Consider the following 112,555-nt stretch of genomic DNA (forward strand, 5'->3'; position numbering starts at 1 on the left):
ACGATGTTCCGTCGACGCGGATCGCCCTCGACGTGGTGCGGGCATGGCAAGCTGGACGCGATGAGTAGCATCCAGCCGCGGCACGCCGACTCAATCGTCCTGACCGGTCTGCGCGTCCGCGCCAACCACGGAGTGTTCGACTTCGAGCGCGCCGACGGGCAGGACTTCGTCGTCGACGTCACGGCGTGGCTCGACCTCTCGATCGCGGCGGCGGGAGACGACCTCGCATCCACCGTCCACTACGGCGAGCTCGCCGAAGAAGTGGTCGCGGCCGTGGAGCGCGACCCCGTCGACCTCATCGAGACCGTCGCCGAGCGCGTTGCCGCGACCGTGCTCGCGCACGAGCCGGTGGATGTCGTCGAGGTGACCGTCCACAAGCCGCAGGCGCCGATCAGCGTGCCGTTCGGGGATGTCGCCGTGCGCATCACGCGGGGGCGCGCGTGAACGCCGCGCCGCTGGGGAAGCCGGTCCGCATGCGGGTCGGCGTTCCGGCCGTGCTCGCGTTCGGCAGCAACCTGGGCGACCGGGCCGGAACCATCCAGGCGGCCGTGGATGCGCTGCGCGAGGAGGCCGGGGTCGATGTGCAGGCGGTCTCGCCGCTCTACGAGACCCCCGCGCTGAAGCCCGACGGGATCGACGCGGAGGCGCCCGCCTACCTCAATGCCGTCGCGCTCGTCCGCACCCTGCTCGATCCGCTTGCGCTGCTCGGCGTCGTGAACGGCGTCGAGGACCGGCTGGGCCGTGTCCGCGAAGAGCATTGGGGCGACCGCACCATCGACATCGACATCGTCGACTACGACGGGATGGTGTCCGACGACGACCCCCGCATCGTGCTGCCGCATCCGCGGGCTCACGAGCGCGCGTTCGTCCTCGTGCCCTGGCTCGACGTCGACCCGGGAGCCCGCCTCGCCGGCTTCGGGCCGGTCGCCGAGCTCGCGGCCCACGCCACCGATCCCGTCCGTCTCTGGGAGGGCCGCTCGTGAAGCGCACCCGTCCGAGCTCGCTCATCGGCCTCGGCGTCGCAGGGCTCGTCGTCGGCTTCCTGGCCGAGCTCGCCGCCGCCGGTATGGGCCAGCCCGTGTTCATCCCACCGCTGACGCTGCCGATCACCCTGGTGGCGGTGGCGATCATCGTCATCGCGTTCGCCCTGCCGATCCGGCGCGCCGTACGCGGGCGCAGTGTGCGCCGCATCGACCCGTTCCAGGCGACGCGGATCGTGGTGCTCGCCAAAGCGTGCGCCCTGAGCGGAGCGCTGCTCACAGGAATCGGCGTCGGGATCGGCGCCTACCTGCTCAGCCGCGATGTGCTGCCCGGCGGCAACGCCATCCTGCTGACCGCCCTCGCGACGGCCGGAGCGGTGATCCTGCTCGTCGCCGGTCTGGTCGCCGAACTCTTCTGCACCCTGCCCCCGGGCGACGACGACGACCGCACGGAGACCGTGAATGCCCGATCGGATTGACCTCAACGTCGGCGAGTGGCGCCGCGTCTCGCCCAAGTACGTCCTCGTCGTGGTCGCGAGCACGGTGATCACCGGGCTGGTGCTCGCGGCGGCATCGCTGTTCCTCTGGCTGGTGGGCGGCTGGCCGTTCGGCTGGGCGGCGCTCGTCGTCGTGGTCGTGATCTCGGTGATCGCGCTGATCATCGCGCCGCGCCGCGCCCGTTCCATCGGCTACCGGTTGCGCGACGACGACCTGCTGTTCCGCCGCGGCATCATGTTCCAGCGCTTCGTGTCGGTGCCGTACGGGCGCATGCAGCTCATCGACATCAACCGCGGACCGGTCAGCCGGATGCTCGGACTGGCCGACCTCAAGTTCGTCACGGCCGCCGCATCCACCGGCGTGATGGTTCCGGGCCTCCCCGAACCGGAGGCCGCCGAGCTTCGCGACCGGCTCGTCGAGCTGGCGGAGAGCAGACGGGCCGGGCTGTGAGCGCACCGGATGGCGGAGCGCCGGCGGGTCCGCCCGTCGGCCGCCCGCTGACGGGTGCCGAGCGCGCCGCCGAGCGGTACACCGACGGCGAATGGCATCGGCTGCATCCCGCGACGCCCCTCCTTCGCGGCGGCATCGTATTCATCGCACTGTTCGGGTTCGTGCTGTCGAACCTCCGCGAGCGCCTGATCGGCTTCTTCGTCGGTGCCCCCGAGTATGGCGGCGACCCGCTGGACGCGATCTATGACCACGGCTGGGAAGGCTGGGCGCTGCTCGGGGTGGCGGTCGTGCTGCTGCTCTGCTTCGGTGCGTTCTACCTCTCATGGCGGATGCACAGCTTCCGGATCACAGGCGACGCGGTCGAGGTGCGCAGCGGCATCCTGTTCCGCACGCAGCGCAAGGCGCGACTCGACCGCATCCAGGGCATCAACGTCGTGCGGCCGGTGCTCGCGCGCATTTTCGGAGCGGCCAAGCTGGATGTGTCGGTCGCCGGGCACGACGCGAACGTGCAGCTCGCCTACCTGGGCTCGTCGCTGGCGGACGGCCTACGCGCGGACGTGCTGCGGCTGGCATCGGGCGTGCGCGCAGCGGAGGCCGCGGAAGCGGCCGCGGCAGCGGCGGGTGGGGTGACCGCGGGTACCGTCGCGGAGACCGGTGGCGTCGCGCCGGAAGGCGCCCCGACGACTGGCGGTGCTCCGTCCCGTGCCGCGGCGGTCGGCGACCTCGTCGGCCGTCGCGTGAACGAGTTCCTGGCTCCGGAACTCGATCCGAATGCCGCGCCGCCGGAGTCGGTCGTGAAGATCCCGCCACTGCGGCTGCTGGGCTCGCTCCTCCTGAGCGGGTTCACCGTGTTCGTGCTGGTCGTGATCGCCTTCCTGATCTGGGGAGCGTCGAGCGGAGAGCTGTGGCTCCTCATCGTCGTGCTGCCCGGCCTGATCGGGTCCGCCAGCTTCTATATCAACCGCTTCACGAAGTCGCTGCGATACTCGATCGCCGGGACCCCGGACGGAGTGCGCGTCGGCTTCGGTCTGCTGAGCACGAGCAATGAGACGCTGCCGCCTGGGCGCATCCATGCCGTCGAGGTGTTGCAGCCGCTGCTGTGGCGGCCGTTCGGCTGGTGGCAGATCCGCATCGACACGGCGGGCCATTCACGTGAGAAGGGCGCCGCGGGGCAGCCGAACACGACGATGCTTCCGGTCGGTGATGCGGCTGACGTCTTCCGGGTCTTGTCACTGGTGCTGCCGGGCTTCGCGACTGACGAGCACCGGGAGCTGATCGAGTCGGGAATGACGTCGTCGGGGCGGGATGCCTTCGTCGGCAGTCCGCGGCGGGCGGTGTGGATCCGTCCGTTCTCCTGGCAGCGCACCGGTTACCGCGTGGTCGACGACGCGATCCTGCTGCGCCGGGGGTTCGTCTGGCGGAGTCTCGCGATCGTGCCGCTCGCGCGTCTGCAGAGCCTGGAGCTTCAGCAGGGACCGCTGGATGCTGCGCTCGCTCTCGCCGAGGCGCGGTTCCACACGGTGTCGGGCCCGGTGCGCCCGCGCTTGGCGGCGATCGACGCGCCCACCGGCGTCCGGCTGTTCGAAGAGGTATCGGCACGTGCCGTTGCGGCGGCGGCTGCTGACCGGAGTCACCGCTGGGGGCAGGCCACGAACCACACCGAGAAGGAGCACTGATGTTGCCGTCCGCCCGTCCGCCTTCGCAGCGCTCCGGCCGGCTGGGGCTCGGCATCATCGGCGCCGGCCGTGTCGGCCCGGTGCTCGGACTCGCCCTGGCCGGCGCGGGGCACGCGATCGTCGGAGTCTCGGCCGTATCGGAGCAGAGCCGGGAGCGCGCGGAGGCGATGCTGCCGGGAGTGCCGGTGCTCGACATCCCGACCGTGGTGGAGCGCAGCGAGCTGGTGATCCTGGCCGTGCCCTCGGCGGAACTCCCGAGTCTGGTCGCGGGTCTCGCGGCGACGGGAACGTGGCAGCCCGGTCAGATCGTGCTGCACACGGCTCCCGGGTTCGGGATCGACGTGCTGCAGCCCGCGACGGCCGCTGGCGCCATCCCGCTCGCCGTCCACCCGGCCCTCGAGTTCACCGGCACGAGTCTGGATCTCACCCGGCTCGGCGAGAGCTACTTCGCGGTGACGGCCCCGGCGCCGGTCCTTCCGATCGCGCAGGCGCTGGTGGTCGAGATGGGCGGCGAGCCGGTGGTGGTGGACGAGGCCGACCGGCCCGCGTATGCCGAGGCGATCGCGACGGCGACGGCATTCTCCCGATCGATCGTGGAGCAGTCGACGGGACTGCTGCGGAGCATCGGGGTCGAGAAGCCCGGTTCGTTCCTGAGTTCGCTCATCCGCTCGACGGTGGACAACGCCCTCACACGAGCGGGCGCTCCGACCCGGCTGGATCTCGACGTGATCGGCGCGCTGCAGGATGACGTGTCGGGAGACGCGGCTCCCGGAGGCGCGGGCACGGAGGGCGATCCCGGTGACGACGGGCGCGGCTGGTTCCTGCGCGGCGAGTAGCCTGGTTCCGGCCGGTTTCGAGCCGGCCGAAGGGATGGGTATGCCAGAGATCATCACCACCATCGCCGAGCTGCGGGCTCGGGTCGCGGATGCGCGCCGTGTCGCGCACCAGGACGGCCCTGCCGACGCCCCCACCGGTCGCGTGGTGCTCGTGCCGACGATGGGCGCGCTCCACGAGGGGCACCTCCGGCTGGTGTCGCAGGCGCGCGACCTCGGCGGTTTCATCGTGGTGTCGATCTTCGTGAACCCGCTGCAGTTCGGCCCGGGCGAGGATCTGGACCGCTACCCGCGCACCCTGGATGCGGACGTGACCGCGCTCGAGGGCCTCGCCGACGTGGTTTTCGCTCCCTCCGCCTCGGAGATGTACCCGAACGGTCCCTCGGAGACCCGCGTGACCGCGGGGGAGTCCGGATCCCTCTTCGAGGGAGCTTCCCGCCCCGGACACTTCGACGGGGTCCTGACCGTCGTCAGCAAGCTCTTCAACATCGTGCAACCGGACGTCGCCGTCTTCGGTCAGAAGGACGCCCAGCAGGTGCACGTCATCGCGCGCATGGTCGATGACCTGAACCTGCCGGTCACGATCGCCGTGGTGGACACGGTGCGGGAGTCGGACGGCCTCGCGCTGTCGAGCCGCAACCGCTACCTGGATGACGACCAGCGCCTCGCCGCCGTCACCCTGTCCCGCGCCCTGTCCGCGGGCTCCGAGGCCGCTCGCGATGGCGTGGAGGCGGCGCTGCAAGCGGCCCGCGCGCACGTCAAGGCGGACCCAGCCGTTAAGCTTGACTATCTCGCGATCGTCGACCCGGATACCTTCCGCGAAGCGTCGCCTGACCATCACGGTCCCGCCCTGATGCTGATCGCCGCTCGCGTTGGAACGACCCGGCTGATCGACAACCAGCGCCTCACGACGTGACCACCGCACCACCGCCCGCACCTTCGAACGGAAAGACAGCGATGACCGACGCGCAGACCACCGCGGCCGACCTCGGCGACGACCAGCTCGGCGAAGACGAGATCAGCGAGCAGAAGGCTGTCCGGCTCGGTAAGCGCGACCGTCTCCTCGCCGAGGCCGAGGGCCCCGGCGGCGGCGCATACCCGGTGCAGGTTCCGGTCACCACGACCGTTCCCGCCGTCCGCGCCAAGTGGGACCACCTGCAGCCGGACGAGGGCTCGGGCGAGATCGTCGGCATCGCCGGCCGCGTCGTGCATCTGCGCAACACCGGCAAGCTGTGCTTCGCGGTGTTGCAGGCCGGCGACGGCTCGCGCATCCAGGTGATGGTGTCGCTCGCTGAGGTGGGCGAGGAGTCGCTGGGCGCGTGGAAGGAGCTCGTCGACCTCGGCGACCACGTGTTCGTCTCCGGCGAGGTGGTCTCGAGCCGCCGCGGCGAGCTCTCCGTCATGGCGCGCGAGTGGCGGATCGCCGCCAAGGCGCTGCTGCCGCTGCCGAACCTGCACAGCGAGCTGAGTGAGGAGACGCGCGTCCGCGCCCGCTACCTGGACCTGATCGCGCGCGACCAGGCCCGGAAGACGGTCCTCGACCGCGCCGCAGCCGTCGCGAGCCTGCGCCGCACGTTCGCGGACCGCGGCTTCGTCGAGGTCGAGACGCCGATGCTGCAGGTGATCCACGGTGGCGCGTCCGCCCGCCCGTTCGTCACGCACTCGAACGCCTTCGACACGGAGCTGTACCTCCGTATCGCGCCGGAGCTCTACCTGAAGCGTGCTGTGGTCGGCGGCATCGACCACGTGTTCGAGATCAACCGCAACTTCCGCAACGAGGGCGCCGACTCGACGCACTCGCCCGAGTTCGCGATGCTGGAGGCCTATCAGGCCTATGGCGACTACAACTCGATCGCCGACCTCACCCAGACGCTGATTCAGGATGCCGCCGTCGCGGTCTCCGGGTCGCATGTCGTCACGTGGGCCGACGGCACCGAGTACGACCTCGGCGGCCAGTGGGACCGCATCCGCATGTACGACAGCCTCTCGGACGCCATCGGCGAGGAGATCACGCCGGAGACCCCCATCGAGCGTCTGCGCGAACTCGCAGCCCTCGCCGGGATCGAGATCGAGCACCCGCTGCCTGGTAAGTACGTCGAGGAGCTGTGGGAGCACTACGTCAAGACCGACCTCGTTCGTCCGACCTTCGTGATGGACTTCCCCGTCGACACCAGCCCTCTGGTGCGTGCGCACCGCTCGCGGGACGGCGTCGTCGAGAAGTGGGATCTGTATACGCGGGGCTTCGAGCTGGCCACCGGCTACTCGGAGCTCGTCGACCCGGTCGTGCAGCGCGAGCGGTTCGTCGAGCAGGCGAAGCTGGCTGCCGCGGGTGACAACGAGGCGATGCGTCTCGACGAGGAGTTCCTCCGGGCTCTCGAGTTCGGCATGCCGCCGACGGGCGGCATGGGCATGGGCATCGACCGCCTGCTGATGGCCCTCACAGGCCTGGGCATCCGCGAGACGATCCTCTTCCCGCTGGTCAAGTAGGCTCCCAGGACCCGGCGGTACGATGGAGGCGCTATGAACGACGTCATCAGCGGTATCGTCTGGGCCCTCGCACCGACCGTCCTGGTCGGCCTGCTGTTCTGGGCGATCATGCGCGCGATCGTGCGCGCCGACCGCAACGAGCGCAAGGCGTACTCGCGGCTGGAAGCCGAGGAGCGCGCTCGCCGCGGCCTCGCTCCCAAGGCCTGACCCGCGGAGGGCCTCACCGCTCGCCGTTCGCGTTCCCGCTACGGTATGTCTGGGGACGCGTGCGCGTCCTTGAGCGATCGACCGAGGGATGCGTGCATGGAGACGGGGTTCTGGGTCTCGTTCTTCATCGTCCTGGCACTCCTCATCGACTTCGTCATCCGCGTTCTGGCGATCATCATCGTCCCGCGCAACCGCAAGCCGACGTCGGCGACTGCGTGGCTGCTGGCGATCTTTCTGATCCCGTACATCGGCATCCTCTTCTTCCTCCTGATCGGCAGTTACAAGCTCCCGAAGAGCCGCCGGCAGAAGCAGGACGAGATCAACCGATTCATCATCGACAGCACCGAGGGAATCGAGCGGGTTCGCCGCGACCACCCGTGGCCACCGTGGCTGGAGGGCGTCGTCGAGCTCAACCGCAAGCTCGGGGCGATGCCGCTCGTCGGCGGCAACCGCGCGACCCTGAACGGCGACTATCAGGGCTCTCTCGACGCGATGGCCGAGGAGATCGGCAAGGCCAAGCGCTACGTCCACGTCGAGTTCTACATCTTGACCCTCGACAAGACGACGGCGCCGTTCTTCGATGCCCTCGAGGCCGCCGTGAACCGCGGTGTGACTGTTCGCGTACTTCTCGATCACATCGCCTCGCTGCGAACACCCGACTACAAGCGCACCCTCCAGAGGCTGACCGCGATGGGTGCCCGATGGCAGCTCATGCTCCCCATCCAGCCGTTCAAGGGGAAGTACCAGCGCCCTGACCTGCGCAACCACCGCAAGCTGCTCGTGGTCGACGGCCGCGTGGCGTTCATGGGTTCGCAGAACGTCATCGATCGCAGCTACAACAAGCGGTCGAACATCCGGCGTGGGCTGAAATGGAAGGAGCTCATCGTCCGGCTCGAGGGACCCATCGTCGCCGGTCTGAACGCCATCTTCATCACGGATTGGTACAGCGAGACGGACGAACTGCTCCGCCGCGAGACGGAGCCCATCACCGATGAGATCGACGAGAACGAGCTCGACGCCCAGGTCGTTCCTTCTGGTCCCGGATTCGCCGGCGAGAACAACCTGCGCCTCTTCCTTGCCCTGCTCTACTACGCACAGGAGCGCATCGTCATCACCTCCCCCTACTTCGTGCCGGACGAGTCCATGCTCATGGCCGTCACCTCGGCCGTTCAGCGGGGGATCCGCGTCGACCTGTTCGTTTCCGAGATCGGCGACCAGGCGCTCGTGTATCACGCTCAGCGCTCCTACTACGAGGCGCTCCTGCGGGCGGGAGTGCGGATCTGGATGTACAAGGCGCCCTACATCCTTCATGCGAAGCACTTCACGATCGACGACGACGTCGCCGTCATCGGTTCGAGCAATATGGACATGCGTTCCTTCCAGCTCAACATGGAGGTCTCCCTCATGGTGCGCGGGCGTTCGTTCGTGGATGAGATGCGGAAGGTCGAGGACGGCTATCGCCAGGACAGCCGAGAGCTCACGCTGGACGAGTGGATGAAGCAGCCGCTCCGCTCCACCGTGCTGGACAACCTGGCCCGGCTGACCTCCGCACTGCAGTGACCCGTCGGACCTGCCCAGCCGTGCGGGCGGCGCTCAGGCCGGCTGCAGCTCGCTCAGTCGTCTGACCTCGCACCACCGTTCGGCCGCCGCGGCGAGGCGGTCGTCTGCCGTCACCAGTGGCAGCTCCATGAGACGGGCAAGTGCGACGTACATGGCGTCGTAGGCGCTCAGGTTCTCTCGCCAGCGCCACGCATCGGGCCAGAGCGGCTCGTGCTCCACGCGCATGATCTCGAGTCGGTAGAACTCGAGGATCACCTGCTCGGCGAGCTGAGCGTCTTCCGGGTGCCGGAGGGCGTGCTTGCGCATCGCGCTCACGAACTCCGGGTCGATCAGGTGGGGCGCCATCAGGATGCACTCGGCCAGCTCGTCGTTCTCCTCGAACGCTGCGAGACCTTCGCGCGAGAGAAGTTCGACGAGAGCGCTGCAGTCCATCACCGCCGCGATCATCGGCTTCCCCGGTCGTCGCGAATGCCCTGGACGATCTCCTCCGCGGTGATGTTCAACGGTCGTCGACCGCTGGCGCTCGGAGGCTGACGCTGGGCCAGCACGCGCTGCTCGGCCGTCACTTCCGCCCAACGCTCCTCGATGCGCAGCCTCTCGGCGATGCGGGTGAGCTGCCTGCGGAGGTACTCCGAATAGGACAGCCCTTTCGCTGCTGCTGCCGCCTTCAGGCGATCGTTGACGGCCGGATCCAGATCTCGCACTTGCACGGTGACTCCCATGGGTTCAGTTTAGGGTGGGGTGCATGCAGAAGCAATGGATTTGCATGCAGTGAGACCATCCTGACCTGCGGGAAGCCAGGAGGGGCCGAGGGAGCTCGAACTGTGGAGAAGTGTCGTGGTCGCCGAGATGTGGACGGATATCCGTCAGCCGCGCGGGCGCAGGTGGACCGTCGGCAGTTCCGGGGCCGGCAACGGCGTTCCGTCGTAGCCCTCGACGGTGCCGAAGCGCCCGCGAGGATCGGCTCCCGCGATGACCTCGCCCTGCCACTGCGCCCGGTAGGCGACCACGTCCTCATGGCTCCGGCCGATGAAGTTCCACCACATCACGATCTGCTCACCCAGCGGCTCTCCGCCGAGGAGCACGATCCGGGCGTCCGCCCTCGTGCTCACCGGGAGGCTCGTGCGACCGGGGCGCAGGTAGGCCAGGTGCGAGACCGGAACGGGTGTGCCGTCGATGGTCACGTCGCCCGCATCGACGAGCACGCCGTGCTCGAAGCCCGCCTCGAGCGGGATCTCGATCGTGGCGCCGGCGGGGATGACGACCTCGGCCCCGACGAGCGGCGAGAACACCGTCGCGGACGTGCCGCTCCCCGCGAGCGACCCGACGAACGTCCGCACCGCGGCTGGGCCGATGCTGCCCGCCACCGGCGTGTGATGCTCGAAGAACGGCGCGACATCCCGCGAGGCGTCGGGAAGGGCGACCCAGAGCTGAACCCCGTGCAGGCGCTGCGTTCCCGGCGTCGACACCTCCGAATGGCTGATCCCGCGACCGGCCGTCATCAGGTTCAGCTCGCCGGGCCGGACCAGAGCATGACTGCCCACGCTGTCACGGTGGTCGATCTCCCCCTCGAAGAGCCAGCTGACCGTCTGCAGGCCCGTGTGCGGATGTGGCGGGACGCGCATCCCGCCCGTCGTCGACACGTCGTCGGGGCCGTAGTGGTCGATGAAGCACCAGCCGCCGATCAGCGAACGACGACGCTGCGGGAGCGTCCGGCGCACGGTCATCGCGCGCGGGCCGCCGAGGGGCACATCCCGCGGTTCGAGGATCTCCACGCCGGCATCCGTGAGCACGGCCGACGCCGCCACGACCTCGGCCGGATCGCGCTCCACGTTGCTCATAGCGGCATCCTAGGCGTCGGGCAGGAAGGCCGGAGCCGGGCTTCTTAGAATGGTGCCGTGCCCCGGATCGCGACCAGACTCCTCCCCGCCACTGCCGCGCTCCTGGTGGTCGCCGCGCTCGCCGGATGCAGCACCGCGCCGGGCAGGCCGGTCGAGGACTACTCGGGCGAGCCGAAAGGGATCGACGCCCCGGCGAGCAGCGCAGGCGGGGCGTCCTGGGCCGTCTGGCTCAACGGCGGCGACCGGTTCGCGATCGTCCTGTACGGGAGCTCGACCTGCCCGCCGAAGGTCGCCAACGTGACCGCCGGCGCGGATGACACGATCACGGCAACCCTGGCGCCGGCCCCCGGAGGCATCTGCACCCGGGACTACGTCCCCCACACCACCGTCTTCGCCACGCCGGACCGCATCGCGAAAGGCACCGGGGTGAACATCGTCCTGCCGGACTCGACGCTCACGCTGCCCGCCGATCGGGGCTGATCGGCAGCAATCCGCCCGGTCCCCGTCGGCACGTCACGCCCACGGCGAACAGGGCCACGGGACAGGGGGAGCGGTGGTTACTCTCTTTGTATCGACGCCGAACCTGCCCGGTGCCGTACGAGGAGTAGACATGTTCGAGAGATTCACCGACCGCGCCCGCCGTGTCGTCGTCCTGGCCCAGGAAGAGGCCAAGATGCTCAACCACAACTACATCGGGACGGAGCACATCCTGCTCGGCCTGATCCACGAGGGTGAGGGCGTCGCCGCCAAGGCGCTCGAGTCGCTCGGCATCTCGCTGGACGCCGTCCGCGAGCAGGTCCAGGACATCATCGGCCAGGGCCAGCAGCAGCCGACCGGGCACATCCCGTTCACGCCGCGCGCCAAGAAGGTGCTGGAGCTCAGCCTCCGCGAGGCGCTGCAGCTCGGCCACAACTACATCGGCACGGAGCACATCCTGCTCGGTCTGATCCGCGAGGGCGAGGGCGTCGCCGCCCAGGTCCTCGTGAAGCTCGGCGCCGACCTCAACCGTGTGCGCCAGCAGGTCATCCAGCTCCTCTCCGGATACCAGGGCAAGGAGCAGGTCCAGGTCGGGGGCAACGATCAGAACACCGCGCAGGCCGGTAGCCAGATCCTCGACCAGTTCGGCCGCAACCTCACGCAGGCCGCGCGCGACAACAAGCTCGACCCGGTGATCGGGCGCGAGAAGGAGATCGAGCGCGTGATGCAGATCCTGTCGCGCCGCTCGAAGAACAACCCGGTGCTGATCGGTGAGCCCGGCGTCGGCAAGACTGCCGTCGTCGAAGGCCTCGCGCAGGCCATCGTCCGCGGCGACGTGCCGGAGACGCTGAAGGACAAGCAGCTCTACACGCTCGATCTCGGCTCGCTCATCGCCGGTTCCCGTTACCGCGGCGACTTCGAGGAGCGCCTGAAGAAGGTCACGAAGGAGATCCGCACCCGCGGCGACATCATCACCTTCATCGACGAGATCCACACCCTCGTCGGCGCGGGCGCAGCGGAGGGCGCGATCGACGCCGCCAGCATCCTCAAGCCGCTGCTGGCCCGCGGCGAGCTGCAGACCATCGGCGCCACCACGCTCGACGAGTACCGCAAGCACTTCGAGAAGGATGCCGCGCTCGAGCGCCGGTTCCAGCCCATCCAGGTGGCCGAGCCGTCGCTGCCCCACGCGATCAACATCCTGAAGGGCCTGCGCGACCGCTACGAGGCGCACCACAAGGTGTCCATCACCGACGGCGCGATCGTAGCGGCGGCGAACCTCGCCGACCGCTACATTCAGGACCGCTTCCTCCCGGACAAGGCCATCGACCTGATCGACGAGGCCGGCGCCCGCCTGCGTCTGTCGATCCTCTCGGCGCCGCCGGAGCTGCGCGAGTTCGACGACAAGATCGCCGCTGTCCGCTCCCAGAAGGAGGGCGCGATCGAAGACCAGGACTTCGAGAAGGCTGCCAGCCTCCGCGACGAGGAGAAGAACCTCCTGGGCGAGCGGCTGCGTCTCGAGAAGCAGTGGCGTTCGGGTGAGGTCAAGACCACGGCCGAGGTCGACGAGGGCCTCATCGCCGAGGTGCTGGCCCAGGCGACCGGCATCCCGGTGTTCAAGCTCACCGAGGAGGAGTCGGCCCGGCTCGTCTACATGGAGAAGGCGCTGCACGAGCGCGTCATCGGCCAGGAGGAGGCCATCGCGGCCCTCTCGAAGACGATCCGCCGCACCCGCGCCGGCCTCAAGGACCCGAAGCGTCCGTCGGGCTCGTTCATCTTCGCCGGTCCCACCGGTGTCGGTAAGACCGAGCTGGCGAAGGCGCTCGCCGAGTTCCTGTTCGACGACGAGTCGGCCATGATCTCCCTCGACATGTCGGAGTACGGCGAGAAGCACACCGTCTCCCGTCTGTTCGGCGCCCCTCCCGGGTTCGTCGGCTTCGAGGAGGGCGGCCAGCTCACCGAGAAGGTCCGCCGCAAGCCGTTCAGCGTCGTGCTATTCGACGAGATCGAGAAGGCGCACCCCGACATCTTTAACTCGCTGCTCCAGATCCTGGAGGAGGGACGTCTGACGGATGGCCAGGGACGCGTGGTCGACTTCAAGAACACCGTCATCATCATGACCACGAACCTCGGGACGAAGGACATCTCCGGCGGCCCCGTCGGGTTCCAGATCGAGGGTGACCCGCAGACCGGCTACGACCGGATGCGCGGCAAGGTCTACGAGGAGCTGAAGAAGAACTTCAAGCCCGAGTTCCTGAACCGTGTCGACGAGATCATCGTCTTCCCGCAGCTGGACAAGAGCGAGCTCCTGCAGATCGTCGACCTGTTCATCAAGCGGCTGTCGACCCGCCTGCTCGACCGCGACATGACCATCGAGCTGACCGTCCCGGCGAAGGAGCGGCTGATCGACGTCGGGTTCGACCCGACGCTCGGTGCCCGTCCGCTGCGCCGCGCGGTGCAGCACGAGATCGAGGACCGGCTGAGCGAGCGGATCCTGCACGGCGAGCTGAACGCGGGCGACCACGTCCACGTCGACTTCGCCGACGGGGAGTTCGTCTTCACGACGACCGCCCGCAAGGAGCCGATCGGCGCCGGCATCAACGCCACTGCCGCGATCGGCACCGGCCCGGCGACCCCGGACCTCGCCGCGAACGAGTGATCGTCGTCACGACCGCGTGACCCACGACAAGGGCCGACCTCTTCGGAGGTCGGCCCTTGTCGCATCTCCAGCCTCGGTAGGGTGGAACGGTGAGCGGTGAGAACGGTCCAGGGTTCAGCATCCGGCGGGCGCGGACGGGCGATGTCAAGCGCATCCAGGAACTGGTGGAGCCGCTGGTGCAGCGACGCATCCTGCTCGGCAAGGAGACCGTGACCTTCTACGAGTCGGTGCAGGAGTTCCGGGTGGCGGAGGACGCCGACGGCCGACTGATCGGCTGTGGCGCCCTGCACGTGATGTGGAGCGACCTCGGCGAGGTGCGCACTCTCGCGGTCGCCGACGAGTGGCTCGGCCGCGGAGTGGGCAGGGCGCTGCTCAGCCGCCTGGAGTCGGATGCACGTGAGCTGGGCCTCGACCGGCTGTTCTGCCTGACGTTCGAGGTCGACTTCTTCGGCCGCAACGGATTCGAGGACATGGGGGAGTCGACGGTCGACCCGCAGCTGTACGCCGAGTTGGTTCGCTCCAACGACGAAGGTGTCGCGGAGTTCCTGGACCTGGCGCGGGTGAAGCCGAACACCCTCGGCAACACGCGGATGCTGAAGCGGCTCTGAGTCGGTTCGCCGCGTTCCTCGGCGGCTCGCTGAGTGCTCTGGGAACGCCGGGCGCGCCTGCCCGGCGCGTCGTCGGGCGCTGGTTATAGTGCGGGCATGTCGACGTTCAAGAACCCGGTCGGCCCCCAGCCCAGCGGCGTCTATTGGCGCCGCAGGCTCATCGTCCTCCTCGGCGTGATCGCCGTCGTCGTCGTCATCGTCCTGATCGTGGTGCGCCCGGGCGCGTCCAGCGGAGAGCCCACGCAGAAGAAGCCCGCGCCGGCGAGCACAGGAACCCCGGCCGCGGTGGCGACGAGCATCCCGACCTCCAGTGCGACAGCGGACGGCCAGCCGTGCAAGCCGGGCGACGTGAAGGTCGAGGCCGTCACCGACAAGGACGTCTATGCGGCGGGCGAGCTCCCGCAGTTGTCGGTCGCGCTGACCAACACGGGCTCGAAGGCATGCACGATCGACGCGGGCACCGCACAGCAGGTGTTCACGATCACCAGCGGCTCGGAGGTGTACTGGAAGTCGACGGACTGCCAGACGGACAAGGTGGATGCGGAGGTGCTGCTGGAGCCGGCGAAGACGATCTCATCGAAGGCGCCGATCACCTGGGATCGCACTCGTTCGGACCCGTCGACCTGTCAGGCGAACCGCGAACAGGTGCCCGCGAGCGGAGCCTCGTACCACCTGGAGACCACCGTCTCGGGCATCAAGAGCTCGGAGACCAAGCAGTTCATCCTGCAGTAGGTCGACGAGGCGTTCAGCCGGCGGATTCGTCGCCGCGCACGTAGGAGCCTCCGATCTCGCGCACCTCGACGCCCGAACCGTGCCGCGTGGCCGGGTTGCGGCGGGCGATGGCGAGGGCGGCGTCAAGGTCTGGTGCTTCGATGATGCCGATGCCGGCGATCACCTCTTTGCTCTCGGTGAAGGGGCCGTCCGTGACGCCGTCGGCGCGGACAGCGCGTGCCGCCGTGTGCGGCGCGAGGGCGTAGGCGGCCGTGAGCGCACCGGACTGGATGAGATCGGCGGAGTGGGTGTCGTGCTCGGCGAGTTCGGCCGAGTCGTGCTCGGCAGCAGGGTCGGAGTCGGAGTAGATGAGGATGGCGTACTGCGGCATGGTCGTTCCTTCCGTATGACGGATGTCGTCACCAGGACGTCGTTCGGCGGCGCGTGTTTTCGACCGGCGTTCAGAACGCCGCGTCGAGTTCGCGCTCCCGATCGGTGCTCGCGGCTGTGAACGCGACGCGGAGCGCCTCGCGGATGGTGGCGCTCCGGTCGTCCACTCGTGTCGCGAATCCGAGGCGTGCGGCCTCAGCCGTGCGCTGCTTGCCACTCACGACCGGTCTGATCTCGCCGGCGAGGCTGATTTCGCCGAATGCCGCGAGAGTGTGGGGGATGGCGCGTTCTGTGGCCGCCGATGCGATGGCGAGAGCGATGGCCAGGTCGGCGCCGGGCTCGGTCAGGCGGACGCCGCCGACCGTGGAGACGTAGACGTCTTTGTCGCCCAGCCGGATGCCGGCGCGGCGTTCGAGGACGGCCAGGAGCATCGCGACGCGGGACGCATCCACTCCGTTCGTCACGCGGCGCGGGTTGGGCGCCGTGGTGCCGACGACGAGCGCCTGGACCTCGACGGGGAGTGGACGCCGGCCCTCCATCGCGACGGTGACACAGGTGCCGGAGACCGGGGTGGTGTTGCGGCTGAGGAAGAGGGCGCTGGGGTCGGGGACCTCCGCGATGCCGTCCCCGGCCATTTCGAAGCAGCCGACCTCGTCGGTGGGCCCGAACCGGTTCTTCAGCGCGCGGATGAATCGGAGCGCCGTCTGGCGGTCGCCCTCGAACTGGCAGACCACATCGACCAGGTGTTCGAGCAGTCGCGGACCGGCGATCGAGCCGTCTTTCGTCACATGGCCGACGATGAGGATCGGGAGGTCGCGCTCTTTCGCGATGCGGATCAACGCGCTCGCGACCTCGCGCACCTGGCTGGGACCACCCGCGATACCCTCGGCAGAGCTGCTGGACACCGTCTGGACCGAGTCGACGATGACGAGGGAGGGTTCGACGGCGTCGATCTGCGCCACGATCGTGGATAGGTCGGTCTCGGACGCGAGGTAGAGCTCGTCGTGGACGGCCCCGGTCCGCTCGGCGCGCATGCGGACCTGGCTCACCGACTCTTCGGCGCTCACGTAGAGCACACGGTTGCGCGCCTGTGCGGCACGGGAGGCGACCTCGAGCAGCAGGGTGGACTTCCCGACACCGGGCTCGCCGCTCAGCAGGATGGCCGCGCCGGGAACGATGCCGCCGCCGAGCACGCGATCGAATTCGCCGATGCCGCTCGGCCGGCGGTTCGCGCCGTCGACAGGCTCGATGTCGCTGATCGCCCGTGCTTCCCGACCGGCGGCGATCGTCACCGGCTTGAGGGCGCGCAGCACCCCGGTCGCTTGGGCCGTTTCGGCCACCGTGCCCCACGCCTGGCACTCCGGACAGCGGCCCACCCACTTGGCAGTGGTCCACCCGCACTCGGAGCAGCGGTAGTTGACAGACGCCTTCGGCACGGCACCTCCTCGATCGGGGTCAACACTACGGTGAGCCACTGTCATCGGCGGGAGGATCGCGGAGGCCGTGGACAAGTCAGAGGGCGGGGCGGGTGTGAGCACATCGCCGAGACGAGCGAACCGCGCACCGCCCCTTCTGCGTGTCGGTGCTGACGTGCACAATGGGCCGCATGGCTGATCGTACGTTCACCCTCCGTTCCGGCCGCGTGCTCGGGTTGACCGGTTTCGGCGACTCCGACGCCGAGCGGCTCGTGATCTTCTGTCACCCCGCCCCGGGATCGTCCGTGTTCGATCCGGACCCGGACGCATCGGCCGAGCGCCGCGCACACATCGTCGCGCTCGACAGGCCGGGTTACGGCTCGAGTGATCCGTGGCCGTTCGGGAGCTGGCCCAGTATCGTCCAGGCCGCGGACGACATCGCGGAGTACGTACGCTCCGTCGTCGTCGCCGAGTCGGTGATCGGCGTCACCCGCCCGCGCACGGTCGGGGTGGTGGGCTGGTCGGCCGGTGGCCGCGTCGCACTCGCGTTCGCGGCACGCCATCCCCAGCTCGTCGACCGCGTCGCAATCGTCGGGACGCCGGCTCCGAATGAAGCGGTTCCGTGGATCGACCCGAAGCTGCAGCAGATATCCGACCAGCTCGCCACCCTGACGCCTGACGAGGCAATGAGCCGTCTGTCCGCGATGCTCCAGCCTCAAGCCGACGCCGTGGCAGCGGCCGCTGAGCCGGCCGAGGTGCCGCTGGACGCGCTGGGCATCGGCGCCGTGGACGAGCAGGCGCTGGCGCGGCCGGGAGTCCGCGACCGGCTGGGCCGGATGCTGATCGACGCGTACCGCCAGGGCACGCGCGGCGTCGCCGGCGACATCCTGAGCTACACCGCCCGTCCCTGGGGCTTCGACCTCGCGGACGTCACCGCGAAGACGCTCGTGATCGCCGGCCAGGCGGATGCGCTGACCGGACACGCGCACGCGGCCTGGTACCAGCGGTCGCTGCCCGACGCGCGCATGGAGATGGTGCCCGGTGCCGGGCATCTGGCCATCGTCCCGACGTGGGGACGCATCCTCTCGCACGTCGCCCCCGCCCGCGTGACGCAGTGAGTTGCGGGGCGCCGGGCTGCGGCGTGCCGTGCGCTAGGCGCTGAGGGCTTCCTGCTCTGCGGCCTCGCCGTGGCGCGGATACAGTTCGCGCGCCCGGGCGGTGACCGCCGGCAGGAACGCAGACGCCCACACCCGGTAGCCGTGGTCGTTGGGATGGAAGAGGTCTTCAGCGAACTGCGTGAACGCTCCGCGCAACCCCTGGCGTCGCATCGTCGTGTGGAGGGGGACGACCGTGAGTCCGCGCGCGGAGGCCTCCTCGCGCAGGATGCGGTTGCCCTCCGCGACGAGTCGCTCGTTCCAGGGTAGGTAGAAGTAGGGCAGGTCGGCCACGATCGCGTGCGGCGGCAGCGCGGCGAATACCGCGCGCATCCCCTCGCGGAACCGATCCGGGTCGAATGCCGCTATGTCGTTGGCGCCGATCGACACTGTCACGATGTCGGGCTCGAGGCTCGCGAAGCGCGGCAGCTGGTCGGCAACGGCCAGGGCGACCGTCGCGCCGGAGACCGAGAGGTTGACGATCCGCACGGACCGGCCCGTGACGGCACGCAGGTGGTCGGCGATCACACCGACGTAACTGTTCTTCGGTGCGGAGGCGCCGATCCCCTGGGCGGCACTGTCGCCGATGGCCACGTAGAGCAGCTCGCCCGGATCTTTCGCGGCATCCCGCCACCACTTCGAATGGATGGGCAGCATCTCGTTGAGTCGCACCCGCCCCTCGGCGACGGCGGCACGCTTCGCCTGGACACGCTGCCACCCGACGGCGGTGAGAACGGCCCCGGCCACCAGTCCGGCCGCGGCCGCGAGGATGCGACGGAGAGCTTTCATGGACGGAACAGTACCCCGGACCGCCGACCCCGCGATGCCCACTCCGCCCGATTGGAGACGACCGCGGGAATCGCGTACGATAGTCCGCGGTACCGTGTCCGAGCGGCCGAAGGTGCAACTCTCGAAAAGTTGTGTGGGTGAAAGCCCACCGTGGGTTCAAATCCCACCGGTACCGCCATCGCAAAGCCCCCGCGATCCCAGTGTTTACAGGGGATCCGGGGGTTTTCGCTTTCCCAGAATTGGGCGTTTGACTACATTCTGACTACATCTGAGAAACACGGCCCGATGCTTCCGCCCCGTTAGGTGGGCGCGTCGGACTCACCGCTGGTGGTCTTCGCATCCACCGTGGGCTGATTTGCTTCAAAGTCCATGGCTCCAATACCGCTGGAGCCCTGACCAGCCCATCAGTATAGAGTCGTGACTTCCGCGACCTGTCCGAATCAATCGGCTCGAAGCTGAGCTGCGATGTTCGTCGGCCCAACGCTACCTCCACCGCTCGAAGAGCTGCGCGAACTGTTGTCGACCGTTCGGGCACGGCAGCAGCAGGCTTCGAGAGCGATGACTCTATTCGAGTGCCTCGATGAGATCGAAGCGTGGCTGAACGAGAAGCGTCCGTTTGATCCAAAGTTCCACGTCGCGGCCTGGCGAGGCGCTATCGCAGACGCCCAGGAGGCGGCGACGGTCGTCGGTCCCGCACTGCGAGACCAGGTCACCCTAGCCGAATTGGAAGGCCGTCTCCGGGACGTAATTCGGGGACTCTCCGGCAAACCTGACTCGACGCTGAGGGCCGCCGCGACGGAGGCAATCGTCGCACTCCGAATCGCTTCGCGATCGGGGACCGCGCGCGTGGCTGCCTTCGACGATCTCGTCGCAGCTGTGAAACAGAAGCGAACTAACCCGTCCCGGGTCCTCGGCCGACTTGATCTGCTGTGCGACGTCCTTCGGCTGGGTAATTTTGATGTGTTGGTGACCGCCGCGCACGGGGCCGGGCTTCTCGCCGGAGAATTCGGTTTGGATGCTGCCGGCAACGTCATCCCCGCTCTGGACGCGTCGCTGAGGCTCGGACAGTTCCGAGCTCATCTCTTGAAGCCCCCGAAGTCGGGGCACGGTGTCGTGTGGATGAGCTACGAGCCAGCACGCCTAGGAAACTGGAAGGCTCAGGTCGGATCGGTCACCTTTTACGAGGCGTCTGTGTTGCGCGAGCTTTTAGAGCACGGAGATGACCTCGGTCAGCTTCCGACAGAGCTGGAAGGTTCGCTGGATAACCGGCTTTTCGACGGGGAGGACAAGGTCGCAGTTCGCGTTGATCTCGGGACAAGAGAACCCGGCGATCTCATCGGTGACGCCCGCGCAATAGCTGATGCCGCTGTGACGCTGGCGCAATTCAAGTCCGCGACGAACGAACGGTTCTGGCTCCACACGAACCATTTTGAGATCTTTATTGATGGGCGTCGCACAGGCGGTTCGTGGTCGATTCCGAAGCATACGCGCCCGTTTTACTCCTTCTTCCAAGATCACGTCGCAGATGCCCTTCCGGACCTTCACAATTCGATGGCTGCCCACATGCCGTCGATGCCGTTGCCGATAAAGGAATTGGCGCAAGCAGCTGAGTGGTGGAAGGAATCACGTTCGACCTCAACGTTGCCTCGAATCCTCATGGATGTCCGCTTGCTTGAGTTCGTCGCCTCCCGAACACACGTCGACTGGGAGGCCTTCTGTTCTCGAGCTTTCAAACATTGGTGGGCGCTAGACGAGCTTCGTCGCGCCCTATATGACGACATCCGCCAGGCAGGTGAGGTTGTCCGAGATGACGACAACCGAGCCGAGCTGAACGACATCTTCGCGCGGATCCTCGGAAGCGGTGTCAACCATTCGGTGCAAATCGACCTCCGTTTGGCGCTCCGGAGCCTCTCTCGGATCCTCGAGTTGATGCCTTCAACGACGTTTGAAGCCCGGCGCGTTCGGCGGCTCGCGGCATCCACCGCAAACGTCGAAGCTGTCAGCCGAGCCCTCGACGATAACGAGCGGCATTGGTTCGTCTTGCTCCGGCGCACCGCGCGAGTGCGAAATGCGCTGGCCCATGGTGGACCCGTGACAGCACGCACCGCCGAATCGGTCGTCGAGTTTGCCGACCGGCTCAGCGCGTCGGCAGTAGCGGTTCTATCCGACGCGGTGCTCAACGGGAATGATCTCAGCGACTTGGTCGGACAGTACCGTCAAAGCTATGAGGCAGCGTGGGACGCCGCCAGATCTGGCAGCGACGTCGAAGCTGGCCTGTTCCCTGCAACTCATATCTAGCTCGGGCCCCGGAAGACAGTTCGTGCTCGCGCCCGTGACCGTTCTTTGTCCAGCGCTATGGCGACAGCGTCGAGGTCGTCGTCGAAAAGGTCGGCGTAGGTGTCCAGAGTCATCGCAGCAGATGCATGCCCCAACATCCTTTGCACTGCTTTGACGTTCGCGCCAGCACTGATCGCGAGGCTCGCGGCGGTGTGCCTCAAATCGTGAATGGTAACTCTCGGAAACGTTGAGTCGATCGCTTGGGATCTTGCTATCGCCGAGACGTACCAGCCTCGACGCCTATCCGGCTGATGCAGGTAGCTATCGCCATCGCCAAAGACCAATTGAGATGGCGCCTTGTTCTCTGTCATTGCGCGTAAGAGCGGCGCGAGGAACGGAGGAAACGGGACGCTGCGAGCTTCGCCCGTTTTCGGCGTTCCGACATGGATCGTGCCAGACACCTCTACTGCGTTCTCATGTACGTCGACGCGTCGGCGATCCAGATCAACATCGCGAACATGCAGTGCGGTGGCTTCGCCCCATCGCAGCCCGGTGTAGGCCAGGAACAGAACCATGGTCCGGTGCTTCTTTGCGTTCTCCGAGAGAAGTTCGACTTGCGCGTGGCTGAGGTACTTGTGCTTCCCCTTGAGTTTTCGAGGGAGGTTGACGCCGCGCGCCGGGTTAGACGGGATTCGTCGATCCATCACTGCAGTGTCGAGGATTCCAGCGAGGACGCCGTAGGCGCGAAGAACGGTGGTCGCCGAGCGCGGTTTGCCGCCCCCCTTGGTGAAGGCCGTCACCCAGTTCTGCACCTCCGAGTGGCGGATCTCACCCACTCGCCGGCTTCCCCATTTCGGCTCGACGTGGAGTCGCCAAGCGATTTCAACGGGTCGGAGCGACGACGGCTTCAAATGGTGTTGGTTGGCCAGCCACTCGGCACCAAGAGTGCTGATCGTGGACTGCGACGCTCGAGCGTCCATGAACTCGCCTCGAGCTTTGGCGACTTCGACGGACGCTAGGAAGAGTTCCGCGTCTCGCTTGGTTCGGAATCCGCGCTTTCCCGTGAGCGCGTGGCCGGGCGTTCTGTACTGAACGCGATAGCGCTTGCCTCCGGCTGTGTCGTACGCGTGAATGCTCCCCATTCCTCAGCTCCCATTGCGGGTTGTCGCATCGCACTGCGATGAAGGATGTGGCGTCAGGCTACGAGCGAGGACCGACATCCCGTCTACTTGAGACAGACTGCATGTCGCGGCGACAGCAGTCTCCGGCAGACTGGTCCCGTGGAACGGCAACCTCCGGAGCCGAAGCCTTGGGGCGCATCGGACGATGAAGCAATCGAGCTGTGCCGCGAGTGGATGATCTACCTCGGCGCTACGGATGCCGTCGCAGCCTATGGAACTACAGCTGAAGTGTGCGACATCTACAGTGCGGGAAGTCTGGCGTGGGTCGACAACCAGCGCGGCAATCTTGCTGTCCATCGTGTGGAGAGGGCGGCTTCGGTGTCGGCAGCGGACGGCCGTCAGGCATTGATCTTTGTCCGAGCCGGTGTGTTTCCAGCTGCCCGGGTGAGGGCCGACGATCTCGGAGTCGCCATCTTCGGGTTCGATCCTGAAGGCGGAACCCTGGACGGAGTCAACTTGCTCGGCCGAGAGTTGTTGGCGGGGGGCATTGGCGGCTAGAGCCGTCGTTCGGGTCATTTGAGGCCAACCGGGGAGAGGTCGCCATCGAGTGCCGTGAGGGTCACTCCGGCGGACGATTGGGCAGCCCGTCTGAGTTCGGTCTGGGCAGCAGCTTTCGACTTCTCCATCGTTTCTTCGAGGGCCTGGCGTTGCATCATCTCGACTAGCTGCGACTTGGCGGAATCAGCTGTCGGCGCCACCAATACGACGGCGTTGTGGTGCTTCCCGCGAGTGAGGCCGACATATAGGCCAGCAGCGTCGACGCCGGGTCCGACTAGGGCGCGGTCGGTCGTCTCGCCCTGGGCCCCATAAACCGTGGTGGCGTAAGCGAGGTGAACATGCGTTTCGGCATACGAGAGGCTGACTCTCCTCAAGTCGGTCGTATCGGTGCTCGCGGCCAGAATTGCATTGTCCTTGCCGATTGTCTTGACGATCCAGGTCTGGCGATTCTGAACGTCCGCAATGCTGTCGTTGCGACGGGTCTGGACGACATCGCCGACGAAGATCGGTTGCCCCGATTGCCCGGAAAGTGCTTTGCCAGTGTGGACGGCCCCGGACTCGATGCGTCGGCGTTGGATGGCTTCGCTGACCTCCTGCGCTTCAGTGTGCGTGGCCGTGACAAGTGCGATCGTCTCGTGACGACGCTCGGCGTCGAACCATCCATCGACCATCGCCTCTAAGGCGGCGGCGTCGCTATCGGTCATTACGACATGATCTGTGCGGATGAGGTCCTCGGCCACCTCGCGACCTTGGTCCTCTCTGTAGGGGTGGCGGAGGCGAAGCGTGAGTTCGGCCCACGCTTGGTCGCTAAAGCGGTGGGTAGTCGTGAGCTCGAAACGATCAGGCGAGCGGCGCCAGAAGAGCGCCATGGCTCCAGAATGTCCGACTGGCAAAGCTTGGCGCTGGTCGCCAACGAGAGCGACTCCTGCGCCGGTGGCGCGCACGACATCGAGAAGTGCTGACGCGGCCTCCAGATCCAGCATGCCAGCCTCATCCACAACAATGCGATCCCCGGGGCCGATCCTCATCCGGGGGCCGCGATAGCTGCCGCCCGAGGTCGGGTCACTCTCACCGGCAGTGAGTCGCCGCCACTCGGTTGCGCCAGACGCGGTGGTGGCCCAGCGCCATCCGTAGTCGTAGAGAAGTTGGTGGAGGGACGACGAACTACTCATCGTTTCGCGTCCGGCGACTGCGGAAGCTTTCTTAGTGGGTGCGACGATGATCATCTTGTGGCCGCGTCGTCGCAGAGCAGCGCCCGCGACTTTGAGCATCGTGGTCTTCCCGGTGCCAGCCGGGCCGGAGATGACGACGTTGCGGGACGTGCCACCAATCGCAGCTGCGCCAGCGAGCTGGGCTTCATCGAGCGTGCGATGGGGCTCAATCACGTGAGCGATCGCAGCGACCTCATCTGTGTCGAGGATCTGTCCGGGCGCGGAGAATGCGTCGACCTTCTGGGCGAGGGTGGCCTTCAACGTGGCGGTGGAGACCGCCATCAGATGCTTGACGTGCTTCGGTGCGTCCGGCTCTGAGATCAGGGTCACCGTGTGGGAGTGGGCCACGACGTCCCCTGCCAGCTTCGAGAGGACGTCCCGCTCGGCGACAACGCCTGTAGCTGCGATCGCGCGTAGAGCGCCGGCCCGCACGTCCAACACGCTGAAGCGACCACCGCTGCCGGTCGACCGGGCGTCCGCATCGACTACAGCCTTAGCTGCCAGCAACTCAAGGTCAAGATCCTCGACGGCGACAGATCGCAGTGGTGCGGGAGGACGCTGAATGCCCAGCACAGGGTCGGCAGTATGTAGCTCTTCACGGATGAGCGAAGCCCAGTCGTCTTCATTCAGCTCGCCCGGCTTGTTGGGGCGGCCGACCGCCCACGCCCAGTGATCGATCTGACTGAGCACATCGTGGGAGGGCTCTTGGCCCGGATGCTGTCGCTTCCACCAGGCGATGCGAGCGATCCTGTTGGCTTCAATCTGCGCCGACCGCTTCGACAACGGCCGCACCATATGCTGCAGTTGAGTGATCTCCCCATCCGCGTTGAGGGTGAAACCCTTAGCGGCGAGGGCGTGGATCCATGCTGTGTCGGTACGGGAGGCGAGGTCGCCTTCGGCGTTGATGACGTTCTGGAACCGCAACGCGACGCGGGTGTCGATGTTGGACCACTTGCCGTCCTGGCCTTGGACTTTGACGTTGAGCCAGAGGTGGCGGTGCTTGTGTGGGTCCAGGGAGCGGGAGCGTTCGTGGCGGAGTTCGACGACTTCGATCCGGGCCAGGTCCTCCCGGATGGCGCCACCTTTGCCACGGCGGGCGTTGAGCTCGGTCTGCCACAGCTTCACAATCCGGTCCCGGAGCCGGTCTTGGAGGTCTTCGTAGGCGGTGGCGAGGTCGGGGTCGAGCATGGCGGCGATCGAGAACGACTTCGGTGCGTTGATCGTTGCATCCAGAATCAGGTCCGCCGCGGGGGACTCGAGGTCCCGGCCTCGGCGCTCCCCGGTGAGCGGGTCGAGTCCGTCGACCCAGTCCTTGAGCTGGTCGCGGGTGAGCAGGTCGTCGCGGATGGCCCCGTTCTCGACGATGTACCGGGTCATAACTGCGTCGGCGTAGCCGGCGGCGGCGATCACCCCGTCTGCGGTCTTGGCGGTGAGGGTGGCATCACAGACACCGCTGAAGGCGTAGTTGACCGCTTGCTTGACCCCGTGGGACTGCTGTCCCCGCTTCCACCTGGCTACTCCTCCTCGCACCTGCACTCACCCCTCGTTTTTCGAACCTTGACGGCCCTGTCCTGGTCAGGAAATGCCCCTTCTACTTAGAACTTCCGATTTGCAGGTGGTTTTGGCACGCTCCGAGCGCGCACCGGCTTTCTTCTGGCCAGTTACTGCCTCTCCGGGCGCCGATCACCGCTAGGCTCCGGCACACCGCTGACACGGTCAGCGAGTGCGGCGCGGTGTCCTGGGTCGGATCGAATGCCCTCATACCTACACGTTGTGTTTCCGAAGCGGTTTTGACGCGCAAAACCGAAATTCGTTGGGTCCGGCTCGAAGCAGAGACCTCTACCGGATGATGCCGAGGGCTAAGCCGATTCCCTCTGGGACCGCGGACCTGCGGCGAGCCGGGCCAGATTTACGAATGGCACGCATGCCGTCTCCGCGGTGAGCGCGGCGAGCCATCCGATTGGAGTGTGCGGGTCGGCGGCGATCGCCCACCCATCCGTCACGTACTCGCTGACGGTCTCCACGCACTCCTGCTTTTCTCTAACGTCCGGGTCCGAGGATCCTTCCACACCGATCAGTCCGCAGTGCAGTTCTGGGCCGACGTCTCTGGTGTCGATGATGAATACCCGCATCCCACTCACTCCCAAGGTCGATCGTTTTGAGCGCCTTTCCGGCGACTGATCGAGAGCGAGCGGAAGGTGCGCAGTGCCGGGACCGTGGAGTACCGGGGGAGCGAAGCGGAGGAGGATACGCCGCGAAAGCCCGGCACGGAGCACCGTGAGGGAGCTACCATCGGGGGCGGAAAGGCCCTCAAACCTCAGCAGAGCAGCGCCGTGTGCGGCGTCCTCGTCGGTCACGCGCGGAAGGTCAACTACGGCGGCCATGCGTGAGTTTGCATTCCATTCCCGGAGGCTTTCGTTCTCGTGCTGGTGGCCCTGCAGATCCAGACATTGAGCTCCGAGCAGGGCGCAGTCGACGCAATCAGGTTGACGCGCGACCCCACTCAGCTCGATCGGCGAAGGGGAGGCGACTCGCTCGCGCGCGACACCATATGCGAGGGGCGGCTAGCAACCCTATTCGTGGGCAGTGACTCCAGCGGCTCACTCCGACAGTATTGAGAGGTCCTTTGGAAGACGATTACCCGTGGAGCAGGCGATGGCGAAACAACGAGTCCATGAGCTCGCGAGCGAATTGGGTCTCGATGTGAAGGTCGTCCTGCGCAAGCTGAAGGAACTAGGTGAGTTCGTAAAAGGACCGTCCTCAAGCATTGAGGCACCCGTCGCTCAGAAAGTTCGAATCGCATTCGGCGCTCCACAAAAGCCGCCGGCTGTGTCGCGCACCACCACCGGCACCCGCACCGATACTGGCACTCCGGCGATTAGGCACGTTGACCAGCGCGCTTTTGACCCAACCTCGCCGTCCGCACGCCAGCGAGGTTGGCGAGCGGGATCGGTGCCAGCGCCTCAGCACCCCGATTTGTTGGCCAACATACAGCGAATGGCATTGCGGTTCCCTGTCTTTCGGGATCACATCGAGGCGCTACGCAGCCTCGGTTCTCAGATTGTCTATGCCGGTCCATGCAAGCAAGAGGGCTTCCGTGAGTGCTCGGTCGCCCACGTACGGTTCTCCGAAGCGATCGAGAACGGCTTCGGGTTCACACGCGAAGTGATGCTTTTCTATAGTCCGCATGCTGACCTTCAGGGAAGGACATTTGAGGCGGCTGTTCGAGAGCTCACGCACTCGGCCCGCTCAGTTACGCCCGACACGTTTTTCATGTGGTCGCCAGACAACCGATTGCGCGTCAAGCTTCACGATTGGTCTCGGCCATCGAAGCTCGCAATCCCTCTTCTCGTGGATGATGAAGACGAACTCTCGCTTATCTCTCTCCTGCGAGATCACGTTTATGCTCGCGACCTCTTTTACGTGACGACGCCAGTATTTGGAGCGAGCTTCTTTGGTCGACGAACGCTACTCCAAGCGCTTAGGGACGACGTCTTTCACCAACGAGTGGCGGGCATCTTCGGCCTCCGCAAGTCCGGTAAGACAAGCATCCTCATGCAACTACAGGAGGAGCTCCAGCAGGACGATGTGGTCACCGTCCTCGTGGACCTGGAGGCGTTTCCATCACCCCCGGAGGACCCGACCGACGATATCGTCGCCGATCTGCGCCGTCGCCTCATCGCCGAGTTGAAGACACGCAAGCTTCGGGTTCAAGAGCTGTCCGAATTGGGCGAGCGACCTGGAATTTTGGAATTCAAGAACGCCTTCCAAGTAATCCTCAAACGCCTTTCCGCTGACGGACACAGGGTGTTGCTCCTGCTCGACGAGATCGAATACCTGACTCCAGCCGATCGCATCGACATCGCCGAAGGCGACATGCCCCGAATTGCCCAGCTGCTTTCGGCGCTAAGAAGTGTTGTTCAGGAATCCGACAACTTCACTTTTGTCCTGTCTGGGCTAACCAGCGCCATCATCGAGGGCGGTCGACTTTACGGCCGGCCGAATCCGCTTTTTTCGTGGGCGAAGGCCTTCTACGTCAGTCCACTTGCGCGTGAAGAGGCGGACGACCTTGCAAGCACGGTCGGCGGCAAGATGGGGATCCAGATTGAACCTGGTGCCCTGGAGGCGCTGCATGAGGCCTCTGGCGGCCACGCCTACCTCTACCGCAACCTGAGTTCGGCCGTCGTCGGGCATCTTCCAACTGATGACTTTCAGCGGAGGATGACCCGCTCCGCGGTGCTAACTGAGCTAGCGGATTGGAAGAGCCGCGTTCAGGGCAACATCGAGGAGATGGTGCAGCACGTCAAGCGCTACTACCCGACCGAGGCGGTGATGCTGGAACTCCTTCTCGAGAATCCTGCCGACTTCAAGGAACTGGCTTCTTCGGAACATGTCGCTGTTCGCAGGCTCACGGATCTGGGCCTTGTGCACGAAAGTCAGGGTGAGTTCGAGGTGAACGTGATTCTGGAGCTGACTTGAGCGGTCTCGATTACCCCGCGTGGGCCGCTCAAGTACTAGCCAAAGCCGAGCAGCGACCGATTCTATTTTTACAGCTTGGGGCTGGACACGAGCCAGCTCGCAGAGCCTTGTTGGAGTCTGGAGTAACTGTTGCGCCGCTCACCAAGTACATTCGTGATGACAGCCCAGAATCGGGGACGATCGCGATAAGCGAGCTCGAAATGATTGTTCAACAGGGCCTGGACTCCCAAATGGGCGTCCTGCGTGAGCGAGTGTTCGCGGACGTCACGAAGGGCCTTCGAGTTGTCCTTGTCTCACGAGCGCCGAGAATTGCTTATCCACCAGTGGCAGGGAGCTCGCTACTTGAGGACGTCAGTTTGGTTCACGCTCCAGCGCTCACAGGCGTTGCCCCTGAACACATGCCTACCTGCCTGGAGGACGGCGCCGAGCCAGAGACCGTGCTCCGATCCGTGTTGAAGGAGTTGGGACCTGAAGTATGTGCGTCGCTTGACCGGGTGCTCTACGAGTCGTTGCTCATCGGCCAGGACGCTCTAGATTCACTTAAGGCGCGCGAGATCGAAGCTCTGGATGGTGCAGGCCTGACATGCTCGACGAGGGAGAGCCGGTCGTGGAATTTCCCGACGCATCTAGTCCCTCTGAAGAATGCGCTAGCCGAGACGCTTGCTGAGGAAGTCGACCCCCAAGAGCAACTTGGAGCGGTAAGTCAAGGCCTGTGGAAGATCGAGCGCGTCATCCGACGGGCCGTCCGCGATCGCGCAATTCAGTCTTGGGGCAAACAGTGGCGCGACAGATGCCTGAACGGGGACTTGCCTACCAAGGTCCTGGAGAGAGCTGGCGAGTCCGCCTATCTGGGCGTGACATCGGTGAAACAGCTTAGAGACCCGCTCGAATGGCTTTCACTCGGCGAACTTCTCGGCCTTCTCGATCGCCCGGAAATCGGAGATTTGGGAATGGGGGCGCCGTTCTGGCGACGGTTTCGGGCGGAGGTATTGCCGATTCGAAATCAGCTGGCCCACATGAGAATGCTGCACACGGAGGACTCAACGGACATCATCAAATGGCGGCGGATTCTTGAGTTGAAACTTCCAGCCTCACGCCGATGAACTGGAACGTGGTCGACCTCAAGTAGCTCGTCGCGGACTGTATGGCTCAGCCCACCTGCAAAGTGCCTACGTGCATTCGCTCTTTCCTTCTACTCCTTGTCCCTCCCTTTCCTTCGTCTTTCTCCTTCATCTCTCCGCCTTCGTCCTTTCGCTCCTTTCGGTTCTCGCTTCCTGTCCGCCTTTCGTTTCGATCCATCCCTTCTTGCGCCTTGTCTCGCATCGCACGCGCACTCGTTAACCGGGAGGACTTCGAAGCCACGCGCAAGAAGGGATGCCAGCCCAAGCGGCTGGGGCCCGACTGCCAGGCTGCTATTCGCGGTGTTCCATTACCTCTGCGATCGTGTGAGCGTCCTTGAGCACGCCAACCGCTGTGTCTCTGATTACGGTGACGTCTTCGCCAGCCCATCCGTTGATGTAGCCGATGCTGTACGCACTGGTGTCGAACCCAATCAGGCCGGCGACGATGAAAGCGACAGATTCCGCTTCGACCTCCATCCGTCGTTGGTGGGCTCAGTACTCGTCGACGTCGTCGATATGGCGCAGCTCGATGTGCGCGGTCTCGTGGAGGAGCGTCTTCGCGCTTGCTCGACCGCGAGGTTCTCGGCGAGAGTAACCTTGCGCGATTCGGGGTTGGTGTATCCGTTCGCGCTGCTGCAGAGGCGCGCGGTGGATGCTCCATCCGTTCGCCTGGAGGTGGGCCGTGAGGGAGCGATGACGCCGTGGTCGTCATTGCCGATCAGCTGTCTGGCTGGATCCTCTGGCGCCGGTTCAGCCCCCTGGATCGGATCCCTCTGGGCAATATCGAAGACCGAGAGCGGGGAAGTAGCGAACCCTGCGACCATGGTCGCGTCCGGGCTCTGCGACAGGATCAGTAGCAGGTTGTTCAGACTGTAGTTGTGGAAGGAACGGGAGAACTCGAGGAACGCGCGCCACTGGCTGCTGCCGGCGAGATACTGGACTTGCTCCACGATCGGCGCATGCATTGCCTTTGCTTCTGCTTGCCGTTTCTCCGCGCTCCGATTGATGACCTTGCCGCCCATGACCTCTATCTCCCTCATCGTTCCTTTGTCGTCCCCCTCTATGGGTCTGTGTCAACCGGATGGGCCTGGAAGGCACCCTCGGATCGTTCTTCTTTGCGTTCCGGCACGAGGATCAAGAACGGACGAAGGCGACGGAGTGCCCGGAAGGATCGGTTGCTAAGCGGAGGGAGCGCAGCGAGCGGAGTCTGCAGATAGGGAGTGAGGGAATGCAGCAGATGGAGACCGTTATGATCGGACGCTGGAGCGGAGAGAAGCTCAGGTGCGCGGCGGCGATGCCGATTCCTCACGGTTCTTGGGAAGCAATATGCCCAGGCGCCGCTGCTTTCCTTGGGCGGTTACCTGATCCGTTTACATGGCAACACGGTGTTGAAGCCGGGTCGCCGGGGAAGACCATGCCGGTGAGTGTCCTATGAAGCTCGGCGTCTCCGTCGAGGGTGAGATCGTCCGGCAGAGTGTAGTTCGAGTCTCGTAGCCCGCACAACTGAAGGAATCCGAACGTTTCGGTGGGCTCGGGCGGAGTGCGGCGGTCTCGCGCGCGGAAGAGGGCGGCGATTTTGGTGCGAACTATGAAATCGATGGTGCGACATCTTGTAATCGACTTGAAAACCTGAAACGATACAGGCAAATTTGATCCCGTAAGCAGTTCCCAGGCAGGTGCCCATCGGGTTCGACAAAGGAGTCGCATGTCTCTACGCAAGGAATCGACGATTCTGGCGGCATTGGCTGTCGCGATTGCAGTGATCGCCACAGCCGCCCCTCCAGCTACGGCGTCGGTACCCGCTGGCTCGGTCTATTACGTCGACAGTGCATCTCCGGCGTGTACCGACAGCGCGGCGGGCACTGACCAAAATGCACCGTGGTGCACTCTCCAGGCAGCGAGTCGCGCATACGGTCCTGGTGACCAGTTGCTGATCGCGCGGGGGTCGACCTACAGTGGTCAATTCCTCACCCTCAGCGGTCAGGGCACTGCCGACGCTCGGATCACGATCGGATCTTATGGAACCGGCGAACGCCCGGTGCTCTCCGGTGCAAGGCAAGCCGGTAAGGCGATTGTCTTGCTGCAGAACCCGAGCTACCTAAGCGTGTCCGGGCTTGAGCTGAGTGATGCTGGAGCCGGTGTGCTCGCCCAATACAGGTCAGATTATCCTGGCTCGCCCACGGCCATCATTCCCTTCAGTTTTCTGACCTCGTGGTGCATAACATCTCCGGCATCGGATCGTCGCGGGTCGATGGAGGTGCGCAAGATTTCTTCTGCCACTCGAATGATCTTGACCTCTGGCAGTCCGGAGGCGTCGCCGTCACAGGCGACTTTGACGTCCCGGTAGCTAGCGACTCGTACTTCGTCTCCGGCGTCGACTTCGAGAACATCGTTGGTCACAACAACCTCAATGTCGTGAACGTGGACACGTGCGATGGTCGGGTCGGGAGCCCTGGGGCACCGGGCGCGCCAGCGCCGTATCTCGTCCGGGACGTCTCGGTGAACAATGTCGATGCGCGCGATGGTGACGGATCGGGCTATCCCGAGCTGTGCAACGAGGGCATGCGTTTCGATGGTGTAACGGGGTTGCGTGTCACGAACTCAACATTCAAGCGACTCGGAGATTGTCACGTCAACGGTGGCACCGCGGGTATCATCCTGGTTGCAGTCGATGGGGTGACCTTCGCAAACAATGTCATCTCCGACGTCCCGAACACCGGCTCGAACGACCAGACCGGAATCGACAACGAACTCTACGTGAACGGCGTCACCCTCAAGAACAATCTAATCGCGCGAAACGCCGGCCCAGGAGTGGAGTACCTCTCGCTGCGCTCCGGGATCGCTGATTACAACACCAACCACGTCGTCGCAGGAAATACCTTCTTCGGAAACGGGGGAGGCTCGCTTTATCGCCTTAATCCGGGCGGTGCGCCGTTCACCGGATCGATAACGAACAACTTGGTCGCAGACGACGTGTTCGTGAGCCCGCCAACTGACTTCCATTCGCTGGTGCCGGACAACGCCAATAACGTCCAGGCCGACAATACTGTCGTCCCGAGCTATTCCGCCGACCAATTCGGGTCGGACCAGGGAGGAAGCGGCTGGCGGTATCGGACCGGCGACGATGCGGGGGATCCTGGAAGCTGGAAGGATGCACAATTCACCGCAGGCGATCACATCAGCGGAGTCTGGTCGGACGGAGGACCTCACAAACTCGCGGCCTTCGAGCAGACAGCCGGCACCGAGCGAGTTTGGACAGCACCACAGTCAGGGACGCTCGCAATCCGAAGTCTCGCCTTCAAGACCAAAGCGAACGGTCAAGCCGTAACCGCCTCGATCCTCCACAATGGATCGTCGATTGCATCCGCACGTCTCGACGCCGACGATGTCGAAGGCAAGAACGTCGGTGGGGAGGTCGCCGTCGCAGCGGGAGACACGATCGAGTTCGTGCTCGCTGGAGTCAGCAGCGCTGATGACTGGACCAGTTGGTCTCCTTCGCTCATGTATGAGGCGAAGCCGTCAACGAGTTCTGGTGGACTCAAGAACGGAAGCTTTGAGTCGCCCTATGTGGGCGGATATCAGTACGCACCTGCAGACAACTCTTGGTCGTTCTCGCCTCGAAGTACCGCAGCGGGAGACGGCATTGTGGCCAATGGGAGCGCCTTCGGAAATCCGAACGCCACGCAGGGCGGTCAAGCGGCTTTCATCCAGTCCCAAGGCGCGATCGCCCAGACGGTGACTGACCTCGTTCCCGGGGTGCCGTACAGCGTCTCGTTCGACATCGCCCGTCGTGGAGGCGAAACTCAGACGGTCCAGATCCTTTGGGACGGGAAGCTGATCGATTCGGTGTCGCCGACCGCATCCAGCTACACCCGTTACGCATCCCCGAATTTCCTGGCAACCGCCGGCGAGCATACCCTGACTCTGCGCGGCACCGCGTCGACGGACCAATCCGCCTTCATCGACAACGTCCAACTGGCATTAATGCCGGAGCCAAGCGCCGATGTGGCCTTCGCAGACCCCAGCTTCGAGCAAGCCCGAGTCACCGGGATCGCCTATGGTGCGACCGGGTCGCCCTGGAGCTTCCCGCCGAGCGCAAATGGCAGCGGTGACGGCATCGCGGCGAACGGCTCGCCGTTCGGCCAGGCAAATGCACCGGACGGAACCCAGGCAGGATTCGTTCAGAGGCAGGGCACCTTTGGCCAGACGGTCAACGGATTCCTCGCGGGCAAGACCTACATGATCGTCCTTCAGGCGACCCAGCGACCGGGAAACGGCCAGAGCATTGATGTCGTCGTCGACGGCTCGAAGGTGTCGACGATCACGCCCTCGGGAAGCGCGTGGTCGCAGTATGTCAGCAGTCCGTTCACGCCGGGTGGTGGAACTCACGTCATCGCGTTCAAAGGAACATCGCCCGATGATGAGACGGCCTTCATCGACGCTGTGCAATTCGCCGACGTTGACACGGTGCCTGGAGCGCCGCAGGAGGTAGCCACTACGTTGACTGGCGACCACACAGTTGCAGTGTCGTGGGCGCCACCGAGCAGCGACGGTGGCAAAGCCATCACTGGATACACGGCGTACTTATCCGGCACTGACACCGTGGCGTGCACTGCCACAGCCGCCGAAAACGGCTGCAGCATCACCAACCTGCCGTTCTCGACGACGGTCAGTGTCGAAGTCGTCGCCATGAACTCGCTCGGTGAGAGCGGTCGCTCTATGGCCACGACGCCATTGACCACACCGGAAGTGCAGTCGAACGATGGCGCAACGAATGCGCCGGGCGTCGCGATTCTCTCGACGGATAACGGCTGGGACACCGGCCTCCAAGACGGCAGCTTCACGGTGTCCATGAACCTGTGGTACGGCACGAATGGGAGCCTCTTCACGCTCTATCAGAATGGAAAACCGGTGGGATCGAAACGACTGACCATGTCGACGCCGAATGCGCAATCCGCGGCCTTCGATATCACAGGCCTTCCCAACGGTACGTACGTGTTCACTGGGAAGCTGGTGAACTCTCACGGAAGCACCGAAGCTAAGCCGGTGACTGTCAACGTCACGGATGCTAACCCGGGTAAGCCGGTCCTGTCCCAAGATAACTGGGATCTCGATGGCAACTACGTGATTACAGCGGACATGTGGTGGGGGACCAACGCGACCTCCTACCGGTTCATCGAGGACGGACGCGAGATCTCGAAAGGCGACCTCACGGCCAAGACGCCGGCGGCTCAGCATGTTCAGCTCAAGGTGTCTGGCCGTACGCTTGGCACGCATAAGTATGTGGTCGAGTTCTCGAACGCTGCCGGAACCACGGCAAGCGAACCGATCCTCGTGACCGTCTCGAAATAGGTCCTCAGAGCGCGGGCTGCGCGGACTTACAGCAACGGCTGCGAGTCAGTCAGGTCACTTGGGTCGGCCGTCGAGGTGGATCTACGGATGACGAGTTCCGGAGAAATGACGATCCGTTGGGTCGCTGCGTTCGCGTCCGCTGCCTCGGCGACGAGGAGACGCGCCGCCGTCGACGCTACGAGGTCGGTGTGGCGCCGGATCGACGTAAGTGGCACAGGGCTCGCCTGCGCGAGCTCGACATCATCGAAGCCAATGACCGCAAGATCCTCGGGGACCCTAACCCGTGGCGCAGAGATCAGGGCTTGCATCAGACCGATGGCTACCAGATCATTGGCGGCCATAATTGCATCTGGCCGTCTGGATCGCGACTGGCTCACAAGCGCATCGCCGATCCTGCGGCCTTCGCGAAGAGTCGGCTCCTCTACGAGGGTGATCTCGAGTCCCACATCAGAATGCCGCGATACGGCCTGACTGGCCCCCCGAAGCCTCTCCGCTATCTGGTGGAAGGCGAGGGGACCTCCGACGAAAGCGAGACGGGAACGCCCCGAAGCGATAAGGTGCTCGGCCGCGAGCCGGCCGGCCATCGCATCGTCCGTATAAACACAGCTGAACTCGTCGTCGTCGCTAATCGCATCGACGAGCACGACGGGTGCACCATTCGTGGCAAACCTGCTCAGCGCTGAGTGCTCCCGACCCAACGGCGTGATAAGCAACCCGCGGACCCGCTGGCGGGCGAAGGTAGCGATGTGCTCCTGCTCGAGGGCGACGCTCCCGTCACTGCTGCCGAGCAGCATCGACAAACCGCGTTCCGTCGCCGAACTCTGAACACCCCTCGCGATCTCCGCAAAGAACGGGCTTCGGACATCAGGAACGATCAGACCCAGAATCGTGCTATCACCGGCCCTGAGCCAGCGCGCGACGTCGTTCCTGACGTATCCGAGCTCATCGATCGCAGCTCGCACGCGCGCTACAACCTCTGGGGAGACAATCTCTGCCCGGTTCAGCACGTTGGAGACGGTTCCCGTCGAGACACCAGCCCGCAGGGCGACGTCCCGGATTTGAGGGCGCGATCGCCCCCGTGCCGGCGAGGACGCGACGTCTCGAGGGGACCCGACTTCCATGATTGTCAGGTCACGGGTTCGGGATGCGCAACGGCAGCTCGAGCCAGGCCACCCCGATGTCGCGGTATCCGTGGCTGATGTCATCGTTCGGGGAGCCATCGAAGTAGATGGCTAGGCGATCTCCGACCTGCACCACGCTCGGCAGCCCGATCACTTTCGCCGACCAGCCACTAATTGGAGCATCGATCACCACCGCCCGACGGTCTGCGGAGAACGCCAGCGGGTCGTATGACCAGTACACCCAGACGGCATCCGTGAACTCAGCCGAGTTTTGCGGCGGCACGGGCGACGCGTCGGGATCGTGGGTGATGTGATTGGTGAAGAGGAACCAGAGTCCGGTCGATTCCTCGAAATAGAGCGATGAGTTCTCGATCTGTTCTGCCAAGGGCAGGAGTGGCTCGGGATCCACGGTCCACGACGCATCGAGGTCACCAGTCCTGGCTACGCCCAGCGTTCGCCAGATCTGCCCGTTGTCGTCCGTCGTCGCGGCGCTGAAGAACATGATGTACTCGCCGTCGTGGCGAATGATGGCGCCCGGGCTGGCGGTATCCGAATACCAAGTTCCGCCGGTCGCTCTAAACGGCACGACACCCGGCTGTTTCGTCCAGGGACCGGCGGGATCCGTCGCAGCCGCTTTCAGCGTCATATACGGGAACGAAGGAGTTCTCAAGCCGTCGTCCGTCGCGTTCGGGGTGCCGAGGTAAAACATGTGCCAGCGATCACCGTCGAAGTAGGTCGTGCCGTATGACGCGGAAGCGGAGTCCTGAGAGCCCGAGGCGCCGAAGTCGAGAACGGCACCGCGCTTGGTCCAATGGACGCCGTCCTCGCTTGTGGCGAGCGCAGCCAGCCACCCGTCCGCTCCTGCCGCGTCGTAATGCATGTAGTACACGCCGCCGCTCTCGAACACCCAGACATCGCGCGCACCGAACTGGTCCTGGAAACCGATGTCACCATGACGGAGCACTACGGAGGCGTTCTGGGCCGGAATTCGCGGCATCGCGCTGCTGTGGGAGCTGACCGCAGTGTCAGGGGAGGGTAAGTTCATTCCTGAAACGATACAGGCTCGCCAACTAGACGCAAGTCCCCGCTTCAGCCGGCGGAGCTTTGCCGCACAACGAGCTTGGGACTGAATACAATCTGGCGGCGGAGAGCACCTGCGTCCGCTCCGATCTCGTCCAGAAGCAACTCGACCGCGGCTGCACCGAACGCCTCATGCGGTTGCGAAACAGACGAGAGCGAGAACAGGCCGGAAAGCTCCGCAGTGTCGTTGTAACCGATGACTGCGATATCTTCCGGCACGCGCACGCGGTTCTCCGCGAGAACCTGGAGCGCGCCTGCCGCGATCGTGTCGTTGATGCAGAAGATAGCATCCGGCCGATTGGGCAGAGCCAGAACGCGAACGGCCGCCTCCCGGCCAGCCGCAGCGTCACGATCATGAGTGTCCACCACCAGCATGGACGCGCCTTCCACGCCAGCAACGGCAGCCTCGACACCGGCCCGTCGGTCCAGAACCTGCGGAATGCTCGCCTCGCCGCCCAGCACGGCGATCCGCCGACGGCCCAGCCCAAGCAAGTGCTCGGCGGCCTCACGGCCGCCGAGGACGTTGTCGACCACGACAGCGGATGATCGACCATCCGGCGGCCGCTGGTCGATCAACACCGCGGGAACGCCGCTACGCCGCAAACTAGCCAGGTATTCGCGTGGGTCCTGGGCCGGCGCGAGGATGACGCCGCGGACCCGCTGCTCCTCGAACATAGCCAGATACTCGCGTTCGGTCTCAGCGTGGCCGTTGGTATCGGCGAGCACCAGATAAAGTCCCGCTTCGGAGGCTCGGGCCTGCGCTCCCCGAGCGACCGAGGAAAAGAACGGGTCACCGACATCGAACGCGACGAAAGCGATCATTCTGCTCACGCCTCGACGCAACTGGCGCGCAGACTCGTTGGGCACGAAATGGAGATCCTCGATAGCTTGCGCGATCTTGACCGCGCTCTTCTTTCCCACGAGGTGAGGGGTGTTCAGATAGCTTGATACAAGTGCGATGGAGACCTCAGCGCGCTCTGCGACGTCACGTAGGCGAGGGGGTCGTGCCATTTGGTTAGCTCCAAACATGAACTACGGGCTTGAAGACATTCTGGTGTATGACGCCCCGGATGTTCTCGCTGAGCCCGTTCCACGGTGTCGGACCCTCGAAAGCAGCCTTTCCTGCGGGTCCGACAGTGCGCCGTCTGGTCCGCCTACTTGCAGACGCGGAACGACTGGGTTATCGTTCGAGAGCACGACCTGAAACGATACAGATTTTCCCCCTGCCGCTTCGGTCACCCTGCAATCACTCCCGAAAGGAACAAAGATGTTTCGTCTTACCCGTCGTCGCGTACTCGCGACGGGAGCCGCGCTGGCAGTCTCCGCCATCGCGCTGGCCGGTTGCTCCTCTTCCGGCGACAACTCCTCCGCTCAAAAGCTTGAAACCGACAAGTCGAAGATCTCGGGAAGCATCACCTTCGCGACCTGGTGGTCCTATGCCGACCAGAAGCTCATCGACGGGTTCTCCAAGGAGTACCCGAACGTCAAAGTCCACTTGGACTTCACCGCCGTCGACTCATACCCGACAAAGCTTCAGACCCTGGCGTCGAGTGGAGACCTCCCGGACGTGTTCGCGGCGCAGGGCCCGTCACTCGTGGCACTAACGAAGGCGAAGCAGCTCTACAACCTGAACGACGCGCTTGCCACCGCGCCGGACGACGGCGACGCGAAGACGTGGAAAGACAGCTTCAACCAGTCGCTGCTCACCGGCGCGAACGCAGGCCTTGCCGCTCCGAACAAGGAAACTTGGGGAGTCCCGTTCAACGCAATCAGCGTTGCGTCGATCTACAACAAGGACATTTTCGACAAGGTCGGCGTTACCCCACCTGCAACGTTCGACGAGCTGCTCTCCAACTGCACCAAGCTGTCGGACGCCGGATACATCCCTATGTCGCTCACCGGATCGACATGGATCGATTGGTGGCCGCGCCTGGCCTGGGACCAGACGATGCAGGGAGACAAAGTCGCGGACTTTTCCACCTCCAATCCTGCATACGTGAAGGGGTTTGAACTCGTCAAGAAGATGGCAGACGCGAAGTGCTGGTCGAGCTCTCAGATCACCACCGATATCGCCGGCGAGACTTCACTGTTCCTTCAGCAGAAGACGGCTCAGTTCGTCAGCGTTCCGGAGAACTTCCTTCAGTCGGTAGCCCAGGGGGCCAAGTTCAACTTGGGCACCTATGTCCTTCCCGCGATGGACGGTAAGACCCCGAACCGCATTCTCGGTGGAGGAAACGCGAATGTGATCGCCGTGAGCGCAAAGTCGAAGAATCCCTCGGCGGCCATCGCCTTCGCCAAGTACCTCACCTCGAAGGCGACGGAGACTTCGCTAGCCACAACCCAGTACACGATCCCCTCTCTGGATATCGACCTCAACTCGTCCAACCCGTTGATGGTGGCCTACCTGAAAGCCGCCAGCGATGGGTTCGTCGACTCCAGCACCTACCTGCCGAGCTTCAGCACGGCGGGCAACACCACGTTCCTGACCGAGGTCCTTCCGAATCTCATCCTGGGCAAGACCACGCCTGAGCAGGCCGCGCAGGCGACGACGAATCTCTTCCAGAAGTAACCGCTCTCGCCGGCCGGGTGCCCTTATGAACCCGGCCGGCGAGCGCGCCGATCCGTTTGAGGTCCGCTGAATGAATCGTCAAAACCAGAAAAGACAAGGGATGACCGCACCGACTACCCTTTCGACAAACGACATCTCATTGCCACGTAAAGGGACGCGGTCTCGTTCGCAACGCGCCCGAACGTCGCACGCCCTCGGCCTCACGCTCGCGTTGCCCGCAGTCGCTCTACTCCTTCTCTTCATCATCTGGCCGATCGTCACAGCCGGCGTGTATAGCACCACAAGCGCTTCGGGTTTCGGCGACATGGATCCTGTCGGTGCGGCAAACTTCCTTCGCGCGCTCCAAGACCCCGATCTCTATGCCGCTTTCGCCCGCAACGTGGTTTTCGCGGCCATCGTTCTCGCCTTCTCGATTGTGGTCGGCTTCTCTCTCGCCTACTTTCTTTTCCTTCGGGTCGCTGGCTGGCGTGTGCTGCAGCTCCTTTTCATGGTGCCGTACATCATGCCGGTAGTCGTCACGGCTCTGCTCTGGCAGTTCATTCTCGAGCCGGAGAATGGGCTATTGAACTCGGCCCTTCGGGCGGTGGGGCTCGACGCGCTCGCGGGTCCCTGGCTCACCGGTGAGTCGACGGCTCTCGGAAGCGTGTCGCTCGTCCAGGCGTGGGTCACAATCCCGTTCGCGATGCTGCTCATTTTCGGAGCAATGATCACACTCCCAGCCGACGTCCTGGAGGCCGCGGAACTCGACGGCGCGGGGCACTTCACGAAGATGTTCCGTATCGTGCTTCCGATGGTCCGACCGACGGTGGTGCTCACCGCGATCGTGATCACTATTCAACTCTTCCGCTCGTTCGACCTCGTATACCTGCTGACCAGAGGCGGCCCGATCAGTTCCACCACGATTGCGACGCTGTTCATCTTCGTACAGGGCTTCGTGAACAACGAATACGGGTATGCGAACGCCGTCGGGATTCTTGTCGGCGTCGTTCTCGTGCTGATCGCAGTCATCCCTCAGTTCATCTCTCGGCGTCTCGCGCGCCGCAGTGGCCGGCAAGGAACACAACAATGAGTCATGCTTCTCCGACAATCGCCCCGACTGCGTCACCAGCGAAGCGAAAGGGTCACCGTCGCGTTCCGCGGACGGCAAGCGTTCTAGCCTGGGCCTACGCACTGCTGTCGATCTATCCTTTGATCTGGCTGGTCGTGCAGTCGTTTCGGAAGGATGTGGACATCCTCGGTGATCCCTGGGGATTGCCGCAAAGCCCCTCGTTCGCTGGCTATGTGAAAGCGTTCGAGACGACACCACTTCCCCAGTATTTCCTGAACAGTGTCCTCGTCACGCTGGCCGTGGTACTGATCTCGGTGGCATGCTGCGCAGGAGCCGGATACGCATTCTCCAGGCTGCGGTTTACTGGTAGCAACCTGGTGTTCCTGGTCTTCATTGGGGTGCTGGTAGTTCCCGCTCCGGTCTTACTGCTACCGGTGTTCCTGATCTCAAAGGACCTCGGAATCCTGGACAGTTACATCGGGCTCATCGGGCCGTATGCGGCAGGGGTGCTCCCGATCGGGGTGTACCTGATGAAGACCCACTTCGACACGTTGCCGGATTCTTATGCCGAGGCGGCCGAAATCGATCGGGCGACCGCATGGCAGACATTCCGGCTGATCATGCTTCCGCTGATCAGACCGGCGGCGGCGACCGTCGCAGTGCTCGCGTTTATGTCCGCATGGAACGAGTACATCTACGCACTGGTTGCAATTCGAAGCACGGAACTGTTCACACTCCCGATCGGTGTTGCGGACCTCGCGGCCAAGAAGTTCATTTACGGCTACGCTCCCGTGTTCGCGGCAATGGTGCTCACCGCCATTCCGGTCTATCTGGCATTTCTGCTTGCGCAACGGTCCTTCATGTCGTCGCTCGCGCTGGGCGGTGGAGTCAAAGGATGAGCGAAAGAATCTGTTTCCAGCTCCAGCTCGTCCCTGAACTAATCGAAGAGTATCGACACCGACACGCCCGGGTACCGCAGGAAATGCTCGACGAGATCGCGCGGTCCGGGCGCCGAAACTACTCGATCTTCCTCGGGAACGACGGCCTCCTGATCGGCTATTTCGAGACCGACGATCTCCAGGCGTCGACCGACTACCTTGCGTCCTCGACCATAGCGACGGCCTGGGAAGCGGACTCCGCACGCTATTTCATCGGCATGGACGAACGACCCGATCAGGGATTCATACGACTAATCGAAGTCTTCAACCTCGCAAGCCAACGAATGGACAATTCAGACGATGAGTGATTTCTCTTCAGTAGCGCCCTTGCTCTCCGCGCAGGCGATCGAGCTGCCGAGCTGGGCGTTCGGCAACTCGGGCACCCGCTTCAAGGTGTTCGGCACCCCCGGCACCGCCCGCGACCCGTTCGAGAAGATCTCGGACGCGGCGCAGGTGCACAAGCACACCGGGCTCGCGCCGACCGTCGCGCTGCACATCCCGTGGGACCGCGTCGACTCCTACGCCGACCTGAAGAAGCACGCCGAGGACAACGGCGTCGAGCTCGGAACCGTGAACTCGAACACGTTCCAGGACGACGACTACAAGTTCGGCTCGGTCACGCACTCCGACGACCGCATCCGGCAGAAGGCCATCGACCACCACTTCGAGTGCATCGACGTGATGAACGAGACCGGCTCGCGCGACCTCAAGATCTGGCTGGCGGACGGCACCAACTACCCGGGCCAGGACTCCATGCGGGCCCGGCAGGACCGGCTGGCCGACTCCCTCCAGAAGATCTACGAGCGCATCGGGGAGGGCCAGCGGCTGGTGCTGGAGTACAAGTTCTTCGAGCCGGCGTTCTACCACACGGATGTCCCGGACTGGGGCACGAGCTACGTGCAGACCGCGGCGCTCGGCGACCGCGCGTTCGTCTGCCTCGACACCGGCCACCACGCGCCGGGCACGAACATCGAGTTCATCGTGATGCAGCTGCTGCGCCTCGGGAAGCTCGGCTCGTTCGACTTCAACAGCCGCTTCTACGCCGACGACGACCTGATCGTCGGCGCGGCGGACCCGTTCCAGCTGTTCCGGATCGTCTTCGAGGTCATCCAGGGCGGCGGCTACGGCAACCCGGACGTCGCCTTCATGCTCGACCAGTGCCACAACCTGGAGGCAAAGATCCCGGGCCAGATCCGCTCGGTCCTCAACGTGCAGGAGGCGACGGCCAAGGCACTCCGCGTGGACACCGAGGCACTGGTGGCGGCGCAGCGCGCCAACGACGTGCTCGCGGCCAACACGGTCTTCATGGATGCGTTCAACACGGATGTGCGCGCCGATCTGGCCGCCTGGCGCGAGTCGCGCGGTCTGCCGGCGGACCCGATGGCCGCGTACAAGGCCAGCGGGTACCAGGAGAAGATCGAGGCCGAGCGCGTGGGCGGCACCCAGGCCGGATGGGGGGCGTGACGATGACGTCGTCGATGACAGGAGCCAACATCACACAGCTCCTCACGCCCAAGGATCGTCGCCAGCCACGTATTGGTCTCGTTGCTGGGGGCCTGGGGACCTATTGGCCGCAGTTCCCCGCTCTGCTCCCGCAGCTCCAGGAATCGGCGCGGTATGTCTCCGGTCGATTCGAAAAGATGGACGCGGACGTCGTCGACGTCGGCTTCATCTCCGATGCGCAGGAGGGCGTGGCGGCCGCCGAGAGGCTTCGGGTCGCAGACTGCGATCTGATCGTGATGTTCCTCACGACGTATCTGACGTCCTCGATGGTGCTCCCTATCGCTCAGCGGACAAACACTCCTGTGCTTGTGATAGACCTGCAGCCGACCGAGGCGATGGACCATTCCTCGTTCGATACCGGCGCTTGGCTCGCGTACTGCGGACAGTGCCCGGTTCCCGAGGTGGGTAACGTTTTCCGGCGGGCGGGAATCCCGTTCCGCTCCGTGTCCGGGTATCTCCGCCAGGAGTCGGCATGGGAGCGCATCGGTCAATGGATCCGTGCCGCACATGTCCGGGCTGCGCTGCGCAATGCTCGTCACGGTCTTATGGGTCACCTGTATCCCGGGATGCTTGATGTTTCGACCGACCTGACTCTGCTCCCGGCAACGTTCGGGTCCCATGTCGAGGTGTTGGAGTTCGACGATCTACGTCATCGAGTCGAACAGGTAACCGAGAACGAGACGATCGAGCGGATGGAGGTCGCGCGGCGCATCTTTGCCCTCGATGAGACTGTCGTGGACCAGGATTTCGCGTGGGGTGCAACGGTTTCTGTCGCGCTGGACCGACTCGTCGAGGACTTCGAGCTAGACAGTCTTGCCTATTACCACCGGGGTCTTGACGGCGAAAAGCATGAACGGCTTGGTGCCGGGATGATTCTCGGTGCGTCACTGCTCACCGCGCGCGGCGTCCCCGCGACCGGCGAGTACGAACTGCGCACCACGGTCGCTCAACTCGCCACCCAAGTGGTCGGCGCCGGGGGATCGTTCTGCGAAATCCAGGCACTTAATTTTGAAGACAACGTAGTGGAGATGGGCCACGACGGACCAGCCCACCTCGCCGTCTCATCTCGCGACCCGCTCCTACGCGGTCTCGGCGTCTACCACGGCAAACGCGGCTGGGGAGTCAGCGTCGAGTTCGATGTTCAGCATGGCCCAGTGACATTGCTCGGCCTCGGCCAGGATTGCGACGGCTCGCTCGTCTTCATCGCATCCGAGGGCACAGTCGTACCGGGCCCACTCCTTGCAATCGGCAACACCACATCGCGCGTCGATTTCGGCCGTGACCCCGGCGAGTGGGTGGACGCGTGGAGCGCATCTGGAGTGGGACACCACTGGTCTCTTTCGCTCGGGAATCGCGCCGCGGACTACCGCGCTGCGGCCAGCCTCCTCGGCATCGAATTCAGGCAGGTATGAGCGGACCCGTCATTGTCGTTGCGATTCTGACCCCGCGGCCGGGACGTACTCAGGACGTGCTCGCATCGTTCGCCAAGCTCTCCCCGCTCGTCCATCGAGAAAAGGGCTGCGAACTCTATGCAGCACATACCGACGGCCAGGTCGTCATCATGATCGAACGCTGGACGACTCGTGAGGACCTGGACGCTCATGCTGGTGGCGAGCCGCTAGAACTGCTGAACGAACTCAACACGGGTCTGCTCGAGAGACCTTACGATGTGTGGTTTCTCGAGAATGTTGCGATTGGCGACCCGAGCAAGGCCACAATCCCCTTTCCTCTACCCGAAATGAATGCCTCATGACGAACGAGACCATTGCGGCCCTCCTGGGCCGGTCGAACCGCCTCGGGTCCGACCCGAAGAACACGAACTACGCCGGCGGCAACACCTCCGCCAAGGGCACGGAGACCGACCCGGTGACTGGTGAGCCGGTCGAGCTGCTCTGGGTGAAGGGCTCTGGGGGAGACCTCGGAACGCTGACCGAGCAGGGCCTCGCCGTGCTGCGCCTCGACCGGCTGCGCGCCCTCGAGAACGTCTACCCGGGCGTCGACCGCGAGGACGAGATGGTCGCCGCGTTTGACTACACGTTGCACGGCAAGGGCGGTGCCGCCCCCTCCATCGACACGGCCATGCACGGTTTGGTGGATGCCGCGCACGTCGACCATCTGCACCCCGACTCCGGCATCGCGATCGCGACGTCGGCCGACGGGGAAGAGCTGACGAAGACGATCTTCGGTGGCCGGGTGGTGTGGGTGCCGTGGCGTCGTCCCGGGTTCCAGCTCGGGCTCGACATCGCGGCGATCAAGGCCGCGAACCCGGATGCGATCGGCACCGTGCTCGGCGGTCACGGCATCACCGCGTGGGGCGACACTTCTGAGGAGGCCGAGGCGAACTCGCTGTGGATCATTCGGACCGCCGCCGACTACATCGACGCGCACGGCCGCCCAGAGTCGTTCGGGCCGCGGATCGCCGCGAATGAGCCGCTGTCGCCTGCGGAGCGTCGCGCGAAGGCGTCGGCGCTGGCGCCGACCATCCGCGGCCTGGCGTCGACGGACAAGCCGCAGGTCGGATCGTTCACCGACGATGATGTGGTGCTCGACTTCCTCGCCTCCGAAGAGCACCCGCGGCTGGGTGCGCTCGGAACCTCCTGCCCGGACCACTTCCTGCGCACGAAGGTGAAGCCGCTGATCCTCGACCTCCCGGCGGACGCGTCCGTCGAGGACTCGATCGCCCGGCTGACGGAGCTGCACGAGCAGTATCGGGCCGAGTACACGGCCTACTACGAGAAGTACGCGACCCCGGACTCGCCGGCGATGCGCGGTGCGGACCCGGCGATCGTCCTCATTCCCGGCGTCGGCATGTTCTCCTACGGCAAGGACAAGCAGACCGCCCGTGTCGCGGGCGAGTTCTACATCAACGCGATCAACGTGATGCGCGGCGCGGAGGCGATCTCGTCGTACGCGCCGATCGATGAGTCGGAGAAGTTCCGCATCGAGTACTGGGCGCTGGAGGAGGCCAAGCTGCAGCGCCTCCCGAAGCCGAAATCCCACGCGGGCCGCATCGCTCTCGTCACGGGCGCGGCCTCCGGCATCGGCAAGGCCATCGCGACCCGGCTCGCCGCCGAGGGCGCGTGCGTCGTCATCGCCGACCTCGACCTGTCGAAGGCGCAGGCCGCCGCGGCGGAGCTCGGCGGTACGGATGTGGCGATCGGGGTGGCGGCGAACGTCACCAGCGAGTCCGACATCCAGGCGGCCATCCAGGAGGCGCTGCTGCAGTTCGGCGGGCTCGATCTGATCGTGAACAACGCCGGCCTGTCGATCTCGAAGCCGCTGCTGGAGACCACCGAGGCCGACTGGGACCTTCAGCACGACGTCATGGCCAAGGGCTCGTTCCTGGTGTCGAAGGCGGCGGCGAAGGCGCTCATCGAGCAGGGGCTCGGCGGCGACATCGTCTACATCTCGTCCAAGAACTCCGTCTTCGCCGGCCCGAACAACATCGCCTACTCGGCGACCAAGGCCGACCAGGCCCACCAGGTGCGACTACTCGCGGCCGAGCTCGGCGACTACGGGGTGAAGGTCAACGGCATCAACCCCGACGGCGTCGTGCGCGGCTCGGGCATCTTCGCCGGCGGCTGGGGCGCCAAGCGCGCCGCGGTGTACGGGGTGCCGGAGGAGGAGCTCGGCAAGTACTACGCCCAGCGCACCCTCCTCAAGCGCGAAGTGCTGCCGGAGAACGTCGCCAACGCGGTCGCCGTGCTCACCTCCGCCGACCTCGACCACACCACCGGACTCCACATCCCCGTCGACGCGGGCGTCGCGGCCGCCTTCCTACGATGAGCACCGGTACCGTCGCCGCAGTCGATCTCGGTGCGACCAGCGGCCGGGTGATCCACGCCCGCGTCGGCGCCGACACGCTCGAGCTGACCGAGGCCGCGCGATTCCCCAACACGCCCGTGCGGGTGTGGGAGGGGAATCGGGCGGCGCTGCACTGGGATGTGACCGGGCTGTACGCGAGCGTGCTTGAGGGGCTCGCATCCGTCGCCCGGACGGATCCGGCGCTGTGCAGCATCGGCGTGGACTCGTGGGCGGTCGACTACGGCCTCCTCCGCAGCGGGCGGCTGCTCGGCGAGCCGTACCACTACCGCGACGAGCGCACCGAGCGCGGGGTCGATCTCGTGCACGCCGCGGTCGAGCCTGCGGAACTCTATCGCGAAGGTGGTCTGCAGTTCCTTCCATTCAACTCGCTTTACCAGCTGGCCGTGGACGCGGCCGACGGAGTTCTTCTCCCGGGCGATCAGATCTTGCTCATTCCCGACCTCTTTGGATACTTCCTGACGGGCAAGCACTACGCGGAACGCACCAACGCTTCCACGACCGGTCTGCTGACTGCCGACGGCACCTGGAACGACATCCTGATTGACCGTCTCGAACTTCCGTGGGACGTGTTTCCTCCGCTGATCTCAGCGGGCGATCCGATAGGCCCCTTGCTCCTTTCCGTGCGCCGCGAGCTATCGTTTAGCGGCTCCGGCCCGACTGTGATGGCGGTCGGTTCGCACGATACCGCCTCCGCAGTCGTGGCGGTGCCGATGGACGCCTCCCGGGCCGCGTTTATCTCCTGCGGAACCTGGGGACTCGTCGGGGTGGAGCTCGAGGGCCGCGTCATCACCGGGGAGGGACGCGCGGCGAACTTCACCAACGAGGGTGGCGTGGACGGACGCATCCGCTACCTCCACAACGTCATGGGCCTCTGGCTGCTCAGCGAATCCATCCGCGAATGGCAGCGCCGGGGCTTGCACGTCGACCTCGCCGGGCTGCTGGCGGAGGCGGCCGAACTGCCGCGCCCGGCCGACGTCTTCGACGCCGACGACCCGCGGTTCCTCGCCCCCGGCGACATGCCGTCTCGCATCGCAGCATGGTTCCAGGAGCGTGGGCTGCGGGCGCCCGCCTCGCCCGCCGGGATGGTGCGGGCCATCGTGGAGAGCCTTGCGGCCGCGTTCGCGCAGACCGTCCACCGCGTCGGCGAGCTCACCGGCGTGCCGGTGGACACCGTCCACGTGGTCGGCGGAGGCGCCCGCAACGCGCTGCTCTGCCAGGCGACCGCCGACCGTAGCGGGTTGCCCGTCCTCGCCGGTCCCGTCGAGGCCACCGCCATCGGCAACGTCCTCGTCCAGGCGCGCGCCGCCGGACTCCTCACCGGCGACCTGGAGACGCTTCGCGCCCTGGTCGCCCGCACCACCCAGATCGTCCGCTACGACCCCCGTTAGGACCCATCCGCATGGTCGACCGTCAATTCCCCAAACCCGCCGAACTCCTGGAGCTGATGCAGTTCAAGAAGCCCGAGCTCAACCTGAAGAAGCGGCGCCTGGAGTCGGCGCTGACGATCGAGGACCTCGCTCATATCGCCAAGCGGCGCACGCCGAAGGCGGCGTTCGACTACACCGAGGGGGCGGCGGAGGGCGAGCTGTCGCTGGCGCGGGCGCGGCAGGCGTTTCAGGATGTGGAGTTCCACCCGTCGATCCTGCACGACGTGTCGACGGTGGATACGTCGTGTGAGATCTGGGGTGGTCCGTCGGCGTTGCCGTTCGGGATCGCGCCGACCGGGTTCACGAGGTTGATGCAGACCGAGGGTGAGACCGCGGGGGCGGGTGCGGCGGGGGCGGCGGGGATCCCGTTCACCCTGTCCACGTTGGGGACGACGTCGATCGAGGGGGTGAAGGCGGCGAATCCGCACGGCCGGAACTGGTTCCAGCTGTATGTGATGCGGCAGAAGGAGATCTCCTACAGCCTGGTGGAGCGGGCGGCGGCGGCGGGGTTCGACACCCTGTTCTTCACGGTCGACACCCCGGTGGCCGGGGCGCGGTTGCGGGATAAGAGGAACGGGTTCTCCATCCCACCCCAGCTCACCCTTGGCACGATTGTGAACGCGATGCCGCGGCCGTGGTGGTGGTACGACTTCCTGACCACCCCGAAGCTGGAGTTCGCGTCCCTGTCCGCGACCGGCGGGACCGTCGGGGACCTGCTCAATGCGGCGATGGACCCGTCGATCGACTACGACGACCTCGCCGAAATCCGGGCGTTGTGGCCGGGGAAACTCGTGATCAAAGGGGTGCAGAACCTCGAGGATGCGAAACGCCTGGTGGATCACGGCGTCGACGGGATCGTCCTGTCGAACCACGGCGGCCGGCAGTTGGACCGGGCGCCGATCCCGTTCCACCTCCTCCCCGAGGTGGCCCGGGAGGTCGGCCACCACACCGAGATCGCGATCGACACCGGCATCATGAACGGCGCCGACATCATCGCCGCCTACGCCCTGGGCGCGAAGTTCACGTTGATCGGGCGGGCGTACCTGTACGGGCTGATGGCCGGCGGCCGGGAGGGTGTCGACCGGACCATCCAGATCCTCACCGACCAGCTCATCCGCACCATGAAACTCCTCCAGGTGCGCTCCCTCGCCGAGCTCACCCCCGCCCACGTCACCCAACTGGCCCGGCTGCAGCCACTCCGGCGCGACACCCAACTCGAGCGGCTTGACGAGTAAGCCAGAGTTCGCTTCGTCGAGTGGGTACAGCGAAGCGCACCGCGAGAGCTTGACCCTTTCGCGCGTGGGGCCTGCAGGAAATCTTCTTGATGCAGATCCGACACCACCATTATGAAGGACCTGCCATGACCAGCACAGACACCGCATCCCTGTTCCTGCACCCCGACCGGAACCTGGCGATGGAGCTGGTGAGGGCGACGGAGGCGGCGGCCATCCGCGCGACGCCGTGGATCGGGCGCGGCGACAAGAACGCGGCCGACGGTGCCGCGGTGGATGCGATGCGCAAGTTCCTCGGGACGGTCAATTTCGACGGCGTAATCGTGATCGGCGAGGGCGAGAAGGACAACGCGCCCATGCTGTTCAACGGCGAGCACGTCGGCAACGGCCGGGGCCCTGCGGTCGACATCGCGGTCGACCCGATCGACGGGACCTCGCTGACGGCGGCCGGCCGGCAGAACGCGCTATCGGTGATCGCCGTGTCGGATCGCGGCACGATGCTCGACGCGTCGAGCGTGTTCTACATGTCGAAGATCGTCACCGGGCCGGAGGGGTTCGGGGTGGTGGACCTGTCGCAGTCGATCGGCGACAACATCCGCGAGCTGGCGAAGGCGAAGGGCAAGCCGGTGGGCGAGATCCGCGTGGCGGTGCTCGACCGGCCGCGTCACGAGGGGCTGATCGACGAGATCCGCTCGGCCGGTGCCGGCACGCGCCTGATGCTCGACGGCGATGTGGCCGGCGGTATCAACGCCGCCCGGTACGAGTCGCGCATCGACATGTGCGTGGGGATCGGCGGCAGCCCGGAGGGCATCACGACGGCCTGCGCGATCAAGGCGCTAGGCGCGTTCATGCAGGGGAAGCTGGCGCCGAAGGATGACGTGGAGCGCGCGCAGGGCGTCGCGGCGGGTCTCGACATGGACCGGGTTTACGGCGCGGACGACCTCGTGAAGGGCGACAACACGTTCTTCGTGGCGACGGGCGTCACCGACGGCGGTCTGGTGGAGGGCGTGCGCCGGAAGGGCCCGATCATCAAGACGGAGTCGATCGTGCTGCGCTCGAGGTCGGGCACGATCCGGCGTGTGCTAGCCGACCACCTGGCTACCCGTTGGCGCTAGGCAGACTGACCACGCGTTCGAAAAGCCGAGGCATCAGCTGTGTTCCCTAGTGCCGGCTGTTATGGGAGCGGATGTCGCGGCGCAGTTCGTAATGGTGTATTCGCGGATCGCACCTATGGAAAATCTGTATCGTTTCAGGTAGGTTGCCTGAAACGGTGCTGGCCAAAGCATTCCTTGCCAATGCAGCATCTTCAGCCAAAGGAGTCTGATGTTCAAACAGTCGACACGGAACCTCGTTGTGGGGGTGACGGCCGCCGTCCTCTTTGCGGCCTTCGTTGCTCCAGCCGTCCCGGCGAGCGCAGTGGGGCAAACGTACTATCTCAATAGCGCCTCAGCTACCTGCAGTGACTCGGGACCGGGGACTAGCGTCACGCAGCCCTGGTGCTCGCTTGGGCACGCGAGCCGCGGATATTCAGCAGGCGATCAACTGCTGATCGCGCGCGGTTCGACATATTCCAACCAATTTCTGACGATCAGTGGTCAGGGCACCGCTAGCTCACGAATAAGTATCGGAGCCTATGGCTCTGGTGCTCGGCCGTCGCTCAGCGGCGGGTCCAATGCCGGAGCTGCAATCGTCACGCTCCAGAACCCGAGCTACGTCTCCGTCAGTGGCCTCGAGCTCTCCTACGCCGGCGCGGGTGTCCTCGCGCAGTACAGAGCAAACTTCTCGGGCTCTCCGACAGGGAATCAGTCGCTCTTCTTCAGTGACATATACGTACACCACATCTCGGGAATCGGATCGTCGCGCGTCAACGGCGGTCCCCAGGACTTCGCGTGCCATTCCAACAATCTTGACCTTTGGCAATCAGGCGGGGTCGCCGTGACCGGGGACTACAACGTTCCCGTAAGCAGCAGCTCATACTTCGTTTCCGGAGTGACGTTCGACAGCATCGTCGGAGACCACAATCTCAACGTGGTGAACATCGACACGTGCGATGGGCGGGTTGGTAATCCTGGAACACCCGGGCCAGCCGCGCCGTACCTTGTACGTAACGTGAGCGTGAACAACGTTCAGGCGACGAACGGAGACGGCGCCGGATACTCCGAGCTGTGCAATGAAGGTACACGGTTCGACGGAGTTACGGGTCTGCGAGTCACGAATTCGACGTTCAAAAATCTCGGTGCTTGTCACGTCAATGGGGGCACGGCTGGAATCATTCTCGTATCCGTGGACACGGTCACGTTCGCTAACAACACATTGACTGATGTCCCAGCTACTGGCTCGGCCGATATGACAGCCATCGACAACGAACTCTACGTCAACAAGGTGACTCTCCGGGACAACCTGATCGCCCGTAATGCCGGGCCGGGCGTTGAGTTCCTGTCGTTGCGTGCGGGAATCGGCGATTACAACACGAATCACCTTGTTGATGGAAACACGTTCTACGGCAACGGTGGCGGATCGCTGGTCCGGATCAACCCGGCAGGCGTAGCGCTCTCCGGAACGGTGACCAACAACCTCATCGGGGACAGCCAATTCGTCAACAGCGAGGAATTCAGATCCCTCATTCCTAACAACGCGGGCAACATCACCAGCGCTACCTCGCCAACCGCTGCGTATGCGGCTGACCAGTTCGCTGCTACGCAAGGGGCAAATGGTTGGCGATATCGGACGAGCGCGAACGCGACTTCACCGACTGCATGGACTGACGCGGCATTCCAGAGCGGCCAGCATGTGACGGGTGTGTGGACAGACGGTGCAGCCGCACAAATCTCAGCCTTCGAGCAAACGCCGGGGACCGAGCGAGTCTGGACTGCGCCAGCGACCGGACGTGTCAGCTTGCGCAGTCTCGCCTTCAAGTCGGTGGCTGGCGGAGCAACGGTTACCGCTTCTGTTCGCAAGAACGGTGCTCTCGTGACTTCCGCGACTGTGGTGCCCACAGACACTTCGGGCAAGAACCTTGATGCTCAGATCGATGTGGCGGCCGGGGACAGCATTGAATTCATCGCGGCGGGAACGTCGAGTTCGTCCGACTGGCTGAGCTGGTCACCCTCTCTGATGTACACCGCCACGGCCGGTACGGGAGCTGGAAGTCTTGGAAACTCCAGCTTCGAGCAACCGTTCACAGGCGGGTATCAGTATGCGCCCGCGGATCGATCGTGGACATTCGCCAGCTTCGTGGCGGGTACCGCTGGGGACGGAGTCGTTGCGAATGGATCCACTTTCGGGAACCCTGCCGCTTCGGCCGGGGGTCAGGCCGCATTCGTCCAGGCGCAGGGCTCTGTCACCCAGAAGGTCCAAGGGCTGCTCTCGACGGGTTACAAGCTATCGTTCGACGCGGCACAGCGCAGCGGCAACTCTCAGAGCCTGAAAGTCACGTGGGATGGAACCGTGGTCGGGACGATTACGCCGTCCTCGGCCTCGTACTCGCGGTATACATTGCCCACCATCTCTGGGACTGCTGGAATCCACACTCTGGTGATTTCTGGTGTCGCGACATCGGATCAAACGGCGTTCCTCGACAATGTCTCGCTTGCGCCAGCGCCCTCCACGGACGCATCCTTCGCTGATCCCAGCTTTGAGACCGCTCGCGTGAGCGGTTATGCATACGCGCCGTCAGGATCCGGGTGGAATTTCGCAGCCACTAGCTCCGGAAACGGCGACGGCATCGTTTCGAACGGTTCGGCCTTCGGACAGGGGAATGCGCCGGATGGCACGCAGAGCGGTTTCGTCCAGCAGCAGGGAAGTATTGCGCAGACCGTATCTGGCTTCCTTGCAGCAAAACGATACGCGGTCGTCTTCAGCGCTGCACAGCGGCCGGGGCAGAGTCAAACCATCAAGGTGCTTATTGATGGGGCGGTGGTTTCAACGGTGATCCCAAGCGGGTCCCAGTTTGCGACCTACACCACCGCGCCGTTCATGCCTGGGGCGGGAGCGCACACCGTCACCTTCCTGGGTGGTGCGACTGTGGACCAGACCGCCTTCATAGATTCAGTGATCATCGCCGACGCAAGTTGACCATCGACGGGGGGCGGCCTCATCCGTCCCCCGTCCCCCTGCACGGGGCCCACAGCGCCCAACTGGAGCTACCTCATCGGTCATCGACGTACTTGCCGCCCTCTATGGGGTGGGTCAACCCCGGAGGAAGTTGTCGGAAAATTCGACCCAAGTTCCTACATTGCTTGGTTCTGACTCCATTGCTCTCCCGCGGACTTCATTGGTTCCGTTTCGCCCTCTCCCTCCTCACCCGCAGGGCTGTCGTCGCCCTTGGCTGCCTCAAGCTGATCCAGCAATCCTTGTGGACGAGCCGTCCGGCCTGTATGTCGGCCAGAGAGCCGTCTGCGGCGGCTCCCTTCTTGCAGACCGCTCGAGCGCGGCGTCGTCAACCTGAGGGGCGCCATTGCGCCCAGCAGCAGGCGGCTGGCCGAAGGCAAGAGCAAGCGCGAGGTCCGTCGCAGTCTGAAGCGCTACATCGCCCCGCGGCGGTTTCGCCACCTGCGCTGGGTGATGGCGTAACCGCCGCGCTCACAGCCAAGGCGGGATCTGTTCCGTAGGTTCGAGGCACGCGTTGTCAGGAAAGTGTGTGCGGACGATCTGTCGGATCAATTGCTCGGGCGTCGTGTTGAGCGTGGCGGCCAGTTTCAGGACCTCAACGTCTTCCCGTTGGGAGAAGTGCAGCGTCAATAGCGACAGGCCGCTGTGGTCGGTTCTGGCCAAGAAGATGTTGTCGGCAGTCCCACTCATGCCGACAGGATGATCCACCAGGGCCGGTCGCGACTAGCCCTCTGTATACCTTCTCAGTCACGGCAGTAAGCCGCGCGCCGTCGCTGTGTCCGACGCGCCAAGAAAGCGGAGCCGTACGGAGGCGGCACAGTCTTTGTCGGATGGAACGCCTTCGGCGTGCCGTTCCCCTACGTTTTCTTTCCGATCCGGCAGCCGATCATGGCGAGCTCCGGCAGCTCCGTTCCCTTCACTCGCTTGTTGCAGACTGCGCTCGCTGCGCTCCCTGCGCTTAGCAACCACTCCCTCCGGGCACTGCGCTGCCTCCGCCCGCTCTCGATCTTTGTGCCGGAACGGCAAGAAAGACGATCAGGAGCAGGACAGCACCAACGCCCCCACCTGGTCCCAGAATTCACGCGACCGCGGACGGAGGATATCCCCACCCGCAGGTGAGCCGGCCAGCTCGTTGCGAGAAGCACCGCGACTTTGTTGACGCGTGAGCCCCCCAAATGAGGGTCTCCCAGCGCCGGACAGAGAACGCGATCCTAGGTGCGGATGTAAGGGACTCCAGGGGGAACGTGAGCGCGTACGAGGAACTCGATCGTGACCGGCGCCCCGGTCCGGAAACGATCGCACTGCTGAAAGAGGTCACCGCCCAGGTAACCCGCACTCACTCGTTCCCGCCCCGCGGTTATCCGCGGTGGACCGACGAGGCCGTCGATGAGTTCGTCGGCCGCATGTTCGAGACCGGCCGGGCAGACAAAATGATCACCGGCTGCTTCATGCGTAGCGTCGACCAGCAATCCCTGGAACGGCTGCTGCTGACTTCGATCGGCAACGCGTTGAAAGACGAGGCCAAGGCCACACCCATCGGGAAACTCCGCCGCCGACTCAAGACCCTCTTGAAAGCCGATGAGCGCTTCGTGTCAGTTCCACCGAAACAATACGGAGGCGACGCATGGACGCTTCCCTCGAGCGCCGGCTTCTGGTCCGGACACCCCGACGAGCTCGACCAACTCACTCGTAACGTCGACGTCGAGCCTATAGAGACACTGCCAGCGTCAGGACCAACACCCGGCACGGCCAAAGCAAGCCTTGTCGAACTCAGTTATGCGGCGCTCCTCCGGGTTGCCGCAGCGGTTCTCGCACAGACACTCGCACGGTTCCTCGCCGCCCGGTTCTATCTCGATACCCCCGCCGTCCTGACCGGCGGGGCAGACAGCGAAACGATCGACGCCACACCGGACTCAGACGTCGCCGACCTCGCAGACGACATCCTCGCCGAGCTGACACCCCGTCAGCGGCAGCTGCTGGGGATGGGCGACGATCGTGCGTCGATCATGAACCAGTTCGGGGACGACGGAGCCGACGACTTCGAAAGTGCGGTTCGGATCCTGCGTACCTATCGGCAGACGGAGCTCGGCCACGAGGCGATCCTGGAAGTGCTTCGTCGGTGCGGTGAGGAACACAATGACTGAGTTACGTCGTCTGTGCTGTAGTGAAGCAACAACAGCCAACGCCACTACGGAGCAGAGATGAATGACGCGTTCCCGCCATACACGAACGCCGACCTTCTCGCTGCAGCCGCACGAGTGCATCTCCCACCACGACCGCAGGAGCCGTCCCGGATCAGCAGCGGCCAGCTATGGCGGCTGGAATGGGACGGAGTGTCCACTCTCGGCACGATCGCTGAAGATGACGATCGGCAACCGCTCGTTGTGCCTGTCAGCTTCGAATCCGACTCGCTAGCAAGCGGGCGAAGCATTTCAGTTCCGGGCGCATCAGCGCACGCGACAGCGTTCACTCATCACGCCAAGGCGGTGCCCGCGATCGTATTGGACAGCCTGATCGCCGATCTCGCAACGCCATTAGAGGCGGAAAGGGTCGATGAGGTGGTTGCAGATCCGTACGGGGCGCTCGATGTGTTCGAACGGGTGCACGCTTGGACTGCGCTGGCGGATGGCGCAGGCGACCTCGGCAACATGCTGAAGGCTCGGCTCTCGCCCAGCGACCTCAAACGCATCCTGGCGGTCGACGGAACATCTGCGATGGCTCTGCTACGGAACGAACGCCCGTTGACGACCGATGAGGCGGCCGCCCTCGCTGACGTCACCGAGATTCCCGCCGACGTGCTCCTCACCCACGCTGCACCGATTCCGTCGGAGCTGAAGGATGCGCTCTTCCTGCGACAGTTCCGTGGTGCCGTCCGGCAGTACGCGAAAGCGCTCGGCGGAACCGACTCGAACGCCTGGGTTGTGAGCGCTCAAGGCATTCAAGCGACGCGATACCGCCAGACCGGTCCAGGAGACAACTGGGTCACTCGCGCGGAGCGATTCTTCGAAGGAGAGCTATGACGGAGAGAGCGGATCGGATTCGGGCACGCTTGGACGCGAAAGACCAGGCGGCGCTGATACTCGAGGAGTTCAATCGTCAGGCCCCCGACCAGCTCGACGCGCTCCGAGCCGACCCGATCGCGTGGCTGGAAGCGTGGCCCCAGGTTGAGCTTGTCCAGCTGGAGCCGAACCGCGTTCCCGGTTCGTCGGACGAGTGCGTTGTCGACGGAACCTACGTGGGCGCTTCTACACCGCCGCGAATCGGTGTCGGCGGTGGCACGCAAACCCGAACTCAGTTCACTGCCCTTCACGAACTCGGCCACCACCTGCAGATGACCGGGGATGCCCTCCTAGACGCATTGGGAGAGCGCTCCGACCTCGGACGCTCCCTGGAAGAGGCAGCCAGCGATGCGTTCGCCGCAGCCGTACTCATCCCGGAAGACATCGCGAAGCAATACCTGGGGGTCGGCACCCCCGCCGCCGCCGCGATCGCTGAACTGTGGAAGCAACTCCCGCACGCGTCGCGGCAAGCCGTCCTCGTCAGAGCGGCACAGGCGTTGACCTCCGACGGGCACGTTCTACTACTCAACGCCGAGGGTGGAGTGGAGTTCGCTGCTTGCCGGGGAGCGATTCGACTTCCTCGACTGTCCGACCAGTCGAAGACCGCACTGTGGCGGGCAGGCAGATCGAATACCTCTGGAACTTGGACGTCGAGGACGCGATTCCGATACGGGCAACTCGAAGCCGGAGACACGTTCTACGCTCAGGCTGCCAGCATTGGCGCCGGCTACCAAGTCGTGGTTGCCGCCGTCGAGAAGGTGCCGTGGATGTTCTCGGTCAACCAGCCGGAGTATCACCGATATGGGCGCGAAGCGTACTGCGAGCGGTGCACTGAGGAGTTCTTCGCTACCTCCTTCTGCGGAGACTGCTCGCAGCCCGTCTGCCCGCGATGCAATCGCTGCGGCTGCGGCGGTGGGCTGGCCGAGTTCACATGCAAGCGATGCGGCTTTATCCGAAGCCCCGGAGAAGCAAGCGCTGTGGAGGGCGTCTGCACGGAGTGTACTGCCGTGTGAGATACGTCGTCTGTCCATGGCGGAACGGAGAATCCGTTTCACCGCACACCGTGCGGTCACTCGTCCTGAAGGAGGACACCATGCCTGTCGGAACGACAGCACACACCGGACAGCGCTGCCCCGAAAGCGGCGTCTGGACCGTGGTCGGTACGCCGTCCACCACCGCCCCCATCGCGAAGGGCAACGTCATGCCGCCCTACGCGAACAAGGCGGTGACTTGGCGTCTCACCCGGCTCGCGTAACCGGTTGGGGAGAGTCGAAGGAACTTACCCCCTCCGACTCTCCCCAAAACTCACATCCTCGCAATCACACGAAAGAAGGAGCCATCATGGCACCCTCCATCCCCACCCTCACCTGCCCGTACTGCCGGCACACGTTTGTCGGCGTCAGCGTAACCCGCCACGGTCTGATCCGGTGCGGCAACTGCGGCAAGACCATCCGGATCTAGAGCAGCGCGGCCCAACTCACGACCGCCAACGACGCAGAAGGGAGGACGGCTTCGGCCGGCCTCCCTTCCGGGTTTCATGAGGTAAGTCGACGCGCATCAGCACCGTCCGTGTCCGAGTACTGTCGGATCGTGAAGGTGTCGAGGCTCGACTACTCGAGAGACGAGGGTGCGAGATCTGACCGGTCTCGAGTCCGTACGGTTGCACATCCGAGGAACGTACGCGTACGTTCCCGACAGCCGGTGGGCTGACTTCGGAGGCACCGAGTATTTACTCGTAAGAGAACCAACGAACACCAACGATGCCAGCGCCGTCGCCGTCTACGGCCGAGAACGCAAAGTCGGCTACGTGTCGTCGTCCAAAGCAGCCTCCCTTGCACCGCTTCTAGACCAACTCGACGACTGCGACGGATTCGTCGTCAGCGGCGCGAGCACCTCGGACACCAGCATCCGGCTATGGGTCGACCTGCCCACGTTTCCGGCGCTGCGCGCTTACGTGAAGCGCAATGCTGCCCCGTCCTCGTAGTCGCCCTACTTGCTCGGCGCCGGCGGGTTCGCGGGCCTCGCAGGAGCCGGAGCGATTCCAGGCGGGACAGACGGACCCCTCGGCGGGACGACCTGATTGTGCGGGGTGCCGGCTCCGCGAGCGCCTTCGCTGATCGGCTTCGCGGCCGCTCCGAACTGCCCGCTGCCGCGAGCTCCCTTGCTGGTGTTGCTGAGCTGCTGCTTATTCTCCATTGCTCTCCGTCCTCTCGTTATCGGTCAGATCGTCCCCAGTGGCATCCGGAGGGTCGAAGAACTCCACGATATGGTCGTCGCTGATCCGGAGCCACACCCCGGCGGTCCCGGGTATTAACTCACCCAGGGTGCCGTCGGCTTCAACGAAGTACTGGTGACTCAGGTACAGATCCCGTGGCTCGGGGTATGTGCTGACGTACGACCCGCTCCCGAAGAATCCGCCCAGCATTCTCCCGTCAGGGAGTGTCACGCGAACGGCGCGGCCTCTGGGGTCGGTTGCACCTTTGTCCCACGCTGTTGGGACGGCTTCGTAGTAGGTGGTCCTCTCGATCACGTACTTCGATTGGGCCCTCTGCTTCTTCCTCTTCTTCGGGCGAACTACGCGTGGCGCCTTGGGCACGCGCCGCCGAATTCTGTAAGGGCTGTTGAGAACGAATGAAAGCAGCCCAGGAATCGCGAACGCCCCGGCGAGCACTGCGAGACCGAGAAGGCCCGGCTCCTCCACAAAGACCTTGTTACCCTCGATGTGAACCACCGAAGCGATCCAGGCAGCCCCAACTGCGAGGTAGATCGCGTCGAGAAGGACAGAGACGACCAAGGCCTGCGCAATCCGCGCATCGATCGTAAGGTCGTCGAATCTGAACCCGCGAAGGGTACGACGCACCAGCCCGTAGGTGAGACCGGGCACCAGAAGGACAACGATCGCGGCGATACCGAAGGCTGTGGTTGGAAAAGGCATGAGTTAGATCGGAAGCGGGCCGGGACCTCTGTCCCGGCCCGCCACACATCAGTGCTTCGTCGGGTCCACGAGGACGTAACCCATTCCGGGTCGCGGCGTCGGCGGCAGAGGTTCCCCTCGCGTCACCGTCCGCTCGGCTCCGGTGTGGCCGCCGCGTGGGCCGACTTGCTCGTACTGACCGGACCGTGGCGCTTCCTCGCCCGGCTTCATCACCTTGGGAGACATCCGTTTCACCTTCCTGGATGCCGGCGGTCCACCGGTCGATGCGAACGCCGCCGGAAATCCGGCGGATCCGCACCGACCGGGTTAAGCTCGAACTGATCGGCCTCGACAGTTGATCAGCTTGGGCCCCGGAACCGCTTGACCTTGAGTCGAAGCGATTTGCTCCGGGGTCTTGGCGTATCCACAACCATCTTCTTCGTGGATCCCAGCTTTCTCGTCCGACACGCCGGTAGCCTCCCCTAATCCATTCATTCGGTTCGCTAGCGTTACCAGTTTTGCGTCAGTCGACTTGCGCAGGCCGGCGAGCGTGACGAGGCTAGCCCGGCGCCCCGGTGCGCGGACGAATCACGCACACCTTCGGACGAGGGACGAGCGGAGCGTCGCTGTTCACGGCGGTGTGGGCATCGATCCAGATTCTGTGGTGGACCTTCTCGCGGGCGTACCACTGATTCCGCCAGTGCCCGCGGACTGGCCACTGTAACGTCCGTCGGACGGTGGCAGCTGCCGGCTCCCGGATCCAGGTGTCGTGCCGGGAGAGGTAGATCAGCTGCGTTCCTGTCTGAGGCTCGCGGGATCCACGCTCCCTTGGCTTCGGTGTGCTTGCCTTCTGGCCTGCTGCTGCAGCCGGTATAGCTGCAGCGAGACCGGCGAGTAGGGCGAGCGACAGATCCCCGCGTCCTGCAAGTGGAGGGTGATCCCGGTGCCATAGGAGTAGGTGCCCTCGACGCCGACTTGTCGGACGAGACCGAACGCGGCGATATAGGCCGCGATCGCTTGATAGCCGATGAGCGTTGCGGGGAAGCCGGCGTCGCCGAGCCTGCGCCCAGCGGTGTCGATCACGGCGACGTGGTGGGTTTCGGCGTGGGTGTCGATGCCGGCGATGGCTTCCGGCTGGATCATTGTCATGATGAATCTGCCTTCCGTTTTCCGATGAGGAGGCTCGCCGGTCAGGGAGGGCAGACAAAACGTTGACGGGGCTTCTACCCAAGCTCCTATAAGGTCATGCCAGCCCTGGCCGGCTCGCACCCTGCCCCCGGATGGACAGATCAATTCGAAGGCATCAACGCCAGCCACAGATTGGGTCACACCCAAGGGCAGGGACGTCTTTATCGTCGACGTCAGAGATATCCTGATTCGCCGGAATGTCACATTTCAAGAAATTGGCATTTGACTACATTTTGACTACAACCGCGCGAATTCCCGTGAGATCACACGAGATCACAGGAGCTCTACTTCGTTGACATTCCGCGGAAGTTGGCCGGGATTCCAAGGGTCCTGGGGCCCCGAACTAGAGTTCAAATCCCACCGGTACCGCCACGTGCAAGCCCCCGCGATCCCTGTTTCTACAAGGGATCCGGGGGCTTTCTCGTGCTGGTCACAATGGGCCGAGCATGTCGGTCACGGCAGCGTCCAGTTCGAGGCCTTCGAGGACCGTGAGGAGTTGCTGTTCCTCGTAGCGGAAGTGGCTTTCCATGATCGCGGCGATGCCGCCCAGGTGTCGGTCGAGTTCCTCGGTGGAGACCGTGCCGTCGAGCGCTGCCCGTAGCTCTGTGAGGAGATGCGAGATCATCGAGTGGTCCTGTTCGAGCGCGCGAAGCACGGGAGTCAGATCCGGGCGGGCTTCCTCGAGCGCAGGGAAGAGAGCCCGGTCTTCACCTCGGTGGTGGCCGTCGAGCGCAGCGCAGAACCCGTGGCAGTACAGGAGCAGGTCGCGGCCGACGTGCTCGACATCGCCGCCGCTGCTGAGCGCCTCCTGCGTGACGCGCACGGCGTCGCGGAGGCGCTGATGAACGCGTCGTAGTTCGCTGCTCCAGACGATGAGCCTGGTCGTCTCGCGGTCAGTCACGCGAGAGGGAAAGGAGTGATGAAATCATCGACAGTCCTTCGGTCCGACGCCTCCATGCCTGACACAGACTGCCACCGACACGCGACGTTACGACGATTGTAGGGGGCGACGTCAACGGCTTTACCTCTGGTCGCGGGCGATCGACGCGCGTGTGTCCTTTCCCGTCGCGATCGTCTTCTTCGGCTTCGGAGGCGGGGAGAGCCCGTATGGGCTGTCCGTCACCCGTGAACTGTGCGGAAAATGCCCCTGACGGTGGCCAGTATCTCGCTCGAGGTCTTGATCTCGCCGAGGTAGGAACTCGCCTTCTTCAGGACATTCGGGTTGAACCACTTGGCCTTGCTGTAGGTCGACGAGGGCAGGGCGCTCGACTTCTTCGGAAACAGGTCCTTGAAGGATTTCCCGCAGTAGTAGTCGTTCATGGCGCTTGTCGCCCACGCTGATGCGAACGACAGGGGCTCGATCTTCTTGCTCTTCTTCAAGGCGTTCGCGGTGTCGACCGCGGCCCACGCGCAGTTCCACAGAAACGCCCGCGTCTTCGATTTGTACCCGCTGGTCGCGATCCGCTTCGCGTAGTCCTTTCCGAGGTCGGCGATCTTCTCGGCTTCGTGGTTGTAGAACAGCCAGCTCGAGGTGATGAGCGGCTTGGCCACACCGAACTTGACGTCATCCAGGGAGGTGAGCCACACGGTCTCGCCTGGTGCCACGATCCACTCGCTGTGGGACAGGCCCGCCCAGGTCGTGAACTGTGAGAAGAGTGATGTCGCGGTATCCGTCGCATGCGCGATGTCGCTCCAGTGCGGCACGTCCTCGTCGTAGACCGAATCGTAGAACGCCCAGACCACGGGCGAGTCGTTGGTGAAGCTGTACTCGTAATCCTCCGCCGGACGCGTTTCCCCGAGGTCGCAGAGCGTGAGGAGGTCGTTGTACTCGGCCTCGAGCGGGGTCTCGGCGATGGTCTGCAGGCCGACGGAGGGGGCCTCGCAGTCGTCAGCGCTGGCCACCGCCGGAGACGACGATGCCGAGACGACGCCGACTCCGAGGGCTGCAGCGAGCGCAAAAGCCACCGCTCGTTTCATCGGCATCCCTCCATCGGGTCTGCTTCTCGCGGCGGGCGACTGGGTCCACCGGGACGAGCTCGAGGCGCTGAAGGCTGTTCGGACTCGACCACATTATGAGGGTTCCCCACTTTCCCGGCAATGCGTACGGACACGCGCCGTCGCTCAGTGGGAGCGCGTCAACGCCCTCGCGCTCCGCAGGAAGGACGCCTCGAGCTCCTCGGCCGGGTCGAGGTAGCCGGCGACCATCGCGCCGTCGCGGATGAGCATCAGGTCGTCGGCGACGCTGCGCGGATCCGCGAGTCCGAGAGGCTCGACGATCTCGCGGAACGTGTTCTTGCACCACGCGCGGTGAGCGTCGACTGTCTTTCGGACGGAGCTCTCCGGGTCGGGGTATTCGGCAGCGGCGTTGATGAAGGGACAGCCGCGGAAACCCTGCAGGCAGGAGAACTCCCCGAGCTGGGCGGCGATGAGCTGGAACACCCTGTCGGGGTCGCCGTCCGCTGCGGCGATCGCCCCCAGGATCCCGTCGCGCTCCTGCTGTGCGCGCAGCTCGAGGTGTGCGACGACCAGGTCGTCCTTGCTCTTGAAGTGGCGGTAGAAGGTCACCTTGGTGGTGCCGGCGCGTTCGATGACCTTGTCCACGCTGACCGCGCGCAGGCCTTCCGCGTAGAACAGCTCCGTCGCGGCGCCGACTAACAGCTCGCGCATCGACGTCTTCACGTTCTCGATCATAGGTGGCTCTTTTCCGGGTCGCTTGCGAAGACCGCTCGTCTGCGGCTAGGGTGACGCATGTAGAGTTACTAGTCATTCTACATGGACTCACGAAAGAACGGAACGGCATGACAACCACCACATCCGAGGCGCGTCCAGCGGCCATCGCCTCGTCCCTGCGCACCCTCTACTTCGTCCGATTCGGCTTCGCGATCGTCTGGGCCATCATCGTCGGCGTGACGGCGGCGACCATCACGCCGCTGAGCGCCACGCTCCTCGTGCTCTACCCGGTGTTCGACGCTGTTGCCGCGGTCATCGATCACCGCGCCTCGCGGGGGACCCGATCGGCTGCCCTCCTGTACGTGAACATGGGGTTGAGCCTCCTCGCGGCCATCGGTCTGGCCTTCGCAGTGACGTCCGGCCGTGCCGCCGTGCTGCTGGTCTGGGGTCTGTGGGCGATCACGGCCGGCGTGGTGCAGCTCATCGTCGGGATCTCGCGGCGCTCTCTCGGAGGCCAATGGCCGATGATCCTCAGTGGCGGCATCTCGGTGCTGGCAGGGGCGGCCTTCGCGCTGCAGTCCTCCGGAGCTTCGGCCTCGCTGGTGGGACTGGCCGGCTACGCGACGCTGGGTGGCATCTTCTTCCTGGTGTCGGCCATCCGCCTCAGCCGGACCGCCAAGGCGAACGACCGATGAGCGGGGCGGAGTACGACGTCATCGTCATCGGCGCCGGCCCGGTGGGGGAGAACGTCGCCGACCGCGCGGTGCAGGGCGGTCTCTCCGTCGTGATCGTGGAGGCGGAGCTGGTCGGCGGCGAGTGCTCGTACTGGGCCTGCATGCCGACGAAGGCTCTCCTTCGCGACGCGGCCGCCCTCCGTGCGGCCCGGAGCCTGCCGGGCGCCGCGTCGGCGATCACGGGGGAGCTCGACACGGCTGCGGTACTCCAGCGCCGGGATCGCTTCGCGTCGCACTGGCACGACGATGGTCAGGTCGAGTGGCTCGAGGGCGCCGGCATCGCGCTCGTGCGCGGCCACGGGCGCCTCCTCGGTCCGCGCACCGTCGAGGTGACCGCGCCCGACGGAAGCACCACGGTTCTGGTGGCGCAGCACGCAGTGGTCGTCGCGACAGGCACTCGCGCGGCCCTTCCGCCCATCCCCGGACTCGCCGAGTCGAAGCCCTGGACGAGCCGGGAGGCCGTCTCGGCCGAACGCCTCCCCGGGCGCCTCGCGATCATCGGGGGAGGCGTGGTCGGCAGCGAGATGGCGACCGCCTACAGCGCTCTCGGCACGGCGGTGACGCTGATCGCCCGCGACGGCCTCCTTCCGCGGGTCGAGCCGTTCGCCCGCGACCAGGTCGCAGACTCCCTTTCGGCCGACGGGGTGCGGCTCGTCATCGGGGCGGAGCCGACCGAGGTCACCCGGGAGGCCGACGGGACGATCCGCATCCGCTTGAGCGACGGCGAGGTGGTGCGAGCCGACCAGGTGCTGGTCGCCACCGGCCGCCTGCCCAATACCGGCGAGATCGGCCTGGAGGCCGTCGGGCTCGAACCCGGGAGCTGGCTCTCCGTCGACGAGACGCTCCGCGTGCTGGACGGCGACGGCATCCCCGTCGCGCACGGAGGGTTGTACGCCACCGGCGATGTCAATGGTCGCGCCCTTCTCACCCACCAGGGCAAGTACCAGGCCCGTGCCACCGGTGACGTGATCGTCGCCCGCGCACTCGGCGCCGAGGTCGACGACGCTCCATGGGGCAGGCATGCCGCAACGGCTGACCGCGGTGCGGTGCCTCAGGTCGTCTTCACGTATCCCGAGATCGCGTCCGTCGGCCACACCCTGGCGAGCGCGACTGCGGCGGGCCTGCGGGTGCGCCCCGTCGAGTACGACCTCGGCGCCGTCGCGGGTGCCGCTCTCCACGCGGACGGGTACACCGGGCGAGCAAGCATGCTGATCGACAGGGATTCCGGAACGATCGTCGGCTTCACCGCCGTCGGCCCGGACACCGCCGAGCTGCTGCACGCGGCCACGATCGCCATCGCGGCGGCCGTCCCGATCGAGCGGCTCTGGCACGCAGTACCCGCCTACCCGACGATGAGCGAGGTCTGGCTGCGCCTGCTCGAGACGGCGGGCAGCGACACCCGCAACCGCACACACCGATCCACCGAAAAGCTCGTCACGAGCGACCGATAACGAAAGAAGGACACGATGCCCACCAAGATCACCCTCATCATCGACAACCCCGCCGACGCAGCCGCGTTCGAGCGCGACTACGCCGAGGTCGAGGCGCTCGCGCGCCGCCTCCCGGGCCTTCTCCGAGTGGAGGCCGCAAAGGTCTGGCCCAAGGAGGACGGAACGCCCACCCCCGCGCACCGCACGCTCGACCTCTACTTCGACAGCTACGAGGAGGCGTCCGCCGCTGTCTCCACACCGATCGCTGGTGAGTTCTTCCAGCGCCTGGTGGCAACGGGGACGCCGTTCACCGGACTCTTCTCGGACATCGAGCAGGGCTGAGGCCGGCCTCCCCTGAGAAGGGCTATGACCTGGGCGCCGCCCCCGAGGCGGCGCCCCGGACCCTCCTGAGCGTTCACACATTTTCATGAAGAATCCTCAATTTGGTCTAGAGAGACGCCCGTCACTGGTCTAGCGTCATGCACGGCGGGTTCCACGGATCGGTCAGATCCGCCCGCACGCGATCGGGGTGGATCATGAATCATGGGCGGGTCGGTGCGGTCTTCGCCGCTGTTCTCGGAGTGTTGGCAGCAGGTGCCGTCGGGAGTCCAGCCGTCGCAGCGGTCCCCACTCCGGTCATCGTCATCAATACGCCCTTCGGTCCCTCCACTGACGTCGCCAGTCAGCGCTTCGCCGATGGAGCCCGAACCTCTCTTGCGTATGCCGACCTCACCAGAGGCATTCAGGTGGGAGGAACGGACGCGACCGGCGCTGGCATGAACGTGCAGATCGTTCCGCCGGCGGGAAGGCTGCTCGCCCCGGGCCACTTTTCGACGGGCTCCACCATCGCCGGCGTGCCGGACGCCACGAAGCCGGTGGTCTCCCTCGTCACTGCGGGGCAGTCGGGCCGGTTCGAAGGCGAGCTAGACATCGTAGACCTGGCCTGGGATGCGACCGGCCATATCACGCGATTCGACGTGCTCATGACGGGTGTGGGCGAGATTCGGTGGAATGAGCCGGAACCGCCCGGTGTGACCATCGGAGCACACGCATTCACCTTCCCGCGGACGCCTCTCGGGCTCGCACCGATCTATCAGAGGGAGTGGCTGCACAATACGAGCGGCGCAGCGATCTCGATCGGCGCCATCGGCGTGAGCGGCAGCGCCGCCGGCGACTTCGCCGTGTCGGGCGACAGCTGTGGGAACCGGGCCCTCGCCGCGGGCGCGAGCTGCTCCTTCCTGGTCGGGTACTCGGCGAAGGCCGTAGGCCCGCGCATCGCAGCGCTCGCCATTCCGATCGGAGGCGCGGTGCGCTCGGTTGCCCTCTCGGGCACGACGCTTCTTGGCACGAACTCGCTGGTGTTCGACGGCTATCCGTGGGTGACGGGCGGTGTGAAGAACGTCGACACGGCCGGACCGTTCGACATGCATGTCTGGCCTCGCCCCGCCTACTTCGAGTGGCAGATCACGAAGCCGTACGGAGTGGGAGGTACTGTCGCGGATCTCGCACTGGTCTCCGCCGATGGCGGACCGCTGCAACCCGGTCAGCACACCACCGTCGGCGTGACAGACGGCGGGCACGGTCAGTACGGCGCCTCCATCAGCGCCACCGGTCACGGCTGCGGAACCTATCGCGGCACGGTGAATGTCCATGCGTTCGCACCCGACCGCAACGGGATGCCGTCGATCGCCGACGTCGACTTCACCATCGTCTGTGACGATGACGACGCGAATCCTGTCGTCGGGACGCTGCTCTGGCAGTCACGGAGCGACGTGACACCGCCTCCAGCTCCGACGGGAGTGACGGTCTCGGGGATGACCGCGACCTGGACTCCACCCGCCTCCACCGACGCGGTCCGGACCATCGCGCGCCTCGTCGCGGGCGACGGTTCGAACGCGACGCCGACGAGCGGCTGGCCCCTCGCGGACGGGACAGGACGTCAGGCGCAACTGCCGAGTGCGGGGGCAGGTCGGTACACGGTGGCGGTGTTCGCGGTCGATGCAGCCGGCAACGTGAGCGGCGCGGGGGCGGTGCCGTACACTGTCGGCTCCACCGCGCCCACCGTCACCGTCCCGACTGCGCCGATCATCACGAAGGTGATAGCGGGCGACCGCAGCGTCACCGTGACCTTCACGCCCCCGGCGAGCGATGGCGGGTCACCGATCACGGGGTATCAGCTTCGTGCCACATCGCTGCCGACGCCGGTCACCGGCGGCGGCAGCCCCCTCACCATGACCGGACTCACCAACGGAGCCCCGTACGTCTTCCAGCTCGTGGCGGTGAGCGCGGCCGGGACCGGGCAACCGGCCGTCACCGGAACAGTGGTCCCACAGGCGCCGACGGCCCCGCCGCCAGCGGCGAAGGAGCTCCTACCCGATCCGGGGTTCGAGGCGGGAACCGGCGGCTGGAAGGCGTTCGTCACCGGCACCCTGACCACGGTCGCTTCGCCCGTGCACAGCGGCTCCGCCGCCCTCAAGGTCGCTGCTCCGAACACGTCTCCGGGAACCCTCGTCGGTCTGACGCAGAACACGGTCGTGAGCAGCACCGTCGCCGGCGCTGTGTACACGGCGTCCTGTTGGGTTCGTCCCATCTCCGCCGGCCTGGGCGTTCGCGCCGAGTTCCTCGAGTACACGCAGAACTTCAGCAGCAACCTCCACATGCCCATGACGACGGTCGCGTCCCTCGCTGCCGGCACCTGGACGCAGGTCACCTGGAGCGGGACCGCGGTCCGTTCCGGGGAGCGGATGATCCCCCAGATCTACTCGGTCAACCAGACGGCGGCGACGGGGGCGATCCTCTACGACGATTGTTCCGTCACCGTGCGCTGACGACAGGCTTCACGCATTCACCGGGCCGCTACGGTGCATCGCGACGCTTCACGACGCACCGTTCACCGACGCCTCCGCATCCGCGCGGCGCTGAGCCTCGGCACGCCGAGTCTCGCGCGCCGCGCGGAACCAGGCGTTCGACGGGCGCACCCAGAGCAGGACGATCCCGGCGATGCCCGCCACCCCCAACGTCAGCGCGATCGGGCTTCTCCAATCGAGAGCGGCGGTGACGACCGATACGGCACCCAGGATCGTCGCGACGACGCGCGCCCAGGCCGCTCCTCGTCGGAGGCGGAAGGCGGCGAGCAGGCAGAGAGCGAACAGTGCGACGACGATGAGCTGGCCCGTGATGGAAGCACCGTGGATGAGTCCGGCGGACTGCTCCGCGACGGCTTGCCCGTATTTCGTGCGGCCAGATTCGATGACCCTCTCGTTCACGGACCATTGGCGAACGATAGTGAACGGCAGGAGGATCAGCCTCACGGCGACGATCCCGAGGAAGACCCAGAAGGCGGCTGCGACCTGCTTCGGGGGCGGCCCCAGGGGTTCCGCGGCGTCCGGAAGGGTGGCCTCTGTCGCGTCCGTCATCGCTCTCCCTTCGGTACGCCGATGGCGAGCCTAGCGCCCGCGCGGCGGACGCCCCGGGTTTCTGTGAACTCTGGAATCCGGGGCGTCCGTCATGCGGACTGCTTCGTCCGGCGGCGGGGCGGCCCGCTCAGCTGCGCGACCATGCCTGGTTGGGGGCGCCGTTGCAGTACCAGACGTCGACGTTCGTGCCGTTTCCGGTTCCCGCGCCGGCCGCGTCGAGGCAGAGCCCCGGGTCGGCTGCGGAGGTGATCGTCCCGTTCGCGTTCACGCTCCAGCGCTGAACGTCGGTACCGGTGCACGACGCGATGATCACGGCGGCTCCGGCTGCAACGGTCGAGCCGTCGGTTCCGGCCTGCATGCAGAGCTCGCCGTACACGGTGAGCTGACTGTCGCTCGTCAGCTCCCAGCTCTGGTTGCCGCCGCCGTTGCAATCCCACAGATCGAGGCTGGTGCCTGGCGTCGTGCTGAAGCCGGGAACGTCGACGCAACGGCCGGATGCCTGACCGACGATCGGCTGACCGGGAGGAGCCGCGGGCAGGTCGTTGACGGGCTCCGTGTCGCCGTATCCGTAGCCCCACTTCAGCTGCGCGACGCCGGTGACGCTGTTGTCCGTCAGTGTGCCGTCCGGCTGGAGTGACTCGATCGAGTAGGAGTCGCCGGCTCGCAGACCCGGCCAGTAGACGATGCCCATCCGGTGGCTGCGGGCGAAGTCCGTCACGGCGGCGAGGTATGACGTGTACACGTTCCCGTTGTGGGCCCCATAGTTGAGCCCGATGGTCATCGGAGAGCCGGCCTCGTCGATGATCGTCCGGCCAGCGTACGCGCCGACGCGCGCGGCGAGGTCGGCGGTCCACTCCGCCTCGGTGGTGTGGTCGGCCCAGTAGCCGTAGAAGTGCAGCGAGAGCAAGGTGCCCTTGAGCTGCGGAGCGTCGCCGACGCCGGTCACGTTGTCGTTGTACCCGGTGCCGCTGATCACCACGCGGTTGCGCGGAACCTGGCGGTGATCCGCCAGCCACTGCGACGTCACCCCGACCCACTGCGCGAGGGTGTAGCCATGCGGCTCGTTCATCGGCTCGAAGTACACGTTCTGGGTGTGCTGGAACGCGCTCACCACCGTGTTCCACATGGATGTCCAGGCGGGCACATCGTCGATGATCCCGTCCTTGCTGGTGTCGGCCTCCCAGTAGCTGAGGATGACCTTGTCGCCCCGTGCCGTCGCGGCGTCGATCGCTCCGCGGTAGGACTCCCACCATGCCGTGCCGACACTGGCCGGGTTGATGGGCAGCCGGACCGTGTTGGCACCCAGATTCTGCCCGAAGCCGCCCAGGATGCGCTGTGCCGTCGCGAACACCTCGTCGCGGCTGTCCGACGTGCTCAGTCCCGTCGGGACGACGGCGTCGGCGGCGTAATTGTCGCGCGGGTCGGCCCAGTTGACTCCCTTGAACTCCGATGTCCCCGGCCCGTGCGCGGGCTGCGGCTGGTCGGCCATGGCGGGGGTGGATGCGGTCAAGGCTGCCAGCGCGAGCGTGCCGGCGACGGCGGCCGCCAGCACTCCTCTCCGGGGGTTCTTCGGCAATGTTGACGTCAACATTTTGCGGTGCATGTGATCCTCGTCGATCTGTCGGGGGGTGATTCCGTCGGGCTGGTCAGCGGCGCGACCCGGTGCGGACGATGCTGCCACGGGCTCGCGGCGGCGTCAAGGAAGCGGGTCGGCCTCGCTCGGCCGGCCCTTGACAACTAAATCGAGTACACTCAAAATTGAGTGAACTCAAGAAAGGTTCGTGATGAAAGCCGTTGTCCTGTCCTCCTATGCGTCCCGCCTTGCCGTCGACGAGGTGCCCGAGCCGGCCGTCAGACCGCGCGACGTACTGATCGACGTGCGCGCCGCCGGGCTCAACCAGCTCGACGAGAAGCTCCGAGCCGGCGAGTTCAAGCGGATCGTGCCGCTCGAGCTCCCCGCGATCCTCGGGCTCGATGTCGCCGGCACCGTGGTCGCGGTCGGGTCGGAGGTGAGGACATTCGTGCCCGGCGACCGCGTGTACGGGAGGGTCCAGGATGGGCGGATCGGCACGTTCGCTCAGCGCATCGCCGCCGACGAGAACGACCTCGCTCCCATTCCGCCCACCCTCACGATGAGCGAAGCCGCCTCCCTCCCGCTCGTGGCGCTGACCGCGTGGCAGGCGCTCGTCGTACGTGCCAGGGTTGAGCCGGGGCAGAAAGTCCTCATCCACGCCGGCGCCGGGGGAGTCGGCTCGATCGCGATCCAGCTGGCCAAGCACCTCGGGGCCACCGTCGCCACGACAGCGAGTGCGGCGAACGCCGAGTTCGTGAGGTCGCTCGGCGCCGACGTCGTGATCGACTATCGCGCAGACGATTTCGAGCAGCAGCTCAGAGGCTACGACGTCGTGCTCGACAGCGTCGGCGGTGACAACCTGCTGAAGTCGCTTCGCATCCTGCGCACGGGTGGGGTCGCCATCGGGATCGCCGGGCCGCCCGATCCGGCTTTCGCACGCCGGCTCGGACTCAATCCCGTCCTGCGTGCGGGCATCGCCGCGCTCAGCCGCACGGTGCGCCGCGCCGCCCGACGGCTCGGCGTCGAGTACTCGTTCCTCTGGATGTCGGCCAGCGGCGAGCAGTTGCGCGAGATCTCCGCGCTGGTCGAGTCCGGGGCGATCCGTCCGATCGTCGACCGTGTGATCCCGTTCGAGGAGGTCCCCGAAGCGGTCGCACGCCTCGGGACGGGCGGAGGCCGAGGCAAGACCGTCGCCGTGATCGCCCGCGGCGACGGTCAGGCCTGATCACCATCCATCGCATCGACAAGGAGTCCGTCACCATGACCGACACGAACCCCATCACGTCGTACGCCGAGGCGCCGACCCGGCACGTCAGCGCCGCGGGTGTCACCTTCGCCTATCGCGATCTGGGACCTCACAGCGACATCCCTGTCGTCTTCTTCGTGCACCTCGCCGGCACGCTCGACAACTGGGACCCGCGCATCGTCGACGCCATCGCGCGCGAGCGACGCGTCATCACCTTCGACCAGCGCGGTGTCGGGGCCTCCTCCGGAACCGTGCCACGAACTCTCGAAGAAGCGGCGGACGACGCCTACACGTTCATCCGAGCGCTCGGTCTCGACCGGATCGACATCTTCTCCTTCTCGATGGGAGGGATGATCGCGCAAGACCTCGTGCTGAAGCATCCGGACCTCGTCCGCCGACTGGTGCTCACCGGTACCGGGCCGCGCGGCGGTACGGACATGGACAAGGTCGTGCTGACGACCTACGTGGATCTCGTCCGCAGCGCTCTTCGCCGCGTCGACGTGAAGGAGTTCCTCTTCTTCAACCGCAACGAGACCGGCATGCGTGCCGCGAAGGCGTTCCTCGGGCGCCTCCGGGAACGGACGGTCGACCGCGACAAGGAGATCACGCTCGCCGCGTTCAACACCCAGCTCTTCGCGATCCGGAGGTTCGGCCGGTCGGCGCCGGCGGACCTGTCGCGGATCACGCAGCCGACGCTCATCGCCAACGGCGACAACGACCGCATGGTCCCGTCGGTGCTGTCCGAGGAGCTGCACCGCCGGATCGCCGGTTCGACGCTGGTGATGTACCCGGACTCCGGGCACGGCGGCATCTTCCAGTACCACGAGCAGTTCGCGCCGCTCGTCGCCGACTTCCTCCGGGACTGACGAACCGGCCGGCGCCCGCGGGCGCGTTATGGTGATCACCTGCCGATCGAGAAGGGATGAGATGACCGCCACCCCCGCAGCGCCCGGCCGGCGAGAGCGCAACAAGCAGGAGAAGCTCGACCGGATCATCGCCGCGGCCAGCGCCCTCTTCGCTGAGCGCGGTGTCGACGAAGTGACGACGCAGGAGGTGGCCGCGGCCGCGGACATCGGCGCGGGCACCCTGTTCTTCTACGCGCGCACCAAGGGCGAGCTGCTGCTCATGGTGCAGAACGCCCTCTACGCCGACGCGCTCGACGAGGGGCGCGAAGCCGCGCGCAAGATCGACGACCCGGTGGATGCGGTGCTGGCGATCGCCGACCCGATCATCCGCTGCAACCGCGCACAGGTCGATAACGGGCGCACCTACCTGCGCGAGATGGTCTTCGGCGACCCGGCGGAGCCGCATCACGCGAAGGCGCTCGAGATCGTCGCGCAGACCGAGCAGGCGATGGCCGAGACCATCGCGCGCACGGCCGTCGGTCTCGGCGATCCCGCCGTCGTCGCCCACATCGTCTCCGCGATCCTCTTCATCGCGATGTCGGCCAGTCCCGCCGCCACCAGTGTGGACACAATCCGAGAGGATGTGCGGCGCCAGCTCGACGCTCTGCTGGGGTAGCGGTCGGGCGGAGGGATCGAGAGGATCCAGCGCGGCGTGAGCCTGGTTCTCCGACAACGGCCTCTGCCCGAGCGCACCCGGCCTGCGGTATGACGTGCGTATGCCCAGGACCCGAGGCCGGGGCTCGAACCTCGTTCCGATCGCCGGTCAGCTTCGCACCTACAAGCGAGCGTGGCTGCGCGGCGATGTGATCGCCGGCGTCACCGTCGCCGCGCTCATCGTCCCCAAGAACCTGGGGTACGCGGGTATTGCGGGCATTCCGCTGCAGAACGGGCTCTACGCGGCCGCTGCCGGGGCAATCGTGTATGCGATCTTCGGCACCAGCAGGCAGATCTCGATGGGCCCGAGTTCCGGTCTGGCTGCGGTGGCGGCCAGCGCCGTGCTCGCCGCGGGCATCACGGGAGAGCAGGATGTCGCCTCCTTCGTCGCTGGCATCACCCTCGCGTCGGGCATCCTGTTCCTGCTCCTCGCCGTGCTCAAGATGGGCTGGATCGCTCAGTTCCTGTCGCGTGCCGTGGTCACCGGGTTCCTGTTCGGCGCGGCGATCGACGTCGTGATCGGGGAACTGCCGAAGCTCACCGGAGCCGACATCACCGGCTCCAATCCCATCCAGGAGCTGTGGTCGTGGATGGGGTCGCTCGGCGACGCGCATCGGACGACGGTCCTCGTCGGGCTCATCTCCCTGGTGGTCGTCTTCGGGCTGCGGGCCATCGCTCCGCGCGTGCCGGGGGCACTGGTCCTGGTGGTGGGCGGGCTGGTGGCGGCCGCCGTCCTCGATCTCGGAGCGAAAGGCGTCGCGCTGGTCGGTGACGTGCCGCGAGGACTGCCTGTGCCGGAAGTGCCGGACCTTCCGCAGTTGTGGGAGCACGCAGGAACCGTCGCGCTCGCCGCGGTCGCCCTGGTGCTGATCGGCTTCTCGCAGACGGCGGGGGATGCGCGCACGTTCGCCGCCAAGCATCGCTACCAGATCGACATCAACCAGGAGTCCGTCGCCCAGTCGCTCGCGAATATCACCGCGGGACTCTTCCAGGGGATGCCGGTGTCGACGAGTCTGTCGGCGAGCTCGCTGAACGACCGCTCCGGCGCGAAGACCGGGCTGGCATCCCTGACCTCGGGCGTCACGGTGCTGCTGACGCTGCTGTTCCTGGCGCCGCTCTTCTCGAACCTGCCCAAGGCGGTGCTCGGGGCGCTGATCATCGAGGCGGTGGTCATGGGGATGATGGACCTGCCGGAGATGCGGCGGCTCTTCCGGGTGAAGAAGGTCGACTTCTGGATCGCCGTCGTCGCCCTCCTCGGAACGCTCGTCTTCGGTGTGCTCGCGGGCGTCGTCATCGGCATCGGGCTCTCGCTCGTGTGGCTGATCGCCGTGGCGACCCATCCGGAGATGCCGATCCTCGGCCGGGAGCGGGGAACGCAGGTGTTCCGCGAAGTGGATGAGCATCCCGAGGACGAAGTGCTGCCCAGCGTGGCGGTGCTCCGGTTCGACGGCGGTTTGTTCTTCGCCACGGCGGACGCGCTCGAGGACAGACTGCGCGAGGTCGTGCAGGCGGAACCGGAGCTCACCCGGGTGGTGATCGACTGCGAGGGCATCAACTTCATCGACTCCCAGGGTGCTGCGACGATGGCCGACCTCGTCACGCTCGCCCACGACGCCGGCCTCGATCTCCGCATCACCCGGCTGAAGCCGGGCCCGCGGGCCGTTCTCGAACGCGACGGCGTGATCGGGATGATCGGCTCGGACCACATTCACGGCAACATCCACCGAGCCGTGCAGGCGGGGCAGGATGCGGCCGAGCGCAGGCCGGACGACGCGGGCTAGCGCGGACGGGTCACCGGAAGAGCAGCGCAGCCACCACTGCGCCAATCATGCGGGCGATGGCGTCGCCCAGGCCCCGGAAGAATCCGCGGCGCGCGTCGCCGGGTCGGCGTTCGCGGGCATGGCGTCCCACGCGCGGTTTCTCGGGATCCGCTCGATCGCCGTCAGGTGCGGGGGTCGTCATCCTCGTACCAGCCCTCAGCCTCGCTCACGGTCAGACCGTGCGTGTACGCCACGAGCTGGCCGAGAAACTCTGTGCGGTTGTAGTCCGGTCCGATACTCCGTGCGCACCATTCGCCGTTGTCCAGCTTGACCAGCATGAAGACCGACTCTGCGCGGGTGCCCTCGGGCAGCGGGGCGACGGTGAGGTCACCGAGCACCTCGGCGGCGGGGACGGCGTCTCTCGACTCAGAGCTCATGATCGTGATTCTTCAGCATCGAGCGCCCGGCCAGCGCATCAGTCGCGCTGTGTGTCGAGTCCTCACCGATCGAACCGCTCCCAGTGGCCCTCGCTGATCACCTCGACGTTCCCATCGACGACGGAGATCGCCGTCTGGTCGTCGATCGCGTAGGAGCGGCCCGGGATGTTCTCGGCCCAGCGTCGGGCGGCTTCCCGCGTGTTCTCCGTCCATCCCGGGTAATCGAGGTGGGGGAAGATCGAGAAGTCGACGACGCCGAGGGTGTCGTCGGCGCCGTCCGGCTGCCAGTCGAGGAACTCGCGTCCCACTCGCGGCGTCATCACCATGCTGCCGGCACTCACGCCCACCCAGACGGTGTCGGCGAGCTCGGGCAGAAGCGCGGTCAGGCCCGACCGCTGCATCCACTCGTAGAGGTACCGCGCCTCGCCGCCGTCGACCAGCAGGACGTCCGTCTCGCGCACCCACGGCATCCACCGTTCTTCCGCGAGGCTCGGGAGGGCGGTCAGTTCGAGCACGCCGACCGACTCCCAGCCGAGGCCGACGAGGCCCGGTCTGCCCTCCCAAGCGCCGGCGGTCGACCTCCACACGCTCTGCGGGCTGCACGCGGGCTGCCCCCACTGCGCGGTCGGGATGAAGAGCGCGCTGCTCTCGGCGATCGGCTTGCCCAGCATCCCGATCAGGGCGTCTTGGATGCTGGGATTGGTGATGCCCCCGGATGTGAGCAGCAGCTTCATCGATTCCTCCCCGAATGCGCTGGGCCGCCGCCCACCGTAGACGGGGTCGGAGTGCGGCGGCAAGCATCCACTGGAGTCGAGGGTGGGATGGAGCCGTGCCGTCAGTCCGTGCGAGCTCCACGGCGGTTCGGCTGCTCGACCGTGGCCGCGTCGACGAAGGTGTGTGCGACCGTCCGTCCGGCGGCTTCCAGCCACAGGTGGAGTCTCGCCGCGCCGCCGGGTGCCGGCACCTGAAGGGTGACGTGCTCGGAGACGACGTACGGCGATACGGTCAACGTGTTTTGCGCAGATGCTGGCCCGGAGCCGTGAGGAGGAAGAGGCGATCCGGGAGCCCCCCACGCCGCGAAGACGGTACCGGTGATCGTCGACTCGCCGTGGTGGGAGGCGCGCACATCCACGCTGAGCGGGCCGTCCGGGATCGGGATGTCCGCGCCCGCGCGCTTGGGAACGAGGTCGACGACCAGCACCGTATCGGCGTTGATGTCCGCAGGGTTCAGCCCGCCCCAGTCCTTCTGGCGGCGCTCGGCGTCGAGCAGCCCGGCCATCTCATGCTCCACGTCGGCGAGCTCGGTGTAGACGTAGCCGGCGAAACGGTCGTGGCGGCGGATCTCCTGCGTCTGCCAGCGCACGTGCCAGGCGCGCTCCAAGCTCGTGAAACCGGCGCCGAACTCGCTGTTCAGGATAGGCACCCCCGTCCGCGGGAAGTCGGCAGACCCGTAGAAGGACTTGTCGACGACGAAGTCGGGCCCGAGCCGGACTTCGAAGGAGTCCTTCGCGCCTGACGCGAGTGCCGCGAGGTTGGCGGCCCACATGGCCGGGTCCTCGTCGTAGTAGTGCCAGTCGACGAGATCGGAGCGGACGTGAGCCCATCCGGAGTTCTCGACGATGGGCCGGGAGTCGTCGAGGGCGCGCATGGTGTCGTACGCGTGCACCGCCGCCGCCGCGCGTTCGGGGCTGCCCGGGATGTCCCAGTCGAGGCCCCACTCCTCGTTGTAGAGCCCCCACACGACGATGGAGGGGTGGTTGCCGTCGCGGCGCACCATGTCGGGGAGCTGGTCCTCGAACGCTTGCGCGGATCCGGGAGTGTAGCGGCTGGGGCACGCGGGCTCCGCCCAGACGAGCATCCCCATCCGGTCGGCCTGGTGCAGCCAGCGCGGCTCCTCGAACTTGAGGTGCTTCCGGACGAGCGTGAAGCCGAGATCGCGAGCCAGCTCGAGGTCGCGGACGAGGGCGTCGTCATCCGGGGCGGTGAGGCCGGACTCCGGCCAATAGCCCTGGTCGAGCACGCCCCGGACGTAGAAGCGGCGGCCGTTCAGGTAGAGCTCCTCCCCACGGGTCTCGATCCGCCTCAATCCCACCGTCGCCACGACTCGGTCTCCAGAGACTCCCTCACCGACACGGAGTTCGACCGTGTAGAGCTGGGGATCGGCCGGACTCCAGAGACGTGGCTCCTCGACGGCGAGGAATCCGTCGAATCTCCCGTCTTCGTCGGTGACCAGAGCGGTCTCCCGTCCTTCGATCGTGGCGACGACCGCCGTCCCGGCCACATCGTCCCCGGCCACGGCGCCGCTGATGGAGAACCCGGTGAGGGAGTCGCCGCGGAGGGCAGCGGATTCGACATATGTCCGTCCGCGCGCCTCCAGCCACACGGACTGCCAGATTCCCGAGGTCGGCGTGAATGAGACGCCGTCGTAGTCGTCGCGCGGGATGGAGCGCTGCTTGCCGTGAGGGATCTCGCGCTTGTCGGCCGGCGCATCCACCTCGACGACCAGCTCAGCGCGGTCTCCGGGCGAGACGACGTCGGTGATGTCGAACTCGAACGAGGTGTAGCCGCCGATGTGGGTGCCGACGACCGCGCCGTCGACAAGGACGCGGGCGTCGTGATGGACCGCACCGAAGTTCAGGACGACCCGCCGGCCCTCCCACTCGGCGGGCACGGCGATCGCGCGCCGGTAGACCGCGCGCTCCAGCCAGGTGCGCCGCACACCGGAGGCAATCGTCTCCCAGGCGAACGGGACGACGATCGTCGTCGGTTCGCCGCCCGCCGGCTCGAAGTCCCACTCCCCGTTGAGGGAGAGCCAGTGCTCGGATCGGTCGAAGTCTGGCCGCGGGTACTCGGGCTTCGGGATGGACATGAAGGGAGTGCCTTTCGTTCGTTCGGTGCGCATGCGGTCAGCCTTTGACGCTGCCGGCGAGGATGCCGTTGATGAAGTGCTTCTGGAGCACGATGAACAGGATGAGCAAGGGGATGAGCGCCACGGAGCTCGCAGCGAGGAGTTCACCGGTCACGGTCGCGTAGTCGGCGCCCACTTTGTTCCCCGAGATGTTCTGAGCGAGCGTGGAGAGGACGACTTGAAGGGTCGCCATCCTGCTCGAACTGGCGACGACGACCGGCCACACGAAGTCGTTGTAGATGTTCATGATCGTGAGGACGGCGAGGCCGGCGAGGCCGGGGCGGATGACGGGGATGACGATGCGCCAGAAGATCCCGAACTCACCGCAGCCGTCGACGCGGGCGGCGTCCAGCAGCTCGTCGGGCACGGCCGAGATGACCTGACGCATCCAGAAGATCGCAAAGGCATCGACGGAGCCGGGCAGGATGAGCGCTTGGTATGTGTTCACCCAGCCGAGCTCTTTCATCTCGAGGAGCAGCGGGATGATCAGCACGATTGTCGGCAGCATCAGCGTCACCAGTACGGTGCCGAAGAGGAGGTTCTTGCCCCGGAAGTCGTACTTGGCGAAGGCGTACCCGGCGAGCGGAGCGCAGAACAGCGTGATCGCGCCCTTCACGAGCAGGACGATCCCGGTGTTCACGAATCCGGATGCGATCGGGACGTCCTGGAACATCCCACGGAAGTTCTCGAGCGTGAACCGCGCCGGGTCGAAACCGAGCGGATCGCGGATGATGTCGCCGGCGGGCTTGAAGGCGGAGAGGATCGCCCAGACCACGGGTGCGAGGAATGCGACCGTGAGGATGATCAGGAAGACGTTCGAACCGATGAGCGGTCGGCGACGGATGCGCCGGGGCATGGCAGCAGTTCCGGCGGTCGGGGTTGGAGTGGTCCGGGCAGTGGTGGTTGTCACGTTCAGTCCTTCGCGCGGAGGAGTCGCACGAACCCGAGTGACAGCGCCATCACGACGATGACGAGCAGGAACGAGTTGGCGGCGCCGGTGCCGAGATCGGCCCGGGTGATGTGGTTGTAGAGGAAGAGTCCGGCGGTCGTGGTCGAACCGTACGGTCCGCCCTTCGTCACCACGAACGGCTCGGCGAACATCTGGAACACCGCCAGGGTCTGGAGCACCACGGCGAACATGATCGTGCGCCGCAGCAGGGGCACCGTGATGCTCCAGAGCTGCCGGATCCTGGTTGCGCCGTCGATCGCCGCCGCCTCGTAGATGTTCGAGTCGATCGACTGAAGGCCCGACAGCAGGATGATGATGATGAACCCGCTCGTCTTCCAGAGGAAGAGCAGCGCCAGGGTCGGCTTCGCCCACTGGCTCGTCACCAGCCACCCGACGTCGGGAAGCCCGACGAGGTTCAGCACCCCGTTCACCGCGCCGTAGTTCTGGTCGAAGAGCACGATCCAGATCTGGGCCACGGCGACGAGCGGAGTGACGAACGGGACGATGAACGCGACCCGGTAGAACCCCCTGAGGCGGAGCTTCGCGTTGTCGAGCAGCACGGCCACGATGGTGCAGACGACCAGCTGGACGGGGACGATCAGCAGCCAGAGGATGCCGGAGTTCGCCAGCGACGACCAGAAGGCGCTGCTGCCGAGCAGATAGGCGTAGTTGCCGAGGCCGACCCATTCCGCCGCGCCGGAACCGTGCCAGTTCGTGAAGCTGAGACGCAGCGTGAACAGGAGCGGGTAGACGCTGAACGCGAGGAAGATGGCCACGAACGGCAGGACGAACAGGTAGGGCGCGAGCGCTCTGCGGATCGAGTAGCCCCGGCTCCCCCGAGGGGCGCGCGGAGGCGCGGCCGGTGCTGCAGTCGTCATGGTCACGGGTGTTCCTCGGTTCGGCGGACGGGTCGGCCCGGCATCGCTACTGCCGGTCGATCAGATTGGTCTGGATGTCTTTCGATGACTGCTCGATGACCTGATCCGGGCTGAGCGTTCCGTCGAGCATCTTCTGGATGTTGTTGCCCAGGTAGTCGACAGCGCCGGCCCACCACGTCGGCAGTGGGGCGCCTCCGGGGATCTCCTTGCCCGCCTCGATAGCGGTCGACCACAGGTCCTGGTTCCCCATGGCCTCGATGGGGGCGAAGAGCGGCTTGTCCGGGTTCGCCGCCGGCTCGTACGCGGGAATCGAGGTGTTGAGGCCGCCGGGGTAGACGTCGTTGGGGCCGTAGACCGCCGTGTATCCCGCCTTGTCGTACATCAGGAACTTGTAGAACAGCCAGGCGAGCTGGGAGTTCTTTCCCTCCTTGGGGAGCACGAACGACGAGCCTCCCATGGCGCCGCTCCGCGCGCCGCCGTCCTTCCAGGCCGGCAGGGGCATCGCCCGCCAGTCGCCCTTGGTGGCGGTCAACTGCTGCTGGGGAGCGAAGTCGAACCAGATCGACCAGGGATAGAAGACCTCGTCACCGGAGTCGAGCGCTCCGATGTCGCTGGGGCTGAGGTACTCCGCTCTGGTGCCGAGGCCCTGCTTCTGGACCTGGTCGAGCCAGCCGAGGATCTGCTTGTACTCGGGAGAGTCGAGGCGGAGTTTGCCGTCGGCGTCGGCGAGGCTCGTCCCGAGCTGACTCGCGTACATCTCGAGCTGGAGCTGGCCGAGGAAGGCGCTCTGCTCCAGGTGGATGGGCTTCGAGCCGGGCTTGTAGGCCTGGTATGTCTTGGCGGCCGCGACCAGATCGTCGTACGTGGTGATCGACGAGGGGTCGATCCCGGCGGCGGTGAGCGCCTTCTCGTTGTAGAAGAGCAGGCCGGGGTCGAGGTCGAACGGGACACCGTAGATGCCGCCCTTGACCGTGTTGACGTCGATCTTCTGCTTCGCGATGTCCTTCGAGTACGGCGCGAGCACGTCTTTGAGGTTCCACAGGTAGTCCGCGTATCCGCCGACCTTGGCGTCGTCGAGGAAGACGCCGTCGGGCACGTCGGTGCCTGTGATGAGGGTGTTCTGCAATTTGGCGTCGATGTCGACGGCTTCGTGGTGGACCGTGATGTCCGGGTAGACCTTGTTGAAGTCGGCGATCGCGGCATCGAAGACCTTGAACAGGTCGCCCGAACGGTCCCAGATGGTGATCTCTCCCTTGGGGGACTCATCCGTCGGGGCGGCGAGCACGGTGCTGGAGGCGGTGGAGTCGCCCGAGCCTATATCGGGCCCGCATCCGGACAGGCCGACGGCGATCAGGCCGGCCGCGCCGAGGGCGATGACGCGCGTTGTCGCGGCCTTCCGCCCTTTCGGGGTTGTGAGCTTCATGACACTCCTTTGTGCGGTCGCCCGAGTGGGGACTCGGGCGGTTTCGGGGTCGTCGGCGGGGAGGATCGAGGTGGCTGCGACCCGTTTGCCAACGTATGCAAAACGCTACAGGATGTTTGCAACGGTTGCAAACGCTAGGATGAGGAATCTCCGAAGGCGGGAGGGAGCCCATGCCGGCAACGCTGCGCGATGTCGCCGAGCGAGCGCGCGTGTCCGTGCGCACAGTATCCAACGTGGTCAGCGGGTACGAGCACGTGAGCGCGAAGATGCGCGCACGTGTGCAGCAGGCCATCGACGAACTCGGTTACCGCCCCAACCCGGTCGCCCGCACGCTCCGGACGGGACGGACGGGCCTGCTGGCTCTCGTCGTGCCCGAGATCGATGTGCCCTACTTCAGCGCCCTCGCCCGAGATGTGATCCGGGCCGCCGCCGACGTCGGCTACCAGGTGATGATCGACCAGACCGGCCACGACCACGAGCGCGAACAGGACCTCCTCCGCGGCACGGACCGCAACATGCTCTTCGACGGGATGCTGTTCGCGCCGCTCGCCACCGAGCCGGAGCTGAGAGAGGTCAACGCGTCGCGGAGCATGCCGCTGGTGCTCCTCGGCGAGCACACGTTCGACGGTCGTTTCGACCACGTCGCCATCGACAACGTCCAGGCGGCCGCGGATGCGACGGAGCACCTGATCGCCATCGGCCGGACGCGCATCGCCGCCATCGGCGCGCAGCCGAAAGAGCACTACGCGACGCCGCAACAGCGGACGGAGGGCTATACGAAGGCGCTCGTCCGCGCGGGCCTCCAGCCAGAACCGTCTCTCATCCGCGCCGCGGATCACTACAGCAGGGCCGACGGATACTCGGCCGCATCGTCCCTGTTGTCCGAGACCCCTCGGCCGGACGCGATCTTCTGCTACTCGGACCTGCTGGCTATGGGTGCGGCCCGGGCGGTGTTCGATGCGGGGCTCCAGGTGCCCGAGGACATCGCCATCATCGGCATCGACGACATCGAGGAGGGGCGTTACGCGCGCCCGTCGCTCAGCACCGTCTCCCTCGACACCCCCTTCATCGCCGAGCACGCGATCGCGCGGATCGCCGCCAGGATCGACGATCCAGGTCTTCCCGCGGAGGAGATCGTCGCGCCCCATCTGCTCCTCCCTCGAGAGAGCACCGGGGCGGTCGACGACCGAAGGGATCCCACTATTGCCAACGTAGGCAAATCAATGACACTCTGATTTGCGACGTTGGCAAAGAGGCTGACGCGCAGATTGGAGTTCCCATGGTCCGACTCGCTGGAAAGCGGTCCATCCTCGCGGGGTTCATCGTCGTGGCAGCCGCCCTGTTGGCTGTGACCTCGTTCGACGCCTTCGCCCGACCGCCTGCGGCTTCGGCGGCGGTTCCCGGTCAGGTGCTGTACTCGCCCAACCTGACCACCTATCCCAACGGCACGGCCGGCTATCCACGGGCCACCAGGCTCGACTTCGACGGGTCGGCGAACCAGACGATGCTGGCGACGTTCGCCAAGGGCGGCCACGGCGCGCCGGGCACGTTGCCGATCTATCGCAGCACCGACGGCGGAGGCAGCTGGAGCCAGATCTCCACGATCTCATCGCACACCTCCGGCTGGGACATCGAGGCGCCGACCCTCTACGAGGTCCCCCGGACGATCCCGGGCCTCAACCAGGGCGACGTCCTCGCCGCAGGCACGGCGTGGCAGGTCGGCAATTACACCACCCAGAAGATCGAGGTGTTCCGCAGCACGGACAAAGGCCAGACCTGGCAGTACCTGTCGGACTGCACCTCCACGAGCGGCCTTCCGAACTCCTGGGGCCACGGCATCTGGGAGCCGGCGTTCCTCGTCACGGCCAACAACACGCTGGCCTGTTTCATCTCCGACGAACGCCCCGCGAACTCGGCGACCAACAACCAGCTCATCGGCCACTACACGTCCACCAACGGCGGACTCACCTGGAGCTCCACGCAGACCCAGGACGTGGTCTTCCCCAACGACAACCTCGCCCGCCCCGGCATGCAGACTTTCGCGGCACTCCCGAACGGCAGCTTCGTGATGTCGTACGAGTTGTGCCGCGACGCGACCAATGCGGACCATGCATGCGAGGTCTACATCAAATTCAGCTCGGACGGGCTGAACTGGGGTCCGGCAGGCTCGGCCGGCACCCTCGTCACGACCGCCGACGGACGTCAGCTCCTGCACACCCCGTACATCTCATGGGCGCCGGGCGGAGGGCCGAACGGGACGCTCCTCCTCTCTGGCCAGCGCGTCGTCTCGGGGCCGACCGGCACCAAGACGGTCCTCGCCGAGTCGGGGACGGTCCTGTTCATGAACACCGCCCTCGGATCGGGAGCATGGACCGAGGCCGCCACCCCGGTGACCGTCAACCCGACCGGAGGCTACGCCTCGGGCGTCCCCTCCTGCCCCGGTTACTCGACGCCAGCCATCCCTCGCGAAGACGGGACCAGCTATGTGTACTTCGCCGCGACGTGGCTCGGTCAGGGCAACCAGTGCGAGCTGCGGTACGGCACGGGCGGCCTGCCCGGACCGACCGGGACGATCGGTGCTCCGGGCGGCAAGTGCCTCGACGTGGACACGAACACCGCGGCCAACGGAAACGCGGCGCAGCTCTGGACCTGCGGAACGGCGACCGGCCAGGTGTGGTCTGTGAACGCGAACGGCACGATCCGATCGTTCGGCAAGTGCCTCGACGTCGATGCCAACGGCACGGCGAACGGGACGAAGGTCCAGCTCTGGGAGTGCATCGCCGGTTCGGGTGCCCAGCAATGGCGACCCCAGGCGAACGGCGCCTTGCTGAACCCCCAATCGGGCCGTTGCCTGGATGATCCCGCCGGCGTCACGACCGACGGCACGGACCTCAAGCTCTACGACTGCAACGGTCTGTGGACACAGGTCTTCACCCTTCCCGGCTATCCGACGGGCCCGATCACCGGACCGTCGAACAACGCCCTGTGCGTCGATGTCGACACCAACACCTCGGTCAACGGCCGCGCCATCCAGACGTGGACGTGCAATGGCGTCCCCGGTCAGCAGTGGACGGTCGCGCCGGACCAGACGATCACGGCGCTCGGCAAATGCATGGATGTGGGCGGCGCCAGCACGGCGACGGCGAACGGCACGCCGATCCAGCTGTGGGAGTGCAACGGAAGCGGCGGCCAGAAATGGTCGGTGCAGCCCAACGGCTCGCTCCTCAACCCGGAATCGGGCCGATGCCTGGATCTTCCGGGGGGAAACCTGGCCGTAGGGACGGACCTCGCCCTCTACGACTGCAATGGCCTCTGGCCGCAGCAGTGGAAGGTCGCGGTCTGACGTCATAGCGCGCCTGCGACGCGTTGAGATCTGATGTGCGGTGCCGGCGCTCGATGGCCTGGCCGGCGTAGCTGGCAGCGACGATGAGCCCGGCACCGCTCACCCCGAACGGCCCGATCGTCTCGCCCGCGATCAAGACGCCGACCAGCAGCGCCCATACGGGTTCGGTACCCATCAGGATGCTCGCGCGCGACGCGGACGTTCGCCGGACCGCCCACAGCTGGACCGCGAACGCGAACAGCGAGCAGAGTACGCCGAGGAACAGGACGTCCGCCCATCCGCCTGCGTCGAGGTGCGCGGCACGGGCCGGGAGGTCCGGTCCCGCCAGCAGGGAGAAGAGTGCAGCGCAGACGAGCATCTGCACAAGAACCACCCCGAGAGAGCTGTCACGCCGTCCGCGGGTGAGGTGGGCGCTCGCCGTGACATGAACGGCGCGGACGACGGCCGCCGCGATCACGAGGGCGTCGCCGAGGGTCGGGGCGCGCAGGCCGCCGTCGGAGACGAGCAGCGCCACGCCGACGACGGCCGCGGTCGCGGCGACGAAGTAGGAGCGGGGCAGCCAGGAACGGGAGGCGAGGCCCTCGAGCAGAGGAGTCATCACGAGCGCGAGGCTGATCAGCAGGCCGGCGTTGGTGGCCGACGTCAGGTGAACGCCCCACGTCTCGAGAGCGATGATGGCCGCCTGTGAGAGCCCCAGGCACACGGCGATGACGAGGCCGCGGCCACGTGGCAACCGCTCCCGCCGGACCAGGCAGACCATCCCGGTCGCGGCGGCCGCCGTGAGGAAGCGAAGGGCGACGGCCGACGGCACGCCGGTGTCGGCCGCCAGGTCTTTGGCCGCGAGGAAGCTCGCGCCCCAGACCGCTGCGACGCCGAGTAGCAGGAGGTCGACGACACGTTCGCCACGGAGGAAGGACATGCCGCTAGTGTCAGGGTGATCGATCCGGAAGAACAATGGCCAGTGTCTTGGTTCTCACTTTAGGAAGCGCTTATGGATCCAGCTCGGCTTCGCCTGCTCCGTGAACTCGGTGATCGGGGCAGTGTGGCGGCGGTCGCAGCCGCCATGCACGTCAGCGCGTCGGCCGTCTCGCAGCAGCTCGCCGCGCTGCAGGCCGGCATCCCGGTGCCCCTGACGGTCAAGAGCGGGCGCCGACTCGTGCTGACGGAAGCGGGAGAGGCGCTCGCCGTCGCCGGCTCACGGGTGGAGGAGGCACTCGCCGGTGCGCGCGACGCGGTCGCGTCCTACCTGGAGCACGACCCGCAACCCGTCCGCGTCTCCGCGTTCCACAGTGCGGGACTCACCCTTTTCGGCCCGTTGCTCGCTCGGCTGGGCGACGGCCTGCACGTCTCGCTCGCCGACGCCGACGTGGCGCGAAGCGAGTTCGCAGGCCTCACCGCCGACTACGACCTGGTGGTCGCGCATCGCCTCGCGCACGAGCCCGAGTGGCCCTCGGAGCGGATCGTGGTCACGCCGCTCTTCGTCGAACCGCTCGACATCGCGCTGAGCGCCGCCCATCCTCTTGCCGCCCTCCCCGCCATCCGCCCGGAGCAGCTGCGGGGCGAACGCTGGATCTCCACGCACCCGGGATTCCCGCTGGCCGGCGTTCTGGAACACCTGGGCGCATTGAGCGGCACGGCGCCGAGAATCGACCACCGGATCAACGAGTTCTTCCTCGCCGCGACCGTCGTCCGGACCGGCGCCGCGATCGCGGTGATGCCGCGGTTCACCGCCGCATCGCTCGCGGTCGACGGGATGGTGCTTCGGCCGGTCGAGGGCGCCACGCTCGTCCGCCACGTGGATGTCCTCGCCCGGCCCGACGCGCTCGCCCGGACGCCCGTGCGGAGCGTGCTCGCCGAGCTGCGGAGCATCGCGACGGTCGCGTCGGAGTCTGCCAACCGGTCCTGACCTCCCTGTTCGGCGTGGGCGAACCCGGGACTTCGGGCAACGGCTCCGGGAGATACTGGGGGAGTGACGAGCATCCCCATCCGGCCGGCCCGGCCCGACGAGTACGCGGCCATCGGCGAGCTGACCCACGCGGCGTACACCAACGACTACACCGACCTCCCGGCGCACTACCGCGACGAGCTGAAGCATCCCGAAGCCCTGCTCGACGACTTCGAGTTCTTCGTCGCGGAGGATCCGGAGACCGGACAGCTGCTCGGCACCATCGCGCTGCTGCGGCCCGGCCACGACCAGGAGGGCCGGATCGCGCCGGACGAGCTGTACTTCCGGCTGCTCGCCACGCATCCGGCAGCCCGCGGGCGGGGGATCGGGATCGCGCTCACGGAGTTCGCGCTCGACCAGGCCGCGCAGCGCGGACAGCGGGCCGTCGTGATGAACAGCGGCCCGGACATGCTCGGCGCGCACGCGCTCTACCGGAAGCTCGGCTTCCGCCGCGAGGCCGAGCGCGAAGGCGTCGTCGAACTCCCGGACGGCCGGACGTTCCAGCTACTGACGTTCGTGCGCGAGGTAGCCGCCTGAAAGACGGCGATTCTGCCTACTAGCCGAGGATGATCCCGGCGTCGTAGCTTCAGGCCACGCGAAGTGCTGGCCGCTCCGCCCAACGAGAAGGAGTTGCTATGACTTTCTGGGATTTCATCGTCTGGACGTTCTGGTTCTATCTGGTCGTCGTCTGCATTTCGATCTTCATCCGCGTGATCATCGACGTCTTCCGCGACCCGGAGCTCAACGGATGGGCGAAGGCACTGTGGGTGCTGTTCCTCGTGATCCTGCCGTTCCTCGCGGCCTTCATCTACCTGATCGCACGCGGCGGCCGTATGGCGCAGCGCAGCGCGGCCGGGGCGATGGAGGCGCAGGCGGCCGCGACGGAGCACATCCGTACGGTGGCGGGCACCAACTCGCCGTCCGCCGAGATCGAGTCGGCCAAGCGCCTGCTCGACAGCGGCGCGATCACTCCCGCCGAATTCGAGACGCTCAAGGGGAAGGCGCTCGCGGGGGTGGCGTGAGCGCGCCCGAACGCTGACCCGGGGCCGTCGCCGTCGCACCCGCGACGACGACGGCCCCGGCGTGTCAGCAGCATCCTGCTTGTCGGCAATCCTGCGTGTCAGCAACAATCCGGCGCGCAGGAGCCGTCCGGAAGCGTCTGGCACTCGTTGGTGTCGCAGCATCCCATGGTGGCCCTCCCTTCCTCATCGATGGTTGTCGATGAACCACCCTGGCCGCATACATTGACGTTTGTCAATGTATCGACGAGAATCGATGCATGGCGATCACCGAGCTCCTCCCGCTGCGGGACCTGCAGGCCTGCTGCGCACCGCTCACGACGGAAGTGATGAGCGAGGAGAACGCGCACTCGGTCGCGCGAGCGATGAAGGCGCTCGCCGATCCGGCGCGACTCCGGTTGATCTCGATGGTCGCGGCGCACGACGGCGGCGAGGCCTGCGTCTGCGACCTGACGGAACCGCTCGGACTCTCGCAGCCCACGGTCTCCCACCACCTGAAGATCCTGGTCGACGCAGGCTTTCTCAGCCGGTCGAAGAGGGGGACATGGGCGTACTACCGCCTGGTTCCCGGATCCCTCGACACGGTCTCGTCGTTCCTCGCGTCGGTCTGACGCCGCTCGGTCAGAGCCTGAGCCGACGCTCGACGATGTCCGACGCGACCAGCGAGATGCCCCGCTGGTTGCGCCGCGCGTAGTCGCGGATGAGCGTGAACGCCTGATCGATCGGCACGCCGCGGGTCTGGGCGACGACGCCCTTGGCCTGCTCGATGATGATCCTGCTGTTCAACGCGAACTGCAGCTGCTGCCGGATCGCGTCGCTCTCGGCCAAGCTCCGCTGGTGCAGGATGCCGATGGTAGCAACGTCCGCGAACGCCTGTGCGGCGACCAGGTCGTCCTCCGGCAGGTCGCCGGTGGCATCCCGGAACAGATTCAGCGTGCCGATCGTCTGTGCGCGGAGGCGGAGCGGGATGGCGTCGATGGCGGCGAAGCCCTGCTCCAGGGCTCGGTCGCGGAAGGCCTGCCAGCGGTCGGGCACCTGCTCGATGTCGGCGACCGAGACGACCGCGCCGGTCTCGAAGCTCTCGATGCACGGACCCGCGTAGGCGCTCAACTGCATCACCTCGACCAGGCGGCTGGCCTCGCTCGTGGAGGCGATCACGTCCAGTTCTCCGTGCTCGTCGGCCAGCATCACGCCGGAGGCCGTGGCGCCGAGGAAGCGGCTGGAGAGGTCCACCAGGTTCTGCAGCAGGTCGACGACGTCGTAGTCGGCCACGAGCGTGTCGGCCAGCTGGGCGAACGCCCGCAGGATTCCTTGTTCGCGAGTGAGGGTCATCGCGATCGACCGTCCCCTCCGTCGAGCGCCGAGAAGTCGAGGCGACCGTCGAGGACGTCCCGCGAGACCTCCATCATCGAGCGATCCGTCGCGTAGGCGTGCGCCTGGATGACCATGCGGGCGTCGTCAGCGCTGACATCCAGTTGTGCGAGCACCATCCCGGTGGCCTGATGCACGACGCGGCGGGAGAACGGGTTCGCATCCTCGGCCGGTTCCTCGCGGCCCATCGTGTCGAGGGCGCGCTTCAGCAAGGTCCGTCCGGCGGCCTCGGCGAGCTTGGTGGCCGCCTGTGTGTGCGCTTCGTCCAGGGCGACGGGTTCGCGTGTGTACATGTCGACCGCGCCGATCCGCAGCGGCCCGACGAGCATCGGGAAGGCGAACAGGGCGCCGACCCCCGCCTCGATCGCGGCCGGCGTGAACGAGGTCCACTGCTGTTGCGGCCGCCGGCGCAGATCGGGCTCGAGCACGGGGCGGCGCAATCGCAGGGCGTCCCAGCAGGGGCCCTCGCCGAGGTCGAACTGCAGCTCGTCGAGACGGGCGGCCACGGTGTCGCTGGCCGAGACCGTCTCCGTCCCGAGCAGGTCGCCGATGGTCGAGACGGCCGTCCCCTCGACCGGGAGCGCCTCCATGAAGGGGCGCCAGTACTCCGCCTGCGGTGCGTCGCCCGGAGGCGCATCGGTGGTTCTCTTGTTCATCCGCGGCCGCCGTCCATTCCACCCACGCTACCGGTCAGTAGCCCCGCCCGTGCAGATCCTGCAGATGCGGAGTAGCCGTCGCCAGCGTCACGCCCGCCCCCGTCTCTGCCGCGATGCTCTCCTCCGTCATGATCAGCAGCCCCTTCGAGCTGTTCGCGGAGTCCAGGAGCGCATCCACCCAGGCGGGGTTGATCTTCGGGAACCGGCCGCCGCTGAACGTGAAGTACAGGTTCTGCGAGGGGTGAATCCAGATGGAGCTGTGGCCGTCGCCTGTCTCGTTCGAGTCTCGCCAGGCCATGAAGAAGCTCTCGCCCCGACGGATCTTCTGGGCGATCACGATCTGGAGGTGCGCGAGGAGGCGGTCATCGAACTCGATCACGATGCCGTCGTATCTCAGCGAGCCCATGACGCCGTCCCTCCCGTGAGTCCCCGGTTGGGTCAAGCGTGTTCCCTCTGCGGGGGGAAGTCCAGATCGAGGTCGGGCCAGTTCTCCGGCAGGTCGCTCGCCGAGAACGGCAGACCGCGAGGCACCGACAGCTCCTGCTCTCGACGACGGAGGTCGTCGACGGCGGCGGCGTCGTGCAGTTCAAGCCGGTCCGTCGGCACGGTCGTCGTCGTGGCATCCATGAGCCACCCGACCAGGAAGGCCGAGCGGCCATGCTCCCCTCCGGGGAGGATCACCGGAATGTCGACGATGTTGACACGGCCGTGGCGCGCCAGCGCGAGCGCGTACCGCTGGACGGCGTCGGCGATGGCGGTGCCCGTCAGGCACGTCGTCGAGTTGGTGGAGATGGTTTTCATGGGAACCCCCGGGTCTATGGAGATCGCCGGGGTCCGGGGCGTGAACTCCCCACCGACGGTAGCCACGGTGCCCTTCGGAGTCAAGCGGCTGAATGCTACCGACGACGGCCCTACCGTAGCCGTCATGAAGCACGTCACTTTCGCCGAGAAGTCGCTCCTCATCGGGAATGAGGCCGCCGATCTGCTGATGCAGTACGCGCGGTTGATCTCCGAGCGGGGCGGGTCGGATGTGGTCACGGTGCGAGCGATCGGTGTGGACGGGAACGCCGTCGACGCATCGTTCCTTCTCAACTCCGCGACCGTTCTCATGGTGGAGTCGGCGAGCACCGATGCGACAGAGCCCGACAATCACGAGGCGGTCGAGTACCTGCGCAACCGTACGGAGGAGCTGAGTCAGCCGTTCGGACCGCCGAGCGATCTGTAGCCCCCCGGCGCGGACCCGTGGGTGTAGACAAGTCGGGTGAGACTGCGTGAACTGCTGGGCATCGAAACCCCCGTCGTGCTGGGACCGTTCGGGGGCTTGTCGTCCGTCGACTTGACGGCTGCGGTGAGCGAGGCGGGCGGCCTGGGGTCGTTCGGCCTCTACGGTCTGAGCGGCGAGCGTATCCGAGCGATCGGCGAACAACTGCGTGAGCGGACGACGCGCCCGTTCGCCCTCAACCTGTGGCTGCCCTTCCGGGTCTCCGGCGAGCCGGACGCCGACGGAGGCTTCCGGCGCGATGACGTCGATCGCGCGATCGCCGCACTACGGCCGTTGTTCGATGAGGCCGGAGCGCCCGTCCCGGAGTGGCCGATCGCGCCGCTGCCCGACTTCGACGAGCAACTCGCGTCCGCGCTCGACGCCCAGCCTGCAGCGCTGAGCTTCGTGTTCGGGGTACCGCCTGCCGAGGTCGTCGAGGAGGCGCATCGGCGCGGTATCCGTATCATCGGCACGGCGACGACGGTGCCCGAGGCGCAGGCACTCGAGGCCGGCGGGGTGGATGCGGTGGTCGCGTCCGGTTCCGAGGCGGCCGGGCACCGGCCCTCCTTCCTGGCAGACCCGGCCGACAGCCTGGTGGGCGGTCTCGCCCTCATCCCGCAGGTGGTCGACGCCGTGGGCGTCCCTGTGATCGCCGCGGGCGGCATCGCCGACCGTCGCGGCGTCGCGGCCGCATTCGCGCTCGGAGCGTCAGGAGTCCAGGTCGGTTCGGCGTTCCTGGCCACGCGGCAGTCGGCGGCGCCGCCGGTCCACCGTGACCGCATCCGGAGCGCACTCGCCCACGAGACCGTGCTGACCCGGGCGATGAGCGGCCGGCCGGCGCGCGGGCTGCCGAACCGGGCGGTGCGGACCATCGAGCAGAGCGGCGCGATCGCCCCGTTCCCGCTCCAGAACATCCTCACCGGCGTCTTCCGCCGCCGGGCGGCCGAGACCGGCGACGCCGAACTGCTCAGCCTGTGGATGGGACAGAGCGCCGGCCTGTCGCGCCACGACGACGCGGCGGAGGTCTTCGCCGAGCTGGCCGCCGGGGTGCCGGGGCGGATCGAGGGGGAGTCATGATCGCAACGGACGCACGAGAGCAGGTGAGCCCGACGCGGGCCCGCCTGCTTCGGGTGGTCGGCTCACTGGTGCTCGGCGTCGTGGTGGGGCTGCTGGCCTCGTACCTTCTCGCCGTGGCAGTGACCGCACCGATCCTTCCGGGAGCCTTCGTCATCCATCCGGTGTCGCTGCTCCTGACGGCGGGGATCGCCGCCCTCTCGATCGTCGTCGGGTGGCGCTGGCCGGTGATCGGACTGACGGCGGGCATCGTCGTCCTCGTGCTCGTGGCCTTCGCACTGACCGGGCTGGGATGGTCGCGCTCGGACTGGGCGAGTCCGTTCAACGCGGTCGCCTACGGTGCGTGGAGTGCCTACCCGACGATGCTCGGAGCCGTGCTGGTCACCGTGTCGGCTCTGAGGCTGCGGTCTCGCCGGACGCGATAGCGCGCATCCCGTGCAGCAGCACCTCACCCGGGTCACCGCCGCCGACGGCACGGATATCGCCGTCGCGTCCGTCGGCGCGGGCCGGCCCGTCGTGTACGTCTCCGGGTGGCTGAGCCACCTCGAACGGGGATGGCGGCTCGCCGAGGAGCGCGCGTTCTACGAGGATCTCGCGCATGGATGCCGGCTACTTCGCTACGACCGGGCCGGATGCGGGATGTCGGGTCCGGCACGGCAGCCTTCGTCGCTCGCGTACGAGCTCGAGCAGCTCGCGGCGGTGGTCGCGCCGCTCGGTCCGGAACCGTTCGACCTCATCGGCGTCTCGCTGGGTGCGCTGGTCGCCGTCGCCTGGGCGGCCGCGCATCCCGAGACCGTCCGGCGGCTCGTGCTCTACGGGGGCTGGGCGTGTGGTGCAGACGTCTCACCGCCGAGCGCGCGCGAGCACGTGCTGGCCCTGGTCGGATCGCACTGGGGCCTCGGCTCGGACGTGCTCACCGACCTGTTCGCCCCGGATGCATCCGCCGCAGCGCGGACGGAGTTCGGCCGGTATCAGCGAGCCGCATCGGATGCTGCCACGGCGCAGTCGCTCCTCGCGCTGAGCTACGCGCTCGACGTGCGCGGCCTGCTGCCGCAGGTGCTCACTCCTACGCTCGTCGTCCACCGGGAACGGGACCGCGCGGCTCCGCTCGTCCAGGCGAAAGCGTTGGCCGACGGCATCCCGGGCGCCGAGTTCGTCGTCCTCCCCGGGAGGTCGCACCTTCCCTGGGCCGGCGATGCAGCGGCGCTCGCCGCGACGATCCGGCGGTTCCTCGGCCTGCGCGCGATCCGGACCCCCGCGGGGACATTGACGCCGCGGCAGCGGGAGGTCGCGGCCCTGGTCAGCGAGGGGAGGACCAACCGCGAGATCGGCGAGCGGCTCGGAATCGAGGAGCGGTCGGCGGAGGGGCATGTCGAACGCATCCGGCTGCGGCTCGGCCTCCGGTCGCGCGCGCAGGTCGCGGCGTGGTGGACCGCGCGGGGTGATCAAGCGCCGGAGTCACCGCGACCGTGACCGGCGAAGTGGGGTAGTTCCCCGCCTGATCGGCGAGTGGATGCGCGGCAGAGTCGTCCCGACGGCATCCACGACCGAGGAGCAGGCATGAGCAGGACGACCACGACAGGTGACCGACAATCGACGGGGTTCGCCCATCACCCCGGACGCGGACGCTTCAACGCCGCCTTCTTCCGGCTGATGGGACCGTACCTGGAGCGGTCGCTGCGTCCGCGCAAGCGACGCGTGTTCGCCGGGGTGGCCGGTGACGTCGCGGAGATCGGGCCGGGAGTCGGCGCGAACCTCCCCTACCTGCCCGCCGGGGCGGTGCTGATCGCCATCGAGCCGAACCGGTACATGCACGACGGTCTCCGCACGGCGGCCCTCCGTTCGGGAGTCGCGCTCGACCTGCGGGAGCGGACCGCCGAGCAGACCGGCCTGCCCGACGGCAGCGTCGACACCGTCATCTCGTCGCTCGTGCTCTGCTCCGTGCAGGATCCCGATGCGGTGCTCGCGGAGATCCGCCGCATCCTGCGCCCCGGTGGGTCGTTCCGGTTCGTGGAGCATGTCGTCGCCTCGCGCGGGACGCCGACCCGCGCTTCGCAGCGGCTGTTCCGCCGGCCGTGGGCGTGGACGTTCGAGGGATGCTCGTGCGAGCGCGATCTCGAGCGCTCGCTCCGATCAGCCGGTTTCGCGGAGGTCGAGGTGGAGCACTACCGTCTCCACACGCCGTTCCTGCCGTTCAATCCGCAGATCGCCGGTGTGGCTCGCGCCTGACCTCGCTCAGTAGTCCTCGCGCCGATCCTGCTCGGCGTCGACGACCGGCTCGGCCTCGGCCAGCTCGCTCAGCGTCTGGCGCAGGTGCCGGGTCAGCCACTCGTTCGACGGCTCGCCGCCGGAGACGATGTCGTCGAGCTGCCGCAGCCGCTCGGACGCTGAGCCGTGAAGGTCGTCCATGATGTCCTCCCACCCTCGCACCGGCCCCGGATGGGACCGCCTGCGATGAGGCTAGTACCGCGGCGTTCCGATGGCCATGCGCGCCGGGCTGCTCAGCTGCGGGATGCCGCCGCCTCGCCGCGCAGGATCGACGACATCTTCTTGCCGCGCGCCACCTCGTCGACGAGCTTGTCGAGATACCGCACCTTCTGCATCACCGGGTCGTCGATCTCCTCGACGCGGACGCCGCAGATGACGCCGGTGATGAGCGAGGCGTTCGGGTTCCAGTGCGGAGCGGTCGTGAGGAACGTCTCCAGGTCGACCCGATCGGCGATGGCCGCCTGGATGCCCGCGTCGTCGTAGCCGGTGAGCCAGCGGGTGACCTCATCCACCTCGTCCTTGGTGTGGCCCTTGCGCTCCACCTTGGTCACATAGAGCGGGTAGATGTCGGCGAACGGCATGGCGAAGATGCGGTGGCTCATGGCGTCAACGGTAGCGCGCGGGCGGGGAAGCGTGACCGGTCGATCCGGGCTAGCGCGGCTGCTCCATCGGCCGGGATCGCTTCAGGTACTCGCGCGAGCGGGCGACCTGCTGGTCGAGCGCGTCGACCGTCGTCGCCATGCGCGCCACGGCCTCGGTGCGGTAGGTGTCGATGCTGTCCATCGTCGCGAACACGTTGTCGAAGGCGCGCTGCAGCACCTCCACGTCGACCGCCGACGAGGTCTGCTCCTTCTGCACCTGCTCGGTCTGAGTGCGGAGCACCTCGCCCGTCCGGCCGATGAGCGCGTTGGTGCTGTCGTGCAGGGCGCCGAGCTGGTCGATGACCAGCTTCTGGTTCTCCAGCGCCTGAGCGACGACGACGGCCGTGCGGAGGGCCGAGACCGTCGTCGTCTTCGCGCGTTCGACGCCCTTGATCAGCTCGACGTTGTTCTTCTTGATGACGTCGAGTGCCAGATACGCCTGCACCGAGACCGCGATCTGGGTCGTGAGATCCTGCCGGCGCTGGCGGATGGGGAACAGCGCCTCCTTCTCCAGCAGCGTCGCGCGCGCCGGGTCGGTCATGCGCAGGTCGGCCGCCGCATCCACCGTCGCCTTGTCGAGGGCCGCGGTCAGCACCACGTACTCGTTGAGGCGCTCGGTCGTCTTCCAGAGCGATGCGCGCTCCTTCTCGATCTCGGCGTTGTCGCGGGCGAGCCACTCCTGCCCGTGATCGAGCGCGGCGACGATGCCGTCGAGCTGCTTCTGCGCCGACTCGAACCGCTGGACGTACTGGCGCAGCCTCCGCCCGCCCGGCACCCGGGAGAGCATCCGGTTGCGGCCGGTCAGGTGCTGGGGGTCGAAGTCGCTGACGGTCGCGCGGAGGTCCTGCAGCGTCCGGATCACCCCGTACTGCGGGTCGGTGCGCACCGCCTTGCCGCGGGCTGCGGCGAGCGAACTGGCCGGGCGGCTGAGCAGCTGGCGGGAGGCGTCGCTGGATGCGCGCATCTCGGCCTCGCCCAGGTGCGAGAACCCGATGATCTTGCGCGTGAACGCCTCCGATCCGGGCTCCGCGGCAGCCAGTTCCCGGATGAAGTCGCGGGCCCGCTGCTCGAGCTCCGCTTCACGCTCGGCCGAGACGGCCACCATCTCCACGGCCTGCTCCTCCTGTAGTTCCGGTACGGCGTCCGGTGGTCGCAGTCTGTCCTCGGGTGCCTCGTCCATGAGCAGCTCCCTCCGCCGCTGTCGTTGCGACGAGGATAGATCGCCCGGCGCACCGCGTGGAGGGGTTGCAGCGAACCCCCAGGTGCGCTCGCCGTGCGGTCGCTGTTCGACCGCGGAAGCGAAGGGAGGCTTCCGCAGTGCTGCTTCTGCGAATCGCCTCCGTTTCCCGCGTCCGACGCCTCTCCCCGGGCGTTTCTCCTCCGATTCCGTCTCGCGGGCGGCGTGAAGGAAAAGGAGGCGCACGTGTCGTGGCGCGCCGCCCAGAGCGGGAAACGGAGGAGGGTGCGACCCCGCGACGTGCGGAAGTCCTCCATGCCCACGCGGACCGCTCCACTGTCTATTCGGCCTGTCGGCTCTGCGCGTATCCTCCGGGGCCATGAACAGGACACGCTCGGCCGCGCTCACGGCCATCCTCGCCCTCGGTCTCGCCCTCACGGCGTGCACCCCGCAAGGAGGCGGCGTCCCGGGGAAGTGGGGGAGCACCGACCCCGGGGAACCGAATCTCATCATCAACGCGAACGGCTCGTACTCGGGCTCCGACGGCTGCAACACCATGAAGGGGACCGGCACGATCTCGGGCAACACGATCGATCTCGGCACCGTCGCCATGACGCAGAAGGTCTGCAACGGAGTGGATACGTGGATGTCGACGGCCGCGAGTGGGAAGGTCGACGGCAACGTGATGACGGTCTACGACTCGTCCGGCTCGCGCATCGGCACGATCGACCGCGACGACTGACCGCCGTCCCGGGCGCTCCTGGCGCTCCCGGAATGGCCGCTCCCCGCGTAGCGTTCGGTGAAGTGGATGCGTCAGAAGGAGCGGACGATGACCGACACGGAGAAGGCGGCGACCGAGGCTGGGGAGTTCTACGCGGGCGTGGCCGCCGAGTTCCTGCAGCACTACGCCCGGGGGCCGCGGTTCGTCGCGGTGACCGGGGTGCCGGCCGCCGATGAGGGCCGCGTGGCCGACGCCTTCGCGGCCGCGCTGCGCGACGCGGGCCAGGAGGTCGAGCGCGCCGGCGCCGACCCGTCGGCCGGGGCGGATGAGTTCCGCGAGGGCGTCGTGGCCCCGTTCCGCGCGCGCGACGGGGTGCTGGTCGTCGACGGTCGCGGTCTGCTGAACCCGGAGTTTCGCGGGTTCTGGAACTTCTCGCTGTGGGTCGAGCACGACCCGGAGCGGAGCCCGGACTGGTCGTTCGTGACCACCGGGCAGAAGGATCCGCTCGGCGCGCCGCGCGAGGTGGCATCCGTCCTGCTGGACGACACCGACCCCGAGCGGCCGCGCCGGCTGTGGGCCGACTCCTGCTGAGCACTCCTGCTGGACGAGCGTTGCAGCTGAGCCGGCCCTGCCTCCGCTAGGCGCGGGGGCGGTCGAAGCGCGCGCCCTCGGGCTTCGAGGGCAGGATCGTCAGGACGAGCACGGTGATGCCGCCGACGATCGGGACGAAACCGAGGAAGAAGAACGGACCGGCCAGGTCGGCGTCGTGCAGCCGACGCCAGATGAGGGCCAGGTGGGGGACGATCGTCCCGAGCGACCACACCGCGATCAGCAGCCCGGGGATCCAGAACAGCGGGCCGGGCGTCGAGGTGCCGTCGTCGTTCACGGTCGCACCCGCGAAGCCGAGGCCGAGGGCCAGCACTTCGAGCACGATGGCGACGATGACCGAGAACAGGATCCACCACCAGTACTCGCTGCGGCTGGCGCGTCCGGTGAAGTCCGCGTACTTCGTGAAGAAGCGCTTGATGGCCTGTCCGATCGTCGCCCCGTAGAGCGGCGCCCAGAGCGGGGTCTCGCCGGTCGGAGCGGCGGAGGTGGTCGGGTACTGCGGAGACGTCACGAGGAGTCCTTTCCAAGACACGTGTTGTGTGAGGTGGAGCGGGCATAGTCAAGCGCATGCGAGCGCGCTGTGCGTCTCGTGTGACGCGGCGTGTCCGCTGGTGACGGGAGTCCGTCGGCGCCGACCGCTATGGCCGCAATCGGCGCCGCAGAGTGCGGATGAGCTAGCATCGCCGAAAGCCGTGGCATTGGTACGCGGAATGCTTGCATATGAGGATGGTTTCCATGAAGCGTGGGCGTGAGGTTGTGGCCCGTGTGGCCGTCATCGCCGCACTCATCGCCGCCCTCAGCGGGTGTTCGTTGATCGGAGACGCCCTGAAGCAGAAGACGACACCGGCGGAGAACCGGGAGTATCAGCGCATCACAGCGCAGAACCAACACAGCCGGTGGCCGAATATGGACGAGATCACCTTCACGCAGGAAGGCAGTATCGACGGTTCCGGCACCTGGGCAGCCAACGCGATCGTGACCATCGACGGTAAGGACTACGACCGAATCATCGGCCCATACTCCGGGATCGGTGACGACATACCGGTTCCTTCCCCGGGGTTCGTGGGCGGCCCGCTGACCGTGCACTACAGCGATGGGACATCGGAGGTGATCCGATGACGAGGGCCGAAGATGCGGAACCCATCGCTCACGTTGGGAACGGAGTAGTTCGTCGCATGAGTGGGGCCACCGTCGCGGTGGTCGTCGTGATTCTTGCCGCACTGCTCGCCGGGCTCACCTCATGTTCATTGATCGGAGACGCCCTGAAGCAGAAGACGACACCGGCCGAAAACGTCGGGTACCAGCGGATGCTGGCGAAGAAGTTCAAGGTGAACTGGCCGGCCGTGGAGGTCATCGAATATACGAGGGAAGGCGGCATTGACGGTTCGGGCGAGTGGTCGACCAATGCGGTCGTCACCATCGCGGGCAAGACGTACCAAGAGATCTTCGGGGTCAGCGTTGTCGGAGGCGATCCACTACCCGATCCGGACGCTTCGCCTGCTACCGAATCGGTGACAGTGCGATATAGCGACGGCACGTCCGAGGTTATGAAATGACCACGCCCGAGGATTACGAGTCCATAGCGAACTGGGTGTACAAGGTCGACCCACTGGTGCAGCGACCGCCGGGCCGCGCTGGACAGACCTTTTATACCGACAGTGACTCGTCCAAACAACAGTGGAAGGTCATCGTCGTCTCCGCCAATGTGAACGACGGGTTCCAGGGCATGGCCGTCGTCCCGATCGTGAATGGTGTCGAGGACTATTCGCAGGTCTCCATCGCTTTCGCGGGGACGAACTTCGACGATCCGCATGACATCGCCGCGGACGCCGGTGTGATGCTGGCGACTCAGACCGCTCAGGCGGAGGATGCGAATGCGTTCGCCGCAAAGGTGAAAGAGCTCGTGCAGACGGACCATCCGGAGGCGACGTTCGCGACCGTCGGACATTCCCTGGGCGGCTTTCTCGCCCTGCTGGTCGCAGCCGAGAATCGCTGGCCCGCGACGTCGTTCAACGGCCCGGATCCGTGGCGGGTCTTGACGCCGAAGACGAAGGACTGGCTGACGTCGCAGAACGCAGCGGGAACGAACCCGTTGAAGAACTACGTCAACCGTTTCGATACGGTCGGGAACGCGCTCGGGAACCTGACCGGTGCCGGCATCTTCGTCTACGACGAACCCGACGGCTTCCTTCTCGGTTATCACAACATCGGGAAGGACGACAAAGGTGAGCCGCAGGCCTTTCGCTTCGGACGCACGGGCGAGATCATCGGCGCGGGATGCACGGCGGTCGACTTCGGCGTGATCCTCTACAACCTGGATCAGACCGCTGCGGCCCAGGCCGTGTGGAAGATGCAGAAGGACTCCCCGTATCCCAAGGTGCTCGTGGCGATGGAGCCGGCGCTGGCGCTTGCGAAGAAGATCGGCGGGCTCACGGAGCATCTGAAGGCGATCAAGAACGCCAACGGCAGCGTCGAGTCCGAAATGGAGGATGCCCTGCGCGACGCCAAGAACCTCTACGTATCGCTTCATCCGACGATGAGCATCACGGACATCGAGAACAGCGTGGCCGTCAATCGGCTGGCTGTCCACGACAATCTCGACCGAGACGCGATCGGAGCCGTGGATTCGCTCGTGAATCGTCAGATCAGGATGGTCACGGCGCTGGAGGACGGTATCCACAATGCGATCGTCAACACGCTGGCGCAGGACGTCCACGCTGCGGCGGCGTTCACATCCCCATAGCCGATGTCGCTACTACCTCAGGAAGGACGGCAGCGTGACTGACCATCGCCCCGGCGATCGTAATCCGATCGCCGACATCCTCTCCCAGAACGCGGGGCCGGATGCCACGCGCAGCGCGCTGGACGCTGAGATCCGCCGCGCTCGGGTCGACCTCCTCGATTCCGTGTTCCCGCCCGACGTCGCCCGGCGCTACGCGAGGATCAGAGCCGAACAACTCGCGGCTGTAGCTGAGGCTGCCAGGCACATCTCCTCGGCGCTGGCCGAGGGCGTCGACGGTGACGTCCTCTCGGGAGCCGTCGCTCAGAAGGTGAAGGATGGCATCGCCGAGATCGCTGGGCAGAAAGACTATGCGCGGGGAATCGAGAGCATCACATGACGGGTTATGGCTCGCTCTCTGACCTCGAAGCCGACCAGGACAGAACGGCGTTCGCCGCGCGACGCCGGATCGACGAGGCGGACGAGCACCTCGGCTTCTATCGCTCGCAGATCACGACGTTGCTGGAAGCGTTCTACGCCGTCGCGGAGCGCCAGGGCGTCACCGACCACCCAGACTTCCGGTCCCGATTCCACGGCGTGGTCCAAGACACTGACGAGAGTTTTCGCGCTGGCCTGCAGGTCGTCTCCGAACTGGAGGAGGACTTCCACCGGATGAGTGCCCGGCACCTCGATGAGCGTGAGGAATTCTTCGCCCGGCGCCAGGACCCCACAGCTCGCTGAGCCCAGGCCGAAGGGACTCACCCGAGCGAGTCGAGCTCCTCGCGGACGAAGCGCGCGAACTGCGCCGCGGCCGCCGACTGCGATCGGGTGCGGTTGCGGGCCAGGCCGATGATGCGCGTCGCCTCGTCCCGCAGCGGCACCGCCACGATCCCCGGCTCGGCCGGGGTGTCCGGGATGAGGGCGGCACCGACGCCGTCGCGCACCAGTCCGCGCAGGGTCGAGAGTTCTGTGACCTCGATGACGGGGTTCATCACGACACCGTGCGCGGCGAAGTAGGCGTCCGCGATGTGGCGGAGACCGGAGCCGGTGCGCAGGGCCACCAGGTCGTAGGGCTCGAGGTCCGGAACGTTGACGGCCGTCGCCCCGGCGAGGGGATGCCCCTCCGGCACGCCGAGAACCAGCCGTTCGGCGGTCAACGGTTCCCATTCGATCTCCGGGTCGCGCGGGTCGGGGCTGAGGAACGCGACATCGGCGGCGCCGTCGCGCAGCGCATCCAGCACCGTGTCGGCGGTGCCGCCGCTCAGCACGAAGCGGATGTCGGGGAACAGCCCTCGGTACTCGCTGATGACCTTCGGGATGAGCCAGCCGCCGAATGACGAGACGTAAGCGACCGAAACGGTGCCGCCCGACGGATCGCGGAGCGCCTCGATGCGCGCTCGCGCGTTCTCGAGCTCCGATTCGGCTCGCACCGCGTGCGCGAGCAGGATCTCGCCGTACTGGTTGAGCTCCAGATGGCCGCGGCGGCGGTCGAACAGCTCCACGCCCATCTCCTGCTCGAGCCGTGCGAGCGAGCGTGTGAGGGTCGACTGGGACACCCCGAGGGTCTCGGCGGCGAGAGCCGGATGGCCCTCCGCGGCCAGCGCCCGGAAGTGGGCGATCTCGTCGATCCGCATGCCTCTCATCATGGCGTATCGGCGCGTTCCCCCGTGCGGTGCTCAAATGAGCGGTCTACCCCTGAACGAGTTTTCTGTACGTTCACACACGAGAAACAGTCCCGTTTCACGCCGTCCCTACGGTGGGCGCGGACTCATCCCACACCTCACCGACCGAGGAGAACAATGTCAACCAGATTCGGCAGGCTGGCGCGTGTCGCCGCCGCCGCGCTCGCGGGGGCCGGCCTCGCCGCCGGTTCGCTCGTCGCGACCCCGGCGTTCGCCAGCACCGACGGCACCGGTGTCGTCATCAACGAGGCGTATCTGTCCGGCGGGAGCGCCGGCGCCGCCTTCACGAACAAGTTCGTCGAGCTCTACAACCCAGGGGACAGCGCCGTCAGCCTGGCGGGATGGAGCATCCAGTACCGGCCGGCCACCGGCACGAGCGCATCCACCGGCGTCGTGCCGCTGACCGGCTCCATCGGCGCCAAGGGGTACTACCTCGTCGCCGGCGGGTCGAACGGCACCAACGGCCAGGCCTTGCCGACGCCGGATGTCGCGAGCGGCGCCCTCAACCCGAGCGGCACCACCGGCACCCTGGTCCTCGCCAAGACGGCTTCGGCGCTGACCCTCCCGACCGGCTCGGTGACCGGCAACGCGAACGTCGCCGACCTCCTCGGCTACGGCACCTCGAACACGTTCGAGAAGGCGAAGGCCACGGCCCCGTCGGGCAACACCGACGTCAAGTCGCTGGTCCGCACGAACTTCGCCGACACCGACGACAACAGCGCGGACTTCACCCTCAGCGCCACGATCACGCCGCAGAACGCCGCGAGCGCGCCCGGCGACCCGGGCGACCCCGGTGACCCGGGCACGCCCGGCGACGGCGCCACCGTCCCGATCGCGGAGATCCAGGGCACCGGCGACACCAGCCCGAAGGCGGGCACGACGGTCACCACCGTCGGTGTCGTGACGGCGCAGTACGCGACCGGCGGGTTCAACGGGTTCTACATCCAGACCCCCGGGACGGGCGGCGCGGTCGACCTCGCCACGCACACGGCCTCCGACGCCGTCTTCGTCTACGGCTCGTCCTTCGCCGGAACGGTCGCCGCGGGCGACTACGTGAAGGTCACGGGCGCCGTCAGCGAGTTCAACGGCCTCACGGAGATCACCGCGACCGGCGTGACGAAGCTCGACGCGTCGACGGTCACCGCACCGGTGCCCGCCGCGGTGGGCCTGCCCGGCACGGCCACCCAGCGGGAGAGCCTCGAGGGGATGCTTCTCGCGCCGCAGGGCGCGTTCACCGTCACCGACGTGTACGCCGCCAACCAGTACGGCGAGATCGGCCTCGCCGCCGGTGACAAGCCGCTGGTGCAGCCGACCGAGGCTGCGCGTCCGGGTTCGCCCGAGTACGCCGCGGTCGTCGCCGACAACGCGGCCCGCGCGGTCACGCTCGACGACGGCGCATCCACCAACTTCCTGAGCGCGGCCAACAAGTCGAAGCCCTTGCCGTACCTCTCGCTGAGCAACCCGGTCCGCGTCGGCGAGCCGGTCGCGTTCACGAAGCCGGTCGTGCTCGACTACCGCAACAACGCCTGGAAGTTCCAGCCGACCAGCGAGCTCACACCGGCGAACGCCGACGCGGTCCAGCCGGTCGCGTTCACGAACACCCGCACCGCCGCCCCCGAGAATGTCGGTGGCGACCTGCGGCTCGCGACGTTCAACGTGCTGAACTACTTCACCACGACGGGCGACCAGCTCAGCGGCTGCACGTTCTACACCGACCGCGACGGCAACCCCATCACGGTCAACAGCGGATGCGACGCCCGCGGCGCCGCCGACGCGACCAACCTGAAGCGCCAGCAGGACAAGATCGTCGCGGCGATCAACGGCCTGAGCGCCGACGTCGTGTCGCTCGAGGAGATCGAGAACTCGGCCCGCTTCGGCGAGAACCGCGACTCCGCCCTCGCCAGCCTGGTCACCGCCCTGAACGCCGCCGCCGGCTCCGAGGTCTGGGCGTACGTGAAGTCGCCCGCGACCCTCCCGGCGACGGAGGACGTCATCCGCACCGCGTTCATCTACAAGAAGGCGAACGCGGCCCCGGTCGGCGACTCGAAGATCCTCGACGACCCGGCGTTCTCGAACGCGCGGCAGCCGCTCGCCCAGGCCTTCAAGAAGGTCGGCGCGAAGGACTCCTCCGCGTTCCTCGCCATCGTGAACCACTTCAAGTCGAAGGGGTCCGGCACCGGTGAGGACGCCGACCAGGGAGACGGCCAGGGCGCATCCAACGCCTCCCGCGTCAAGCAGGCCAACGCTCTCGTCGCGTTCGCGAACGAGCGCAAGACCGCACTGAAGACCGACAAGGTGCTCCTCATCGGCGACTTCAACGCGTACCTGAAGGAGGACCCGATCAAGGTCCTCACCGACGCCGGCTACGTCGACCAGGTCAGCACCCGCACGGCGAAGGCGACCTACTCCTTCGGCGGAACGGTCGGCTCGCTCGACCACGTCCTCGCGTCGCCCGCGGCGAACACGGCCATCACCGGCGCGGATGTGTGGAACATCAACTCGGGCGAGTCCGTGGCGCTGGAGTACAGCCGCTACAACTACAACGTCACGAACTTCTACGCGGCCGACCCGTACCGGTCGAGCGACCACGACCCGATCGTCGTGGGCCTCGGCCTCGCGGCGAAGCCGGTCACGCTCAACCTGCTGAACATCAACGACTTCCACGGCAGGATCGACGCGAACACCGTGAAGTTCGCGGGAACGATCGAGAAGCTCAAGGCGGAGGCGGGCGAGGCGAACTCGCTTTTCCTCTCCGACGGCGACAACATCGGCGCGTCCCTGTTCGCCTCGGCGACGGCGGGTGACATCCCGACGATCGACGTGCTCAACACGCTGCAGCTGAAGACGAGCGCAGTCGGCAACCACGAGTTCGACAAGGGCTTCGCCGACCTGACCGGACGCGTGAAGGATGCGGCCGACTTCTCCTACCTCGGCGCGAACGTGTACGAGAAGGGCACGAAGACCCCGGCGCTCCCCGAGTACGCCACGTTCGACATCGACGGGCTGACCGTCGGCGTCATCGGAGCCGTGACGCAGGAGACCCCGACCCTCGTCTCGCCGGACGGCATCTCGTCGCTCGACTTCGGCGACCCGGTGGAGGCGGTCAACCGCGTCGCCGGCGAGCTGACGGACGGCGACCCTGCCAACGGCGAGGCCGACGTGCTGGTCGCGGAGTACCACGAGGGCGCCGGCTCCGGCACGCCGGAGGGTGCGACGCTCGAGCAGGAGGTCGCTGCCGGCGGTGCGTTCGCCGACATCGTCACCAAGACGAGCGCGAAGGTCGCGGCGATCTTCACCGGCCACACGCACAAGCAGTACGCGTGGGATGCTCCGGTTCCGGGAGTGGACGGCAAGACCCGCCCGATCCTGCAGACCGGCAGCTACGGCGAGAACATCGGACAGGTGAAGCTGACGGTGGACCCGGAGACCGAGACGGTCACCTCGTACACCGCCCGCAACGTCGCCCGCACCACAGACGCCGATGACGCCCTCGTCGCCGCCTACCCGCGGGTGGCGGCCGTCAAGACGATCGTCAACAAGGCGCTCGCCGACGCGGCCGTCATCGGCAACCAGAAGGTCGGCTCGGTGACGAAGGACATCACCACGGCTTACCTCAACGGAGCGCGCGACGACCGTTCGAGTGAGTCGACCCTGGGCAACCTGGTCGCCGACTCGCTGCTGTCCAGCCTCTCCTCGCAGGAGCTCGGCGGCGCCGAGATCGGCGTGGTCAACCCGGGCGGTCTGCGGGCGGAGCTCCTCTACGGCACCGACGGGACGGTCACCTACGCCCAGGCCAACGCGGTGCTGCCGTTCGTGAACAACCTGTGGACCACGTCCCTCACCGGGGCGCAGTTCAAGCAGGCGCTCGAGCAGCAGTGGCAGCGCAACGCCGACGGCACCGTTCCGAGCCGGCCGTTCCTCAACCTGGGACTGTCGAAGAACGTCAGCTACACGTTCGACGCCACCCGGCCCGAGGGCGACCGCATCACGAGCATCATCGTGAACGGTCAGCCGATCGACCCGGCGAAGTCGTACCGCATCGGGTCCTTCTCGTTCCTCCTGCAGGGCGGCGACAACTTCCGCGCCTTCGCTGCCGGGTCGAACACGAAGGACTCCGGACTGATCGACCGCGACGCGTGGATCAGCTACATCCAGAAGAACAGCCCGCTCTCGCCCAGCTTCGCCAAGCGTGGTGTCGGCGTCAGCGGCGTGCCGACCGGGACGCTGCAGCGCGGTCAGCAGGTCACCCTCCAGGTGTCCAAGCTGAACCTCACCTCGCTCGGCAGCCCGGCGAACACGAAGCTCGACCTCTCCTGGAACGGCTCGACCGCGATCGGCTCCGTGCCGGTGGATGCCGCGGGCAACGCGACCGTCACCTTCACCGTTCCGGCGGATGCGGCGGGTGCCAGCGCGCTGGTGCTGACCGCTCCCGACTCGGGCACGACGGTCCGCGTCCCGCTCACCGTGGCGGACGCCCCGACCGACCCGAAGCCGGGAACCGACCCGAAGGCGGCCAAGGAGTCGGCGCTCAAGAAGGCGCTCGAGGACAAGGTCACCGTCGACAAGGACATCTACCGCCCGGGTGACACCGTGCGCGTGACCGTCGGCAAGCAGCGCGCCGGCGAGTGGGTGTCCGTCTGGCTGTATTCGAAGCCGCAGAACCTGAGTGGTGGATGGGTCCAGGTCCCGGCGGACGGCGTGCTGACGCTCACGCTGCCGAAGGACGCGGACAACGGCCAGCACAAGCTGTCCGTGCAGGACGCGTCCAACAGTGTGATCGGCTGGACCACCCTCAAGGTCAAGGCCGACAAGCCGCACACGGGCATCCCGGTCCTCGACTGGCTGCTCGACCTGCTGGACCGCCTGTTCGGCTGGTTCTAGCAGCACCCTGGCGGATGCCGGGCACGCGAGAGCGTGCCCGGCATCCGCGCGTTGCGGGCGGCTTCAGCTCTCGAAGTAGAGGTGGGTGTGCAGCCGGCAGCCCGGGTTGAAGGCGGCGCCGCACTCCGGGCAGTCGTCGGTGGCGAGGTAGTCGGCGATGGTCAGCTCGTGACCGCAGACCCCGCACAGCACCGCGCGCTCGTCGCGGCGGTCGGCCGGCCACTGCCGGGCGGGGTGGTCGGCCGTCTCCGCGTGACACAGGTGGCACGGGTAATACTCGCCGCAGCACGCGAACCGGATCGCGATCACATCGAGCGGCGACCGGTAGTGGATGCAACGGGTCTGATCGTCGACGACGGGGCCCAGCACTCGGGGGCGGCCGCTCACCGCACGCCCCGTGCGGAGAGCGCCTCGCCGAGCTGGTCGGCGTGCTTGAGCGACAGGATGAGGAAGGGCACCGCGAAGAAGCGGAGCCCCGGCCGCGCTCCTCGGGCGCGTTGCGCCTCACGGACCTCGCCCGCGAGACGCCCGAGCACCGGCACCGTCGTCAGGGCAACGGTCAGCAGCACCGCGGCGCGCTCGGAGTCGAACCGCAGGCGGTCGAGCGGCCGCAGCCCGCGCTCGACGGCGTCGAGCAGGTCGCTGACGCGCGTGGTGAGCACCAGCAGGCCGGCCAACACGACGGCGGCGGTCACGCGTGCGGTGTTCGACACCGCCTGCTCCGGTCCGAGGAAGATCAGCTGCGCGCCGATGGTCACGACGATGAGCCAGCGGAGCGCCACGACCTGGCGGCCCAGCTCGCGCATCCCGAGCATCCCGTCGCGCAGCCCTGCTACCGCGTAAGCGACGATCGCAGCGCCGGCGGCGACCGCGGCCGCCCACCACGTGGAGGGGAGCAGCGAAACGGCGAGCACGACCGCGAGAAGCAGGAGCAGCTTCGGCCCGGCGCAAAGGCGGTGCAGGAGGCCGTCCCCCGGCCGGTAGAGGCTCAGCACGCCAGCGCCGCCTCGTACTCGGCGATGACCTCCGCCGGACGACCGACCGCCTCGACCTGGCCACCCGCGAAGAGCACGGCGGTCTCGCAGCGTTCGGCGAGGGCGAGATCGTGCGTGACGAGCACCAGCCGGTGCCCGCCGTCGGAGAGCAGATGATCGGACACCCGCCGGGCGTTGCGGGCGTCGAGGTACGTCGTCGGCTCGTCGGCCACCACGAGCTCGGGCTCCCGGACGAACGCGCCGGCGAGGGCGAGGAGCTGCTTCTGCCCGCCGGAGAGGTCGTGCGACGACCGCTCGCGCAGTGCGGAGAGCCCGAACCGCTCGAGTGCCGCATCCACTCGACGTCGCAGCTCCTCGCGGCGGAGGCGCTCGGGCCGCAGAGAGAACGCGACATCCTCGGCGACGGTGGGCATCACGATCTGCGCGTCGGGGTTGCTGAACACGACGGCGACCCGGCGCCGGAGCTCGGCCGCCTGCCGCACGGGATCGAGGCCCAGGATGCGCGTGACACCCGCTGTGGGCGCGACGAGCCCGGCCAGCAGGCGTGCGAAGGTCGACTTGCCGGAGCCGTTCTCGCCCACCACCGCGATGGTTCGGGCGTCGAGGGCGAGGCTCACGTCGCGGAGCGCGTCCACCTGTCCGAGGCGGACACCGACGCCGTCCAGCCCCAGGGCGGGGAAGGCGTCGGGGGCGGTGTGGGCCGCCGGGATGGCGTCGGTCACGGGACGCGGGACTCCGCGGGCACCGATGCGTTCGGGGCGACGTCGGGCTGGTCGCTCACCCAGCTGCGGCGGAATGCTCGGGGGTAGGCGCGCACCAACGTCGTGACGACCGCCGTCGCGATGACCGCCTTGGCCAGATCGCCGGGGACGAAGACGAGGCTCATGAGTGCCGTCGCGTCGAGCGGCAGACGGGTCACCAGGCTCTGCACCGGCACCCCGAACAGGTAGACGACGAGGATGCCGCCGACGATCATCCCGAGCAGCGTGCGCCACCAGACGGGCGCCCGGCGACCGGTGTGCACGATCAGGCCGATGACGAACGCGCCGGCGATCCAGCCGAACAGGTATCCGGCCGACGGTCCGACGAAGGCTCCGATACCGCCATGTCCGCCCGCGAGGAGCGGCAGCCCGACCGCGACGAGGGCAAGCAGGACGGCCATGCTCAGGGCGCCGAGCCACGGGCCGAGGATGGCACCCGCCAGCATGACGCCGAGAGTCTGAGCCGTGATCGGCACCGAGCCGAACACGGTGACCCCGGACGGCAGGCCGAGCACGGCGACGAGCGCGGCAAAGACGGCGACGCGGGCGAGATCGGTCGCGTCGAGGCGGCGGCGAGGGGCGACGGGAGTCGTGGGGGTCATGCGGACATCCTTACCTGAACGGTGTTCACCTGAACGATGTTCACTATAGTGAGAACATGGCAGGGAACGAAACCGGACGACGACACTCGCGCGACGACGTCGTGGAGGCGGCCCTGCGCATCCTCGACGACCTCGGTCTGCCGGATCTGACCATGCGGCGGCTCGCCGCATCCCTCGACGTGCAGCCCAGCGCGCTGTACTGGCACTTCCCGAACAAGCAGACGCTCCTCGCGGAGCTCGCCGATCGGATCGTCGCCACGCGGCCTTCCGTCGGCGCGGCCGTCGACGCGGCCGGAGAGGATGCCGACTGGGCCGATTCGGTGCGCGCGGAGGCCGCCGCCCTGCGAGATGCGCTCCTCGCTTACCGCGACGGCGCCGAGGTCGTCTCGAGCACCCTGGCTCTCGGCCTGGGCTCGCCCGAGGCCGTGGACCGCCTCACCCGCGCGGTCGCGCGAGGCGGCTTCGACGCCGAGACCTCCCGACGTGCCGCCACCGCGTTGCTGCACTTCGTGCTCGGCCACGTCTCGCACGAGCAGCAGCGCCTGCAGTACGACTCACTCGGCGTGCTGGCGGCCGGCGATAGCTCACCGCTCGACGAGGACGACCCTGCGGCCGCCTTCGTCTTCGGCGTCGACCTGCTGGTCGGCGGGCTGGAGCTCAGTCGCTCCCGAAGGTGACCTTCCAGCCGCCCACCACGTGGACGGCGAGGTTGAAGAGGGCGGCGAAGATAGCGCCGAGCGCGGACACCACGATCACTTCGAGCAGTGCGACGACGAGCGTGAACGTCATCACGTTCGGGAAGGTCAGACCGGCGACGAGATTGGCACCCTGCGCCCCCGCAATGTCCTCGAGGAAGTTGCTCGCGGCCGCAACCAGACCGAATCGTTCGAGCGCGCTCCAGATCAGGAGGCCGATGACGACGGTGATGGCCGCGACGATGATGCTGACGAGGAACGACATCTTCAGGGCCGACCAGAAGTCGATGTAGACGAGCCGCATCGTTGCGCGCTTCTTCTGCTTGCTGCCCCGAGACGACATGCTGCCCCTCCCCATGATGCTTCCGCCGTCTCCGGCGTTCCCCATCGGCCAAGTCTAGGGGACGGGTTCTCCCGGCCCGCGCCGAGCGTCGCCCGAGAGTCCATACCGATCGTCCGGTTCTGGCGTACAATTAGCATGCATTCCGGCGCGGCCGTAGCGGATTGGGGGCGCTGCGGCCGGGTCGGTACGGCTTGAGCGCGGAGTTGACGCAACACGCCGTCAACCGCTGCCGCCGGACGGCGTGTTGCGTCAACCCGATGAGTCTGCGCGGCGTCAGCGGATGAGAGCGGGGAGGCTGCGGAGTCGCTCGTATTCGGCGGGGGGCACGATGCCCGGCAGGAGCACCGTCCAGAGGTCGCGCACCCGCTCGAGCAGGTCCGTCCGCCCCGCGACCGTCTCTGACACCAGCTGGACTCCGGTGTAGGCGGGAACGACCACGGTCGCCAGCATCCCCGGGTCGAGATCCGGCCGGAGGTCGCCCTCCTCGGCGGCCTGGCGGAACAGCGCTTCCGTTGTGCGCAGCCAGTCCTCGTACGGCTCGGTCACCGGTGGATCGAACATCGACACATCCGTCGTGAGCCGGATGCCGGCCTGGACGACAGGATCCGTCAGCAGCTGGTGCGCGAGCACGGCGCTCAGCCGCACCATCGTCTCCAGTCCCGGGAGCCCCTGCTGGACCACCTCGGCCGCGGCGACCATGGTGCGCCGGTGCTGCTCGGTGATGACGGCACGGGCCAGTTCGTCCTTCGACGGGAAGTGGAAGTACAGCGCCCCCTTGGTCACGCCCGCCTCGGCGGCGATGTCGGCGATCGAGGCGAGGCCGTATCCTCGGCGGCCGAAGACCGCGGCGGCTCCGGAGACGATCGTCCCGCGCGTCACCTGCGCCCGCTCCTGCTTCACCATGATGCGCTCACGTTAACGCACAGTTGCTTTGAGGAGGATGCGACGATTCACCTGCGCGGCGTAGCGTTGCCTGTGCCGGGCCGCTCGCTGCGGGCCGGAAGCACCGCATCCGAGTCGAGGGGAGACCGCCGTGCCCACTGTCGCCGATACCGCCGTCGAGATTCTGAGGGATGCGGGCGTGACGCGCGTCTACGGCATTCCCGGGGACTCGCTCAACGGGTTCACCGACGCGATCCGGCGGAATGACGGCGTGACGTGGGAGCACGTGCGGCACGAGGAGGCGGCGGCTTTCGCAGCGTCCGCCGAGGCGGCGCTGACCGGCGAGCTCGCCGTCTGCGCCGGCAGCTGCGGGCCCGGCAACACGCACCTCATCAACGGGTTGTACGACGCCAACCGCAGCCGCGTCCCCGTGCTCGCGATCGCCGCGCAGATCCCGGGAGCCGAGATCGGCAGCGGGTACTTCCAGGAGACGCACCCGCAGGAGCTGTTCCGCGAGGCGAGCGTCTACACCGAGCTCGTCAGCCAGGCGGACCAGATGCCGCGCATCCTCGAGATCGCCATGCGCACCGCTGTGGAGCGCCGCGGCGTCGCGGTGATCGTCGTGCCGGGCGAGATCTTCCTCGCCGACAGTGCGGGCCGCCGCAAGTCGGCGCCGATCACCTTCTCGCCGCGCGTGACCCGGCCCACCGATCCCGAGCTCCAGGCCGCCGCCGACATCCTCAACGACGCGAAGCGGGTCACCATCCTCGCCGGCGCAGGGGCGGAGGGCGGGCACGATCAGCTGCTCGCCATCGCCCAGAAGCTGCAGGCGCCGATCGTCCACGCCATGCGCGGCAAGGAGTTCGTCGAGTACGACAACCCGTACGACGTCGGCATGACCGGCCTCCTCGGCTTCTCGTCCGGTTACCGCGCGATGGAGTCGTGCGACGCGCTGCTGATGCTCGGCACCGACTTCCCGTACCAGCAGTTCTTCCCATCGAAGGCGAAGATCGTGCAGGTCGACGTCCGCGGCGAGAACCTCGGCAGGCGGGTCCCGCTCGA

The 112,555-nt window shown here is 66.6% G+C and carries 110 protein-coding genes and 1 tRNA gene (2 of these 111 cut by a window edge); 68 read left to right on the forward strand and 43 right to left on the reverse strand.

Annotated features, from left to right (window positions below):
• The 11 genes from folP to cls form a co-directional block, all read left to right on the forward strand.
• A protein-coding gene (gene folP / locus ACF1AJ_RS17460; RefSeq protein WP_391508498.1) for a dihydropteroate synthase crosses the window boundary here: on the forward strand, positions 1–68 show its 3' end. Its footprint begins 736 nt before the window's first position; only the last 68 of its 804 coding nucleotides appear in the window; its start codon lies beyond the left edge, outside the window; the stop codon is at positions 66–68.
• On the forward strand, positions 61–444 hold the full coding sequence (gene folB, locus ACF1AJ_RS17465; protein ID WP_391508499.1) for a dihydroneopterin aldolase: 384 nt from the start codon (positions 61–63) through the stop codon (positions 442–444). The genes folP and folB overlap by 8 nt, the downstream gene beginning before the upstream one ends.
• Positions 441–983, forward strand: a complete 543-nt coding sequence (folK, locus tag ACF1AJ_RS17470; RefSeq protein WP_391508500.1) for a 2-amino-4-hydroxy-6-hydroxymethyldihydropteridine diphosphokinase — start codon at positions 441–443, stop codon at positions 981–983. The genes folB and folK overlap by 4 nt, the downstream gene beginning before the upstream one ends.
• Complete coding sequence (locus ACF1AJ_RS17475) at positions 980–1,459, forward strand: DUF3180 domain-containing protein (RefSeq protein WP_309853820.1); 480 nt, start codon at positions 980–982, stop codon at positions 1,457–1,459. The genes folK and ACF1AJ_RS17475 overlap by 4 nt, the downstream gene beginning before the upstream one ends.
• Positions 1,443–1,928 (forward strand): PH domain-containing protein, encoded by a 486-nt coding sequence (locus tag ACF1AJ_RS17480; protein ID WP_391508501.1) that lies wholly within the window; start codon positions 1,443–1,445, stop codon positions 1,926–1,928. The genes ACF1AJ_RS17475 and ACF1AJ_RS17480 overlap by 17 nt, the downstream gene beginning before the upstream one ends.
• Positions 1,925–3,604 carry a PH domain-containing protein gene (locus ACF1AJ_RS17485; RefSeq protein WP_391508502.1) on the forward strand — a complete coding sequence of 560 codons (1,680 nt, stop codon included), beginning with the start codon at positions 1,925–1,927 and terminating at the stop codon, positions 3,602–3,604. The genes ACF1AJ_RS17480 and ACF1AJ_RS17485 overlap by 4 nt, the downstream gene beginning before the upstream one ends.
• The gene (locus ACF1AJ_RS17490) at positions 3,604–4,440 is read left to right on the forward strand and encodes a Rossmann-like and DUF2520 domain-containing protein (protein ID WP_391508503.1); all 837 of its coding nucleotides are present in this window, start codon (positions 3,604–3,606) and stop codon (positions 4,438–4,440) included. The genes ACF1AJ_RS17485 and ACF1AJ_RS17490 overlap by 1 nt, the downstream gene beginning before the upstream one ends.
• A 34-nt stretch (positions 4,441–4,474) precedes the next feature.
• Complete coding sequence (panC, locus tag ACF1AJ_RS17495; protein WP_391508505.1) at positions 4,475–5,353, forward strand: pantoate--beta-alanine ligase; 879 nt, start codon at positions 4,475–4,477, stop codon at positions 5,351–5,353.
• Between the two features lie 41 nt (positions 5,354–5,394).
• The gene (gene lysS, locus ACF1AJ_RS17500) at positions 5,395–6,924 is read left to right on the forward strand and encodes a lysine--tRNA ligase (RefSeq protein ID WP_391508506.1); all 1,530 of its coding nucleotides are present in this window, start codon (positions 5,395–5,397) and stop codon (positions 6,922–6,924) included.
• Positions 6,925–6,957: 33 nt separating this feature from the next.
• A complete protein-coding gene (locus tag ACF1AJ_RS17505) occupies positions 6,958–7,131 on the forward strand; it encodes a hypothetical protein (RefSeq protein WP_018192119.1) in 174 nt (57 codons plus the stop codon).
• Positions 7,132–7,227: 96 nt separating this feature from the next.
• Positions 7,228–8,691 (forward strand): cardiolipin synthase, encoded by a 1,464-nt coding sequence (gene cls / locus ACF1AJ_RS17510; RefSeq protein WP_391508507.1) that lies wholly within the window; start codon positions 7,228–7,230, stop codon positions 8,689–8,691.
• Positions 8,692–8,724: 33 nt separating this feature from the next.
• Here the strand turns inward: cls and ACF1AJ_RS17515 are convergent, their stop codons facing one another.
• The 3 genes from ACF1AJ_RS17515 to ACF1AJ_RS17525 form a co-directional block, all read right to left on the reverse strand.
• Positions 8,725–9,123 carry a type II toxin-antitoxin system VapC family toxin gene (locus ACF1AJ_RS17515; protein WP_391508783.1) on the reverse strand — a complete coding sequence of 133 codons (399 nt, stop codon included), beginning with the start codon at positions 9,121–9,123 and terminating at the stop codon, positions 8,725–8,727.
• 11 nt (positions 9,124–9,134) lie between these two features.
• Positions 9,135–9,413, reverse strand: coding sequence for a hypothetical protein (locus ACF1AJ_RS17520; RefSeq protein WP_391508508.1), 279 nt, complete (start codon positions 9,411–9,413; stop codon positions 9,135–9,137).
• Between the two features lie 144 nt (positions 9,414–9,557).
• Positions 9,558–10,532, reverse strand: coding sequence for a pirin family protein (locus ACF1AJ_RS17525; protein ID WP_391508509.1), 975 nt, complete (start codon positions 10,530–10,532; stop codon positions 9,558–9,560).
• Between the two features lie 57 nt (positions 10,533–10,589).
• Between ACF1AJ_RS17525 and ACF1AJ_RS17530 the strand changes: the two genes are divergently transcribed.
• The 4 genes from ACF1AJ_RS17530 to ACF1AJ_RS17545 all read left to right on the forward strand — a co-directional run bounded on the left by ACF1AJ_RS17530 (position 10,590) and on the right by ACF1AJ_RS17545 (position 15,005).
• Positions 10,590–11,012, forward strand: a complete 423-nt coding sequence (locus ACF1AJ_RS17530; RefSeq protein WP_391508510.1) for a hypothetical protein — start codon at positions 10,590–10,592, stop codon at positions 11,010–11,012.
• A 130-nt stretch (positions 11,013–11,142) separates the two neighbouring features.
• Positions 11,143–13,665 carry an ATP-dependent Clp protease ATP-binding subunit gene (locus ACF1AJ_RS17535; protein ID WP_391508511.1) on the forward strand — a complete coding sequence of 841 codons (2,523 nt, stop codon included), beginning with the start codon at positions 11,143–11,145 and terminating at the stop codon, positions 13,663–13,665.
• Between the two features lie 89 nt (positions 13,666–13,754).
• Positions 13,755–14,273 (forward strand): amino-acid N-acetyltransferase, encoded by a 519-nt coding sequence (locus ACF1AJ_RS17540; protein WP_391508512.1) that lies wholly within the window; start codon positions 13,755–13,757, stop codon positions 14,271–14,273.
• A gap of 96 nt (positions 14,274–14,369) precedes the next feature.
• Positions 14,370–15,005, forward strand: a complete 636-nt coding sequence (locus tag ACF1AJ_RS17545) for a hypothetical protein (protein ID WP_391508513.1) — start codon at positions 14,370–14,372, stop codon at positions 15,003–15,005.
• A gap of 13 nt (positions 15,006–15,018) precedes the next feature.
• Here the strand turns inward: ACF1AJ_RS17545 and ACF1AJ_RS17550 are convergent, their stop codons facing one another.
• Both ACF1AJ_RS17550 and radA read right to left on the reverse strand, forming a co-directional pair.
• Positions 15,019–15,375 (reverse strand): YciI family protein, encoded by a 357-nt coding sequence (locus ACF1AJ_RS17550; RefSeq protein WP_391508514.1) that lies wholly within the window; start codon positions 15,373–15,375, stop codon positions 15,019–15,021.
• A gap of 70 nt (positions 15,376–15,445) precedes the next feature.
• Positions 15,446–16,810 carry a DNA repair protein RadA gene (gene radA / locus ACF1AJ_RS17555; RefSeq protein WP_391508515.1) on the reverse strand — a complete coding sequence of 455 codons (1,365 nt, stop codon included), beginning with the start codon at positions 16,808–16,810 and terminating at the stop codon, positions 15,446–15,448.
• A 170-nt stretch (positions 16,811–16,980) separates the two neighbouring features.
• On the opposite strand from radA, the gene ACF1AJ_RS17560 reads away from it, so the two are divergent.
• The gene (locus tag ACF1AJ_RS17560; RefSeq protein ID WP_391508516.1) at positions 16,981–17,907 is read left to right on the forward strand and encodes an alpha/beta fold hydrolase; all 927 of its coding nucleotides are present in this window, start codon (positions 16,981–16,983) and stop codon (positions 17,905–17,907) included.
• A 33-nt stretch (positions 17,908–17,940) separates the two neighbouring features.
• Here the strand turns inward: ACF1AJ_RS17560 and ACF1AJ_RS17565 are convergent, their stop codons facing one another.
• Positions 17,941–18,732, reverse strand: coding sequence for an SGNH/GDSL hydrolase family protein (locus ACF1AJ_RS17565; RefSeq protein WP_391508517.1), 792 nt, complete (start codon positions 18,730–18,732; stop codon positions 17,941–17,943).
• 88 nt (positions 18,733–18,820) lie between these two features.
• Here ACF1AJ_RS17565 and ACF1AJ_RS17570 point away from each other — a divergent pair.
• Positions 18,821–18,910, forward strand: a tRNA-Ser gene (locus ACF1AJ_RS17570).
• A gap of 380 nt (positions 18,911–19,290) precedes the next feature.
• Positions 19,291–21,030 (forward strand): hypothetical protein, encoded by a 1,740-nt coding sequence (locus ACF1AJ_RS17575; RefSeq protein WP_391508518.1) that lies wholly within the window; start codon positions 19,291–19,293, stop codon positions 21,028–21,030.
• Here ACF1AJ_RS17575 and ACF1AJ_RS17580 read toward each other — a convergent pair.
• Complete coding sequence (locus ACF1AJ_RS17580) at positions 21,027–21,989, reverse strand: tyrosine-type recombinase/integrase (RefSeq protein WP_391508519.1); 963 nt, start codon at positions 21,987–21,989, stop codon at positions 21,027–21,029. The genes ACF1AJ_RS17575 and ACF1AJ_RS17580 overlap by 4 nt on opposite strands.
• A gap of 300 nt (positions 21,990–22,289) precedes the next feature.
• On the opposite strand from ACF1AJ_RS17580, the gene ACF1AJ_RS17585 reads away from it, so the two are divergent.
• The gene (locus ACF1AJ_RS17585) at positions 22,290–22,688 is read left to right on the forward strand and encodes a hypothetical protein (RefSeq protein ID WP_391508520.1); all 399 of its coding nucleotides are present in this window, start codon (positions 22,290–22,292) and stop codon (positions 22,686–22,688) included.
• Positions 22,689–22,702: 14 nt separating this feature from the next.
• Here the strand turns inward: ACF1AJ_RS17585 and ACF1AJ_RS17590 are convergent, their stop codons facing one another.
• Together ACF1AJ_RS17590 and ACF1AJ_RS17595 are read right to left on the reverse strand one after the other, a co-directional pair.
• Positions 22,703–25,435, reverse strand: a complete 2,733-nt coding sequence (locus ACF1AJ_RS17590) for an AAA family ATPase (RefSeq protein ID WP_391508521.1) — start codon at positions 25,433–25,435, stop codon at positions 22,703–22,705.
• Between the two features lie 323 nt (positions 25,436–25,758).
• Positions 25,759–26,256: a hypothetical protein gene (locus ACF1AJ_RS17595; protein ID WP_391508522.1), complete on the reverse strand. Its 498-nt coding sequence runs from the start codon at positions 26,254–26,256 to the stop codon at positions 25,759–25,761.
• A 286-nt stretch (positions 26,257–26,542) separates the two neighbouring features.
• Here ACF1AJ_RS17595 and ACF1AJ_RS17600 point away from each other — a divergent pair, with 286 nt between their 5' ends.
• Positions 26,543–28,378, forward strand: coding sequence for a translation initiation factor IF-2 N-terminal domain-containing protein (locus ACF1AJ_RS17600; RefSeq protein ID WP_391508523.1), 1,836 nt, complete (start codon positions 26,543–26,545; stop codon positions 28,376–28,378).
• Entirely contained in the window at positions 28,375–29,481 is a 1,107-nt protein-coding gene (locus tag ACF1AJ_RS17605; RefSeq protein ID WP_391508524.1) for a hypothetical protein, read from the forward strand. Before ACF1AJ_RS17600 ends, ACF1AJ_RS17605 begins: the two co-directional genes overlap by 4 nt.
• A 449-nt stretch (positions 29,482–29,930) precedes the next feature.
• On the opposite strand, the gene ACF1AJ_RS17610 is transcribed toward ACF1AJ_RS17605, so the two are convergent.
• Positions 29,931–30,521, reverse strand: a complete 591-nt coding sequence (locus ACF1AJ_RS17610) for a hypothetical protein (protein ID WP_391508525.1) — start codon at positions 30,519–30,521, stop codon at positions 29,931–29,933.
• 1,189 nt (positions 30,522–31,710) lie between these two features.
• On the opposite strand from ACF1AJ_RS17610, the gene ACF1AJ_RS17615 reads away from it, so the two are divergent.
• A complete protein-coding gene (locus tag ACF1AJ_RS17615) occupies positions 31,711–34,851 on the forward strand; it encodes a fibronectin type III domain-containing protein (RefSeq protein WP_391508526.1) in 3,141 nt (1,046 codons plus the stop codon).
• Positions 34,852–34,877: 26 nt separating this feature from the next.
• Here ACF1AJ_RS17615 and ACF1AJ_RS17620 read toward each other — a convergent pair whose 3' ends face one another.
• From ACF1AJ_RS17620 to ACF1AJ_RS17630, 3 genes are all read right to left on the reverse strand, one after another.
• Positions 34,878–35,909: a LacI family DNA-binding transcriptional regulator gene (locus ACF1AJ_RS17620; RefSeq protein WP_391508784.1), complete on the reverse strand. Its 1,032-nt coding sequence runs from the start codon at positions 35,907–35,909 to the stop codon at positions 34,878–34,880.
• Between the two features lie 73 nt (positions 35,910–35,982).
• Positions 35,983–37,017 (reverse strand): hypothetical protein, encoded by a 1,035-nt coding sequence (locus tag ACF1AJ_RS17625; protein WP_391508527.1) that lies wholly within the window; start codon positions 37,015–37,017, stop codon positions 35,983–35,985.
• Positions 37,018–37,061: 44 nt separating this feature from the next.
• Complete coding sequence (locus tag ACF1AJ_RS17630) at positions 37,062–38,081, reverse strand: LacI family DNA-binding transcriptional regulator (protein ID WP_391508528.1); 1,020 nt, start codon at positions 38,079–38,081, stop codon at positions 37,062–37,064.
• Positions 38,082–38,319: 238 nt separating this feature from the next.
• Between ACF1AJ_RS17630 and ACF1AJ_RS17635 the strand changes: the two genes are divergently transcribed.
• From ACF1AJ_RS17635 to ACF1AJ_RS17690, 12 genes are all read left to right on the forward strand, one after another.
• Positions 38,320–39,621, forward strand: coding sequence for an ABC transporter substrate-binding protein (locus ACF1AJ_RS17635; protein ID WP_391508529.1), 1,302 nt, complete (start codon positions 38,320–38,322; stop codon positions 39,619–39,621).
• Between the two features lie 100 nt (positions 39,622–39,721).
• Positions 39,722–40,690 (forward strand): carbohydrate ABC transporter permease, encoded by a 969-nt coding sequence (locus ACF1AJ_RS17640; RefSeq protein ID WP_391508530.1) that lies wholly within the window; start codon positions 39,722–39,724, stop codon positions 40,688–40,690.
• A gap of 119 nt (positions 40,691–40,809) precedes the next feature.
• A complete protein-coding gene (locus ACF1AJ_RS17645) occupies positions 40,810–41,568 on the forward strand; it encodes a carbohydrate ABC transporter permease (RefSeq protein WP_391508531.1) in 759 nt (252 codons plus the stop codon).
• Positions 41,565–41,915, forward strand: coding sequence for an L-rhamnose mutarotase (locus ACF1AJ_RS17650; protein WP_391508532.1), 351 nt, complete (start codon positions 41,565–41,567; stop codon positions 41,913–41,915). Before ACF1AJ_RS17645 ends, ACF1AJ_RS17650 begins: the two co-directional genes overlap by 4 nt.
• Positions 41,908–43,071, forward strand: coding sequence for an L-rhamnose isomerase (gene rhaI, locus ACF1AJ_RS17655; RefSeq protein WP_391508533.1), 1,164 nt, complete (start codon positions 41,908–41,910; stop codon positions 43,069–43,071). Before ACF1AJ_RS17650 ends, rhaI begins: the two co-directional genes overlap by 8 nt.
• 2 nt (positions 43,072–43,073) lie before the next feature.
• A complete protein-coding gene (locus ACF1AJ_RS17660; protein WP_391508785.1) occupies positions 43,074–44,522 on the forward strand; it encodes an arabinose isomerase in 1,449 nt (482 codons plus the stop codon).
• Entirely contained in the window at positions 44,519–44,863 is a 345-nt protein-coding gene (locus ACF1AJ_RS17665; protein ID WP_391508534.1) for a putative quinol monooxygenase, read from the forward strand. The genes ACF1AJ_RS17660 and ACF1AJ_RS17665 overlap by 4 nt, the downstream gene beginning before the upstream one ends.
• Positions 44,860–46,896: a bifunctional aldolase/short-chain dehydrogenase gene (locus ACF1AJ_RS17670; protein ID WP_391508535.1), complete on the forward strand. Its 2,037-nt coding sequence runs from the start codon at positions 44,860–44,862 to the stop codon at positions 46,894–46,896. The genes ACF1AJ_RS17665 and ACF1AJ_RS17670 overlap by 4 nt, the downstream gene beginning before the upstream one ends.
• Positions 46,893–48,323: a rhamnulokinase family protein gene (locus tag ACF1AJ_RS17675; protein WP_391508536.1), complete on the forward strand. Its 1,431-nt coding sequence runs from the start codon at positions 46,893–46,895 to the stop codon at positions 48,321–48,323. The genes ACF1AJ_RS17670 and ACF1AJ_RS17675 overlap by 4 nt, the downstream gene beginning before the upstream one ends.
• A gap of 11 nt (positions 48,324–48,334) precedes the next feature.
• Positions 48,335–49,597, forward strand: a complete 1,263-nt coding sequence (locus ACF1AJ_RS17680; protein ID WP_391508537.1) for an alpha-hydroxy-acid oxidizing protein — start codon at positions 48,335–48,337, stop codon at positions 49,595–49,597.
• Between the two features lie 125 nt (positions 49,598–49,722).
• Positions 49,723–50,709, forward strand: a complete 987-nt coding sequence (gene glpX, locus ACF1AJ_RS17685) for a class II fructose-bisphosphatase (RefSeq protein WP_391508538.1) — start codon at positions 49,723–49,725, stop codon at positions 50,707–50,709.
• A 208-nt stretch (positions 50,710–50,917) separates the two neighbouring features.
• The gene (locus ACF1AJ_RS17690; protein WP_391508539.1) at positions 50,918–53,668 is read left to right on the forward strand and encodes a hypothetical protein; all 2,751 of its coding nucleotides are present in this window, start codon (positions 50,918–50,920) and stop codon (positions 53,666–53,668) included.
• A 507-nt stretch (positions 53,669–54,175) separates the two neighbouring features.
• Here the strand turns inward: ACF1AJ_RS17690 and ACF1AJ_RS17695 are convergent.
• Positions 54,176–54,394 carry a hypothetical protein gene (locus tag ACF1AJ_RS17695; protein ID WP_391508540.1) on the reverse strand — a complete coding sequence of 73 codons (219 nt, stop codon included), beginning with the start codon at positions 54,392–54,394 and terminating at the stop codon, positions 54,176–54,178.
• Between the two features lie 554 nt (positions 54,395–54,948).
• Here ACF1AJ_RS17695 and ACF1AJ_RS17700 point away from each other — a divergent pair.
• The 5 genes from ACF1AJ_RS17700 (at position 54,949) to ACF1AJ_RS17720 (ending at position 58,747) form a co-directional block, all read left to right on the forward strand.
• Positions 54,949–55,848: a hypothetical protein gene (locus ACF1AJ_RS17700; protein ID WP_391508541.1), complete on the forward strand. Its 900-nt coding sequence runs from the start codon at positions 54,949–54,951 to the stop codon at positions 55,846–55,848.
• Positions 55,849–55,905: 57 nt separating this feature from the next.
• Positions 55,906–56,724: a hypothetical protein gene (locus ACF1AJ_RS17705; RefSeq protein ID WP_391508542.1), complete on the forward strand. Its 819-nt coding sequence runs from the start codon at positions 55,906–55,908 to the stop codon at positions 56,722–56,724.
• A complete protein-coding gene (locus ACF1AJ_RS17710; RefSeq protein ID WP_391508543.1) occupies positions 56,721–57,776 on the forward strand; it encodes an ImmA/IrrE family metallo-endopeptidase in 1,056 nt (351 codons plus the stop codon). Before ACF1AJ_RS17705 ends, ACF1AJ_RS17710 begins: the two co-directional genes overlap by 4 nt.
• A gap of 80 nt (positions 57,777–57,856) precedes the next feature.
• On the forward strand, positions 57,857–58,018 hold the full coding sequence (locus ACF1AJ_RS17715; RefSeq protein WP_313540683.1) for a hypothetical protein: 162 nt from the start codon (positions 57,857–57,859) through the stop codon (positions 58,016–58,018).
• 372 nt (positions 58,019–58,390) lie between these two features.
• The gene (locus ACF1AJ_RS17720) at positions 58,391–58,747 is read left to right on the forward strand and encodes an HIRAN domain-containing protein (RefSeq protein WP_391508544.1); all 357 of its coding nucleotides are present in this window, start codon (positions 58,391–58,393) and stop codon (positions 58,745–58,747) included.
• Between the two features lie 201 nt (positions 58,748–58,948).
• Here the strand turns inward: ACF1AJ_RS17720 and ACF1AJ_RS17725 are convergent, their stop codons facing one another.
• The 5 genes from ACF1AJ_RS17725 to ACF1AJ_RS17745 all read right to left on the reverse strand — a co-directional run bounded on the left by ACF1AJ_RS17725 (position 58,949) and on the right by ACF1AJ_RS17745 (position 63,556).
• The gene (locus tag ACF1AJ_RS17725; protein WP_391508545.1) at positions 58,949–59,698 is read right to left on the reverse strand and encodes a DUF6338 family protein; all 750 of its coding nucleotides are present in this window, start codon (positions 59,696–59,698) and stop codon (positions 58,949–58,951) included.
• Between the two features lie 765 nt (positions 59,699–60,463).
• The gene (locus ACF1AJ_RS17730; protein ID WP_391508546.1) at positions 60,464–60,826 is read right to left on the reverse strand and encodes a transposase; all 363 of its coding nucleotides are present in this window, start codon (positions 60,824–60,826) and stop codon (positions 60,464–60,466) included.
• A 469-nt stretch (positions 60,827–61,295) separates the two neighbouring features.
• Positions 61,296–61,766 (reverse strand): hemerythrin domain-containing protein, encoded by a 471-nt coding sequence (locus ACF1AJ_RS17735; protein ID WP_391508547.1) that lies wholly within the window; start codon positions 61,764–61,766, stop codon positions 61,296–61,298.
• 218 nt (positions 61,767–61,984) lie between these two features.
• Positions 61,985–62,842, reverse strand: coding sequence for a hypothetical protein (locus tag ACF1AJ_RS17740; protein ID WP_391508548.1), 858 nt, complete (start codon positions 62,840–62,842; stop codon positions 61,985–61,987).
• Positions 62,843–62,986: 144 nt separating this feature from the next.
• Positions 62,987–63,556, reverse strand: coding sequence for a TetR/AcrR family transcriptional regulator (locus tag ACF1AJ_RS17745; protein ID WP_391508550.1), 570 nt, complete (start codon positions 63,554–63,556; stop codon positions 62,987–62,989).
• A 107-nt stretch (positions 63,557–63,663) separates the two neighbouring features.
• On the opposite strand from ACF1AJ_RS17745, the gene ACF1AJ_RS17750 reads away from it, so the two are divergent.
• The 4 genes from ACF1AJ_RS17750 to ACF1AJ_RS17765 all read left to right on the forward strand — a co-directional run bounded on the left by ACF1AJ_RS17750 (position 63,664) and on the right by ACF1AJ_RS17765 (position 68,527).
• Complete coding sequence (locus ACF1AJ_RS17750; RefSeq protein ID WP_391508551.1) at positions 63,664–64,230, forward strand: hypothetical protein; 567 nt, start codon at positions 63,664–63,666, stop codon at positions 64,228–64,230.
• Positions 64,227–65,720, forward strand: coding sequence for a dihydrolipoyl dehydrogenase family protein (locus ACF1AJ_RS17755; RefSeq protein ID WP_391508552.1), 1,494 nt, complete (start codon positions 64,227–64,229; stop codon positions 65,718–65,720). The genes ACF1AJ_RS17750 and ACF1AJ_RS17755 overlap by 4 nt, the downstream gene beginning before the upstream one ends.
• 15 nt (positions 65,721–65,735) lie before the next feature.
• Positions 65,736–66,041 carry an EthD family reductase gene (locus ACF1AJ_RS17760; protein WP_391508553.1) on the forward strand — a complete coding sequence of 102 codons (306 nt, stop codon included), beginning with the start codon at positions 65,736–65,738 and terminating at the stop codon, positions 66,039–66,041.
• A gap of 434 nt (positions 66,042–66,475) precedes the next feature.
• Entirely contained in the window at positions 66,476–68,527 is a 2,052-nt protein-coding gene (locus ACF1AJ_RS17765; RefSeq protein WP_391508554.1) for a fibronectin type III domain-containing protein, read from the forward strand.
• Positions 68,528–68,575: 48 nt separating this feature from the next.
• Here ACF1AJ_RS17765 and ACF1AJ_RS17770 read toward each other — a convergent pair whose 3' ends face one another.
• Both ACF1AJ_RS17770 and ACF1AJ_RS17775 read right to left on the reverse strand, forming a co-directional pair.
• Positions 68,576–69,115, reverse strand: coding sequence for a hypothetical protein (locus ACF1AJ_RS17770; protein WP_391508555.1), 540 nt, complete (start codon positions 69,113–69,115; stop codon positions 68,576–68,578).
• A gap of 127 nt (positions 69,116–69,242) precedes the next feature.
• A complete protein-coding gene (locus ACF1AJ_RS17775) occupies positions 69,243–70,691 on the reverse strand; it encodes a ricin-type beta-trefoil lectin domain protein (protein WP_391508556.1) in 1,449 nt (482 codons plus the stop codon).
• A 208-nt stretch (positions 70,692–70,899) separates the two neighbouring features.
• Between ACF1AJ_RS17775 and ACF1AJ_RS17780 the strand changes: the two genes are divergently transcribed.
• From ACF1AJ_RS17780 to ACF1AJ_RS17795, 4 genes are all read left to right on the forward strand, one after another.
• Entirely contained in the window at positions 70,900–71,913 is a 1,014-nt protein-coding gene (locus ACF1AJ_RS17780; RefSeq protein ID WP_391508786.1) for an NADP-dependent oxidoreductase, read from the forward strand.
• Between the two features lie 35 nt (positions 71,914–71,948).
• Positions 71,949–72,800: an alpha/beta fold hydrolase gene (locus tag ACF1AJ_RS17785; RefSeq protein WP_391508557.1), complete on the forward strand. Its 852-nt coding sequence runs from the start codon at positions 71,949–71,951 to the stop codon at positions 72,798–72,800.
• A 61-nt stretch (positions 72,801–72,861) separates the two neighbouring features.
• Entirely contained in the window at positions 72,862–73,455 is a 594-nt protein-coding gene (locus tag ACF1AJ_RS17790) for a TetR/AcrR family transcriptional regulator (protein WP_391508558.1), read from the forward strand.
• 100 nt (positions 73,456–73,555) lie between these two features.
• Positions 73,556–75,274 carry a SulP family inorganic anion transporter gene (locus tag ACF1AJ_RS17795; protein WP_391508560.1) on the forward strand — a complete coding sequence of 573 codons (1,719 nt, stop codon included), beginning with the start codon at positions 73,556–73,558 and terminating at the stop codon, positions 75,272–75,274.
• Positions 75,275–75,435: 161 nt separating this feature from the next.
• On the opposite strand, the gene ACF1AJ_RS17800 is transcribed toward ACF1AJ_RS17795, so the two are convergent.
• The 6 genes from ACF1AJ_RS17800 to ACF1AJ_RS17825 all read right to left on the reverse strand — a co-directional run bounded on the left by ACF1AJ_RS17800 (position 75,436) and on the right by ACF1AJ_RS17825 (position 81,848).
• Positions 75,436–75,690 carry a hypothetical protein gene (locus ACF1AJ_RS17800; RefSeq protein WP_391508561.1) on the reverse strand — a complete coding sequence of 85 codons (255 nt, stop codon included), beginning with the start codon at positions 75,688–75,690 and terminating at the stop codon, positions 75,436–75,438.
• Positions 75,691–75,752: 62 nt separating this feature from the next.
• A complete protein-coding gene (locus ACF1AJ_RS17805) occupies positions 75,753–76,424 on the reverse strand; it encodes a Type 1 glutamine amidotransferase-like domain-containing protein (RefSeq protein ID WP_391508562.1) in 672 nt (223 codons plus the stop codon).
• 101 nt (positions 76,425–76,525) lie between these two features.
• On the reverse strand, positions 76,526–78,592 hold the full coding sequence (locus tag ACF1AJ_RS17810; protein ID WP_391508563.1) for a glycoside hydrolase family 2 protein: 2,067 nt from the start codon (positions 78,590–78,592) through the stop codon (positions 76,526–76,528).
• A 4-nt stretch (positions 78,593–78,596) separates the two neighbouring features.
• Complete coding sequence (locus tag ACF1AJ_RS17815) at positions 78,597–79,508, reverse strand: carbohydrate ABC transporter permease (RefSeq protein ID WP_391508564.1); 912 nt, start codon at positions 79,506–79,508, stop codon at positions 78,597–78,599.
• 2 nt (positions 79,509–79,510) lie between these two features.
• Complete coding sequence (locus tag ACF1AJ_RS17820) at positions 79,511–80,425, reverse strand: carbohydrate ABC transporter permease (protein ID WP_391508787.1); 915 nt, start codon at positions 80,423–80,425, stop codon at positions 79,511–79,513.
• A 46-nt stretch (positions 80,426–80,471) separates the two neighbouring features.
• The gene (locus ACF1AJ_RS17825) at positions 80,472–81,848 is read right to left on the reverse strand and encodes an ABC transporter substrate-binding protein (protein ID WP_391508565.1); all 1,377 of its coding nucleotides are present in this window, start codon (positions 81,846–81,848) and stop codon (positions 80,472–80,474) included.
• Between the two features lie 170 nt (positions 81,849–82,018).
• Between ACF1AJ_RS17825 and ACF1AJ_RS17830 the strand changes: the two genes are divergently transcribed.
• Together ACF1AJ_RS17830 and ACF1AJ_RS17835 are read left to right on the forward strand one after the other, a co-directional pair.
• The gene (locus ACF1AJ_RS17830) at positions 82,019–83,083 is read left to right on the forward strand and encodes a LacI family DNA-binding transcriptional regulator (protein ID WP_391508566.1); all 1,065 of its coding nucleotides are present in this window, start codon (positions 82,019–82,021) and stop codon (positions 83,081–83,083) included.
• 44 nt (positions 83,084–83,127) lie between these two features.
• The gene (locus ACF1AJ_RS17835; RefSeq protein WP_391508567.1) at positions 83,128–85,191 is read left to right on the forward strand and encodes a ricin-type beta-trefoil lectin domain protein; all 2,064 of its coding nucleotides are present in this window, start codon (positions 83,128–83,130) and stop codon (positions 85,189–85,191) included.
• Here ACF1AJ_RS17835 and ACF1AJ_RS17840 read toward each other — a convergent pair.
• Positions 85,073–86,110, reverse strand: coding sequence for a DMT family transporter (locus ACF1AJ_RS17840; protein WP_391508568.1), 1,038 nt, complete (start codon positions 86,108–86,110; stop codon positions 85,073–85,075). The two genes, ACF1AJ_RS17835 and ACF1AJ_RS17840, sit on opposite strands and share 119 nt — an antisense overlap.
• A 72-nt stretch (positions 86,111–86,182) precedes the next feature.
• On the opposite strand from ACF1AJ_RS17840, the gene ACF1AJ_RS17845 reads away from it, so the two are divergent.
• The 4 genes from ACF1AJ_RS17845 (at position 86,183) to ACF1AJ_RS17860 (ending at position 88,766) form a co-directional block, all read left to right on the forward strand.
• Positions 86,183–87,097, forward strand: a complete 915-nt coding sequence (locus tag ACF1AJ_RS17845) for a LysR family transcriptional regulator (protein ID WP_391508570.1) — start codon at positions 86,183–86,185, stop codon at positions 87,095–87,097.
• Between the two features lie 63 nt (positions 87,098–87,160).
• On the forward strand, positions 87,161–87,673 hold the full coding sequence (locus tag ACF1AJ_RS17850) for a GNAT family N-acetyltransferase (protein ID WP_391508571.1): 513 nt from the start codon (positions 87,161–87,163) through the stop codon (positions 87,671–87,673).
• A 98-nt stretch (positions 87,674–87,771) separates the two neighbouring features.
• The gene (locus ACF1AJ_RS17855) at positions 87,772–88,158 is read left to right on the forward strand and encodes an SHOCT domain-containing protein (protein WP_391508572.1); all 387 of its coding nucleotides are present in this window, start codon (positions 87,772–87,774) and stop codon (positions 88,156–88,158) included.
• A 257-nt stretch (positions 88,159–88,415) separates the two neighbouring features.
• Positions 88,416–88,766, forward strand: a complete 351-nt coding sequence (locus ACF1AJ_RS17860) for a metalloregulator ArsR/SmtB family transcription factor (RefSeq protein ID WP_020076872.1) — start codon at positions 88,416–88,418, stop codon at positions 88,764–88,766.
• Positions 88,767–88,776: 10 nt separating this feature from the next.
• On the opposite strand, the gene ACF1AJ_RS17865 is transcribed toward ACF1AJ_RS17860, so the two are convergent.
• The 4 genes from ACF1AJ_RS17865 to ACF1AJ_RS17880 are packed head-to-tail and all read right to left on the reverse strand — an operon-like array spanning position 88,777 to position 90,983.
• A complete protein-coding gene (locus ACF1AJ_RS17865) occupies positions 88,777–89,487 on the reverse strand; it encodes an ANTAR domain-containing protein (RefSeq protein ID WP_391508573.1) in 711 nt (236 codons plus the stop codon).
• Complete coding sequence (locus ACF1AJ_RS17870; RefSeq protein ID WP_391508574.1) at positions 89,484–90,182, reverse strand: GAF and ANTAR domain-containing protein; 699 nt, start codon at positions 90,180–90,182, stop codon at positions 89,484–89,486. Before ACF1AJ_RS17870 ends, ACF1AJ_RS17865 begins: the two co-directional genes overlap by 4 nt.
• A gap of 34 nt (positions 90,183–90,216) precedes the next feature.
• Positions 90,217–90,588 (reverse strand): ATP-dependent DNA ligase, encoded by a 372-nt coding sequence (locus ACF1AJ_RS17875; protein WP_391508575.1) that lies wholly within the window; start codon positions 90,586–90,588, stop codon positions 90,217–90,219.
• Between the two features lie 32 nt (positions 90,589–90,620).
• On the reverse strand, positions 90,621–90,983 hold the full coding sequence (locus ACF1AJ_RS17880) for a hypothetical protein (protein ID WP_391508576.1): 363 nt from the start codon (positions 90,981–90,983) through the stop codon (positions 90,621–90,623).
• A gap of 124 nt (positions 90,984–91,107) precedes the next feature.
• On the opposite strand from ACF1AJ_RS17880, the gene ACF1AJ_RS17885 reads away from it, so the two are divergent.
• The 5 genes from ACF1AJ_RS17885 (at position 91,108) to ACF1AJ_RS17905 (ending at position 94,746) form a co-directional block, all read left to right on the forward strand.
• Complete coding sequence (locus ACF1AJ_RS17885) at positions 91,108–91,407, forward strand: hypothetical protein (RefSeq protein WP_391508577.1); 300 nt, start codon at positions 91,108–91,110, stop codon at positions 91,405–91,407.
• 42 nt (positions 91,408–91,449) lie between these two features.
• Complete coding sequence (locus tag ACF1AJ_RS17890) at positions 91,450–92,520, forward strand: NAD(P)H-dependent flavin oxidoreductase (RefSeq protein WP_391508788.1); 1,071 nt, start codon at positions 91,450–91,452, stop codon at positions 92,518–92,520.
• Positions 92,517–92,942 (forward strand): hypothetical protein, encoded by a 426-nt coding sequence (locus tag ACF1AJ_RS17895; RefSeq protein ID WP_391508578.1) that lies wholly within the window; start codon positions 92,517–92,519, stop codon positions 92,940–92,942. The genes ACF1AJ_RS17890 and ACF1AJ_RS17895 overlap by 4 nt, the downstream gene beginning before the upstream one ends.
• 10 nt (positions 92,943–92,952) lie before the next feature.
• Positions 92,953–93,990: an alpha/beta fold hydrolase gene (locus ACF1AJ_RS17900; RefSeq protein WP_391508579.1), complete on the forward strand. Its 1,038-nt coding sequence runs from the start codon at positions 92,953–92,955 to the stop codon at positions 93,988–93,990.
• 87 nt (positions 93,991–94,077) lie between these two features.
• Positions 94,078–94,746 carry a class I SAM-dependent methyltransferase gene (locus tag ACF1AJ_RS17905; protein WP_391508580.1) on the forward strand — a complete coding sequence of 223 codons (669 nt, stop codon included), beginning with the start codon at positions 94,078–94,080 and terminating at the stop codon, positions 94,744–94,746.
• Positions 94,747–94,752: 6 nt separating this feature from the next.
• On the opposite strand, the gene ACF1AJ_RS17910 is transcribed toward ACF1AJ_RS17905, so the two are convergent.
• The 3 genes from ACF1AJ_RS17910 to ACF1AJ_RS17920 all read right to left on the reverse strand — a co-directional run bounded on the left by ACF1AJ_RS17910 (position 94,753) and on the right by ACF1AJ_RS17920 (position 96,606).
• Entirely contained in the window at positions 94,753–94,926 is a 174-nt protein-coding gene (locus ACF1AJ_RS17910) for a hypothetical protein (protein ID WP_020076878.1), read from the reverse strand.
• Between the two features lie 92 nt (positions 94,927–95,018).
• Complete coding sequence (locus tag ACF1AJ_RS17915; RefSeq protein ID WP_391508581.1) at positions 95,019–95,387, reverse strand: DUF2200 domain-containing protein; 369 nt, start codon at positions 95,385–95,387, stop codon at positions 95,019–95,021.
• 49 nt (positions 95,388–95,436) lie between these two features.
• Positions 95,437–96,606 (reverse strand): toxic anion resistance protein, encoded by a 1,170-nt coding sequence (locus ACF1AJ_RS17920; protein ID WP_391508582.1) that lies wholly within the window; start codon positions 96,604–96,606, stop codon positions 95,437–95,439.
• A 376-nt stretch (positions 96,607–96,982) separates the two neighbouring features.
• Here ACF1AJ_RS17920 and ACF1AJ_RS17925 point away from each other — a divergent pair, with 376 nt between their 5' ends.
• A complete protein-coding gene (locus ACF1AJ_RS17925) occupies positions 96,983–97,345 on the forward strand; it encodes an META domain-containing protein (RefSeq protein WP_391508584.1) in 363 nt (120 codons plus the stop codon).
• 87 nt (positions 97,346–97,432) lie between these two features.
• Positions 97,433–97,915 (forward strand): hypothetical protein, encoded by a 483-nt coding sequence (locus tag ACF1AJ_RS17930; RefSeq protein WP_391508585.1) that lies wholly within the window; start codon positions 97,433–97,435, stop codon positions 97,913–97,915.
• A 46-nt stretch (positions 97,916–97,961) separates the two neighbouring features.
• Here ACF1AJ_RS17930 and ACF1AJ_RS17935 read toward each other — a convergent pair whose 3' ends face one another.
• A complete protein-coding gene (locus ACF1AJ_RS17935) occupies positions 97,962–98,444 on the reverse strand; it encodes a DUF805 domain-containing protein (protein ID WP_020076882.1) in 483 nt (160 codons plus the stop codon).
• A 215-nt stretch (positions 98,445–98,659) separates the two neighbouring features.
• On the opposite strand from ACF1AJ_RS17935, the gene ACF1AJ_RS17940 reads away from it, so the two are divergent.
• From ACF1AJ_RS17940 to ACF1AJ_RS17960, 5 genes are read left to right on the forward strand one after another with little or no spacing between them, the layout of a single operon-like run.
• Entirely contained in the window at positions 98,660–99,052 is a 393-nt protein-coding gene (locus ACF1AJ_RS17940; RefSeq protein ID WP_391508586.1) for a hypothetical protein, read from the forward strand.
• Positions 99,053–99,108: 56 nt separating this feature from the next.
• Entirely contained in the window at positions 99,109–99,489 is a 381-nt protein-coding gene (locus ACF1AJ_RS17945; RefSeq protein ID WP_391508587.1) for a hypothetical protein, read from the forward strand.
• Positions 99,486–100,676, forward strand: a complete 1,191-nt coding sequence (locus ACF1AJ_RS17950; RefSeq protein WP_391508588.1) for a DUF6792 domain-containing protein — start codon at positions 99,486–99,488, stop codon at positions 100,674–100,676. The genes ACF1AJ_RS17945 and ACF1AJ_RS17950 overlap by 4 nt, the downstream gene beginning before the upstream one ends.
• 34 nt (positions 100,677–100,710) lie before the next feature.
• Positions 100,711–101,052 carry a hypothetical protein gene (locus ACF1AJ_RS17955; protein WP_018192042.1) on the forward strand — a complete coding sequence of 114 codons (342 nt, stop codon included), beginning with the start codon at positions 100,711–100,713 and terminating at the stop codon, positions 101,050–101,052.
• Positions 101,049–101,393, forward strand: coding sequence for a hypothetical protein (locus ACF1AJ_RS17960; RefSeq protein ID WP_391508589.1), 345 nt, complete (start codon positions 101,049–101,051; stop codon positions 101,391–101,393). The genes ACF1AJ_RS17955 and ACF1AJ_RS17960 overlap by 4 nt, the downstream gene beginning before the upstream one ends.
• A gap of 17 nt (positions 101,394–101,410) precedes the next feature.
• On the opposite strand, the gene ACF1AJ_RS17965 is transcribed toward ACF1AJ_RS17960, so the two are convergent.
• Positions 101,411–102,286, reverse strand: coding sequence for a LysR family transcriptional regulator (locus tag ACF1AJ_RS17965; RefSeq protein ID WP_391508590.1), 876 nt, complete (start codon positions 102,284–102,286; stop codon positions 101,411–101,413).
• Between the two features lie 165 nt (positions 102,287–102,451).
• On the opposite strand from ACF1AJ_RS17965, the gene ACF1AJ_RS17970 reads away from it, so the two are divergent.
• Positions 102,452–107,215 carry an ExeM/NucH family extracellular endonuclease gene (locus tag ACF1AJ_RS17970; protein WP_391508591.1) on the forward strand — a complete coding sequence of 1,588 codons (4,764 nt, stop codon included), beginning with the start codon at positions 102,452–102,454 and terminating at the stop codon, positions 107,213–107,215.
• Positions 107,216–107,278: 63 nt separating this feature from the next.
• On the opposite strand, the gene ACF1AJ_RS17975 is transcribed toward ACF1AJ_RS17970, so the two are convergent.
• From ACF1AJ_RS17975 to ACF1AJ_RS17990, 4 genes are read right to left on the reverse strand one after another with little or no spacing between them, the layout of a single operon-like run.
• A complete protein-coding gene (locus ACF1AJ_RS17975) occupies positions 107,279–107,602 on the reverse strand; it encodes a CHY zinc finger protein (RefSeq protein WP_391508592.1) in 324 nt (107 codons plus the stop codon).
• Complete coding sequence (locus tag ACF1AJ_RS17980; RefSeq protein ID WP_391508593.1) at positions 107,599–108,210, reverse strand: energy-coupling factor transporter transmembrane component T; 612 nt, start codon at positions 108,208–108,210, stop codon at positions 107,599–107,601. The genes ACF1AJ_RS17975 and ACF1AJ_RS17980 overlap by 4 nt, the downstream gene beginning before the upstream one ends.
• A complete protein-coding gene (locus ACF1AJ_RS17985; protein WP_391508595.1) occupies positions 108,204–108,932 on the reverse strand; it encodes an energy-coupling factor ABC transporter ATP-binding protein in 729 nt (242 codons plus the stop codon). The genes ACF1AJ_RS17980 and ACF1AJ_RS17985 overlap by 7 nt, the downstream gene beginning before the upstream one ends.
• Positions 108,929–109,573, reverse strand: a complete 645-nt coding sequence (locus tag ACF1AJ_RS17990; RefSeq protein ID WP_391508596.1) for a biotin transporter BioY — start codon at positions 109,571–109,573, stop codon at positions 108,929–108,931. Before ACF1AJ_RS17990 ends, ACF1AJ_RS17985 begins: the two co-directional genes overlap by 4 nt.
• Positions 109,574–109,629: 56 nt before the next feature.
• Between ACF1AJ_RS17990 and ACF1AJ_RS17995 the strand changes: the two genes are divergently transcribed.
• Positions 109,630–110,250, forward strand: coding sequence for a TetR/AcrR family transcriptional regulator C-terminal domain-containing protein (locus ACF1AJ_RS17995; protein ID WP_391508597.1), 621 nt, complete (start codon positions 109,630–109,632; stop codon positions 110,248–110,250).
• Here the strand turns inward: ACF1AJ_RS17995 and ACF1AJ_RS18000 are convergent.
• Both ACF1AJ_RS18000 and ACF1AJ_RS18005 read right to left on the reverse strand, forming a co-directional pair.
• The gene (locus ACF1AJ_RS18000) at positions 110,231–110,656 is read right to left on the reverse strand and encodes a DUF3566 domain-containing protein (RefSeq protein WP_309853627.1); all 426 of its coding nucleotides are present in this window, start codon (positions 110,654–110,656) and stop codon (positions 110,231–110,233) included. The two genes, ACF1AJ_RS17995 and ACF1AJ_RS18000, sit on opposite strands and share 20 nt — an antisense overlap.
• 228 nt (positions 110,657–110,884) lie before the next feature.
• A complete protein-coding gene (locus tag ACF1AJ_RS18005; protein ID WP_391508598.1) occupies positions 110,885–111,514 on the reverse strand; it encodes a ScbR family autoregulator-binding transcription factor in 630 nt (209 codons plus the stop codon).
• A 130-nt stretch (positions 111,515–111,644) separates the two neighbouring features.
• Between ACF1AJ_RS18005 and poxB the strand changes: the two genes are divergently transcribed.
• Positions 111,645–112,555, forward strand: the 5' portion of a protein-coding gene (gene poxB / locus ACF1AJ_RS18010) for a ubiquinone-dependent pyruvate dehydrogenase (RefSeq protein ID WP_391508599.1). It continues 823 nt past the right edge of the window; 911 of the gene's 1,734 nt are visible here — the first part of the coding sequence; the start codon lies at positions 111,645–111,647; its stop codon lies beyond the right edge, outside the window.

The sequence above is a fragment of the Leifsonia sp. NPDC014704 genome, assembly GCF_043083605.1.
GTDB lineage: Bacteria > Actinomycetota > Actinomycetes > Actinomycetales > Microbacteriaceae > Leifsonia.

Coding starts and splice junctions, on each gene's coding strand:
- folB (WP_391508499.1), top strand. CDS start 61: ATGAGTAGCATCCAGCCGCGGCACGCCGACTCAATCGTCCTGACCGGT.
- ACF1AJ_RS17480 (WP_391508501.1), top strand. CDS start 1,443: ATGCCCGATCGGATTGACCTCAACGTCGGCGAGTGGCGCCGCGTCTCG.
- ACF1AJ_RS17490 (WP_391508503.1), top strand. CDS start 3,604: ATGTTGCCGTCCGCCCGTCCGCCTTCGCAGCGCTCCGGCCGGCTGGGG.
- panC (WP_391508505.1), top strand. CDS start 4,475: ATGGGTATGCCAGAGATCATCACCACCATCGCCGAGCTGCGGGCTCGG.
- lysS (WP_391508506.1), top strand. CDS start 5,395: ATGACCGACGCGCAGACCACCGCGGCCGACCTCGGCGACGACCAGCTC.
- ACF1AJ_RS17505 (WP_018192119.1), top strand. CDS start 6,958: ATGAACGACGTCATCAGCGGTATCGTCTGGGCCCTCGCACCGACCGTC.
- cls (WP_391508507.1), top strand. CDS start 7,228: ATGGAGACGGGGTTCTGGGTCTCGTTCTTCATCGTCCTGGCACTCCTC.
- ACF1AJ_RS17515 (WP_391508783.1), bottom strand. CDS start 9,123: ATGGACTGCAGCGCTCTCGTCGAACTTCTCTCGCGCGAAGGTCTCGCA.
- ACF1AJ_RS17520 (WP_391508508.1), bottom strand. CDS start 9,413: ATGGGAGTCACCGTGCAAGTGCGAGATCTGGATCCGGCCGTCAACGAT.
- ACF1AJ_RS17525 (WP_391508509.1), bottom strand. CDS start 10,532: ATGAGCAACGTGGAGCGCGATCCGGCCGAGGTCGTGGCGGCGTCGGCC.
- ACF1AJ_RS17535 (WP_391508511.1), top strand. CDS start 11,143: ATGTTCGAGAGATTCACCGACCGCGCCCGCCGTGTCGTCGTCCTGGCC.
- ACF1AJ_RS17545 (WP_391508513.1), top strand. CDS start 14,370: ATGTCGACGTTCAAGAACCCGGTCGGCCCCCAGCCCAGCGGCGTCTAT.
- ACF1AJ_RS17550 (WP_391508514.1), bottom strand. CDS start 15,375: ATGCCGCAGTACGCCATCCTCATCTACTCCGACTCCGACCCTGCTGCC.
- ACF1AJ_RS17560 (WP_391508516.1), top strand. CDS start 16,981: ATGGCTGATCGTACGTTCACCCTCCGTTCCGGCCGCGTGCTCGGGTTG.
- ACF1AJ_RS17565 (WP_391508517.1), bottom strand. CDS start 18,732: ATGAAAGCTCTCCGTCGCATCCTCGCGGCCGCGGCCGGACTGGTGGCC.
- ACF1AJ_RS17575 (WP_391508518.1), top strand. CDS start 19,291: ATGACTCTATTCGAGTGCCTCGATGAGATCGAAGCGTGGCTGAACGAG.
- ACF1AJ_RS17580 (WP_391508519.1), bottom strand. CDS start 21,989: ATGGACGCTCGAGCGTCGCAGTCCACGATCAGCACTCTTGGTGCCGAG.
- ACF1AJ_RS17610 (WP_391508525.1), bottom strand. CDS start 30,521: ATGGGCGGCAAGGTCATCAATCGGAGCGCGGAGAAACGGCAAGCAGAA.
- ACF1AJ_RS17625 (WP_391508527.1), bottom strand. CDS start 37,017: ATGAACTTACCCTCCCCTGACACTGCGGTCAGCTCCCACAGCAGCGCG.
- ACF1AJ_RS17630 (WP_391508528.1), bottom strand. CDS start 38,081: ATGTTTGGAGCTAACCAAATGGCACGACCCCCTCGCCTACGTGACGTC.
- ACF1AJ_RS17635 (WP_391508529.1), top strand. CDS start 38,320: ATGTTTCGTCTTACCCGTCGTCGCGTACTCGCGACGGGAGCCGCGCTG.
- ACF1AJ_RS17640 (WP_391508530.1), top strand. CDS start 39,722: ATGACCGCACCGACTACCCTTTCGACAAACGACATCTCATTGCCACGT.
- ACF1AJ_RS17650 (WP_391508532.1), top strand. CDS start 41,565: ATGAGCGAAAGAATCTGTTTCCAGCTCCAGCTCGTCCCTGAACTAATC.
- rhaI (WP_391508533.1), top strand. CDS start 41,908: ATGAGTGATTTCTCTTCAGTAGCGCCCTTGCTCTCCGCGCAGGCGATC.
- ACF1AJ_RS17660 (WP_391508785.1), top strand. CDS start 43,074: ATGACGTCGTCGATGACAGGAGCCAACATCACACAGCTCCTCACGCCC.
- ACF1AJ_RS17665 (WP_391508534.1), top strand. CDS start 44,519: ATGAGCGGACCCGTCATTGTCGTTGCGATTCTGACCCCGCGGCCGGGA.
- ACF1AJ_RS17670 (WP_391508535.1), top strand. CDS start 44,860: ATGACGAACGAGACCATTGCGGCCCTCCTGGGCCGGTCGAACCGCCTC.
- ACF1AJ_RS17675 (WP_391508536.1), top strand. CDS start 46,893: ATGAGCACCGGTACCGTCGCCGCAGTCGATCTCGGTGCGACCAGCGGC.
- ACF1AJ_RS17680 (WP_391508537.1), top strand. CDS start 48,335: ATGGTCGACCGTCAATTCCCCAAACCCGCCGAACTCCTGGAGCTGATG.
- glpX (WP_391508538.1), top strand. CDS start 49,723: ATGACCAGCACAGACACCGCATCCCTGTTCCTGCACCCCGACCGGAAC.
- ACF1AJ_RS17690 (WP_391508539.1), top strand. CDS start 50,918: ATGTTCAAACAGTCGACACGGAACCTCGTTGTGGGGGTGACGGCCGCC.
- ACF1AJ_RS17695 (WP_391508540.1), bottom strand. CDS start 54,394: ATGAGTGGGACTGCCGACAACATCTTCTTGGCCAGAACCGACCACAGC.
- ACF1AJ_RS17705 (WP_391508542.1), top strand. CDS start 55,906: ATGAATGACGCGTTCCCGCCATACACGAACGCCGACCTTCTCGCTGCA.
- ACF1AJ_RS17710 (WP_391508543.1), top strand. CDS start 56,721: ATGACGGAGAGAGCGGATCGGATTCGGGCACGCTTGGACGCGAAAGAC.
- ACF1AJ_RS17715 (WP_313540683.1), top strand. CDS start 57,857: ATGCCTGTCGGAACGACAGCACACACCGGACAGCGCTGCCCCGAAAGC.
- ACF1AJ_RS17725 (WP_391508545.1), bottom strand. CDS start 59,698: ATGCCTTTTCCAACCACAGCCTTCGGTATCGCCGCGATCGTTGTCCTT.
- ACF1AJ_RS17730 (WP_391508546.1), bottom strand. CDS start 60,826: ATGACAATGATCCAGCCGGAAGCCATCGCCGGCATCGACACCCACGCC.
- ACF1AJ_RS17740 (WP_391508548.1), bottom strand. CDS start 62,842: ATGAAACGAGCGGTGGCTTTTGCGCTCGCTGCAGCCCTCGGAGTCGGC.
- ACF1AJ_RS17745 (WP_391508550.1), bottom strand. CDS start 63,556: ATGATCGAGAACGTGAAGACGTCGATGCGCGAGCTGTTAGTCGGCGCC.
- ACF1AJ_RS17750 (WP_391508551.1), top strand. CDS start 63,664: ATGACAACCACCACATCCGAGGCGCGTCCAGCGGCCATCGCCTCGTCC.
- ACF1AJ_RS17755 (WP_391508552.1), top strand. CDS start 64,227: ATGAGCGGGGCGGAGTACGACGTCATCGTCATCGGCGCCGGCCCGGTG.
- ACF1AJ_RS17760 (WP_391508553.1), top strand. CDS start 65,736: ATGCCCACCAAGATCACCCTCATCATCGACAACCCCGCCGACGCAGCC.
- ACF1AJ_RS17765 (WP_391508554.1), top strand. CDS start 66,476: ATGAACGTGCAGATCGTTCCGCCGGCGGGAAGGCTGCTCGCCCCGGGC.
- ACF1AJ_RS17770 (WP_391508555.1), bottom strand. CDS start 69,115: ATGACGGACGCGACAGAGGCCACCCTTCCGGACGCCGCGGAACCCCTG.
- ACF1AJ_RS17780 (WP_391508786.1), top strand. CDS start 70,900: ATGAAAGCCGTTGTCCTGTCCTCCTATGCGTCCCGCCTTGCCGTCGAC.
- ACF1AJ_RS17785 (WP_391508557.1), top strand. CDS start 71,949: ATGACCGACACGAACCCCATCACGTCGTACGCCGAGGCGCCGACCCGG.
- ACF1AJ_RS17790 (WP_391508558.1), top strand. CDS start 72,862: ATGACCGCCACCCCCGCAGCGCCCGGCCGGCGAGAGCGCAACAAGCAG.
- ACF1AJ_RS17795 (WP_391508560.1), top strand. CDS start 73,556: ATGCCCAGGACCCGAGGCCGGGGCTCGAACCTCGTTCCGATCGCCGGT.
- ACF1AJ_RS17800 (WP_391508561.1), bottom strand. CDS start 75,690: ATGAGCTCTGAGTCGAGAGACGCCGTCCCCGCCGCCGAGGTGCTCGGT.
- ACF1AJ_RS17805 (WP_391508562.1), bottom strand. CDS start 76,424: ATGAAGCTGCTGCTCACATCCGGGGGCATCACCAATCCCAGCATCCAA.
- ACF1AJ_RS17810 (WP_391508563.1), bottom strand. CDS start 78,592: ATGCGCACCGAACGAACGAAAGGCACTCCCTTCATGTCCATCCCGAAG.
- ACF1AJ_RS17820 (WP_391508787.1), bottom strand. CDS start 80,425: ATGACGACTGCAGCACCGGCCGCGCCTCCGCGCGCCCCTCGGGGGAGC.
- ACF1AJ_RS17825 (WP_391508565.1), bottom strand. CDS start 81,848: ATGAAGCTCACAACCCCGAAAGGGCGGAAGGCCGCGACAACGCGCGTC.
- ACF1AJ_RS17830 (WP_391508566.1), top strand. CDS start 82,019: ATGCCGGCAACGCTGCGCGATGTCGCCGAGCGAGCGCGCGTGTCCGTG.
- ACF1AJ_RS17835 (WP_391508567.1), top strand. CDS start 83,128: ATGGTCCGACTCGCTGGAAAGCGGTCCATCCTCGCGGGGTTCATCGTC.
- ACF1AJ_RS17840 (WP_391508568.1), bottom strand. CDS start 86,110: ATGTCCTTCCTCCGTGGCGAACGTGTCGTCGACCTCCTGCTACTCGGC.
- ACF1AJ_RS17845 (WP_391508570.1), top strand. CDS start 86,183: ATGGATCCAGCTCGGCTTCGCCTGCTCCGTGAACTCGGTGATCGGGGC.
- ACF1AJ_RS17855 (WP_391508572.1), top strand. CDS start 87,772: ATGACTTTCTGGGATTTCATCGTCTGGACGTTCTGGTTCTATCTGGTC.
- ACF1AJ_RS17860 (WP_020076872.1), top strand. CDS start 88,416: ATGGCGATCACCGAGCTCCTCCCGCTGCGGGACCTGCAGGCCTGCTGC.
- ACF1AJ_RS17865 (WP_391508573.1), bottom strand. CDS start 89,487: ATGACCCTCACTCGCGAACAAGGAATCCTGCGGGCGTTCGCCCAGCTG.
- ACF1AJ_RS17870 (WP_391508574.1), bottom strand. CDS start 90,182: ATGAACAAGAGAACCACCGATGCGCCTCCGGGCGACGCACCGCAGGCG.
- ACF1AJ_RS17875 (WP_391508575.1), bottom strand. CDS start 90,588: ATGGGCTCGCTGAGATACGACGGCATCGTGATCGAGTTCGATGACCGC.
- ACF1AJ_RS17880 (WP_391508576.1), bottom strand. CDS start 90,983: ATGAAAACCATCTCCACCAACTCGACGACGTGCCTGACGGGCACCGCC.
- ACF1AJ_RS17885 (WP_391508577.1), top strand. CDS start 91,108: ATGAAGCACGTCACTTTCGCCGAGAAGTCGCTCCTCATCGGGAATGAG.
- ACF1AJ_RS17895 (WP_391508578.1), top strand. CDS start 92,517: ATGATCGCAACGGACGCACGAGAGCAGGTGAGCCCGACGCGGGCCCGC.
- ACF1AJ_RS17905 (WP_391508580.1), top strand. CDS start 94,078: ATGAGCAGGACGACCACGACAGGTGACCGACAATCGACGGGGTTCGCC.
- ACF1AJ_RS17910 (WP_020076878.1), bottom strand. CDS start 94,926: ATGGACGACCTTCACGGCTCAGCGTCCGAGCGGCTGCGGCAGCTCGAC.
- ACF1AJ_RS17915 (WP_391508581.1), bottom strand. CDS start 95,387: ATGAGCCACCGCATCTTCGCCATGCCGTTCGCCGACATCTACCCGCTC.
- ACF1AJ_RS17920 (WP_391508582.1), bottom strand. CDS start 96,606: ATGGACGAGGCACCCGAGGACAGACTGCGACCACCGGACGCCGTACCG.
- ACF1AJ_RS17925 (WP_391508584.1), top strand. CDS start 96,983: ATGAACAGGACACGCTCGGCCGCGCTCACGGCCATCCTCGCCCTCGGT.
- ACF1AJ_RS17930 (WP_391508585.1), top strand. CDS start 97,433: ATGACCGACACGGAGAAGGCGGCGACCGAGGCTGGGGAGTTCTACGCG.
- ACF1AJ_RS17940 (WP_391508586.1), top strand. CDS start 98,660: ATGGTTTCCATGAAGCGTGGGCGTGAGGTTGTGGCCCGTGTGGCCGTC.
- ACF1AJ_RS17945 (WP_391508587.1), top strand. CDS start 99,109: ATGAGTGGGGCCACCGTCGCGGTGGTCGTCGTGATTCTTGCCGCACTG.
- ACF1AJ_RS17950 (WP_391508588.1), top strand. CDS start 99,486: ATGACCACGCCCGAGGATTACGAGTCCATAGCGAACTGGGTGTACAAG.
- ACF1AJ_RS17960 (WP_391508589.1), top strand. CDS start 101,049: ATGACGGGTTATGGCTCGCTCTCTGACCTCGAAGCCGACCAGGACAGA.
- ACF1AJ_RS17965 (WP_391508590.1), bottom strand. CDS start 102,286: ATGCGGATCGACGAGATCGCCCACTTCCGGGCGCTGGCCGCGGAGGGC.
- ACF1AJ_RS17970 (WP_391508591.1), top strand. CDS start 102,452: ATGTCAACCAGATTCGGCAGGCTGGCGCGTGTCGCCGCCGCCGCGCTC.
- ACF1AJ_RS17990 (WP_391508596.1), bottom strand. CDS start 109,573: ATGACCCCCACGACTCCCGTCGCCCCTCGCCGCCGCCTCGACGCGACC.
- ACF1AJ_RS17995 (WP_391508597.1), top strand. CDS start 109,630: ATGGCAGGGAACGAAACCGGACGACGACACTCGCGCGACGACGTCGTG.
- ACF1AJ_RS18000 (WP_309853627.1), bottom strand. CDS start 110,656: ATGGGGAACGCCGGAGACGGCGGAAGCATCATGGGGAGGGGCAGCATG.
- ACF1AJ_RS18005 (WP_391508598.1), bottom strand. CDS start 111,514: ATGGTGAAGCAGGAGCGGGCGCAGGTGACGCGCGGGACGATCGTCTCC.